General features: G+C 44.6%; 105 protein-coding genes and 2 tRNA genes (1 of these 107 cut by a window edge). 57 read left to right on the top strand and 50 right to left on the bottom strand.

The window, feature by feature from the left end; translation table 11 throughout:
- Positions 1-9: 9 nt before the first annotated feature.
- Positions 10-3,045: an FAD-binding and (Fe-S)-binding domain-containing protein gene (locus R7E29_RS17970; RefSeq protein ID WP_054576438.1), complete on the top strand. Its 3,036-nt coding sequence runs from the start codon at positions 10-12 to the stop codon at positions 3,043-3,045.
- A 73-nt stretch (positions 3,046-3,118) separates the two neighbouring features.
- Positions 3,119-3,580: a methyltransferase family protein gene (locus R7E29_RS17965; RefSeq protein ID WP_054576439.1), complete on the top strand. Its 462-nt coding sequence runs from the start codon at positions 3,119-3,121 to the stop codon at positions 3,578-3,580.
- A 110-nt stretch (positions 3,581-3,690) separates the two neighbouring features.
- Here R7E29_RS17965 and R7E29_RS17960 read toward each other — a convergent pair whose 3' ends face one another.
- The 6 genes from R7E29_RS17960 to hutC form a co-directional block, all read right to left on the bottom strand.
- Positions 3,691-4,416 (bottom strand): DUF3581 domain-containing protein, encoded by a 726-nt coding sequence (locus R7E29_RS17960; RefSeq protein WP_017821813.1) that lies wholly within the window; start codon positions 4,414-4,416, stop codon positions 3,691-3,693.
- Between the two features lie 335 nt (positions 4,417-4,751).
- Positions 4,752-6,287, bottom strand: a complete 1,536-nt coding sequence (hutH, locus tag R7E29_RS17955; RefSeq protein WP_017821814.1) for a histidine ammonia-lyase — start codon at positions 6,285-6,287, stop codon at positions 4,752-4,754.
- An 11-nt stretch (positions 6,288-6,298) separates the two neighbouring features.
- On the bottom strand, positions 6,299-7,996 hold the full coding sequence (hutU, locus tag R7E29_RS17950) for a urocanate hydratase (RefSeq protein WP_054576478.1): 1,698 nt from the start codon (positions 7,994-7,996) through the stop codon (positions 6,299-6,301).
- Between the two features lie 73 nt (positions 7,997-8,069).
- Positions 8,070-9,080, bottom strand: a complete 1,011-nt coding sequence (gene hutG / locus R7E29_RS17945) for a formimidoylglutamase (protein WP_054576440.1) — start codon at positions 9,078-9,080, stop codon at positions 8,070-8,072.
- A gap of 1 nt (position 9,081) precedes the next feature.
- A complete protein-coding gene (gene hutI / locus R7E29_RS17940; protein ID WP_054576441.1) occupies positions 9,082-10,332 on the bottom strand; it encodes an imidazolonepropionase in 1,251 nt (416 codons plus the stop codon).
- A 129-nt stretch (positions 10,333-10,461) separates the two neighbouring features.
- Positions 10,462-11,169 carry a histidine utilization repressor gene (gene hutC / locus R7E29_RS17935; protein ID WP_005385493.1) on the bottom strand — a complete coding sequence of 236 codons (708 nt, stop codon included), beginning with the start codon at positions 11,167-11,169 and terminating at the stop codon, positions 10,462-10,464.
- A 248-nt stretch (positions 11,170-11,417) separates the two neighbouring features.
- Between hutC and R7E29_RS17930 the strand changes: the two genes are divergently transcribed.
- Positions 11,418-12,161 carry a sporulation protein gene (locus R7E29_RS17930; RefSeq protein WP_005385491.1) on the top strand — a complete coding sequence of 248 codons (744 nt, stop codon included), beginning with the start codon at positions 11,418-11,420 and terminating at the stop codon, positions 12,159-12,161.
- A 6-nt stretch (positions 12,162-12,167) separates the two neighbouring features.
- On the opposite strand, the gene R7E29_RS17925 is transcribed toward R7E29_RS17930, so the two are convergent.
- On the bottom strand, positions 12,168-13,145 hold the full coding sequence (locus R7E29_RS17925) for a DUF3187 family protein (RefSeq protein ID WP_054576442.1): 978 nt from the start codon (positions 13,143-13,145) through the stop codon (positions 12,168-12,170).
- A 403-nt stretch (positions 13,146-13,548) separates the two neighbouring features.
- On the opposite strand from R7E29_RS17925, the gene thrS reads away from it, so the two are divergent.
- The 12 genes from thrS to pheT all read left to right on the top strand — a co-directional run bounded on the left by thrS (position 13,549) and on the right by pheT (position 27,883).
- Positions 13,549-15,477 (top strand): threonine--tRNA ligase, encoded by a 1,929-nt coding sequence (gene thrS / locus R7E29_RS17920; protein WP_005395892.1) that lies wholly within the window; start codon positions 13,549-13,551, stop codon positions 15,475-15,477.
- A 3-nt stretch (positions 15,478-15,480) separates the two neighbouring features.
- Positions 15,481-16,032 (top strand): translation initiation factor IF-3, encoded by a 552-nt coding sequence (gene infC, locus R7E29_RS17915; protein ID WP_080276913.1) that lies wholly within the window; start codon positions 15,481-15,483, stop codon positions 16,030-16,032.
- Positions 16,033-16,152: 120 nt separating this feature from the next.
- Positions 16,153-16,347: a 50S ribosomal protein L35 gene (rpmI, locus tag R7E29_RS17910; RefSeq protein ID WP_005377932.1), complete on the top strand. Its 195-nt coding sequence runs from the start codon at positions 16,153-16,155 to the stop codon at positions 16,345-16,347.
- A 40-nt stretch (positions 16,348-16,387) separates the two neighbouring features.
- Positions 16,388-16,741: a 50S ribosomal protein L20 gene (gene rplT, locus R7E29_RS17905; protein WP_004727974.1), complete on the top strand. Its 354-nt coding sequence runs from the start codon at positions 16,388-16,390 to the stop codon at positions 16,739-16,741.
- 189 nt (positions 16,742-16,930) lie between these two features.
- A complete protein-coding gene (locus R7E29_RS17900; protein WP_005377919.1) occupies positions 16,931-17,248 on the top strand; it encodes a heavy metal-binding domain-containing protein in 318 nt (105 codons plus the stop codon).
- A gap of 366 nt (positions 17,249-17,614) precedes the next feature.
- The gene (locus R7E29_RS17895; RefSeq protein WP_005385480.1) at positions 17,615-18,424 is read left to right on the top strand and encodes a helix-turn-helix domain-containing protein; all 810 of its coding nucleotides are present in this window, start codon (positions 17,615-17,617) and stop codon (positions 18,422-18,424) included.
- Between the two features lie 448 nt (positions 18,425-18,872).
- Complete coding sequence (locus R7E29_RS17890; protein WP_005377913.1) at positions 18,873-19,661, top strand: TetR/AcrR family transcriptional regulator; 789 nt, start codon at positions 18,873-18,875, stop codon at positions 19,659-19,661.
- Between the two features lie 248 nt (positions 19,662-19,909).
- On the top strand, positions 19,910-22,288 hold the full coding sequence (locus R7E29_RS17885) for an efflux RND transporter permease subunit (protein ID WP_005385477.1): 2,379 nt from the start codon (positions 19,910-19,912) through the stop codon (positions 22,286-22,288).
- A gap of 18 nt (positions 22,289-22,306) precedes the next feature.
- Complete coding sequence (locus R7E29_RS17880; RefSeq protein WP_054576443.1) at positions 22,307-23,098, top strand: outer membrane lipoprotein-sorting protein; 792 nt, start codon at positions 22,307-22,309, stop codon at positions 23,096-23,098.
- Between the two features lie 10 nt (positions 23,099-23,108).
- Positions 23,109-24,284 (top strand): hypothetical protein, encoded by a 1,176-nt coding sequence (locus tag R7E29_RS17875; RefSeq protein ID WP_054576444.1) that lies wholly within the window; start codon positions 23,109-23,111, stop codon positions 24,282-24,284.
- A 191-nt stretch (positions 24,285-24,475) separates the two neighbouring features.
- Positions 24,476-25,459 (top strand): phenylalanine--tRNA ligase subunit alpha, encoded by a 984-nt coding sequence (gene pheS / locus R7E29_RS17870; RefSeq protein ID WP_005385470.1) that lies wholly within the window; start codon positions 24,476-24,478, stop codon positions 25,457-25,459.
- Between the two features lie 18 nt (positions 25,460-25,477).
- Positions 25,478-27,883: a phenylalanine--tRNA ligase subunit beta gene (gene pheT / locus R7E29_RS17865; protein WP_054576445.1), complete on the top strand. Its 2,406-nt coding sequence runs from the start codon at positions 25,478-25,480 to the stop codon at positions 27,881-27,883.
- 214 nt (positions 27,884-28,097) lie between these two features.
- Here pheT and R7E29_RS17860 read toward each other — a convergent pair whose 3' ends face one another.
- Positions 28,098-28,979: an AEC family transporter gene (locus R7E29_RS17860; protein WP_053303164.1), complete on the bottom strand. Its 882-nt coding sequence runs from the start codon at positions 28,977-28,979 to the stop codon at positions 28,098-28,100.
- A gap of 534 nt (positions 28,980-29,513) precedes the next feature.
- Between R7E29_RS17860 and ihfA the strand changes: the two genes are divergently transcribed.
- Positions 29,514-29,810 carry an integration host factor subunit alpha gene (ihfA, locus tag R7E29_RS17855; protein WP_005377899.1) on the top strand — a complete coding sequence of 99 codons (297 nt, stop codon included), beginning with the start codon at positions 29,514-29,516 and terminating at the stop codon, positions 29,808-29,810.
- 121 nt (positions 29,811-29,931) lie between these two features.
- Here ihfA and R7E29_RS17850 read toward each other — a convergent pair whose 3' ends face one another.
- On the bottom strand, positions 29,932-30,711 hold the full coding sequence (locus R7E29_RS17850) for a phosphoribosylglycinamide formyltransferase (RefSeq protein WP_053350422.1): 780 nt from the start codon (positions 30,709-30,711) through the stop codon (positions 29,932-29,934).
- A 315-nt stretch (positions 30,712-31,026) separates the two neighbouring features.
- Here R7E29_RS17850 and R7E29_RS17845 point away from each other — a divergent pair, with 315 nt between their 5' ends.
- Positions 31,027-31,677, top strand: a complete 651-nt coding sequence (locus R7E29_RS17845; RefSeq protein ID WP_021707633.1) for a thiopurine S-methyltransferase — start codon at positions 31,027-31,029, stop codon at positions 31,675-31,677.
- A 72-nt stretch (positions 31,678-31,749) separates the two neighbouring features.
- Here the strand turns inward: R7E29_RS17845 and purT are convergent, their stop codons facing one another.
- The 7 genes from purT to R7E29_RS17810 form a co-directional block, all read right to left on the bottom strand.
- Entirely contained in the window at positions 31,750-32,925 is a 1,176-nt protein-coding gene (gene purT, locus R7E29_RS17840) for a formate-dependent phosphoribosylglycinamide formyltransferase (RefSeq protein WP_033905149.1), read from the bottom strand.
- 143 nt (positions 32,926-33,068) lie between these two features.
- Positions 33,069-33,956: a cytidine deaminase gene (cdd, locus tag R7E29_RS17835; RefSeq protein ID WP_005377892.1), complete on the bottom strand. Its 888-nt coding sequence runs from the start codon at positions 33,954-33,956 to the stop codon at positions 33,069-33,071.
- A gap of 431 nt (positions 33,957-34,387) precedes the next feature.
- Entirely contained in the window at positions 34,388-35,065 is a 678-nt protein-coding gene (locus R7E29_RS17830; protein ID WP_005377888.1) for an LrgB family protein, read from the bottom strand.
- 1 nt (position 35,066) lies between these two features.
- Positions 35,067-35,441 (bottom strand): CidA/LrgA family protein, encoded by a 375-nt coding sequence (locus R7E29_RS17825; protein ID WP_005397786.1) that lies wholly within the window; start codon positions 35,439-35,441, stop codon positions 35,067-35,069.
- 55 nt (positions 35,442-35,496) lie between these two features.
- Positions 35,497-36,918 (bottom strand): exodeoxyribonuclease I, encoded by a 1,422-nt coding sequence (gene sbcB / locus R7E29_RS17820; RefSeq protein ID WP_017820876.1) that lies wholly within the window; start codon positions 36,916-36,918, stop codon positions 35,497-35,499.
- A 157-nt stretch (positions 36,919-37,075) separates the two neighbouring features.
- A complete protein-coding gene (locus R7E29_RS17815; RefSeq protein ID WP_213906463.1) occupies positions 37,076-38,449 on the bottom strand; it encodes an L-cystine transporter in 1,374 nt (457 codons plus the stop codon).
- 200 nt (positions 38,450-38,649) lie between these two features.
- Positions 38,650-39,339 (bottom strand): NAD(P)H-binding protein, encoded by a 690-nt coding sequence (locus R7E29_RS17810; RefSeq protein ID WP_053350419.1) that lies wholly within the window; start codon positions 39,337-39,339, stop codon positions 38,650-38,652.
- 248 nt (positions 39,340-39,587) lie between these two features.
- Here R7E29_RS17810 and cobT point away from each other — a divergent pair, with 248 nt between their 5' ends.
- The 8 genes from cobT to btuD all read left to right on the top strand — a co-directional run bounded on the left by cobT (position 39,588) and on the right by btuD (position 47,653).
- The gene (gene cobT / locus R7E29_RS17805) at positions 39,588-40,631 is read left to right on the top strand and encodes a nicotinate-nucleotide--dimethylbenzimidazole phosphoribosyltransferase (protein WP_005377883.1); all 1,044 of its coding nucleotides are present in this window, start codon (positions 39,588-39,590) and stop codon (positions 40,629-40,631) included.
- On the top strand, positions 40,631-41,437 hold the full coding sequence (locus tag R7E29_RS17800) for an adenosylcobinamide-GDP ribazoletransferase (RefSeq protein ID WP_054576446.1): 807 nt from the start codon (positions 40,631-40,633) through the stop codon (positions 41,435-41,437). Before cobT ends, R7E29_RS17800 begins: the two co-directional genes overlap by 1 nt.
- Positions 41,434-41,967 carry a bifunctional adenosylcobinamide kinase/adenosylcobinamide-phosphate guanylyltransferase gene (cobU, locus tag R7E29_RS17795; RefSeq protein ID WP_042521941.1) on the top strand — a complete coding sequence of 178 codons (534 nt, stop codon included), beginning with the start codon at positions 41,434-41,436 and terminating at the stop codon, positions 41,965-41,967. The genes R7E29_RS17800 and cobU overlap by 4 nt, the downstream gene beginning before the upstream one ends.
- Positions 41,968-41,978: 11 nt before the next feature.
- Positions 41,979-42,593 carry an alpha-ribazole phosphatase gene (cobC, locus tag R7E29_RS17790; protein WP_042521940.1) on the top strand — a complete coding sequence of 205 codons (615 nt, stop codon included), beginning with the start codon at positions 41,979-41,981 and terminating at the stop codon, positions 42,591-42,593.
- Positions 42,594-42,721: 128 nt separating this feature from the next.
- Positions 42,722-44,518, top strand: coding sequence for a M3 family oligoendopeptidase (locus R7E29_RS17785; RefSeq protein WP_042521938.1), 1,797 nt, complete (start codon positions 42,722-42,724; stop codon positions 44,516-44,518).
- A 274-nt stretch (positions 44,519-44,792) separates the two neighbouring features.
- Positions 44,793-45,821, top strand: coding sequence for a succinylglutamate desuccinylase (locus R7E29_RS17780; protein ID WP_005377878.1), 1,029 nt, complete (start codon positions 44,793-44,795; stop codon positions 45,819-45,821).
- 82 nt (positions 45,822-45,903) lie between these two features.
- Positions 45,904-46,899, top strand: a complete 996-nt coding sequence (gene btuC / locus R7E29_RS17775) for a vitamin B12 ABC transporter permease BtuC (RefSeq protein WP_042521936.1) — start codon at positions 45,904-45,906, stop codon at positions 46,897-46,899.
- Entirely contained in the window at positions 46,886-47,653 is a 768-nt protein-coding gene (btuD, locus tag R7E29_RS17770) for a vitamin B12 ABC transporter ATP-binding protein BtuD (protein ID WP_080773704.1), read from the top strand. The genes btuC and btuD overlap by 14 nt, the downstream gene beginning before the upstream one ends.
- A gap of 70 nt (positions 47,654-47,723) precedes the next feature.
- On the opposite strand, the gene R7E29_RS17765 is transcribed toward btuD, so the two are convergent.
- The 3 genes from R7E29_RS17765 to R7E29_RS17755 all read right to left on the bottom strand — a co-directional run bounded on the left by R7E29_RS17765 (position 47,724) and on the right by R7E29_RS17755 (position 50,295).
- The gene (locus tag R7E29_RS17765; protein ID WP_042521933.1) at positions 47,724-48,299 is read right to left on the bottom strand and encodes a nucleoside triphosphate pyrophosphohydrolase family protein; all 576 of its coding nucleotides are present in this window, start codon (positions 48,297-48,299) and stop codon (positions 47,724-47,726) included.
- 110 nt (positions 48,300-48,409) lie between these two features.
- Positions 48,410-48,982, bottom strand: coding sequence for a DUF1415 domain-containing protein (locus tag R7E29_RS17760; RefSeq protein ID WP_042521931.1), 573 nt, complete (start codon positions 48,980-48,982; stop codon positions 48,410-48,412).
- 89 nt (positions 48,983-49,071) lie between these two features.
- Positions 49,072-50,295 (bottom strand): MFS transporter, encoded by a 1,224-nt coding sequence (locus tag R7E29_RS17755; protein ID WP_005377873.1) that lies wholly within the window; start codon positions 50,293-50,295, stop codon positions 49,072-49,074.
- Positions 50,296-50,401: 106 nt separating this feature from the next.
- Between R7E29_RS17755 and R7E29_RS17750 the strand changes: the two genes are divergently transcribed.
- Positions 50,402-51,271, top strand: a complete 870-nt coding sequence (locus R7E29_RS17750; RefSeq protein ID WP_005389786.1) for a LysR family transcriptional regulator — start codon at positions 50,402-50,404, stop codon at positions 51,269-51,271.
- A 27-nt stretch (positions 51,272-51,298) separates the two neighbouring features.
- On the opposite strand, the gene R7E29_RS17745 is transcribed toward R7E29_RS17750, so the two are convergent.
- Entirely contained in the window at positions 51,299-51,529 is a 231-nt protein-coding gene (locus R7E29_RS17745; RefSeq protein WP_005377871.1) for a glutaredoxin family protein, read from the bottom strand.
- 138 nt (positions 51,530-51,667) lie between these two features.
- On the opposite strand from R7E29_RS17745, the gene R7E29_RS17740 reads away from it, so the two are divergent.
- Both R7E29_RS17740 and rlmF read left to right on the top strand, forming a co-directional pair.
- On the top strand, positions 51,668-52,183 hold the full coding sequence (locus R7E29_RS17740) for a M48 family metallopeptidase (protein WP_005377870.1): 516 nt from the start codon (positions 51,668-51,670) through the stop codon (positions 52,181-52,183).
- A complete protein-coding gene (gene rlmF, locus R7E29_RS17735) occupies positions 52,170-53,297 on the top strand; it encodes a 23S rRNA (adenine(1618)-N(6))-methyltransferase RlmF (protein ID WP_065274415.1) in 1,128 nt (375 codons plus the stop codon). The genes R7E29_RS17740 and rlmF overlap by 14 nt, the downstream gene beginning before the upstream one ends.
- 72 nt (positions 53,298-53,369) lie before the next feature.
- Here the strand turns inward: rlmF and R7E29_RS17730 are convergent, their stop codons facing one another.
- The 6 genes from R7E29_RS17730 to R7E29_RS17705 form a co-directional block, all read right to left on the bottom strand.
- Positions 53,370-53,690: a hypothetical protein gene (locus R7E29_RS17730; RefSeq protein WP_053350410.1), complete on the bottom strand. Its 321-nt coding sequence runs from the start codon at positions 53,688-53,690 to the stop codon at positions 53,370-53,372.
- A 70-nt stretch (positions 53,691-53,760) separates the two neighbouring features.
- Positions 53,761-55,356, bottom strand: coding sequence for a S41 family peptidase (locus tag R7E29_RS17725; RefSeq protein ID WP_053303156.1), 1,596 nt, complete (start codon positions 55,354-55,356; stop codon positions 53,761-53,763).
- Positions 55,357-55,714: 358 nt separating this feature from the next.
- Positions 55,715-56,479: a hypothetical protein gene (locus R7E29_RS17720; RefSeq protein ID WP_033905155.1), complete on the bottom strand. Its 765-nt coding sequence runs from the start codon at positions 56,477-56,479 to the stop codon at positions 55,715-55,717.
- A 30-nt stretch (positions 56,480-56,509) separates the two neighbouring features.
- The gene (locus tag R7E29_RS17715; RefSeq protein ID WP_053303155.1) at positions 56,510-57,184 is read right to left on the bottom strand and encodes a GntR family transcriptional regulator; all 675 of its coding nucleotides are present in this window, start codon (positions 57,182-57,184) and stop codon (positions 56,510-56,512) included.
- Between the two features lie 152 nt (positions 57,185-57,336).
- The gene (locus R7E29_RS17710) at positions 57,337-58,869 is read right to left on the bottom strand and encodes an aldehyde dehydrogenase (NADP(+)) (RefSeq protein ID WP_054576449.1); all 1,533 of its coding nucleotides are present in this window, start codon (positions 58,867-58,869) and stop codon (positions 57,337-57,339) included.
- A 21-nt stretch (positions 58,870-58,890) separates the two neighbouring features.
- Entirely contained in the window at positions 58,891-59,892 is a 1,002-nt protein-coding gene (locus R7E29_RS17705) for a 4-hydroxyproline epimerase (RefSeq protein ID WP_054576450.1), read from the bottom strand.
- 109 nt (positions 59,893-60,001) lie between these two features.
- Between R7E29_RS17705 and R7E29_RS17700 the strand changes: the two genes are divergently transcribed.
- The 7 genes from R7E29_RS17700 (at position 60,002) to R7E29_RS17670 (ending at position 67,811) form a co-directional block, all read left to right on the top strand.
- Complete coding sequence (locus R7E29_RS17700; protein WP_054576451.1) at positions 60,002-61,258, top strand: NAD(P)/FAD-dependent oxidoreductase; 1,257 nt, start codon at positions 60,002-60,004, stop codon at positions 61,256-61,258.
- A gap of 124 nt (positions 61,259-61,382) precedes the next feature.
- Positions 61,383-62,456, top strand: coding sequence for a polyamine ABC transporter substrate-binding protein (locus tag R7E29_RS17695; protein ID WP_054576452.1), 1,074 nt, complete (start codon positions 61,383-61,385; stop codon positions 62,454-62,456).
- Positions 62,457-62,542: 86 nt separating this feature from the next.
- Complete coding sequence (locus tag R7E29_RS17690) at positions 62,543-63,517, top strand: ornithine cyclodeaminase family protein (RefSeq protein ID WP_005377853.1); 975 nt, start codon at positions 62,543-62,545, stop codon at positions 63,515-63,517.
- Positions 63,518-63,573: 56 nt separating this feature from the next.
- Positions 63,574-64,488 carry a dihydrodipicolinate synthase family protein gene (locus R7E29_RS17685; RefSeq protein ID WP_005377851.1) on the top strand — a complete coding sequence of 305 codons (915 nt, stop codon included), beginning with the start codon at positions 63,574-63,576 and terminating at the stop codon, positions 64,486-64,488.
- Positions 64,489-64,561: 73 nt separating this feature from the next.
- Positions 64,562-65,683: an ABC transporter ATP-binding protein gene (locus R7E29_RS17680; RefSeq protein WP_005377849.1), complete on the top strand. Its 1,122-nt coding sequence runs from the start codon at positions 64,562-64,564 to the stop codon at positions 65,681-65,683.
- Entirely contained in the window at positions 65,680-66,960 is a 1,281-nt protein-coding gene (locus R7E29_RS17675) for an ABC transporter permease (protein WP_053350407.1), read from the top strand. Before R7E29_RS17680 ends, R7E29_RS17675 begins: the two co-directional genes overlap by 4 nt.
- Before the next feature lie 2 nt (positions 66,961-66,962).
- On the top strand, positions 66,963-67,811 hold the full coding sequence (locus R7E29_RS17670; protein ID WP_054576453.1) for an ABC transporter permease: 849 nt from the start codon (positions 66,963-66,965) through the stop codon (positions 67,809-67,811).
- 120 nt (positions 67,812-67,931) lie between these two features.
- Here the strand turns inward: R7E29_RS17670 and R7E29_RS17665 are convergent, their stop codons facing one another.
- Positions 67,932-68,366, bottom strand: coding sequence for a hypothetical protein (locus R7E29_RS17665; RefSeq protein WP_042521922.1), 435 nt, complete (start codon positions 68,364-68,366; stop codon positions 67,932-67,934).
- A 302-nt stretch (positions 68,367-68,668) separates the two neighbouring features.
- Between R7E29_RS17665 and R7E29_RS17660 the strand changes: the two genes are divergently transcribed.
- Positions 68,669-71,113: a collagenase gene (locus R7E29_RS17660; protein WP_054576454.1), complete on the top strand. Its 2,445-nt coding sequence runs from the start codon at positions 68,669-68,671 to the stop codon at positions 71,111-71,113.
- Positions 71,114-71,273: 160 nt separating this feature from the next.
- On the opposite strand, the gene R7E29_RS17655 is transcribed toward R7E29_RS17660, so the two are convergent.
- The 7 genes from R7E29_RS17655 to R7E29_RS17625 all read right to left on the bottom strand — a co-directional run bounded on the left by R7E29_RS17655 (position 71,274) and on the right by R7E29_RS17625 (position 80,054).
- A complete protein-coding gene (locus tag R7E29_RS17655) occupies positions 71,274-73,070 on the bottom strand; it encodes an aminopeptidase P family protein (RefSeq protein ID WP_054576455.1) in 1,797 nt (598 codons plus the stop codon).
- Positions 73,070-74,062: an ABC transporter ATP-binding protein gene (locus R7E29_RS17650; RefSeq protein WP_017633963.1), complete on the bottom strand. Its 993-nt coding sequence runs from the start codon at positions 74,060-74,062 to the stop codon at positions 73,070-73,072. The genes R7E29_RS17655 and R7E29_RS17650 overlap by 1 nt, the downstream gene beginning before the upstream one ends.
- A gap of 9 nt (positions 74,063-74,071) precedes the next feature.
- A complete protein-coding gene (locus R7E29_RS17645; RefSeq protein WP_017820901.1) occupies positions 74,072-75,055 on the bottom strand; it encodes an ABC transporter ATP-binding protein in 984 nt (327 codons plus the stop codon).
- Positions 75,056-75,065: 10 nt separating this feature from the next.
- Positions 75,066-75,998, bottom strand: a complete 933-nt coding sequence (locus tag R7E29_RS17640) for an ABC transporter permease subunit (protein ID WP_005377839.1) — start codon at positions 75,996-75,998, stop codon at positions 75,066-75,068.
- 9 nt (positions 75,999-76,007) lie between these two features.
- Positions 76,008-76,928 carry an oligopeptide ABC transporter permease OppB gene (gene oppB, locus R7E29_RS17635; RefSeq protein ID WP_005377838.1) on the bottom strand — a complete coding sequence of 307 codons (921 nt, stop codon included), beginning with the start codon at positions 76,926-76,928 and terminating at the stop codon, positions 76,008-76,010.
- Between the two features lie 144 nt (positions 76,929-77,072).
- Positions 77,073-78,683, bottom strand: coding sequence for a peptide ABC transporter substrate-binding protein (locus R7E29_RS17630; RefSeq protein ID WP_053350403.1), 1,611 nt, complete (start codon positions 78,681-78,683; stop codon positions 77,073-77,075).
- Between the two features lie 264 nt (positions 78,684-78,947).
- Complete coding sequence (locus R7E29_RS17625; RefSeq protein WP_054576456.1) at positions 78,948-80,054, bottom strand: M20/M25/M40 family metallo-hydrolase; 1,107 nt, start codon at positions 80,052-80,054, stop codon at positions 78,948-78,950.
- 538 nt (positions 80,055-80,592) lie between these two features.
- Here R7E29_RS17625 and hppD point away from each other — a divergent pair.
- From hppD to R7E29_RS17585, 8 genes are all read left to right on the top strand, one after another.
- Entirely contained in the window at positions 80,593-81,666 is a 1,074-nt protein-coding gene (gene hppD, locus R7E29_RS17620; protein ID WP_054576458.1) for a 4-hydroxyphenylpyruvate dioxygenase, read from the top strand.
- Positions 81,659-82,789 (top strand): homogentisate 1,2-dioxygenase, encoded by a 1,131-nt coding sequence (locus R7E29_RS17615; RefSeq protein ID WP_054576459.1) that lies wholly within the window; start codon positions 81,659-81,661, stop codon positions 82,787-82,789. The genes hppD and R7E29_RS17615 overlap by 8 nt, the downstream gene beginning before the upstream one ends.
- Before the next feature lie 9 nt (positions 82,790-82,798).
- Entirely contained in the window at positions 82,799-83,836 is a 1,038-nt protein-coding gene (locus R7E29_RS17610; protein WP_054576460.1) for a fumarylacetoacetate hydrolase family protein, read from the top strand.
- A gap of 21 nt (positions 83,837-83,857) precedes the next feature.
- Entirely contained in the window at positions 83,858-84,526 is a 669-nt protein-coding gene (maiA, locus tag R7E29_RS17605; protein WP_005377832.1) for a maleylacetoacetate isomerase, read from the top strand.
- A gap of 195 nt (positions 84,527-84,721) precedes the next feature.
- Positions 84,722-85,381 carry a DUF2726 domain-containing protein gene (locus R7E29_RS17600; protein WP_005377831.1) on the top strand — a complete coding sequence of 220 codons (660 nt, stop codon included), beginning with the start codon at positions 84,722-84,724 and terminating at the stop codon, positions 85,379-85,381.
- A gap of 119 nt (positions 85,382-85,500) precedes the next feature.
- Positions 85,501-85,839: a hypothetical protein gene (locus R7E29_RS17595; protein ID WP_005377830.1), complete on the top strand. Its 339-nt coding sequence runs from the start codon at positions 85,501-85,503 to the stop codon at positions 85,837-85,839.
- 179 nt (positions 85,840-86,018) lie between these two features.
- Positions 86,019-86,095 (top strand) — tRNA-Val (locus tag R7E29_RS17590).
- A gap of 33 nt (positions 86,096-86,128) precedes the next feature.
- Positions 86,129-86,205 (top strand) — tRNA-Val (locus tag R7E29_RS17585).
- A gap of 258 nt (positions 86,206-86,463) precedes the next feature.
- Here R7E29_RS17585 and R7E29_RS17580 read toward each other — a convergent pair.
- From R7E29_RS17580 to R7E29_RS17515, 14 genes are all read right to left on the bottom strand, one after another.
- Entirely contained in the window at positions 86,464-86,694 is a 231-nt protein-coding gene (locus R7E29_RS17580; protein WP_005377829.1) for a hypothetical protein, read from the bottom strand.
- A 129-nt stretch (positions 86,695-86,823) separates the two neighbouring features.
- Positions 86,824-87,462: a DJ-1/PfpI family protein gene (locus R7E29_RS17575; protein WP_005377828.1), complete on the bottom strand. Its 639-nt coding sequence runs from the start codon at positions 87,460-87,462 to the stop codon at positions 86,824-86,826.
- Between the two features lie 165 nt (positions 87,463-87,627).
- Entirely contained in the window at positions 87,628-88,026 is a 399-nt protein-coding gene (locus tag R7E29_RS17570) for a VOC family protein (RefSeq protein WP_005377827.1), read from the bottom strand.
- Positions 88,027-88,925: 899 nt separating this feature from the next.
- Positions 88,926-89,375 carry a nuclear transport factor 2 family protein gene (locus R7E29_RS17565; protein WP_005377826.1) on the bottom strand — a complete coding sequence of 150 codons (450 nt, stop codon included), beginning with the start codon at positions 89,373-89,375 and terminating at the stop codon, positions 88,926-88,928.
- 128 nt (positions 89,376-89,503) lie between these two features.
- A complete protein-coding gene (locus R7E29_RS17560; protein WP_017820912.1) occupies positions 89,504-89,893 on the bottom strand; it encodes a lysozyme inhibitor LprI family protein in 390 nt (129 codons plus the stop codon).
- A 405-nt stretch (positions 89,894-90,298) separates the two neighbouring features.
- Entirely contained in the window at positions 90,299-90,550 is a 252-nt protein-coding gene (locus R7E29_RS17555) for a TIGR03643 family protein (RefSeq protein WP_005377824.1), read from the bottom strand.
- A 98-nt stretch (positions 90,551-90,648) separates the two neighbouring features.
- Entirely contained in the window at positions 90,649-91,149 is a 501-nt protein-coding gene (locus tag R7E29_RS17550; RefSeq protein WP_017633971.1) for a GNAT family N-acetyltransferase, read from the bottom strand.
- Between the two features lie 150 nt (positions 91,150-91,299).
- The gene (locus R7E29_RS17545) at positions 91,300-91,680 is read right to left on the bottom strand and encodes a hypothetical protein (protein WP_025766737.1); all 381 of its coding nucleotides are present in this window, start codon (positions 91,678-91,680) and stop codon (positions 91,300-91,302) included.
- Positions 91,681-91,833: 153 nt separating this feature from the next.
- On the bottom strand, positions 91,834-92,238 hold the full coding sequence (locus R7E29_RS17540; RefSeq protein WP_017633973.1) for a DUF1801 domain-containing protein: 405 nt from the start codon (positions 92,236-92,238) through the stop codon (positions 91,834-91,836).
- A gap of 141 nt (positions 92,239-92,379) precedes the next feature.
- Positions 92,380-92,712: a YnfA family protein gene (locus tag R7E29_RS17535; RefSeq protein WP_005377819.1), complete on the bottom strand. Its 333-nt coding sequence runs from the start codon at positions 92,710-92,712 to the stop codon at positions 92,380-92,382.
- Positions 92,713-92,776: 64 nt separating this feature from the next.
- Positions 92,777-93,244, bottom strand: a complete 468-nt coding sequence (locus R7E29_RS17530; RefSeq protein ID WP_005385757.1) for an Sbal_3080 family lipoprotein — start codon at positions 93,242-93,244, stop codon at positions 92,777-92,779.
- 417 nt (positions 93,245-93,661) lie between these two features.
- A complete protein-coding gene (locus R7E29_RS17525; protein ID WP_017633974.1) occupies positions 93,662-94,345 on the bottom strand; it encodes a DUF4336 domain-containing protein in 684 nt (227 codons plus the stop codon).
- Between the two features lie 249 nt (positions 94,346-94,594).
- Positions 94,595-96,070 (bottom strand): Na+/H+ antiporter NhaC family protein, encoded by a 1,476-nt coding sequence (locus tag R7E29_RS17520; RefSeq protein WP_054576461.1) that lies wholly within the window; start codon positions 96,068-96,070, stop codon positions 94,595-94,597.
- An 18-nt stretch (positions 96,071-96,088) separates the two neighbouring features.
- Entirely contained in the window at positions 96,089-97,432 is a 1,344-nt protein-coding gene (locus R7E29_RS17515) for a glutamine synthetase family protein (RefSeq protein WP_017820915.1), read from the bottom strand.
- A gap of 340 nt (positions 97,433-97,772) precedes the next feature.
- Between R7E29_RS17515 and R7E29_RS17510 the strand changes: the two genes are divergently transcribed.
- The 9 genes from R7E29_RS17510 (at position 97,773) to R7E29_RS17470 (ending at position 108,522) form a co-directional block, all read left to right on the top strand.
- Positions 97,773-98,519, top strand: coding sequence for a gamma-glutamyl-gamma-aminobutyrate hydrolase family protein (locus R7E29_RS17510; protein ID WP_042522527.1), 747 nt, complete (start codon positions 97,773-97,775; stop codon positions 98,517-98,519).
- Between the two features lie 18 nt (positions 98,520-98,537).
- Entirely contained in the window at positions 98,538-99,095 is a 558-nt protein-coding gene (puuR, locus tag R7E29_RS17505) for an HTH-type transcriptional regulator PuuR (RefSeq protein ID WP_005377813.1), read from the top strand.
- A 35-nt stretch (positions 99,096-99,130) separates the two neighbouring features.
- Positions 99,131-100,615, top strand: a complete 1,485-nt coding sequence (locus R7E29_RS17500; RefSeq protein WP_054576462.1) for an aldehyde dehydrogenase — start codon at positions 99,131-99,133, stop codon at positions 100,613-100,615.
- 37 nt (positions 100,616-100,652) lie between these two features.
- Complete coding sequence (locus R7E29_RS17495; RefSeq protein WP_054576463.1) at positions 100,653-101,933, top strand: NAD(P)/FAD-dependent oxidoreductase; 1,281 nt, start codon at positions 100,653-100,655, stop codon at positions 101,931-101,933.
- Between the two features lie 17 nt (positions 101,934-101,950).
- A complete protein-coding gene (aguB, locus tag R7E29_RS17490) occupies positions 101,951-102,817 on the top strand; it encodes an N-carbamoylputrescine amidase (protein ID WP_033905196.1) in 867 nt (288 codons plus the stop codon).
- A 12-nt stretch (positions 102,818-102,829) separates the two neighbouring features.
- Complete coding sequence (aguA, locus tag R7E29_RS17485; protein ID WP_054576464.1) at positions 102,830-103,912, top strand: agmatine deiminase; 1,083 nt, start codon at positions 102,830-102,832, stop codon at positions 103,910-103,912.
- 54 nt (positions 103,913-103,966) lie between these two features.
- On the top strand, positions 103,967-105,394 hold the full coding sequence (locus R7E29_RS17480) for an NAD-dependent succinate-semialdehyde dehydrogenase (protein ID WP_017633980.1): 1,428 nt from the start codon (positions 103,967-103,969) through the stop codon (positions 105,392-105,394).
- Between the two features lie 14 nt (positions 105,395-105,408).
- Positions 105,409-106,680: a 4-aminobutyrate--2-oxoglutarate transaminase gene (gene gabT / locus R7E29_RS17475; RefSeq protein ID WP_017633981.1), complete on the top strand. Its 1,272-nt coding sequence runs from the start codon at positions 105,409-105,411 to the stop codon at positions 106,678-106,680.
- 345 nt (positions 106,681-107,025) lie between these two features.
- Positions 107,026-108,522, top strand: coding sequence for an EAL domain-containing protein (locus tag R7E29_RS17470; protein ID WP_031777195.1), 1,497 nt, complete (start codon positions 107,026-107,028; stop codon positions 108,520-108,522).
- Positions 108,523-108,654: 132 nt separating this feature from the next.
- Here the strand turns inward: R7E29_RS17470 and R7E29_RS17465 are convergent, their stop codons facing one another.
- On the bottom strand, positions 108,655-109,542 hold the full coding sequence (locus R7E29_RS17465; RefSeq protein ID WP_017820923.1) for a DMT family transporter: 888 nt from the start codon (positions 109,540-109,542) through the stop codon (positions 108,655-108,657).
- A 110-nt stretch (positions 109,543-109,652) separates the two neighbouring features.
- On the opposite strand from R7E29_RS17465, the gene R7E29_RS17460 reads away from it, so the two are divergent.
- From R7E29_RS17460 to R7E29_RS17445, 4 genes are all read left to right on the top strand, one after another.
- A complete protein-coding gene (locus R7E29_RS17460) occupies positions 109,653-110,135 on the top strand; it encodes a MarR family winged helix-turn-helix transcriptional regulator (RefSeq protein ID WP_017633984.1) in 483 nt (160 codons plus the stop codon).
- A gap of 23 nt (positions 110,136-110,158) precedes the next feature.
- Positions 110,159-110,512, top strand: coding sequence for an MmcQ/YjbR family DNA-binding protein (locus R7E29_RS17455; protein ID WP_017633985.1), 354 nt, complete (start codon positions 110,159-110,161; stop codon positions 110,510-110,512).
- A gap of 119 nt (positions 110,513-110,631) precedes the next feature.
- Positions 110,632-111,066 carry a DUF962 domain-containing protein gene (locus tag R7E29_RS17450; RefSeq protein ID WP_005377800.1) on the top strand — a complete coding sequence of 145 codons (435 nt, stop codon included), beginning with the start codon at positions 110,632-110,634 and terminating at the stop codon, positions 111,064-111,066.
- A 204-nt stretch (positions 111,067-111,270) separates the two neighbouring features.
- Complete coding sequence (locus R7E29_RS17445; protein WP_005377799.1) at positions 111,271-111,582, top strand: hypothetical protein; 312 nt, start codon at positions 111,271-111,273, stop codon at positions 111,580-111,582.
- A gap of 150 nt (positions 111,583-111,732) precedes the next feature.
- Here R7E29_RS17445 and R7E29_RS17440 read toward each other — a convergent pair whose 3' ends face one another.
- Positions 111,733-112,016: the end of a hypothetical protein gene (locus R7E29_RS17440; protein ID WP_025766727.1), read on the bottom strand. It continues 808 nt past the right edge of the window; 284 of the gene's 1,092 nt are visible here — the last part of the coding sequence; the start codon falls outside the window, past its right edge; its stop codon occupies positions 111,733-111,735.

Raw genomic sequence — 112,016 nt, 5'->3', positions numbered from 1 at the left:
AGGAAGCAAATGTTACCAAGATTACACTCGCAAACTGATGTCGATCCTCTTGTTCTTAGTTTTCTGAAAGAGCTTGAGCACGCCGGATTCACTGGTGATATCGAAAGCCAATATTCAAGTCGACTAGCGGTTGCCACTGACAACAGTGTTTACCAGCAACTTCCTCAGTCTGTCGTTCATCCCAAAACGACAGAAGATGTTTCTCTCCTCGGGAAACTGAGCAATAAAGAAAAGTACGAACGAATTACCTTTTCACCTCGTGGTGGCGGCACGGGGACCAATGGTCAGTCGCTAACCAAAGGTATTGTGGTGGATATGTCTCGCCACATGAACAAAGTGCTTGAGATTAATGAGAAAGAAGGCTGGGTTCGTGTACAAACTGGTGTAGTGAAAGACCAGTTAAATGACGCAGTTCGCCCTTATGGCTACTTCTTCTCTCCAGACTTATCTACCAGTAACCGTGCAACGATTGGCGGCATGGTCAACACCGATGCTTCTGGTCAAGGTTCTCTGAAATACGGAAAAACATCCGATCATGTTTTGTCGCTACAAGCGGTGTTTGCTGATGGCTCAGTTTTAGAATCAGACCTGTCCAACGGCTACCCAAAAGAAGACGAGTTTGCTGCCAAGGCGCTACGTGTAACGGAATCCGTATGTCGTGAAAAACGCCAGCAGATCGTAGATAAGTTTCCTCCTCTTAACCGCTTTTTAACGGGCTACGATTTAAAAAATGCCTTGAATGAAGAAGGTGACCGTTTCGATATCACACGAGTACTGTGCGGCGCTGAAGGTTCATTGGCATTCATTACCGAAGCGAAGCTTAACCTGACGCCAATTCCGAAAGCGCGTACTTTGGTTAACGTTAAATACAACAGCTTTGATTCTGCACTGCGTAATGCACCGTTGATGGTCGAAGCGAAAGCGCTGTCTGTAGAAACCGTTGACTCGAAAGTGCTTAATCTCGCGAAGCAAGATATCGTCTGGCACACCGTGAGTGATTTGCTTACCGATGTTCCAAATAAAGAGATGCTTGGCATCAATATGGTGGAATATGCAGGTCAGGACGAAGAAGAAGTTGCAGCGCAGGTTGCAGCGTTGACCGCCAAGCTCGATACCATGCTGGAAACAGAAGAAGCGGGCATCATCGGTTACCAAGTCTGTAACGATGTAGCGAGTATCGGGCGTATTTACAACATGCGTAAAAAAGCGGTGGGTTTGTTAGGCGCAGCAAAAGGCCGCGCTAAACCGGTCGCATTTGCTGAAGATACCTGTGTGCCACCAGAAAATCTGGCGGACTTCATTGTAGAGTTTCGAGAGCTGTTAGACAGCAAATCTCTGAATTACGGCATGTTTGGTCACGTCGATGCCGGGGTGCTTCACGTACGTCCTGCGTTGGATTTGTGTGACCCGCACCAAGAAGCATTGATGCACGAAGTTTCTGATGAAGTGGTTAAGCTGGTGGCGAAATACGGCGGTTTGATGTGGGGTGAACACGGCAAAGGTTTCCGTTCAGAATATGGCCCTGAGTTTTTCGGTGATGAGTTGTTTACTGAGCTGAGACGTGTGAAGGCGGCATTCGATCCACACAACAAAATGAACCCGGGCAAAATCTGTACGCCGCTTGATAGTGATGCAGAGTTAGTAAAAGTTACCGATACCAAACGTGGTTACTATGACCGTCAGATTGACGTTCAAGTACGTGACAGCTTTAAACAAGCGATGGAATGTAACGGTAACGGTTTGTGTTTTAACTACGATACTAGCTCGCCAATGTGTCCATCGATGAAAGTAACAGCCGATCGTCGTCATTCACCGAAAGGTCGTGCGGGTTTGGTTCGCGAGTGGTTGCGTCAGCTCACAGAGCAAGGCATTGATATCCTTGACTTAGAAAAGCAAACACTAGAAAACAAAACATCAATCAAAACCATGATTGACCGCGTACGTCATTCTATCAATCGTCGTCACGAGTATGACTTCTCTCACGAAGTGTATGAAGCGATGAATGGTTGTTTGGCGTGTAAAGCGTGTGCGAGTCAGTGTCCGATTAAAGTCGATGTTCCGAGCTTTCGCTCACGCTTTTTAAACATCTATCACTCTCGTTATCAACGTCCTGCAAAAGACTATCTGGTTGCCAACATTGAGACTATGCTGCCGATGATGGCAAAAGCGCCAGGTGTCGTAAATGGTGTTTTGAAGCAGTCGTGGGTGAAAAGTTTAACGGCATCTACGGTCGGGTATGTCGATGCGCCGTTGTTATCAGTACCCACCTTGAAACAACGAGTAGAGTCGCTGACAACGCCTTATGATCTGCAAGCGCTCAGTGGTTTGTCTTCGTCTGAAAAGAGCAAGCATGTTTTAATTGTTCAAGACCCATTCACTAGCTACTACGACGCTGATGTCGTTGAAGACTTCGTTAAGTTATTGAAAAAGCTGGGTATGCATCCGGTACTTCTGCCGTTTAAGCCGAATGGTAAAGCACAACACATTAAAGGGTTTTTACGTCAGTTTAAGGGCACAGCAGCCGACACAGCGAAGTTCTTGGCGATGGTAGCGGATTTGGATATCCCATTAGTTGGTGTCGACCCTGCATTGGTGCTGTGTTATCGAGATGAATACGCTGAAGTGCTTGGCAGTAAGCGAGGTGATTTCGATGTACTGACGGCCCACGAATGGCTTTACCCAAGATTAGAAGCGTTTGAAAGCGGAGAGCATAAGGCGCAGGAACCTTGGTATCTGTTTGCGCACTGTACTGAGAAAACCAAAATGCCAAATGCGGAAAAAGAGTGGGGCGCTATTTTTGCTCACTTTGGTGCACTTTTGAATACGGTACCTGTTGGTTGTTGTGGTATGGCGGGTACGTTTGGTCATGAGGTTGATAAGTTGTCGATGTCGAAAGACATTTACAATTTAAGCTGGAAGCCGAGCTTAGATAAGTTGGATAACGAGAGATGTTTGATTACAGGCTATTCTTGCCGCAGCCAAGTTAAACGCTTTGAAGGAACGAAGCCCAAGCATCCCGTTCAGGCATTGTTAACTTTGTTGTAATCGGACTAGATCAAGCCCAGTTTTACTGGGCTTTTTAGAAACCGTATTTAGACCCTTTCAAAGGATATGAATCTTGAGAAAACTTGAACTCAAAGTCCCACCTGTTGTGGTGTTTTTGCTAGTCATACTTTTGATGTACGGACTTAAAGTTTTGACGCCGAGCATGAACATTCGAGTACCCTTTGTTGAATTTGTAGTAGGTGTATTAACTTTGTTGTCTGGCTACATGGGCATTGCTGGCGTGTATGAATTTCGCAAAGTAAAAACCACAGTGAACCCAGTAAAACCTGAAGCGGCATCTTCTGTTGTAAGAACTGGTGTGTTTGCCTTTTCACGCAACCCTATGTACATGGCATTATTGCTTCTAATCATAGCAACTGGTTTGTGGTGGCAGCACTTGAGTGTGGTGCTTTGTGGCGTGATATTTGTCAGTTATATGAATCGGTTTCAAATCAAGCCTGAGGAACGCGTTTTAGAGCGATTGTTTGGTGAAGAGTATGTGGATTATAAAAACCATGTTCGTCGTTGGCTCTAAGCATTGCGTTTAGTTTTGTTTGGATGAGACATAAAAAGAAAGCCCAACGGTCGACGTTGGGCTTTCTTTTAGTAAACACGTTTTTTGTGCGCTTCTGATAGGGCAGTCTACTAGGCTGCCTTAACGAACTTTGCTAGGAATGCATCCTTACGTTCATTAAAGCGGCGTACAAGGTCATCAACCGCTTCTTGGTCATATGGCTTCAAGCCACTTGCAACCATGCGCTTAATACCTTTACCAACGACTTCACCGTCTTCTTTAAACGCAAAGTTTAAGGTGACTACACCTCGTTTTCCTTCTACGTCGAATGTTGCGCCAGTGAAATCCACCTCTGGATGCGTAAGGTCTAAGCGTGAAAATTCGACTTCCATGCTTTCATAAATAACTAATGGACGCTGGCAGTTGATCATCATTTGCTTCTCTTCCATAAGAGGAACCATGATGTGAGGGAAGTTCATACCAGAAAATTGCACGTAATTTGTCACTACATGCTCAATAAATGCCGGATCGTGGTTAGTTTCACCTTCACGGGACATGTGTAAGTATTCTTTACCTGCCTCGTCAACAACAGCGCTTTCTTTGTCACACTTATTTTCAATATGAAGTGCTACACCATCGTTTACCATGCCAGAGAAGTTAAAACGCATCTTTTGGCTAACGCCTTCTTTACTGAGAAGCACAGCGAAAAGTAAATCCCCAGGGACACAAAAGCGTTTGTTGTCTTCATCATGAATTGGGTTGTAGTCACCTGCGACACGTTTTGCAAAGTGGCTTGCTTGTTCGCGAGTGAACTGAAACTGGTGATTAGTGTTTGAAAAATAAGGTGTTAGAAACATAATTTTTACGTAGTAACCAAAACTGTGTGGGATTATATGCGAATATCTGCGTAGCAATGGTCCATCCAGTGAAAACTTCACCGTATCCTAACAATAAGACACTATTTCGGCGGATAAACCGTTAAAAACGCATACTTTAGCAACGCTTTTATTTGTGAAAACAATAAACAACGACCTTTTCGCTCGCCTATCTTTTAAAGTATAGCCATCAAAGTAGACAGGCGTTCATAAATAGTGCCATCAATATGTTTAATCGTATATAAAAAGGCTCCACGCAGAACGTAGAGCCTTCAAGTCATTATCTGTTTATTCGATGAAATGCCAGTTATGCTTGGTTATTGAACACTTGGTAACAAGCTCTCTGGCATGAGCGTGTTGTGAATAGCCAGCTTAAGCAGAGTATTTGCCTGTTCAATGTCTGGAGCAAAGTAGCGATCTTTATCGTAGAACGATACTTTTTCACGCAACATTTGTTTCGCAATCTCAATACGCTCAGAGGACTTGTTTGGCGCTCTAAAGTCTAGGCCTTGTGCTGCTGAGAGGTATTCGACAGCCAGAATACCGCGAGTGTTTTCGCCCATTTCTTTCAATCTGCGAGCCGCGAATGTTGCCATTGAGACGTGATCTTCTTGGTTTGCAGATGTTGGCAAGCTGTCTACTGACGCTGGGTGAGCGAGTGTTTTGTTTTCACTTGCTAACGCAGCGGAGGTAACCTGAGCAATCATGAAACCAGAGTTCACACCACCATTGTCGACTAAGAACGGTGGCAGTTTTGATAGCGCGCTATCGATAAGTAATGCCATACGACGTTCAGACAAGCTGCCGATCTCGGCAATCGCAAGTGCTAGGTTGTCGGCTGCCATTGCAACAGGCTCCGCGTGGAAGTTACCGCCAGAGATGATGTCACCATCTTCAGCAAACACCAACGGGTTATCTGATACGGAGTTCGCTTCTACTTGTAATACTTCCGCCGCATTGCGGATTTGCTGTAAACACGCACCCATCACTTGAGGCTGACAGCGCAAAGAATACGGGTCTTGTACTTTTTCACAGTTAGTGTGTGAATCACCTATTTCACTCGATGTGTCTAACAAATGACGGTATGCGAGTGCTGCGTCCATTTGGCTGCGATGACCACGTACACGGTGAATGCGCGGATCGAATGGACGTCGGCTGCCGAGAGCGGCTTCAACAGACATTGCACCACAAACGGTTGCTGACGCGAAAAGGTCTTCCGCGATAAACAGGCCTTCCAATGCGAACGCTGTGGATGCCTGAGTCCCATTTAGTAGCGCTAAGCCTTCTTTTGGCGCCAGAGTGATAGGCTCTAGACCTGCGATTTTTAATGCTTCTTGCCCGGAAATGATTTTACCGTTGTGGCGAGCTTGTCCTTCTCCCAGTAATACAGTGCTCATATGGGCTAGAGGAGCTAAGTCACCTGATGCGCCAACAGAGCCCTTTTTAGGTACGCAAGGGTAAACTTGTGCGTTGACTAGGTCGGTCAGCATATTAATGACTTTTAGGCGAATCCCAGAAAAGCCACGAGACAGACTATTGATTTTTAATACCATCATCAGACGAACCGTTTCATCTGACATAAACTCACCGATACCTGCCGCATGAGAAAGAACGATACTGCGTTGCAGTGTTTCTAAATCTTCTGGTGCTATTCGTGTGTTAGCCAATAGCCCAAAACCAGTGTTAATTCCGTAAACCGTTCTATCTTCCGCGATGACTCGGTCTACGACCTGTGTGCTTTCTTCAATGGCCGGAATGGCTTCAGGATCCAAAGTAAGGTTGACTGGTGAACGGCTCACTTGGCGTAGTTCGTTTAAGCTAATATGACCTGGCTTTAGCGTTAAATTTAACATCTCTTTCATCCTTACTTGAGCTTCTTCAGTTCTTCGTTGAGCATTGGCAAATCTAGCCCTTGCTCTGCTGCACATTGTTTAGCGATATCGTATCCCGCATCAGCATGACGCATCACGCCTGTTGCTGGGTCGTTATGCAGCACGCGGGCAATACGTTCTGAGGCATCTTCACTGCCGTCACAGCAGATAACCATACCTGAGTGTTGCGAGAAGCCCATACCTACGCCACCACCGTGGTGTAGTGAAACCCAAGTTGCGCCGCCCGCCGTGTTGAGTAGCGCGTTTAATAATGGCCAGTCTGATACGGCGTCAGAACCGTCCATCATACCTTCGGTTTCACGGTTCGGGCTTGCTACAGAGCCAGAATCTAAGTGATCTCGACCAATGACAACGGGCGCTTTAAGTTCGCCATTTTTCACCATTTCGTTGAATGCTTGACCAAGACGCTCACGATCTTTAAGACCAACCCAGCAAATACGCGCAGGTAAACCTTGGAACTGGATGCGTTCGCGAGCCATATCTAGCCAGTTATGTAAGTGCGGATTATCTGGAATTAGCTCTTTTACTTTTTGGTCGGTTTTATAAATGTCCTCAGGATCGCCAGAGAGAGCAGCCCAACGGAAAGGACCGATACCTTCACAGAATAGAGGACGAATGTAGGCTGGAACGAAGCCAGGAAAATCGAATGCGTTTTCTACGCCTTCTTCCAAGGCCATCTGGCGGATGTTGTTACCGTAGTCGAGTGTTGCGGCGCCGCGATTTTGCAGCTCTAACATCGCTTGAACTTGCACAGCCATGGATTTTTTCGCTTCTTTTACGACCATTGCTTCATCTTGCAAACGCATTTCTGCTGCGTGAGACATGCTCCAGCCTTGTGGTAAATAGCCATTGAGCGGGTCGTGTGCAGACGTTTGGTCTGTTACGACATCAGGCGTGATATTACGTTCTACCAGCTCAGAGAAAACGTCTGCTGCATTACCTAGTAGACCAACCGATACTGGTGTGTCTGACTCTTTAATGATAGCTAGCGCTTCATCTAAAGAAGTCGCTTTCTTATCGACATAGCCTGTACGTAGGCGGTAATCGATACGTGATTCATCACACTCTACTGCAATCATGGAGAAGCCCGCCATTGTACCAGCGAGAGGTTGAGCACCACCCATGCCACCAAGACCACCTGTTAGAATCCAACGGCCCTTTGCTTCACCGTCAAAGTGTTTTTTTGCAACAGATACGAACGTTTCGTATGTGCCTTGTACGATACCTTGCGAGCCAATGTATATCCAGCTGCCAGCGGTCATTTGGCCGTACATCATCAAGCCTTGTTTATCGAGCTCGTTGAAGTGTTCCCAGTTTGCCCAATGCGGAACAAGGTTTGAGTTTGCGATAAGCACGCGTGGGGCATTTTTATGAGTAGGGAAAACACCAACAGGCTTGCCTGATTGAACTAAAAGCGTTTGGTCATCTTCGAGTCTTTCAAGTACTTCAACAATCTTGTCGTAACATTCCCAGTTTCGCGCTGCTCGGCCAATGCCGCCATATACAACCAGTGAATGTGGATGTTCTGCAACATCAGGATCAAGGTTGTTCATCAGCATACGAAGAGGGGCTTCGGTTAGCCAAGATTTTGCGCGCAGTTTATCTCCGTGAGGTGCACGAATTGTTCTGCTTGTATCAAGTCGTGGATCTTGTCCCTGGCGCTGTGTCATTTCAGACTCCTTTAGTTTCTCGTGATGACCAAGTACTTGCTTGGTCGTAATAATCAGTGGCATCTGGGATGCATTATGGTTTGTGCTGTTTTTCCGCCATTGCGTTGGCGATATCCCAACACAAACGGGCAGCTAATCGTGCAGTTTGACTATCGACGTCATAATTTGGGTTGTATTCGGCGATATCAGCCAGCATTAGCTTATTTTTGTAATGAAGAATTCGATCTAAAAAGGGTGCAATAGTGTCGTAACTCACTCCCCGAGCTGCTGGTGCGCTGACTCCAGGTGCGGTTGCGGCAGGAAATACATCCAGATCAATGGTCAAATAGAGGTAGTCACAGTCGTCAATAAAATGCTGAAGCTGAGTTAAGTGATAACTGTGGTTTAAGTAGCAGAGCTGATTGTCCTCTACATACCAAACATTTAACGCATCTGCTTTTTCAAATAGCGCTTTAGTGTTGCTACTACGGCTTACACCAATACAAGCGTAATGAAAGTCCCAATCGTTACGTTGGCAAAAATGATGAATTTGGTTGAAGGGGGTGCCAGAGCTTGGTCTTATGTCGGTGAGGTTGCTCTCAAATGCGCGCAAATCGAAATGCGCATCGAAATTAATAATGCCGATTTTAGGCTTCTTCTCTGGATGGTGCGCTTTAAAATATTCCGCTAAGCCGGAAAACGAGGCCCACGCAATCTCATGCCCACCACCTAGCACGATGACTGGCGTATGGGGCAGTGCGCTTGAAATGGTTGCTGCACATAGAGCTTGGCTCTCTTCCAGTAAGTCGTCTTCACACACCACAGTACCTAAGTCATATAGTGGGGCGTCTTGGTGCCATGCTAAATTAGCGAGTGCTCGCCGGATTAAGTCTGGCGCTTTTTTCGCGCCAATGCGTCCTTTGTTTCTCGCAACGCCAGCGTCGGTAGCAAAACCGAGTAATGAGACGCCATGCGCAACGGCACGCAACTCATCTGCTTTTTGGCGTTGAACAACGTGATGAATTCGCTGACCAAGCTTGCCGTCCTCGGCATCATGACGGCCTTGCCAATGAAATAGGGGAGAGTGTAGGTCGAATTGAGACATATTATTGGCCTCCGTGTGAAATGTATTCACCATTTACTATACGACCTACCAGACGTTTTGCTCCGACTTGATAGCTTAAATCCGCAGGGCTTTCGATATCCCAGATAGAGAAGTCCGCATCAAACCCTACTTTGATTTCGCCACGTGAGTTTTGATAACCCAGAGCTTTGGCTGCATGTTGCGTTACACCACGCAATGCTTCTTGCGGTGTAAGGCGAAATAGCGTGCACGCCATATTCAGCATGAGTGTGAGATCAGAAAATGGTGATGTACCTGGGTTGACGTCCGTAGCAATTGCCATCGGCACGTTATGCTCTCTCAACAACTCAATCGGTGGTAACTGAGTTTCTCTTAGAAAATAAAAAGCGCCAGGCAATAGAGTGGCGACGGTGTTTGATCGAGCAAGTGCTTTAACACCTTGCTCATCTAAAAACTCGATGTGATCCGCTGACAGACCGTTGTATTGCGCAGTGAGGGCTGTACCACCGAGATTAGAAAGTTGCTCAGTATGCCCTTTAACCTTTAAGCCGTGGCGTTTTGCAGCTACAAACACTTTTTCTGTTTGTTCAAGATTGAAACCAATCGATTCACAAAAAACATCGACACTCGTAGCTAATTCTTCCTTTGCGACAACAGGGATTATGTCCTGACAAATGTGCTCAATATAATCATCTGCACGACCTTGGAACTCTGGCGGAATGGCGTGAGCGGCGAGAAGTGTAGTGGTGATTTTAACTTTGCGCTCTTGTTCAAGCATTTTGGCTGCACGGAGCATTTTTATTTCATCATTCAGTGTCAATCCGTAGCCTGATTTCACTTCGACAGAAGTGACGCCGCTCGCGAGTAGCCCGTCTAAACGTGGCAACGCTAACTCAACTAATTGCGCTTCGGTTGCTGAACGCGTCGCATGCACCGTTGAAAGTATCCCACCGCCTTGTTTGGAAATTTCTTGATATGGCACGCCGTTTAAGCGCATTTCAAATTCGTTGGCACGATTGCCCGCGTAAATAAGATGAGTGTGGCAGTCGATCAAACCTGGCAGAACTAACTTGCCTTGAAGGTCGATACTCTGAGCGTAATGTTGGGCAGACAGCAGAGACTCGGTTTGCGGTGCGTCTTCACCAATGGCACAAGTACTGATCGCAACGATTTTTCCAGATTTAATACCAATGCGCGCTGGAGGCGTTGGAAGGTATCCGCATTCTCCCGATTGCATGGTAACTAGACGTGCGTTTTCAATCAGCAAATCCATGTTTGTGTCCCTGTGTTTATTTGTATCATTAAATGTATATACAAATAAATAGAGCAAAATAAGAACACTGACAAGATTGATGTTGCTAAAATGTGATCAAAACGTAGATCTAGAGGATAAATCTTGTCCTTAAATGAGCACTTTTGAGCTCAGCTTATATTTGTTACCAGGGTGATAAAGTAGGGCGGTACTGACTAACTTATCTTGGCTCCACGTTCTGCGATTCAAGAGAAGGCAAGGTTCATTGGCTTGCATTTTTAAGTCTTGCTTAATACGGCTTTCAGGCACAATTGCCTCTACAGTATGTTCTATCGCGCTGAGTGGGCAATTATCTGACAGGTATTGATTTGGAGTGATTTGTGTGAAGTCTTGATTTAAATAACTCGGGGCATATTGGCTATTCACCCAGCGGAGCTCCAATTGAATCGGCGTTTGGTCTTCATAGTGAATAATTTCACTGTAAAACACTGTCGTGCCTAGCATAACGCCGAGTTTTGTCGCAATGTTGTCATCTGCTTTTATGGCAATCTGTTTGAGCACTTTACTGCCATACTTTCGCCCTCTATCGCTGACTTCTTCGGCAATGTTTCGAATGTCTAGCAGGGGAGATTCTGACTTTTCACCAGGATCACACACGAACGTGCCTAAGCGTGGGCGACGTTGTAATCGGCCCTCATTTACTAAATCCCGAATTGCTTTGTTCACTGTCATTCTACTGACACCAAATTGCTCGGTAAGCTCAATCTCGGTGGCGATGCGATGACCAACTACCCACTCTCCAGCATCAATTTTATCCAGGATAAATTGTTTAATTTGAATGTAGAGTGGTGCAGACATAATGATTTCCCTTTATTTGACTATACAAATACTGCTTAATTTAGGTACAAATTGCAAACATTTCTCGACGAATGTACCGCTTAGTGACCGAACAATCCTATAGCAGGGCTGAATGACTCTTGCTGCTGAGCATTATTTGGCTTGATGATTGAATTCAAACATTTTCTTGTGGTCTATTGCTTGCACAGCAGAAAACAATTGTGTAAACAAACGATTATTAGAAGAAAAGTCGCTAAAAAAGGAAAAGTATGTTTAAAAAATTGAAAGCATCACTGGGGATCGGCTCTGCAAAAGTAGATACCATTTTGGACGAAATGAGCGTGTTTCAAGGAGCGACGCTGAAAGGGCATGTTCATATCAAAGGCGGAGACGTCGAACAACAAATTGATGCTATTACGATTAAATTGAACACGGAAATGAAAGTCGAAGTGGATGATAGCGTAAGTTACCAAACGTTCACTATTGATCAATTGAAAGCAGTTGACCCTTTTGTGATTCAACCTAATGAAGAAAAGCAGGTTCCGTTTGAGCTAAAATTGCATGATGAAACGCCAATTACTGCGGTTAGCGCACTTAAGAATCAATGTCATGTTTGGGTTGAGACGACGTTAGATATTGATTTTGCAATTGATCCGCGTGACCGTGACTATATTGAAGTGAAACCACTACCAGTAGCATCTCGGGTTATTCAAGCGATCGAGCAAGCTGGTTTCACAATGGTTAAAGCCGATGTTGAAAAAGGCTTTTTGCGCGGTGGCTCGTTTGCCTCTCGCTCTGGTATTTATCAAGAACTAGAGTTCCGTAACAACGGCTTTATCTCATCAAAAGAAATTGAGCTCTCTTTTATTCTGGAAGGGCAGGTCATGCATTGTTTGGCAGAGATTGACCGTTCGCTCAGCTTGGCTGGTGACCAATATCGCTCGTTTACGTTGCCGATCAATGCAACCGATGCTCAAGTCGCTGCCGCAGTTGCACCAACGCTAAATCTATAGCTCTCATCAACTTGATGAAAATATGTACCGATATCCTATTGTGAAAGCGATATCGGTACTGTTATCCATGTTTCTTGCGTTCTCTACGGCTAAAAACTCAAGCGCTGAATTTTCCATTAGATATCGATAGCCCAATACCAGTTCATTAGAGGCATCAGCAAACTCTGTGGGCCCTTCTGTTGAGCCTTGATACCAATGATATTCCAACATCAGGTGATGGTTATCTTCTAAGGCATAACGGTACCCACCCGCAATGGCAATCGTATTATGTCGATAGGGCAGATCGAGCAAGGCACGGTCATCCGAGCGAAAAGTCATGCCAATCATCGAATAAAATGCATGAGCATCACTTAAGTAGCTGTAGTTTAATTGGAAGCCTTGCTCGAAACTGCTACCTTGAAAAGTACCGTGAGCCACATCGTTAAAATACAAACTGCCGCCAATCGATAGGCCGTGATGTTCATTTTGGAACACTTGATACTGTAAGTAAGTAGATAGGTTATTGGCCAGTGTTTGTCCTTCGAAATCATCTTCAAGCACATCATATTGCGGCATTGAAATGTAAAAACGATCTCTGTCTACTTTATCCCGCCCATTTTGTCCGATACCGAAAAGTTTATGGAAGCTTTTCGTCAGTCCATCTAAATGGTTGTCAGCGGCAAAGACCCATCGATAGTTGAGCTCCCACTGCCAACGGTTGCTGACTTGCCATTTGCTGCCTAATTCGATTTGATTGTGGTAATAATCCAGTGCGTATTCATCAGTATGAGCCCAAACACTTGCCACGGTTCCCGAACCATAGGCTTCGACAAACCCAGAGGGCAGACTGTGTCCTGAACGTAGTATGTTGGTGTGACTAACCACTTGCATTGGGGATTGTGCGTAAGAACGCAGCGGGCCATATAAGTCACTTGATGCGAAGGCTTGCAAAGAACATATCGAGGTGCTTAGAAGCACCATAAAGCGCGATTTGAAATAGACCATGATGAATACCTACATACAAACTACTCTATAAAACAACTATATACCTAAATCGCACGTTGAGCTCTCGCCAAGCGTGTTAAGCTTTGTATCGGTTCACACGTAATAGGCAATATTGTAATTTGTTGTGTAAGTTCATTGAGGGGTAATTCCGTTTACAAGTTATGCGGTCTCTTAAAAAAGCATGATCAGATTGTCGTGACGGGTCTGCGGTTAAGTTCTTATGACAAAACAAAATCGCGCTTTGCATTCTAAATGTGAGCTAGGTACAATCCCATTTTCGATAACGGTCCGGTATTCGTGTTACCGAGAGGCCTTTATTGACTCTCAACTATTTTCAACAAATAGCTTCTAATTTGAATAACATGTGTTGCTTGGTGTGCAACACCACTGTAAAGGACATAGCATGCCTATTATTACTCTTCCTGACGGCAGTCAGCGTCAATTTGACAACCCAGTATCTACTATGGAAGTTGCGCAATCGATCGGTCCCGGTCTTGCCAAAGCAACTATCGCTGGTCGTGTAAACGGTAACCGCGTTGATGCGTGTGACCTAATTGAAGAAGACGCAAGCCTTGAAATCATCACAGTTAAAGATGAAGTAGACGGTCTAGAAATCGTTCGTCACTCTTGTGCTCACCTTCTTGGTCACGCTCTTAAGCAGCTTTACCCTCAAGCTAAAATGGCGATTGGTCCAACCATCGACAATGGCTTCTACTACGATATCGACCTAGACGAATCTCTAACGCAAGAAGATCTTGAAAAGATTGAAAAGCGTATGAAAGAGCTAGCGAAAACCAAGTACGAAGTGGTTAAGAAAAAAGTAAGCTGGCAGGAAGCGCGTGATACGTTTGAATCACGTGGCGAACCATACAAAGTGGAAATCCTAGACGAAAACGTATCTCGTGATGATCGTCCAGGCCTTTACCACCATGAAGAATACATCGACATGTGTCGTGGTCCTCACGTTCCTAACATGAGCTTCTGTCAACACTTCACTTTGCTGAATGTTGCAGGTGCTTACTGGCGTGGTAACAGCGACAACAAAATGCTTCAACGTATCTACGGTACGGCTTTCCACGACAAGAAAGCATTGAAAGCGCACCTAACTCGCCTAGAAGAAGCGGCGAAGCGTGATCACCGTAAGATTGGTAAGCAACTAGACCTATTCCACATGCAGCAAGAAGCACCGGGTATGGTGTTCTGGCATCACAATGGTTGGTCTATCTTCCGTGATCTAGAAGTATTCATCCGCGCTAAGCTAGATGAGTACGGTTACCAAGAAGTGAAAGGTCCACTTATGATGGACCGTGTTCTTTGGGAACGCTCTGGGCACTGGGACAAATACGCTGATGCAATGTTCACAACTTCTTCTGAGAACCGTGAATACGCGATTAAGCCAATGAACTGTCCAGGTCACGTACAGATCTTCAACCAAGGTCTAAAATCGTACCGCGACCTACCGCTACGTATGGCTGAGTTTGGCTCATGTCACCGTAACGAACCATCTGGTGCACTACACGGTATTATGCGTGTACGTGGCTTTACTCAGGATGACGCTCACATTTTCTGTACTGAGAGCCAAATTCAAGAAGAAGTAACAAACTGTATCAAGATGGTGTACGATACGTACCAAACATTTGGTTTCGACAACATCGTAGTGAAACTGTCTACTCGTCCAGAGAAACGTGTAGGTTCAGATGAAATCTGGGATCAATCTGAAGAAGCATTGAAGCAGTCTCTTGAATCGATGGATATCCCATACGAAATTCAAGAAGGCGAGGGTGCGTTCTACGGTCCTAAGATTGAATTCACACTATACGATTGTCTAGACCGTGCGTGGCAGTGTGGTACTGTCCAGCTAGACTTCAACCTACCAGGTCGCTTAGGTGCAACTTATGTAGGTGAAAACAATGAACGTCTTGTACCGGTAATGATTCACCGTGCGATTCTAGGTTCACTAGAGCGCTTCATCGGTATCCTTATCGAAGAATATGCTGGTTTCTTCCCAACTTGGTTGGCGCCAGAACAAGCAGTTCTTATGAACATTACTGATAAACAGTCAGGTTATGTTCAAGAAATAGTACAAAAACTACAAAAAAGTGGAATTAGAGCTAAAGCGGACTTGAGAAATGAGAAGATTGGCTTTAAAATCCGCGAACATACTTTGAAGCGTGTACCGTATATGCTTGTTGTTGGTGACCAAGAAATGGAAGCTGGCGAAATTGCAGTGCGTACTCGTAAAGGTAAAGATCTTGGTAAATTTAAAGTGGATGATTTTATTGCATACATCCAAGACGAGATCTCTAGCCGTAAGCTCAATCTGGAGGAATAAGCTATTAAAGGCGGAAGACGTGGCCAACAGCCGGTAAAACAAAACCCGCACCGTATCAACGGTGAAATTCGTGGTATTCGTGAAGTTCGACTAACAGGCGCTGACGGTGAATCAGTTGGTGTTGTATCGATTCAAGAAGCCATTGCAGCTGCTGAAGAAGCTGGTATGGATCTCGTTGAGATCAGTCCTAACGCCGAGCCACCTGTTTGTCGTGTGATGGACTATGGTAAGTTCCTCTTCGAGAAGAGCAAAACTGCTAAAGAGCAGAAGAAGAAGCAAAAGCAGGTCCAGATCAAGGAAGTAAAATTCCGTCCTGGAACTGATATTGGAGACTATCAGGTAAAACTACGCAACCTGACGCGTTTCCTTGAAGAAGGCAACAAAGTGAAAGTAACAATTCGCTTCCGTGGCCGAGAGATGGCACACCAAGACATCGGTGTTGACGTTCTAAATCGTCTTAAGGAAGATACTGCAGAAATTGCTGTAGTTGAATCTTTCCCTAAGAAGATTGAAGGTCGCCAGATGATCATGGTGCTAGCCCCTAAAAAGAAGTAATTAACGGCTCATCAAGTAATTAAAACCTAGCCGCTTTCCTTTATATAAAGGCATATGGCTGGGTTTTGTTCGCCCTAATTACGTTGTTTATTAAACCTACTCAATGCGGAGTTATTCATCATGCCTAAGATGAAAACCAACAAAGGTGCTGCTAAGCGTTTTAAGAAAACTGCTGGTGGTATTAAGTACAAGCACGCTACAAAACGTCACATCCTGACTAAGCGTACTACTAAGAACAAGCGTCAACTACGTCCGAATGCAATCCTTCCAAAATGTGAAGTGGCTGCAGTAATCCGTATGTTGCCATACGCTTAATTCTTTTTAGTTATCAATCGTTTAGTTTAGGAGAAGCATAATGCCTCGCGTAAAACGTGGTGTACAAGCTCGTGCACGTCATAAGAAAGTTCTAAAACAAGCTAAAGGTTACTACGGTGCGCGTTCACGTGTTTACCGCGTAGCTTTCCAAGCAGTTACTAAAGCTGGTCAATACGCTTACCGTGACCGTCGCGCTAAGAAACGTCAATTCCGTCAACTATGGATTGCACGTATCAATGCGGCATCTCGTCAAAATGGTCTATCTTACAGCCGTTTCATCAACGGCCTTAAGAAAGCATCTATCGAGATCGACCGTAAGATCCTTGCGGACATCGCAGTATTCGACAAAGCTGCATTTGCAGTTCTAGTTGAAAAAGCGAAAGCTGCTCTTTAATTAGCAGTTTAGGATTAAGAGAAGGAGAGCATTAGCTCTCCTTTTTTATTGCTAAAATTTATACCCAAATGACTTTTAGCTTGGCTATTTAGAGTATTGTTTATCAGTCCTCTCAATTTATTGGTTAGCATCTTATGTTAGTTATAAGGTAGCTTGGGTATAAATTTTTACGTTTATAAGGGATTAAAAATGATCTACACAACGACCGAAAGCATTCCTGGCAAGCAGATCTCTGAAATCAGAGGGGTTGTAACTGGTAATGTTGTTCAATCAAAGCATATTGGCCGTGACCTCATGGCGGGTATCAAGAGCATTGTTGGCGGCGAAATTCGTGGTTACACGGAAATGATGACCGACGCGCGTGATATTGCTATACAGCGCATGGTGGCGGACGCTGAATCTAAAGGTGCCGATGCAATTGTAGGGATTCGATTTACCACAAGCTCAATCGTAGATGGTTCTTCGGAAATTTTGGCGTTTGGTACTGCAGTGAAACTAGCGGACTAGTCTACTTGAATAGCATTGCAAAAATGCTAATAGAGAGCGGTGAATTATTATGCATTTACCGTTCTGTTCCTTTTAGGTTAATTATTCTAGATTTTTGCAGAGCGAATAGATTTATATTCTCAACTTTACGTTACTATTAAAATTAATCACGATAATTTAGAGTGATTGCTTTACTTTTGTTTTGCATATTATTTTATACCTATAATGAAATTGAATTCATATTGAATTTTTCATTTGTTGTGTGAATTCTCCTTTCAGTATATTAATTCATGTTTTTCTTATAAAAATATGAACTTATACCTTGCCAAGCGGTTCTAAATTGTTACAAATACTATACAGCTGTAACATTGCCAAAAGGAATTGTAGATGAGAGATCTGACTCCCGAATACTTGCTAGCCGCATTACGCCAAGCGATTAAAACAAAAGGGCTAACATATCGAGAGCTATCTGAGAAAATGGGTATGCCACTATCTACCTTTAAGAGACATCTTACAAGCACGAATCTCGCTTTAGATAAGTTGCTGGAATATTGTAGAGCGGTTGATTGCACGTTAGATGAACTACAAAAGCTCGCAAATCAATTGCAAGGTGAAGACGAGGATTACTTTAGTCGCACACAGGATGAAGTATTCTTTCAATTCCCTCACCTTTACGACTTTTATCGTGAATTGAGAATGTTACGAGGTAAAGACGGCTATTCTATTTTAAAGAAAAAGTATGACTTGTCTGAGCAGAGCATGTCTGATTACTTAAAAGCATTAGAGTTGTTGGATCTCGTTTACGTTGATGAAGATAAAAATATAACGCTGCACGGGCCTTTATATTATAGCTATGCAGAGAACTCCAAGCTCAACGACAAATATACAGAAATCATAAAAGAGCAGACGACTACCCACGATAAGTGTGTTCGCGTTGCTTTGGCGCGTATGAAAATTACCGAAGAACAGCTTTTGTTACTGGAAGATCAAGTCGCAAAGACCGTCATCGATTTTCATTCCAAAAATGTTGTAGCAGAGAACTTTAATGTCTCTGATTTTACTAATATTGTTCTACTTGCTGGGCCACATCAGCCAGTCACATTCTCTGACGGCATTATTGAGACAGAGGGGCGATTTATTGATGATATTCGTTATGCCATCGCAGCTGCAGGTGATAAGCCAAGCCTATCGATATAGATTTTGAGCCTTTTTTGAAGAGAGTTTCTGAAAGGGCGTTGCAAAAGAAAAAGCCTAAGACAGCAAATACTTTGTAAGTAGGGCATTCAGCGGTGTTTGCTCTTAATTCAGACTTAAAGTGTTTTGGGCTTATTTCGAATAATACCTGTTCAGCATCTACTTTCGTTATTTTTAACATGCTGATTTCCTTCGTTGTTCCTCCCAAAGCCTCTCTCGCTTCCTCTACAAAGAAACCATTCTCGTTGAACCAAGCATCCAGTAGCTACTTGGGTATGCATAATTGGTAGCTATTTATCTTCTAATTATAAATTCATACTTGAAATGTTTGTTTTTTGATCTATTATGACGAAGTGTCATTTATGACGGTTCGTCAACTTTAGTTGCGTTCCTGTATTAAAGAATCGTGTTACAATTATTGGGAGTGTGTTGGTATACGGATCAAAGGATTATGTTTAACTTTCGCTGTAAAAAATATAGCAAGCAAGACGGATGTCGTGTGTCTTCAGGGCTAACAAAAAAGCAACAGGCGATTGCTGATCGTGAGATAGAGCTTATTCAATTGGCTAAGTCTTTAGTTCAAGAGCAAGGCTTTGCCAACTTAACGATGGACAAGCTTACAGCGTCAAGCCCTTATTCTAAAGGGACGATCTACAATCATTTTTGCAGCAAAGAAGATGTGATTCTTGCGCTTTGTATTCATTCGCTGAAAAGCGAAGCAATATTTTTCGAACGTACCGCCAAATTTAATGGCAATACCAGAGAAAAAATCATTGCGATGCATGTAGGTTATCGTATTTACGCTCGTATGGAGCCAGTACTATCAACTTGTGCGATTGTTGCAAAGACGCCTTGGGTTCTAGAGAAGGCTTCGCCTAAACGTGTGAATGAACTGAATAACTTGGAAGAACAAGTAATAGATGGTGCTGATGCGCTGGTGAACAATGCGGTAGAATGTGGTGATCTTAAGTTTTCTCCCGCAATTGGTTCTGATGCTATTGTATTCGCCAACTGGTCTATTGCATTCGGTTCAAACGCTTTGGCGCAAAATGCATCGAACAGTCGATGTATTCAGCGAATTCAAGACCCATTCTCAGTACTGCACAACGCGAATATGTTACTTGATGGTTTAGGTTGGTCGCCTTTATCTACAGAATGGGACTACCGTAAAACCTGGCGTCGAGTGGAGCAGGAGTTATTTAGTGAAGAGCTTGCTTATTTAGAGTCAGTGAATCGCTAATAAACTGAAAAGGCCAATCTGACGTTATGGTTGGCTTTTTTATCGCACTATTGTGACGAATCGTCATTAAATCTCGAAGGTTGGCGTTCAGCCAATGATCACGAGAAGCATAGGAAGTTACTAAAAACTAACTTATGTAGCCAAATTCATTCGATCTAAAGTTTGCATGTCGAGTTTGTCTGGTTATTTACAGCATTTGCTGTTTTTTAGTTTTTAAATTTGACGAAACGTCACAAAAGGAGAGTGTGATGCCACATCACAACGTTCAACAATACGCCCGTTCAGGGTGGGGTAAGCTACCAACGAATTACAGTGTATTGGTGATGCTTGCTACCGTTTTATTGATTGTCATAGCAACTATTGGAGGAAAAAATCTTTACTTTAGAGGAGATTACGACATATTCTTTGATGGAACAAATGAGCAGTTACTTGCGTTTGATGAAATTCAAACCACCTTTGCAAAATCTGACAGTCTTGCTTTGGTTATAGCGCCAAAGAGCGGCACTGTTTTTACTCCTAGCACATTATCTCTTATTCAGCAGATCACTGACGAGGCGTGGCAAGTTCCATACTCGACCCGCGTTGATTCCCTCGCCAACTACCAGCATACCGAAGCGTTTGAAGATGATCTTCTTGTCGAAGATTTACTGTATAGCGAATATGAATTGACACCTCAACGAATAGAGAAAGTCAAAAGTATTGCGTTGAGTGAGCCGGTTTTGAAAAGTTCACTGATTTCTGAAAAAGGAGATGTCACGGTCGTAAACATTACGGTCCAACTCCCTGAAATAGATAAAACTGCTGAAGTACAAGAGGTGGTTGCTTACATTAACGGAATGATTGAGCGTTATCAGCAAGTGTACCCAGACACGGAATTCCACAAGGCTGGTATTATTGCAATGAACTACGCGTTTATGACCGCAGCCCAAGATGATAGCGCAACATTAGTGCCAACTATGTTACTAGTGATATTGGTGTTTCTGACCATCATGTTGCGCTCATTGCTTAGCGTCATCGCGACGCTCATCGTTATTATCGGCTCGGTTATGGTTACAATGGGCTTGTCAGGATGGGCTGGTATGTTCTTAAGCACGGCGACCGTTAATGTGCCTACCTTGGTGATGACGCTTGCCGTCGCAGACTGTGTACACATCATCGCGACAATGCGTCAGTCTATGCAAAACGGCTTTAGTAAAGCCCACTCTATTGAGCGAAGTATTGCGCTCAATTTCATGCCTATCTTGATTACCTCCATTACCACCGCGATCGGCTTTTTAATGATGAATATGTCGGATTCTCCAATCCTGAGAGATTTCGGCAACCTATCAGCCCTTGGCGTCATGGTTGCTTGTTTCCTTTCCATCACGTTACTTCCCGCCTTGCTTAATATCCTTCCGGTTACGGTGAAGTCGGATACTTCTGATGAAAGAAAGCACTTTATGGATCATTTAGGAGATTTCGTGGTGTCAAAGCGACATGCGTTATTGCCGTTGTCGGTGCTTGTTATTGTCGCGAGTGCGAGCTTGATTCCGCTGAACAAAGTCAATGATGAATCCGTCGAGTACTTTGGCCATAGCAATGAATTTCGCCGAGCGGCTGATTTTATGGAAGAGCGAATCAGTGGCATGGCGAACATCAGTATCGCGATAAAAACTAACGAATCGCAGGGCATTGCCGATCCTAATTTTCTCAATTCCGTGGGTAAATTTACTGACTGGCTAAGGTTGCAGCCAGAAACGGACCATGTTGCGACCTTGAGCGATGTTTATAAGCGCCTAAACAAGAACATGCATGGAGATGATCAGGCTTATTACTCGCTCCCTCAAGACAGAGAATTAGCGGCTCAATATCTGCTGCTTTATGAAATGTCACTACCGTATGGTTTAGATTTGAACAACCAAATCAATGTAGATAAGTCGTCGATCAAGATGGTTCTCACCGTGGAGAACTTGGGCAGCGTCGAGCTTGTTGATTTGGAAAATCGCATTTACCAATGGTTTAACGAAAACGCGCCTCAATATGATGTTGTTGCGTCTAGTCCTTCATTGATGTTTGCGCATATTGGTGAAACGAATATGGCCAGCATGCTGTCAACCTTGCCCATTACTCTTGTCTTAATCTCTGCATTACTGATCTTTGCCTTGCGTTCGTTCAAGCTTGGCTTAATTAGTCTTGTCCCGAATATTGCTCCTGCGCTTATTGGTTTTGGTATTTGGGCGCTGGTTTCTGGCGAGATTAACTTGGGATTGTCTGTCGTTGTGACATTAACGCTTGGTGTTGTTGTCGATGACGCCGTTCACTTTCTTTCTAAATATCAACACGCTCGTAAAGATGGCCACAGTGCGGAGCAAGCGGTTCGCTACGCCTTTCGTACCGTGGGGCGCGCTCTCTGGATTACGACGGTCGTGCTTGTTGCTGGTTTCTCTGTTCTGGCGATGTCGAGCTTCCGTTTAAATGCCGATATGGGACAGTTGAGTGCCATTGTCATCTTTATTGCCCTTGTTGTGGATTTCATCTTTCTACCGACTCTACTGATGTTGTTTGACAAAGGCGTCTACGACGAGGTGGACCGCCGAAACAAGCTTAAATCAACTGACTCTCAAACCACGGCTGTTACTCAGTCATAACGAATCAAAGGATTGAACATGAATTTACTAAAAAATGCCTTAAAAGTATCAGTACTTTCTGTCTCGCTTATTATGAGTCATGCGGTGTTGGCGGATGAAGCCAAAGGACTAGAAATTGCCCAAGAGCGCAAAGCCCGTGATGGAGGGTGGGGGGATTCTGTTGCTACGATGCAAATGATTCTGCGAAACGCGCAAGGAGAAAGCAGCACACGTTTAATGCGCTTACAATCACTTGAAGTTGATGGCGATGGTGACAAAGGGCTCACGATATTTGATGAACCGAGAGATGTAAAAGGCACGGCGTTTCTCAACCATTCTCATACGGTGGGTGCCGATGACCAATGGCTTTACCTTCCTGCACTGAAACGTGTGAAACGTATTTCCTCGCGTAACAAATCAGGTCCTTTTATGGGCAGTGAATTCGCGTATGAGGATCTCAGTTCCTTTGAGATTGAAAAATACCGTTTCAACTACCTAAAAGATGACAGCATAAACGGGCAAGATGTTTTCGTCGTAGAGCAAATTCCGACCGATAAGAACTCAGGTTATACCAAGCAAACGGTGTGGTTAGATAAAGCGCATTATCGTCCACTTAAAGTTGAGTTTTACGACCGCAAAGGCTCTTTGTTAAAAACGCTTTCTTTTTCCGATTACAAGCAATATCTCAACCAATATTGGCGAGCGCACACTATGGCGATGACAAACCATCAAACAGGAAAAAGTACTGAGCTAACGACTAGCGAAATGCGTTTTAACACTGGATTACAAGACAATGACTTTCATAAGAATGTGTTGAAGCGAGTGAGATAGTGGAGGAAAAATGAAGCGATTAAATGCTGGGTTGTTGCTTAGTGCAGCAGCCTTTTTTTACTCGATGCCTCTGACTGCCGTCGAGCTTGCAGGACAAGTCAATATTGAGCATCGTCAGTTTTTTAAAACGGGCTCTCAGGGTCAGAGCAAAGCGCAAACGTCATTGGTTTTGCAGCCAGAATTTTACTGGGAGATGCAAAATGGTGATGCAAACTTTACTTTCACACCTTTCTATCGTCTGGATGGTCTAGACGATGAGCGAAGTCATGGTGACATACGAGAGGCACTTTATCTGACTTATTGGGATGATTATGAGCTTCGAGTTGGGATTAGTAAGGTCTTTTGGGGAGTGACTGAATCAGCCCATTTAGTTGATGTAGTAAACCAAACAGATACCATTGAAGCCGTCGATGGTGAAGATAAACTCGGTCAGCCGATGTTACATTTTACCTCTTTCAAAGACTGGGGCACCGTCCACGCAATGTTGTTACCTTACTTTAGGGAACGAACGTTTGCGGGTACAGATGGCCGCTTGCGAACCGACCCCGTTGTCTCTGATGATGCTATCTATGAATCAAGCAGAGAAGAGAAGCACGTAGATGTGGCTTTTCGATATTCGAAAATGCTTGGCGATTGGGACGTAGGCCTGAGCTATTTATATGGAACAAACCGGGATCCTTACTTTCGTTTTGAGTACGGAGAATTAAAGCCTTACTACGCTCTGATGAGTCATGTCGGTCTGGATGTGCAAGGAATCGTTGGCGATTGGTTATGGAAACTAGAAAGTGTTTATCGAGATAGCGCTGATAATCATGTCGGTCTTGTGACGGGTTTTGAGTATACCTTCGTCGGTGCATTTGACACGGTTTGGAATGTGGGAGTTATTGGTGAGTACCTCTATGACAGTCGTGGGAACAACGCACAAACTATCGGTCAAAATGATGTGTTTGCAGGTATTCGTTGGGCGCTCAATGATGAGGACGGAACGGAAGTATTGACGGGAATTACGAAGGATTTAGATAACGATGATGTTTACAATGCTAAGTTAGAAGCATCGAGCCGAATATCGAATCACGTTAAGTGGCAAATTGATGCTTGGTTGTTTAAAAATGAAACACCAAATGATTTGCTCTACTTCGCTAGAGATGACGATTTTATCGAGCTATCTATTCAATACTATTTCTAAAACAAAAGGGCACAACTAAACGGCAGATTAACTAAAGATGACATTTTTGACGTTTTTGTGCTCTTTTTATTCAATAACCTCTTCTTTTCGTAATTCAATTTGGCATTGGTGCCCGGTTTGGCTACTATGTACAGCTATCAAAAAACCAATCACTCCCTTATGGACACTACCTACAGGTAGATGAGGAAACGATGCAACATCTAGAAGAGATCATTGCTAGCGCGAGCACTGCAATTGAAGCTGCCGAATCGCTAGTCGCACTTGATGAAGTGCGTGTTCAGTATCTGGGTAAAAAAGGTGAGCTAACTGCTCAACTTCAAAGCCTAGGCAAACTACCACCAGAAGAACGCCGTGAAGCTGGTCAAGAGATCAACAAAGCGAAAGGCGTCGTTCAGCAAGCTATCGCAGCTCGTAAAGATGCACTACAACGTGCTGAGCTTGAAGCGAAACTAGCAGCAGAAACAATCGACGTAACACTACCAGGTCGTCGTATTGAAAACGGTGGTTTACACCCAGTAACTCGTACTGTAGAGCGTATTGAGAAGTTCTTTGGCGAACTTGGTTTTAACACCGAGGCTGGCCCAGAGATCGAAGATGCATTCCACAACTTCGATGCGCTAAACATCGCAGCTGATCACCCAGCGCGTACTGACCACGATACTTTCTTCTTCAACCCAGACTTGATGCTTCGTACTCATACGTCAGGCGTACAGATCCGTACGATGGAAAATGGTAAACCACCATTCCGTTTCATCGCACCAGGCCGTGTATACCGTAACGACTACGACCAAACGCACACGCCAATGTTCCACCAAGTGGAAGGCATGCTGGTTGATGAGAACGTAAACTTTGCTCAGCTGAAAGGCATCCTGCACGATTTCCTATGTAACTTCTTCGAAGAAGAAGTAGAAGTACGTTTCCGTCCATCTTACTTCCCATTCACTGAGCCTTCAGCTGAAGTAGACGTGAAAGGCAAAAACGGTAAATGGTTAGAAGTACTAGGCTGCGGTATGGTTCACCCGAACGTGCTACGTAGCGTAGGTATCGATCCTGAAAAATACTCTGGTTTCGCATTCGGTATGGGTGTTGAGCGTCTAACAATGCTTCGTTACGGCGTGAACGACCTACGTGCGTTCTTCGAGAACGATCTTCGTTTCCTAAAACAGTTCAAGTAATCCAGAGGGTTCATCAACATGAAATTCAGCGAATCATGGCTTCGTGAGTGGGTAAACCCTGCGGTTACTACTGACGAGCTAACTCACCAAATTACAATGGCCGGTCTAGAGGTAGACGACGTTCTACCTGTTGCAGGGTCTTTTACTGGCGTTAAAGTCGGTCACGTTGTTGAATGTGGTCAACACCCAGATGCAGACAAACTGCGCGTAACTAAAGTTGACGTGGGTGAAGAAGAGCTTCTAGACATTGTTTGTGGCGCACCTAACTGTCGCCAAGGTCTGAAAGTAGCAGTAGCAACAGTTGGTGCTGTTCTTCCAGGTGATTTCAAAATCAAAAAAGCGAAACTACGTGGCCAGCCATCTCACGGCATGCTTTGTTCATTCGCTGAACTAGGTATCGACGTTGAGTCAGACGGTATCATGGAACTAGCAGAAGACGCAGTAGTCGGTACTGATTTCCGTGAATTCCTAGGTCTAGACGACGTAACAGTAGACGTAGACTTAACAGCAAACCGCGCTGACTGTTTCAGCATTCGTGGTCTAGCTCGTGAAGTTGGCGTACTAAACCGTGCTGACGTGACAGAGCCATTAGTAGAAGCAGTTGCCCCTTCAATCGACGATAAAGTGTCTATCGAAGTGAAAGCTCCTGCTGCGTGTCCTCGTTACCTAGGTCGTGTTATTAAGAACGTAAACGTTCAAGCTGAAACACCACTATGGATGCAAGAGAAACTGCGTCGTTGTGGTATTCGCTCTATCGACCCTGTAGTAGACATCACTAACTACGTTCTTCTAGAGCAAGGCCAACCAATGCACGCATTCGATCTAGCGAAGATCGAAGGTGGCATCGTAGTTCGTATGGCTGAGCAAGGTGAGAAGCTAACGCTTCTTGACGGCAACGAAGCAGAACTAAACGCAGATACACTAGTAGTTGCTGACCACAACAAAGCACTTGCAATCGCAGGTATCTTTGGTGGTGAAGAGTCTGGTGTAACAACTGAGACTAAAGACGTTCTACTAGAGTGTGCATTCTTTGCACCTGACCACATCCGTGGCCGCGCACGTAGCTACGGTCTTCACACTGATTCTTCAATGCGTTTCGAGCGTGGTGTGGATTACGCACTACAAGTGAGCGCAATGGAGCGTGCAACACAGCTTCTTGTTGAAATTTGTGGTGGTGAAGTAGCACCTGTTGTAGCTGTAGAATCTGAAGCAGACCTACCTAAGCCAAACAAAGTTGCACTACGTCGCACGAAACTAGACAACCTACTAGGTCACCACATCGCTGATGCTGATGTAGTAGAAATCCTAGAGCGCCTAGGTTTGACTGTTGAAGCTTCAGAAGAAGGTTGGGTGGCAGTAGCGCCAACATGGCGTTTCGATATCGCTATCGAGCAAGATCTGATTGAAGAAGTTGGCCGTATCTACGGTTACGACAACATTCCTAACCAAAACCCAGCAGCAGCACTTAAGATGCACAACCACGTTGAAGCGGATCTTCCACTGAAACGCGTTCGTGATCTTCTTGTTGACCGTGGTTACCACGAAGCAATCACATACAGCTTCGTTGAGCCTGAGCAGCAAAAGCTAGTTGTACCTGGTGTTGAGCCTCTAGTACTTCCAAACCCAATTTCTGCAGACATGTCAGCAATGCGTCTTGGTCTTATCCAAGGTCTGCTGAACACGGTTGTTCACAACCAGAAGCGTCAACAGCCACGCGTTCGTCTATTCGAATACGGCCTACGTTTCATCCCATGTGAATCTGCAGAAAACGGCATGCGCCAAGAGCCTATGCTAGCGGGTGTTATCGCTGGTACTCGCGGTGAAGAACATTGGGATATCGAAACTAACACGGTTGATTTCTTCGACCTTAAAGGCGATCTAGAAGCGATTCTAGAGCTATCTGCGAACGAAAAAGCGTACTCTTTCGCTGCACTGTCACCTGAAAGCAAAAAAGCTAACCCAGCACTTCACCCAGGTCAATCTGCGGCAATCATCGTAGATGGCAAAGAAGTGGGCGTGATCGGTACAGTTCACCCTGAGCTTGAGCGTAAGTTCGGTCTAAACGGTCGTACTATCGTATTCGAAATCGAATGGTCTGCAATCAACAGCAAAGTGATCCCAGAAGCGGTAGCGCTTTCTAAGTTCCCTTCAAACCGTCGTGATATCGCGGTAGTAGTGGATGAAGCTGTTGCATCTGGTGACATCGTTAACGCTTGTCTAGAGCAAGGTGGCGAGTTCCTTAAAGATGCAAAACTGTTCGACGTTTACGTAGGTAAAGGCGTTGAAGAAGGTAAGAAGAGCCTAGCAATCGCTCTGACTCTACAGTCACTTGAGCGTACGCTTGAAGATGCAGATATCGCTGGTGCGGTTGACGCTATCGTTGCTCACGTTTCTGAGAAGTTTGGTGCGTCTCTACGTGACTAATCTCGCGTAACGTATCTTCTTAAGAAATGAAAACCCTGCCAGTTTGGCAGGGTTTTTTTATTTTTAGGATTACCTTATCGTTGTTCAAGTTCCTTACTGCTCGCACCACCCCTCATTATTTTAAAATACTAGACCAAACTAGGGATGGCCCTTACCCGAGATTAGGAACGTATTGTTTTTCAGCTAATACACGCTAACGATAGCTTATTGGCGGTTAGGCAGCGAGTGAGAGGGTACAGCTAAGCAGAAGAGGCAGCGTAAGAATGCTGAAAAAGTTGCCAAATAGTACCATTGACGCCACCTTCATGGGTTCTATATTCAGTCTTTCCGCAAATAGGTAATTCATGACGGCTGGCGGCAGCATTGTGAAGAGCACCATCATTTGCAATTGCATCGTTGGAAGGGGAATTAACCAATAAATAAGTGCAAAAGCGACAGCACCAGTTGCCAGTGACTGCACGGTACACAACACACCAATCTTTAAACCGTCCAACCGTAAATGACACATTTGTGCCCCCAGAGATAAAAGCATCACGGGTACGGCCGCTTGCCCAAGTAGAGCAGTGGCTTCGTATAAAGGCGCCCATGCACCCACATTTGACACGTTGAGAAACAGAGCCAGAGACGCTGCTAAAAAGATTGGCATCTTGACTATTTGCTTAAAAGGGTTGCCATGACTAAGCAGCATTACGCCTAAGCTGATATGCAAGCATGCTGACACGACAAATAAAAGCACTGCTGACGACAGCGCAATTTCTCCAAACGTATAGGTAAACAAAGGAATAGCTAGATTTCCGCTATTGCGAAACATATGTGGTGGCGCCCAGGTTTTAAACGAGAGTGACGTCCATCGACATACCGGGATCATGAGTAGTGCGGGAATTAAAACCGCGACAATTGCCGCCAAAAGAAGCGGCCCCTGATTTGAATCGAGCGGCATGCTAACGAGTGACGAAAATACCAGTGCTGGCGTGAATACCTCAATATTAATGCGGTTTATTGGGCGAAAGTCAGGCTTGATGTAACGACCGACCAAATAGCCAACTCCGACAAGAGCAAAAACAGGGAAAAGAATATTTATGATTTGATTAATCATGGTCGCCTAGAAGCAGTGTAAGAAGCTAATGAGGAAATACACGAACTTCCACATTATCAATCTTTATATATGGCGTCATCGTTAAACAGCGAGAAGCGTGGGTTTAATCAAGCTTTCTAAGCACAGTTACAAAGTACAGGTGGTCATACCTTTTAATCTAATTGTTACGTATCGAGTTACATACAAATCACTGAATTTACGACAAGTTCTATGTCAAGTGTCTGTTAAATAACCAATATCTGATATTTTTATTAAATAGTGTTTAATGTTGATATTTAAACTAATTTTAGTTTTATAATCTGGATGTTTTTCCTGATAAAGATGAAACAAAAACAAAAATATCAAATTTCTGGCGTTTAACAATAATTTACGTAGTGCTATTCCTTTTGTTCGCCAAGAAAAAAGTTGGCGAAAATCATAAGCTTGTCATACACTTCCTGATGTAACCCCGATATGTTGTTGAATTGGTAGGGTAAAACTGCTCTGGCGCTACACTAACGTAGCATTGTTTAACATAGCTTTGAGGAAAGTTTTATGGCGCTCACAAAAGCCGAACTGGCAGAAAACCTGTTTGATAAATTAGGATTTAGTAAGCGGGACGCCAAGGAAACGGTGGAAGTGTTCTTTGAAGAGATTCGTAAGGCACTGGAAAGTGGCGAACAGGTAAAACTGTCAGGTTTTGGTAACTTTGATCTTCGTGACAAGAATGAACGACCTGGTCGTAACCCGAAAACTGGTGAAGATATTCCAATTACTGCTCGACGTGTAGTGACTTTTCGCCCGGGTCAGAAGTTAAAAGCTCGTGTAGAAAACCTGAAGAAAGTACAGTAAGCCGAATAAATGGATCACGCTAAGGCGTGGTCTTTTTTTGCGTAAAATTCGTGTGCATACAAATGAAAACCACCGCAATGCGGTGGTTTTTCTGTTTATGAGAGACGCTTAATGATATCGGTTACGCCGCTTCTAGATGCGTTGTTAAGTATGGTTGCCATGCTTGTTGGTACAAGTTCTTAGACTGTGTGCGCATGTTGCGAATAGAGGCAAGCTCTATTTCGCTTAGCTCACGTTTTTCCAACATCGCTTGACGTTCTAGTTTCTGGATTTTTTCGTATAGGTCGTGTTCGGGACCGCTTTTTACATCTGCGATTGCTTTCAAGTGCAGTTGAACTTCGGCTACTAGGTTTGTTTTTGGTAAACGAACGAGCAAGTTCAAGTCTCTATATCCTGAAGGGCCAGGTTTTTTGAATCGATTTTTTACTTTCACAATCGTTGTTTCACGCTCTAACGTTTCATAAATGGAGACTAAGCTGGCGACGTCTTCAGCTACAATCGTTGCACGTGCTAGGTCAGTAATACGTTCAACTTTCCCACCTAATTCTAAAGCTATCTTTTCTTCTGCTCGTTGTTTGGATTTTACACCTGCGAAGTATGGCTGAGCGTCATTAAGAAGTGCGGTACTTTTACAGATAGTTTCAAGTTCAAATTGTGCTTGGTGAGCTTTGCTGTAAAGGATGTCGAAGTCAGAATATGGCTGAGTTGGTGTGGTGTCGATTGACTGAATGCCATATAAACCGCTAAGGCTGTGTTTAAAAAGTTTCGAACAAACTTCGTTTTGGCTGGTTGAACGATTTTGTTCGCCATTAGGCGCAGGGGTAATTGGAAGTGCGGCAAATGCCGGTGCACGGCTAAGTACCAAAAGCATCAATGCTGTAGTACGAAGAAATAAGCTCATTCACTCTCCTTAACTTGCTTGTACTTAGAAAATAGGGAACATAAAGGTCGCTAAGTTCGGCAAATCAGGTACTAACTTATAAATGGGGCCATTACGAAAGATTCCAAGGTTTCAGTTTTATCTTGAAGTAGAATCGTGCGTTAGATCACCATTTATCTTTTCTTTATTCTGATTATCAGATAAAGGCGCGTCTCCTATGAGACCGATTACATCCTATCACCGCAGTATTAACCAAAGATGAACGGCATAGACAAATTGAAAAAAAACGTTAGTCTTACCTCTCAAAATGAAAACAGCCGACAAGTAGAAAGTAAAATGAGAGACCAAGAATTTTGGCATAACAAATGGGCCAGCAATCAGATCGGATTTCACTTGGAAGATGTAAACCCGCTATTACCAGTATATTGGAAACACACTAATCCAAAGCGTGAAGATAAAGTGTTAGTTCCTTTATGTGGAAAGTCAGAAGACTTGATTTGGCTAGCGATGAAGCATGATTCGGTTGAAGGTGTTGAGCTAAGCCATATTGCTGTGCGTGCCTTTTTTGCTGAACATTTTTACACGCCAACGGTAACGCCTCTTAATGGCATGCACGAGCTTTATCAATTTGATGAGCTCTCTATTTATACTGGGGACTTTTTCACTGCACCAGTATCTCAAGCCGATATCATTTATGATCGCGCCGCGTTGGTTGCTTTACCGCAAGATATGCGAGAGGAGTATGTAGAGCGTCTCAAGCAACTTTTGAACCCAGGCGGTCGTATTTTGCTTGTTACACTCAACTATCCTCAAGAAGAGATGGCGGGGCCTCCATTTAGCGTGCCGGTCGAAGAGATTGAGCAGTTATTTTCAGGTTACAAAGTTACTTGTTTGAACGTAGATGAAGCTGACGAGAATCATCCTAAAATTGCGAAAAAAGGCTTAAGTCGCTTCTCTGAAGAAGTGTACTTAATCGAGAGTGAATAGGCTCTCTTCGGTTTGGAACACGAAATAGCGCAGCAATTTGAGCTGCGCTATTTTTGTATGAGTGGTTCGTATTTAATAAATGATATTCACTTTTGAAGCACTTTCAACAGCATCTTGAACGGCTTCTTCGGTGGTTTTTCGTCGCGTAAGGACAACACCTAAACGGCGGCGACCATCGATTTCTGGCTTACCGAATAGACGAACTTGTGTTTGAGGTTGAGCTAAAGCTTTGCTTAGGTTTTCAAAGCGAATGTTTGTGGAAGTCCCTTGTCCAAGAATAACAGCAGACGCAGATGGGCCATATTGTACAATATTATTAATTGGCATTCCGGTAAACGCGCGCACGTGGAGAGCAAACTCAGACATTTCCTGCGAAATCATTGTAACCATACCCGTATCGTGAGGGCGAGGAGAGACCTCATTGAAAATGACTTTATCGCCTTTGACAAACAGCTCTACACCAAAGATGCCGTAGCCACCGAGCGCGTTTACCACTTTCTCAGCCGTGTATTCAGCTGCTTTTACTGCGTTTTCTGACATAGTTTGCGGTTGCCATGATTCGCGGTAGTCGCCATCTTCCTGACGATGACCAATTGGAGCACAGAAATGCACACCGTCAACGGCTCTGATGGTCAATAAAGTGATTTCGTAATCGAAGTCGATAAAACCTTCCACGATAACGCGACCTGCACCCGTACGCCCGCCTTCCTGAGCGTAATCCCATGCTTGTGTAACGTCGTCTTCGGTCTTGATAACACTTTGCCCTTTACCTGAAGAGCTCATCACAGGCTTCACCACGCACGGAATACCCACATGCTCAACCGCGGCTTTGAAGTCTTCAAAGTTATCTGCAAAACGATAAGGTGAAGTCGTCAATTCCAGTTCTTCTGCTGCCAAACGTCGGATACCTTCACGATTCATTGTTAGCCTGGTTGCCTTAGCGGTTGGAACAACATTCAGTCCTTTTTCTTCAAGCTCTACCAGTTTGCCGGTTGCGATGGCTTCAATTTCTGGTACGACGTAAGTAGGTTGTTCCTTCGTAATAACTTCTTCTAAGGCGTTCCCATCTAACATGTCGATAACATAACTACGGTGAGCGACTTGCATCGCTGGAGCATTGGCATAGCGATCACAAGCAATCACTTCTAAACCAAGTCTCTGGCATTCAATGGCGACTTCTTTACCGAGTTCGCCAGAGCCTAAAAGTAATACACGGGTAGCATTTGCGCTAGTTGCAGTGCCAAACATAGTGTTCCCTTACAAAATAGAGTGATGAGACAGAAATTGCAGGAGATCATACTGAAGTTTTATGACAAAGCAAACGTTTGCTTTTGGTTTTTAGGTAATAAAAAAGCTCTACATGTTGTAGAGCTTTTTGTTGAATTTGTCGTTTATACGTTGACAAAACTAAGCGGAATATCTGGATTCAACGCTTCCAACGTTGATTGCGTATCGGCTAAGTGACTGATCTTACCTTCAGAGTTTTCTACCAATGCAGCGGCTTTGATGCTGTCAAAGGTTTCACCCGCAAGTAAAACTTGGATTAGCGCAACTTGTAGCGGTGGCAAGCTAGGATTAAACGCTGCATTTTCTGCATAAGCGCCTTGGAATACACGGCCGCTAGTCATCTCTAATGCTAAACCACTCAAGTTGTTGGTGTATGGAGAGTGGCTCATGTTCATCGCTTCAACTGCACTTTGGATGAGTGCGTCTTCATCATCACATGAGAATTGGTGTTTAACTTCTGCCATTAAGCCGGACTCGATACCGAGATCGTTTGGTCCAAAGGCTTCAGGCAGGTATTCATGAAGTGACTTTTCTTCACGTTCTGGGAGCTGGATTTTAAGCTCGTTTGCGGTAGATAACTCATTCATGAACTGGCGGCAGTGACCACATGGGCTGAAGTTGATAGTGATATCCTTAACACCACGTTCGCCTTTCATCCAAGCATGGCTAATCGCAGACTGCTCTGCGTGAACCGTTTGACCCAACTGTACACCAAAGAATTCCATGTTGGCACCGAAGTAAAGGCGACCTGAAAGACCACGAACGATAGCGCCGACATAAAAGTCAGAAAGGGGAGCATAGGAGTACGCTGCGGCAAAAGGAAGTAGCGCAACACGAAGCTCTTTGTCTGATAGACCGGTAGCTGAAAGCAACTGCTCAAATTGTTGAACTGAAAGCGTAGCATCAAAATCATCAGCTTGGATGATAGGAGCAAGTTGTTTGGAAAGTGCTTCTGGAGCGCCTGCTAGCGCCTGTTCAATGCGACTTTTCATGTTGAATCCTTGTTATTGCATGGACAGTTATTCTATGTGAAAGATAGAAATTTTCCGTGCGTTAGATCACGATAAATAATGCAATTGATAATTCTGTTACATAATTAGAGTGAGCTCACACATGTATTCGATTGCACAGGTGTGAAGCGTTATCTCCGTCTCACAATTAACCATATCAGTATATATTCATATGACCAAGGAGCAGGAGTATGTTACCAACGCGACTTTTACCGCTATGCTACTTTATACTTACGTAATCTAGAGCGAGTGGTAGCAGCTAGAATGCTAATGCTATGAATGTATATCTCAGTCAAGTCCCTTCACGATATTACTGGGTGAGTTTGATAGATAAGATAGGGTTTTGAAAAGGGATAAGTAAGAAACGTAAAGGCTACGGCCTGCCGGAAGGAGGGCAGACCGAGAGCGCTTAACTATTGATATAGCCAGACCGCCAAAGCAAAAAAACTTGGAGCCAAAATAGAAGTTATGATCCCACATAAAACCAATGCGAGTGATGAGAACGCGGCATCTATGGGCTGTTTCTCTGCACAAGTAGCGGTGCCTAAGGCATGAGAGACTGTACCCATTGTCAGACCACGTGCAATCGGGTGTTTAATTCCAATTAAGTTGTAAATTGGGTATGCCAAAATCGCGCCCAATAAACCAACAATCAGAACCAAGATCGCCGCAACGGCAGCTTCACCACCGAGGTGACTCGAAATTTCCATTGCTATTGGCGTAGTGACGGATTTACCCACTAGACTTGCGATTAAACTGATATCTGCTTTGAAAGCGACTGCGATCAAGGTGGTTGTCATCATCGACATCACACTGCCTACTGTGCAAGCAAAAGTGATGATTCGCCAGTTTGCTTTAATCTGTGGTAGTTGTTCATATAGCGGGTAAGCCAGAGCAACTACGGCTGGTTGAAGTAAAAAACTGATCCCTTCGTTATCCGCATAATACGTTTCAAACGGTACATTTAAGTAAGTAAGCAAAGGAATGAGCACTGCAATACTGATCAGCAAAGGATTTGCTAGAGGATTATTCACTTTGATTGCGATTTGGCGCGCGACAAGAAAAACCGCAATGGTAACAACTAACCACATATCAGTGCTTCTCCTTTAGCAAGTAGTCCAGCAGCCAAGCGAGGCTGACTAGTACAATGAGTGAGCCTCCAACTGCGCTAGCAATGATAGGGAGGGCATTAGCGAGTAGCATATCGAAATGTTGCATTAATCCCACGCTAATAGGAACGAACAACAAAATCATGTAGCGGATAAATAGCGTGGCGCCCGGTTTGACCCAATCGACCTTTACAAGCCCAAGAGTCATAGAGAAAAACAGTACGAGCATACCGATGACACTTCCTGGGACGGAAACGCCAGTGAACTTTTGAATGGTAATTCCGATGCCAAGTGCCCCCATGATGAGGAAGATTGAAATGAGCAGTTGGATCAGTTGTAAGAATCGTTCTTTAATCATTTTGACAGTATATAAACAACAAGCACACCATAAGGTGCGCTTGTATTAGGAGGAGTTAGGAAGCTAAGCTCTCTACATAACGGTACACGGATTTTAATATCGCAATCTTCTTTTCGTCACTTTCATGTTCGTGAACTAAGTTTTCTAAATTCAGCATGTACTCTTCAATTTGGCTTTCAAACACTTCTCGACAGTGTAGTGCCCAGCGTCTTTGTTCTTGCTCGTCTAATGTGCCTGGGAAGTTACGCGCACGATAGCGGAACAATAGAGGTTTAATGCGCTTGTCATCAAATTCAATGTCTAATGCAGCAAGATTATTCGGATCGGTTTCGCGAATGATATCCATAGCTGCGCGATCGGCTGGAGAAAAGAACCCGTCGTAAAGTTGTGTATCGACGTCATCACTTTTATCGAATTTGCGCTCGACTGAAAAGAGGCTAATCAGCTTTTCTCTAATTTCAGGATGTTGGCGCAACAAAGCGAGATTGGCGAGACATTGTTGGCGATCAATGCCAATAGACTCTGCATTTTCAGCCGTTAACGTTTTTGCAGGGGCGAGAATAGGGCATTTGTTCAAATGAACTAGTTTAACTGGCACTGGTAGCAATTCACCAAGATCTTCGCGCTTCGTGTAGAGTCTTTCGTGCAGCTCTTCTGCGGATAGCTCAAGAATAGGTTGAGGGTCTTTCGCTAAATCGATGGTGATAACGGCGTTATTATTGGTTGGATGCCAAGCAACAGGCACAATCCAGCTAGTGTACTGGCATTCGCGCCCTAGCATGCCTGAAACGTGCATCAACGGTGTCATGTTGACGATGTCGACTAAATCATTGAGCTTGCGCTTTTGGCGCATAGAAAAAAAGTAATCAAACAATTTTGGTTGCGCTGCTTTTACTTTCTTTGCCATTTCGATAGTCGCAACCACATCTGCCATGGCATCGTGCGCGTTACTATGTTCTATGCCGTTAGCCACGGACAAATGTTCTAATTTAAAGCTAGTGAAGCCATCTTCGTTTTCTGGCCATTCTACGCCTTCTGGGCGAAGGGCATGGCACGCGCGTAGTACATCGAGTAAATCCCAACGCGAGTTACCGTTTTGCCAACTCCATGCGTATGGATCGATGAAGTTGCGATAACAAGTATAACGGGTCACTTCGTCATCAAAGCGAATGCTGTTGTAGCCCAAACTGGTGGTATTTGGTCTCGCGAGTTCAGTGTGAATCTTAGCGATAAACTCTGGCTCAGAAAGGCCTTCTTGAACCGTTTTTTGCGGAGTAATACCAGTAATAAGCGCAGCTTCAGGAGACGGAAGATAATCAGCCGGTGGTTGACAGTACATGACTAAAGGCTCGCCGATGATATTAAAGTTTTCATCTGTACGAACACCAGCAAACTGGCTTGGGCGATCTTTCGCGGGGTTGGTTCCCCATGTCTCATAATCAAAGAAGAAAAAAGTGGGCTGATTATCTTGGTGCATTCTGCTTACCGTTTACAAAACCGATGACAGTATTAGACCATTCAACGCCTTGACTAGCAACGAAAGATGCAAGTTGAATTTTTGAAAATGAAAAAAGCCGATGGCGAACCATCGGCTTGATATTTTACGTTTTATCGCTTTGGAAGGAATTTGAGTTCTATGCTCGTGTTTCTTCCAATGTTGCTTCACTTTCTGGTGACTTCAGCACTCGGCTAGCAATTGTACCCGCAGTCATTGAGCCTGAAACGTTTAGTGCGGTACGTGCCATGTCAATCAATGGTTCAATAGAGATAAGCAGCGCCGCGATGGTGACAGGCAAGCCCATTGCAGGAAGAACAATCAAGGCTGCAAACGTCGCACCGCCGCCGACACCTGCAATACCAAATGAGCTGATGGTGATAATCGCAATCAATGACAGGATAAAGTGAAGATCCAGAGGGTTGATGCCCATTGTCGGAGCTACCATCACTGCCAGCATTGCAGGATAGATACCTGCACATCCGTTTTGGCCGATAGTGGCACCAAACGATGCTGATAGGTTTGCTATCGCTGGTGGAACGTTAAGCTTGGTGATTTGCGCTTCTACGTTTAGTGGAATTGTTGCTGCTGAGCTACGAGATGTAAACGCGAAGGTCAGTACAGGCCAGATTTTCTTAAAGTATTCCGCAGGGCTAACGCCGACAAAAGAGACTAATACGCCATGAACAACAAACATCAGTGCGATAGCAACATAAGACGCCACAATAAAGCCAAGTAGGTTTAGGATGTCGCTTGCGCTTGATGTCGCTACCACTTTTGCCATCAGTGCTGCGATGCCGTATGGCGTTAGCGCCATGATCATCTTCACTAATCGCATAACGATTGACTGAGCTGCTTCTACGAAAGTACGAATCGGTGATTCCAACTCTGCTTTTTCCATCATCACTTTACGAGCGGCGATACCAGTTAACACGCCGAAAATCACAACAGCGATAATTGATGTCGAGCGAGCACCTGTTAGATCAGCAAATGGGTTGGTTGGAATGAAGCTAACTAGCATTTGAGGAATAGTTAGGTCACTTACTGTACCGGCACGGCTTTCTAAAACGGCGATACGAGCGGTTTCACGCGCGCCTTCAGTTAAACCTTCTGCTGAAAGGCCAAATGTGGTTGTCACCAAGATACCGATGAGTGCAGCAATTGCAGTCGTTACTAGAAGAACAGAGATGGTCAGGCCAGAAATTTTACCTAAAGAGCCACCTTTCTCCAATTTAACAACTGCAGAGATCATCGATACTAACACCAGTGGCATGATGACCATTTTCAGTAGACCAACGTAGCCACTGCCTACAATGCCTACCCATTCAAGTGTTTGAGCAATTGCGCTGTTGCCTTCACCGTGAATGAGTTGCAAAGCAAGCCCAAAAAGAGAACCGGTAACAAGACCGATCAAAACGAGACGTGAAAGAGTGTGTTTCTTTTGTTGTTGATTAAATAGAAAGAACAATATTCCAACAAAGACGGCTAGAGAGGCTATCACTGCAAAATTCATAATTTGACCTTATCAACCAGCCGAAGTGGCGGTTGTTTTTTATACGGGGTTTTATACGGATTTATTTATGGAGCGTAAGATAACGCTCGTGATATAACTTTAAAAATGACAAACGGGTATTAGCTAGATCTAAAATGAATATAAAAACGAGATCTAAGTCGCGTGAGAGTGTGAATTAGCACGTTAATTGTACAAAATGGTTATTCGTAGTGATGCAGTAAGTCACGCATTTCTTTCCTTTGTAAGTAAACCACCGAGTCTTCTTGATAACTGAAAAGTTGATAAATCATCGCTTTGGCGACATCTTCTGCTCGAATAGGTAAAAAGTTGGACAGTTTGCCAAGCATAAGTGGGCGAATTACCTTAAACAGAGTTTGTACTAACTTCTCGTCCATTCTTGGGTTTTGACGTTGACCAACAAGCGGGCCTGGGCGAACAAATACGATTTCCTCAAAATCCATAGCTTCGATTCGTTGTTCCATTTGTCCTTTACAAGCTAAGTAATGGGATGGCGATTTACTATTTGCACCGAGGCTAGAAACAACCGCAAGGCGTTTGACTCCGATTGTTTTCATTTGTTGGGCGACTTTGCACACCAGATCAACATCTACTCTACGCAAATTATCCTTACTGCCTGCTTGCTTAAGGGTCGTGCCTAAACAGATAAAGCCGATGGTTGGTGTTGGTTGGTTCTCATCCCATTGGTGGATAGAAAGGTCTGCATCAATGAGAGGAATAAGCTTGTTGTCCACATCTAGGACGCCATCGAGTGGGCGGCGAGAAAGATAATATAATGTTCCAACACCTGATTGATTTATGAGGTTTGCAATGACTTTTGAGCCTACTAAGCCAGTTGCACCGGCGATGATTGCGCAGGTGTTGTTATCCATATCTTTTCTCCTATATGGGAACATAGTCTAAGCTATTGTAGCGGATTTCAACGAGTTACTTATAATCTCGTGCAAGAAAGGTGAGACGCTCTGCGAACTCGGCAGACTATCCTGAGATAAACTTGATTAGCGCTGCCCCAATTGGATGCAAGTGTATACAATAGTGGGCGCGCAAAAACTGTCGCTGAACAAGACCTCTTGAACAACAGAACACCTCTCACCCAGACAACATCAAAGGAACGTAAAAAATGGATGACTCTTTTGCTGCGGAGATACAAGCACGCATAGATAACAAAACCAAACCCGTCGGTTCTTTAGGCTTATTGGAAAAGGTGGCACTGCAGTTAGCTCTTATTCAAAGTCAGAATAAACCTCAGCCAGTTGATTCCATCGCTATCTGCAAACCGAGCATGCTGGTATTTGCTGGAGATCACGGCGTTGCAGAGGAGGGTGTGAGCATTGCGCCAAGCGAAGTCACTCAGCAAATGGTGGCTAACTTTCTCGCTGGCGGCGCAGCCATCAACTGTTTTTGCGACATTAATGGCATTCAACTCAAAGTAATAGATTGCGGCATGTTGGCTCCTATTGATGTGCTGGTTCCAGAATTTAAATCCCATCCCAACTTGGTTGAACAACGGTTGGGTAACGGTACGGCTAATTTTTCTAAACAATCCGCGATGTCCCCAGAACAAGTGGCGTTAGGTTTAGAATATGGTGCGAAGATTGCTGAGCATACCATTTTGCATGGTTCAAACCTCTTAATGTTCGGCGAGATGGGCATCGGTAATACCAGTTCGGCCTCAGCACTGTTATCGGCGCTGAGCTCATTAGATATTGATTATTGTGTTGGCGTTGGCACCGGAATCAATCAACAGCAGTTGAGCCGCAAATATAAACTGGTAGCACAGGGGGTAAACCGATGTCGAGGTCTTGATACCAAAGCGATTCTCGCACAGGTTGGGGGTTTTGAAATCGTACAAATGGTGGGCGCTTTTTTAGAAGCCAAGCGGCTTAAAACTCCAGTTTTAGTGGATGGGTTTATCGTATCGGTAGCGGCTTATATTGCGACGTTGTTAGACGAAGAAACGCGTGAATACATGTTGTTTGCCCATCGCTCTGAAGAAAATGGACATAAATTTGTATTGGAACATCTTAAAGCAGAACCTCTGCTCGACCTTGGTTTACGGCTAGGGGAGGGAACAGGAGCCGCTCTTGCCTTACCCTTGTTAAAAGCTGCCGCTCAGTTTTACAACAAAATGGCGAGCTTCGAGAGTGCAGGAGTTACAGTATAGTGTCAGTCCCTGATAATTCTGAGAAAGTCACGCCGTCATCGTTAAGATACCAGTGGGAGTTATTTCTATTAGCTACCAGTTTTTTTAGCCGCTTACCCGTGCCCCAAGCGTTGCCTTACAGTGAAGAACGCATGAATCAGGCAGGCCGTTACTTTGCGTTAGTTGGTCTCGTGCTTGGAGCACTTTGCGCTTTGGTATTCTCGCTCACCTCAATTTTTTTCCCAGAGTCGGTTGCCATAGTATTAACGATGGTGTTTAGCTTATTGTTAACTGGGGCTTTTCACGAAGACGGCTTGACCGATATGGCGGATGGCATTGGCGGTGGCATGACCGTAGAGCGACGCCTCTCTATTATGAAAGACAGTCGTATTGGCACTTATGGTGCCGCCACTCTCATTATGGCGTTATTGGCTAAGTATGTTTTTTGGAGTGAACTGGCTAACTTGCCGCACTTTTGGTTGGTCATTGTCGTCGCTTACACCGCAAGCCGAGCACTAGCAGCGACGCTTATTTATGACATGCCTTATGTCAGTGACAGTGATACGTCGAAAAGTAAACCGCTAGCAAGTCGCCAGTCTTCTCTAGAAGTCTCCATTTTGTTGTTTACTGGTGGCGTAACATTGCTTGTGCTTGGTATCGCGGATGCGATCTTGATATCGCTTGTTCTCGTGGTATTTCGTTTGATGTTCAAACGTTGGTTAACCAAGAGAATTGGCGGCTTTACGGGGGATTGCCTTGGCGCAGCGCAACAGTTGTCGGAACTGCTTATTTATCTCACTATGATTGGGTTGTATCACTCCTCATGAAGCAATTGATACTCGGTGGCGCGCGCTCTGGGAAGTCGCATTTGGCAGAAAAAACAGCTAAGCAATTATCGGTCGCTTCTCAGCGAGCATTACACTATGTTGCAACCGCGCTGCCATTTGACCAAGAAATGCGAGAGCGAATAGCGCATCATCAAAAGCAACGCGGGGGCGAGTGGCAAGAGCATGAATGCCCCCTTCATTTATCTGAGTTACTGACAAATTTCGCTATCACCGATGTTGTATTGATCGACTGTTTAACCTTGTGGCTCAACAATTGGATATTTGAGTTAGGTGATGAATGTTCCAATGAGAAGCTAGAAGCAGAAATTGAAAAGCTTATACAGGTGGTACGTGGCTCAGATGCGACGTTAATATTCGTCTCTAACGAGGTTGGAATGGGCATTGTACCTTTGGGGGCGGTTAGTCGTTATTTTGTGGATAATGCAGGACGGATGAATCAAAAACTAGCCAGTGTTTGCCATCGCGTTACCTTTGTTGCTGCTGGTTTGCCGTTGGTTCTTAAAGAGTAGGATGGAACAAAATGAAAACACTCAATATCTATCTTGTGCGTCATGGAAAAGTAGACGCTCCACCAGGACTCCATGGCCAAACAGATGTAAAAGTTACGCCTGCTGATCAAGAGAGTATTGCTCGGGCTTGGGCCGAGAGTGGACGAGGTGTGGGTGGAATAATTTCTTCTCCGCTTTCACGCTGTCAAGAACTGGCAAACATCATTGCTGAACAGCAATTATTACCAGTAATGACGGATGAGTCTTTACAAGAGATGGCATTTGGTGATTTTGATGGTATGCCTTTTGATATGCTCACTAAGCAGTGGAAAAAGCTAGATGCTTTTTGGCAATCGCCAGCACAACATACGTTGCCGAATGCTGAGAGCTTAAGCACATTTTCTGAGCGCATATGTCGCGTTTGGTCTCAAATCATCAACGATATCAATGACAATCTACTTATCGTCACGCATGGTGGCGTCATTCGTATGATTCTTGCTCATGTATTGGAGTTAGATTGGCGTAACCCAAAGTGGTATTCGACGTTGTCGATAGGAAACGCTTCTGTCACGCATTTAACAATTACCATAGATGAGCAAATTTACGCCTCGGTGCGTTCGATTGGCGTACCTCTTTTAACTCGTTAATTTATAAATATTAAAATGCCCAGAACGATATTGCTTACGGGCATAGTCACGGAAGATGTCAGTGGAAGCCCATCTGCTAGGTGCAGGAAGCGAAAATTGACTCAGTTACATAAAAAGGAAATATAGAAATGACAACGCCGAGTTGGGATTTGTCCATCGTTTATAACGACCTTTCTGACCCACGAATTCAAGACGATATTGCTCTTGTAGAACAATGTATTGATCTTTTGAATAAACAATCAGCAGATTGTGGCAACGTAGAGATCATGCAAAATGCGATTTTGACCAATGAAGCTGCGAGTCGTTTAGCGGGCACAGTTGCAAATTTTGCGAGTTGTTATGCTTCTGTTGATGCAACAAACGCCGAAGCGAAATCGTTACTTGGTAAAATGACCCGCATCTTTTCGGAGCTTTCCCAAGCGTTCAGTCCCTTTGATTTGACATTAACTCATGCCGACGAAGAGTTTATCTTGCGCGTGTTAGACCATGAGAATCCTGATATCAGTGGGCAAGCTTTTTCTATCTTGAATTCTAGAAAGTTGGCGGATACTCGTCTTAGCAACGCAGAAGAACAGTTACTGGCTGCGATGAGTGTGGATGGCAAATCGGCTTGGGGTAACCTATACGATAACCTGACTGGCTCATTGAAAGTGAAGCTTGAGTACACAGATGGTAATAGTGAAGAGCTTGGGTTTTCTCAAGCGGCAAGCATTCTTTATGGTTCTGAATTCGAGCGTCAAGAAGCCGCGTGGCGAGGCGTACAAGATGCAATGCAAACGCACCAAGAATCATTCGCTGCGATTTTGAATGCGTTAGCAGGATGGCGCTTAACTGAAAACAAAAAGCGTTCTACGAAGCGTGAAGTTCACTTCCTAGAGCCGAGTTTGCATGGTAGCCGAATCCAAGCTGAAACTTTAAATGCGATGATGACCGTAGCCAAAGACAGTCGAGCTATTGGTCAGAAAGCGGGTTTATTGATGGCGCAAGTACATGGTCTGGATGAGATGAAACCTTGGAATCATCTGGCGGCTATGCCTGCTTTGAGCGGTGAAGCGAAGGTTTACGACTTTGATGAAGCGATTGAGGTTATTTGTGAAGCATTTGAAACAGTAAACCCTGAGATGTCGGAATTTGTCCGTTTGATGGTACAAAATGGTTGGATTGATGCCGCGCCAAATGCTAACAAGCGTCTTGGCGCATACTGCACCAAACTGCCAGCAACGCGAACACCGCTTGTGTTTATGACTTGGAGTGGCAGCCGGTCAGACCTTATGACTCTGGCACATGAACTTGGCCATGCGTTCCATAACTGGGTTATTCGTGATTTGCCACTTTGCCAAACTTACTACCCAATGACGTTAGCAGAAACCGCCTCTATCTTTGCAGAAAACATCGTTCGTGATCATTTGATTTCGAAAGCTGAGAGCGTTGATGAAAAGCTCGAGATGTTGTGGGAAGAGTTGTCATCTGCGCTAGCTTTAATGATCAACATTCCGGTTCGCTACGAGTTTGAAAAATCGTTTTATGAACGCCGCCAGGATGGAGAGTTAACCGCAGATGAATTCTGTGAGTTGATGTCAGAAACTTGGAAAGAATGGTATGGCGACGTAATGAGCGAACCGGATCCGTACTTCTGGGCAAGCAAGCTGCACTTTTCTATTGATAGCGTGAGCTTTTATAACTACCCATACCTATTTGGTTTCTTGTTTAGCAAGGGTATCTATGCACAGCGAGAAACCAAAGGCGAAGCGTTTTACACCGATTACATCAATTTGCTGCGCGATACAGGCTGCATGATGGCGGAAGATGTCGTCGAAAAGCATTTGTCGATGGATTTAACCCAGCCAACGTTTTGGCAGCAGAGTGTTGAGCTAGTGCGTGAAAAAGTCGATGAGTTTGAGCGTTTGCTCGCACAGCGCGGCTAAGTTTTTCGCAGTGTTGATGCATAATCTGCTTTATAGCTACAAAAATTTGATCAAATCATAATGATCTTAATCAGGGCTGTGGTAAAGTTCACAGCCCTAACACTTTGTAATTGTTTGAAAATTAAACGCCTCAATGCTTGATTTGAGTGCCTGGCGCGAAAAGGCATCGGATTTTCGAGGGAAATAGTGATTTCTACTCATAAGTGAGATCGCAGCAACAAAAATCCTTTGTACAATTTATTAACATATCCGCCGTGCTATTAAGGAGTAACGCATGACGAAGTCTCTCTTTCGCCAATCGTTTTTAACTGACACGTTAGATGTTCATATTGATGTTGCACCAGCGGAGCAGGTGCTTTCTAACGGTGTAAAACTTAAACTCTATCAGCGTGGTGTATTAGAAGTAATCCCTGCGAATTATACTCAGGATACGAAGAACATCATCATCTCTTGTGGGGTTCACGGAGATGAAACCGCACCGATGGAGCTGGTGGATTCCATTATTCAAGACATAGAATCTGGGTTCCAGACGGTCGATACCCGTTGTCTGTTCATTATCGCTCACCCAGAATCCACTCTGGCGCACACGCGATTCCTCGAAGAAAATCTCAACCGTCTGTTTGACGAAAAAGAACACAAACAGACAAAAGAGCTTGTTATCGCCGATACGCTTAAGCTGCTTGTTCGAGATTTTTATCAGGATACCGACCCGACAACACGCTGGCACCTTGATTTACACTGCGCGATTAGAGGCTCGAAGCACTATACGTTTGCAGTAAGTCCTAAGACTCGTCATCCTGTGCGCAGCAAGGCATTGATCGATTTCTTGGACAGTGCACACATTGAAGCAGTGCTCCTGTCAAACTCACCATCGAGCACGTTTAGCTGGTACAGTGCCGAGAATTTTGGTGCGCAGGCTCTCACAATGGAGCTTGGCCGTGTGGCTCGTATCGGTGAAAATGACCTCGATAAACTGACCGCGTTTGATTTGTCTTTACGTAATTTGATTGCGGAAACGAAGCCAGAACACTTACCAAAACCATGCATTAAGTATCGCGTAAGTCGCACAATCGTTCGTTTGAACGAAGACTTTGACTTTATGTTCGACGACAATGTTGAAAACTTCACCTCATTTGTTCACGGCGAAGTGTTTGGTCATGATGGCGACAAACCATTAATGGCGAAGAATGAAAACGAAGCGATTGTCTTCCCGAACCGCCACGTCGCAATAGGTCAACGTGCAGCTCTGATGGTTTGTGAAGTGAAAACCCGTTTTGAAGAGGGTGAGTTGGTTTACGATTAATCCAACATTGCTTTGAGAAGTTAATTGCAATTTACCGAGGCTTAACTGTAAGGTTAAGCCTCGTTTGTTTTTATCGGCCGCTATGGATTTTCAACAACTTATCCTGAACAAGGAACGACGCTGGCAACGTAACCTGATGGTTATGTCGATCGTGCTCGCTGTACTCTCTGCCATTCACTTGATGGTCGGAGAAATTTTCCTTTCTCCTTTTCAATCCTTATCTGCATTTGAACAGAAGTTATTGGTGGACTTGCGTTTACCGAGGTTAGTGTCTGCGGCAATTATTGGTGCTGCGTTAGCGGTATCTGGCGCGACGTTACAAGTGTTGCTTGGGAACGTGTTGGCTGAACCTGGCGTGCTTGGTATCTCTGGTGGCGCAAGCTTAGCAATGGTCTTAATCATGTTCGCGTCACCTGTTCTTCCTACCCCGATTGTTTTTATGTTGGCAGCGATTGCTGGCTCGATGGTATTCACGTTTGTTTTGGTGGCGATAGCAAGGGCAATGCACCTGACGACGGCTCGATTGCTTTTGGTTGGGGTCGCATTGGGTATTTTATCGAGCGCGATTGTGACGTGGGCATTTTACTTTAGTGATGATCTCAGTTTACGCCAACTGATGTATTGGTTAATGGGCAGTATTGGCGGTGCAAGTTGGTATCAACATACCGTTACTTTGGTGATGTTACCGGTGCTTATCTGGTTATGTTGTAAAGGCAAGTCGCTTGATAAATTGATGCTGGGTGAGATTCATGCGACCCAATTGGGTGTCGATGTGCATCAAATGCGTTGGAAATTGATCCTCGCCATTTCTGTTTTGGTGGGTAGCTCAGTCGCTTTGGGTGGCATCATCAGTTTTGTTGGTTTGGTGGTGCCGCACTTGTTGCGTTTGGCTTTTGGTACTGAAAACCGTTATTTATTGCCACTTTCTGCAATATCTGGTGCTGCGTTGCTTGTATTTGCTGACATCGGCGCAAGACTGTTATTGGACTCCGCAGAGTTACCTTTAGGTGTCATGACAACATCGATTGGCGCACCTATTTTCATCTGGATGCTGGTGAAGAGTCATGATGCACGTTAAACATATGTCGGTTGGTAGTCGATTATTGCCTCTTTCTTTTGAATGCAAAGCTGGCGAAATCGTACATATCGTTGGGCCTAATGGTTCCGGTAAGAGTACTTTATTGGCTGCGATTTCTGGTACGTTAAGTCACCGAGACGGTATGAGTGGTGAAGTGTACGTTGGCAACAAAAACTTGCTTACTTTACCGTTGTCAGAGCAAGCTCATGTTCGAGGTTATTTGTGTCAGCAATCGCGCCCAGCGTTTAATGTTGATGTGTTTCAGTATCTCGCTTTATCTCTGCCAAGTGGTGCTGAGATTGCGGATATCAAAGTGCGTGATGCTGTCAATATGGTGGTGGAGCTGGTACAACTGCAAGATAAGCTTCATCGCAGTATTCAAACATTATCCGGTGGTGAGTGGCAGCGTGTCCGATTAGCAGGTGTATGTTTGCAGGTGTGGCGTACCATTAATCCTTTTTCGCAGTTTTTAATTTTGGATGAGCCAGCAGCACCGTTAGATATTGCGCAAGAGGGTCTGCTCTATCAATTGATTAACACTATGGCGGCGCAGGGAATTGGAGTATTGGTTGCTAATCACGATCTCAATCGCACATTAAAGCACGCAGATAAAGTATTGCTGCTTAACAACGGTGTGCTGCACTCATCAGGAAGTGCCGATACTGTGCTAACGGAAGAAGCTCTCGGGGAAGTGTTCAATACTCAAGTCAAAAAGGTCATCGTAGATGAGCAACCTTATTTAATCTTTGATTAATGTTTAGGGACAATAAAAAACGACCTACTTGAGGTCGTTTTTTTTTAATCGAGATAGCCAAACTCAACGCTTATTGAGTTAACGGTTTTAGATCTGCAGGGCGGTAGTAAACAGATTTGAGTACTTTGCCTTTACGAATGGTTTTACCTTCCGATACGAAATCTTCGGCGCATTTCGCGATGATGTATTCACCTTTCTGCACCGCCATCAACTTGATGCCTTGTTCCGCGTAGAATGCTTCTGTTTCTGAGTACTCTTGCTCGTTACGGCATACTTTGCTCATGTTGCTTGAATGTACTTCATCCCAGCAAGGAATAAATTCGATACCACGGTTTACCGCAACGTTTAATAGAAGATCAATTAAGTAGCTGATCGCCAGGTTGTCTTCTATTTTGCTGTGGCCAAGATGAACGAGACGGCCCATTAATACATACACGCTGTCTACGATGGCATCTGCTTGCTCAGTTTTACAATCTGCTTCTGCTAGCTCTGTTAGCTCTTCGATCGCCAAAGAGGTGTGTAGTGTATCTGCTTGTGCATCAAGGCTTGCAGCGTCTGCGACTGGTAAGTCGAACGTACTACGGAACTCGGTGATATCACGGTATAAGTGATCAAAAATCTCTTGGGTTAGCTTTGACAGTTGCATTCTAATTTCCATTGAATCGATTGAAGCGGCAATGATACCAAACCGCACTTTGAACCCCAAGGGCATTGCATCTAACTGGTGATAAATCTGCCTTTGGGGAATGGTGGTGCTTAACGAAATAGGTAAGGGAACAGCTTTTTACGTTCTTCCTCTGAAAGGGCGGAAACACGAGCGATGTTCGTATCGGGAATGGATTTAGGATCAGGATAGTGTTTTAGTACCTTTTCCATACTCTCTTCGCGAATCAAATGGAAGATCGGGTAAGGAGAACGATTGGTCAGGTTTTCGTCGTCTTCAGGCCTTGCGCCGCCAAAACAGTAATCAGGATGGAAAGTCGCTACTTGGAAAATACCTTCCCAGTTTTGCTGCTTAATTAATCCTTCAACCCAATCTATGCAAAAGTTGTAGTCCCAGAAATCTTGTAGCATGTTGGGAACCACAACCAACGTGGTCTCAAGTTGTTCGGGTTCTGTGTTACTCAGCTCAATCAGCTGCAATAAAATATCTTCAAGAAGCGCTTCTTCTTGAGTCGCTTCACTAACAAAAATTTTGATTTGTTTATTACGTTGCGGTTTGGCAGCAAACGGACAAAGGTTGAGTCCGATTACCACATCGTTGAGCCATTGATCGACCTGTTGAGTGATCGCTTCGATATCTGTGTTTTGTGTTGAACGCGTTGACATACGACTTTCTGGTTTTTATTAAAGTAGCCCAAGCATAGCAGAGTTGGTTATCCAAGTAACCAGAGAGGTATTACGCAAATGAGCGTACCTTAGCTACTCTTTAAACTCGCAGCGTCAGGTGTTTGGTCAGTATGCTTTCTTTCGGCAATGTGTTTCAAATACGCAATCGCAGCAAACATCGCTAGGTAGACGGCGCTTCCCCCCATGAGAACACTCGACCAACCACCATGTTGCCAACAATAAAGAAGTAAGAATCCTCCCAAACTACCGCCTACATAGTAGTGTACTAAGTAGAGCGCTGTCGCGGTGGCTTTGGCACGAGTGGCATTCTGACCGACCCAACCGTAGGCGAGGGTATGAGTAAAGAAGGCACCAAAACTTATCAGCAACAACCCAAATAGCATTGCAGTCAAGCTTTCAACCGCCGCAATCCACATCCCCGTCATGCTCACTATCGCGCCCAAGAACATGCCGAGGATTGATGAATAACGTTTACTCCAGTGGCCTGCGCAACGAGAGGAGAAAGTTCCTCCCAAGTAACAAATAAAGATCAGTGAGGCCAACCCGACGGGCACATTGTGAGGTTCACTCACCAGACGGAACCCCATTACGGAGTAAAGGTTGACGAACAAAGCAAAGTTGAGTCCTCCTATCAGCATCGCGAACCATACGCGTTGGTTTTTAAAATGACCAATAAGCGCACGATTTTGATGGCGCAAGCTGCTTGATGACGGGGTGAAGTTGCGCTGTGTTGGCAATAAATAGTGAACGCCAATGACACCAAGAAGAGTGAACACCATCATAACTTCAATGGCGACATCAACATTGAAATTGTCCGCCAATAAGCCGCCGCTAATACGTCCTGCAATACCGCCTAATGAGTTAGCCGCAATGTACGTTCCAATTGCCATCGAGAAAGCGTGCTTGTCGAGCTCTTCTGCCATGTAAGCCACGGCGACCGCAGCAAAAGCGGCGAGCGCGACACCGATCAGTGCTCGACATACCACCAAAAACAGGAATGAGTCACCAAACAGCATCAAAGCGGAAAGGGTAGGAATCGAAAACAGACCGGCCATCATGACTGGTTTTCGTCCCACTGATTCTGATAACACAGCCATTGGAACGAGGCTAAAAGAGAGAGCGAGTGTTGAGGCCGCAAATAACCAGTTCACTTGCGTTTCTGAGATCGTGAAAATTTGGGCAAAAGTGGGCAGCATTGGCTGTAGTAGGTATAAATTTGAAAAAACCAAGAAGGAACCAAGCGCTAGCGAGAGCGTAATGCGTTTGTATTCCGGTGTGCCAAAACTGACCATGAATCCTGCCTAATGTGAGCAAATGGAGAGACTGTGATCAATCTATCAGTTCGTTGTAAATTAAAAAAATATATTAAAAATATGGACACCATATATTTTTGATCTAATGGAATCGAAACAACTTAAACATTTTCTGGCGGTCGCTGAACACGGAAACATTACCCATGCGGCGAAAGCCCTGCATATTGCCCAGCCCGCATTAAGCATTTCTATCAAAAAGTTTGAGCAGTCTTTGGGCGTTACCCTATTTCGCCGTGATGATAAAAAAATCAGCTTAACGAAAGAGGGCGAAACGTTATTTGTACATGCTAAGCGGGTGATTCAACAGTTGCACGACGCGCAGCTCGCGATTGATGAGTTGAAAGGTTTAGCGAAAGGCGAAGTAAGACTAGGGACGCCATCAATGATGGGCAGTTATTTCTTTCCACGAATTGTGATGGCGTTTAAAAGCCAATTCCCTGAGTTAAAATTGACCTTGGTCGAAGCTGGAACTCAATCGATTCGTCGTATGCTGCTCAATGGTCAACTCGATATTGGTGTGATCAGTTGTGATAATGTGCCTGATGATCTAGAAACTGACCATTTGTTTACTAGCCAAATGGTCGCAGTTGTTTCACCTGAGCATGAGTTAGCCCAGCGACACGCTCTTACTTTTGATGAGTTCTTTGAACACGATTTGGTTATGTTTCAGCATGGCTATTTTCACCGCGAATTTTTGGATCAGGTGAGTGAGGAGCATGGGTTTACCATGAAGTCATCATTCGAGACCAACTTACTGCCTTTGATTTTGAGTATTGTAAAACAAGAGTTTGCGATTACCGCGTTACTGGAATTGGTGACTCAACATGAGTCGGGCGTTGTTGGCTTACCGTTTGAACCACCAGTGACGCTGGATCTGGCACTTGCTTGGCGCAAGCAGGGGTATTTATCAATAGCAGATCGAACGTTTATCGACTTTATCAAGCGCTACGTTTAAACGCAGCGCAGATTCATCGTCCGAGCACTAGTCGCCTTTGTACATCTTCTCGAAGTTCTTTGGGTTCCAGCCAATCATTACCCGATCACCAATTTTTAAAACTGGCACTGAACGAGCACCAAGCGCATCAAGTTCTTTGCGACCGCGTTGCATCTTAGCATTGCACAAACGATAGTTAATATTTTTCGAATCCAGATAACGTTGAGCATCTTTGCAGTGAGGGCATTTGTCTTTGACGTAAAGGACGACACGTTTCATTGAGTTTCTCTCCATTATCATTGGGAGGCGAAGTTTAACGGCCTTTCACAATAAATGAAAGGCGAAAGCTAAGGTGAAACTGTCCTTTATCTCAGGTATATTGAGCGCCTTTATTTTGTCATAACAGACGTTAATTCTATGCATCCGTCACTTCGATACATTCAAGGCTACCCACAAAACATCGTAGAGCAGGTGAGCTCATTGATAGCGAGTGGCAAGTTTGTTCCTTGGTTCGAGAAGCGTTATCCCGACAGGCACCAAATCAAAAGCGAAAGGGCGCTCTATGAGTACGCCATGGCAATCAAAAACCGCTACATGAAGAAAGCCGCGCCAATCAGTAAAGTTGTCTACGATAAGAAAATTCACGCGGTAAACAACGCGCTTGGTTTGCACAGTGTAATCAGTAGAAACCATGGCGGTAAGCTGAAGTCGAAAAACGAGATTCGCATTGCCAATGTATTTAAAGATGCGCCCGAGCCACTATTAAGGATGCTGGTGGTACATGAGTTGGCACATACTCGTGAGAAAAACCACGACAAGGCGTTCTATCAGTTATGTTGCTACATGGAGCCTGAGTATCACCAACTCGAATTTGATGCTCGTTTGTTTATGATTTATCTCGATTTAAAAGCGAATTTGAATGAAGAACAATAATCACAACGCGAAGCAAGCAAAGCCAAAGGCTTCAATGGCGGCTCAGAAGAAAGACGCGAATAAAGACAAGCCGAAGCGTGTTAAAGACAAAGTTGCGCGCAAATCCCCTCAGCCTGCAGGAAAGAGCGAAGTCGAGTTCATAAAAATAGCGAAGAATGGTTTGCATGAGCGTAATGTTCATCGAGGTCGTTACGATTTTAAAAAACTCGTGGAAAGTGAACCACAGTTAAAGCCATTCGTTATCAAAAATCCGAAAGGGGAAGATTCCATAAACTTCTCTGATCCTAATGCTGTTAAAATGCTCAATAAAGCATTGCTTGCTGCGTATTATGGTGTCGAGTTCTGGGACATTCCCGACACCTACCTTTGCCCACCGATTCCGGGCCGCGCTGATTACATTCACCGAGTGGCAGAACTACTTGATAGTGAAGTAAAAGGTCAGTACGCACACCAAAAAGTGAAAGCGTTGGACATTGGCGTGGGAGCAAACTGTATTTATCCGATTGTTGGTGTAACAAAATACGGTTGGCACTATACGGGCAGCGATGTCGATCCAAAATCCATCCAATCGGCTCAAACGATCGTAGAGCACAATCGTGTTTTGACGGGAAAAATTGCACTGATACAGCAACACAATGATGCCAATATTTATCGAGGTATCATTCAACCGAATGATCGTTATGATGTGACGACATGTAATCCGCCATTCCACCGTTCGGCGGAAGATGCCGCTATGGGCAGCCAGCGTAAAATCGATAATCTAAAAGCAAACCAGCGTAAGAAAGGGCTAAAACCTCAAACCGCACAAGTAAAGACAAGTAAGCCCGCGTTGAATTTTGGCGGTCAAAACGCTGAATTGTGGTGTGAAGGTGGAGAAGCGGCGTTTATCCGAAAAATGGCGAATGAAAGCCAAGCTTTTGCCGCGCAGGTCTTGTGGTTTACAACCCTTATATCCAAAAAAGACAACGTTCGCCCGATGCGTAAGCAGCTTGAAAAATTGGGTGTGAAAGCCATTCGTGTGGTTGAAATGAGCCAAGGACAGAAAGTGAGCCGCTTTGTAGCTTGGTCATACATGGATAAGCAACAGCGCAAAGCATGGATTGAACTAAAGTAACGTTGACCGTTTCACACTGAACAATAAAGTAGGAAGCCCGCTGATATCAGCGGGCTTCTCTTTTTGGGAGATCTAAAACTTAATGATGGGCTCACAATCTAGTGAACTGAGAGTGACAAAGGTATCTGTTTTGGCGTAGTACAAGCCACAGGTTTCACCTCTTATCTGCAACGTATATTGGTCTGGAAGATCCGTATAGCTGCCATCCAGCAGTTGATTGTTGTTACCTTTTACTCGTCCTTTTTCAATCAACAAATGCGGTGAGGATTCAAATACGTTATTTGCGATTCTAGGTGCTGGTGTCCCTTGGATTTCTGCGATCGCGTTTTGAATTTCTATGACTGTTTCCGGAGAGTTCTTTTTACTCAATGCTTCAACGGGTTCTTGTGACATAGCTTGACATCCTATCAAAGAAATTGAAGTGCCTAGGAAAAGCGCAACCCGAATCAGCATTCGTAAAAAGTTAGTTGATCTCAACATGAATTGCCTCTGTTCGTAGCGGAGAGCGAAGATCGCTTAACTCCGGAGATGAAATGTTACGCGGCATGGCGTTGAAACTTGAAGGGGATACTGGCGGACAGGTTCCTGTTTCCATGTAGTTTAGCGCCGCAGAAAGCATACCTTCAGACGGATCGCCTAATGGTTTTGTTAGGTCATCATTGACCCAGCAACCTTCCACTCTATTGTTTAAGCCTAGCTCGGTATTGATTTGGCTCTTTGGAGTAGGAATAAAACCATCAGCGAAGTCGCCAAATTTTTTCTCGTTCGCCGACTTGAACTGAATAGTGTAGTACATAGTGCCGCAGTTTTGTTCTGGTGAGAACCCATACGGTTTACCTGTGGTTGTTGAACCTATTTGGATAACCTCCACGTCAATGCCGCGCAAAGCGTTGATTAGCAGTTCACTTGAGGAAGCCGTGCCTCCTGAAGTCAGCACATATACGCGCTTTTTGTTCAGTGTCGGAAGCACTTGATCCGAATATTTCTGTGCTGCCCAGTCTATTGCTAGATTCGTAAAGCGATAGATGTTATCCCCATCTTTAATGGTACGCATCACTTTGTCATTATGAATCAACTCACTGAAGACTCGGTTCTGACCAGCACCGCTTAGCATGTAGCCTACTTGCGAGGACTGAAGGACTAAGCCACCGCCGTTGTAACGTAAATCAACGACGATCTCGTCAACATTCTCTGCTGAGAGCGTACTGAATGCCTCAATAAGCGGGGCTTGAGCGCTTGGTTCAAAGGAGTTGTATTGCAGATAGCCGATCCGCATACCATTGTGTGTAATCACTTTGGCATTTTTAACTGGAGAGGTCATGACATCAGAGGCGGTAAGCGTCACGGTTTTCTCTAGACCGTCAACACTCTCAAATGTGAAGGTGTAATCTTGATTGATGTCAGGGTTAAAGAGCGTTTTGTTGATAAAATCAATGTCGGACTGACTACCGGTGTTAACCACATCAATATTATTGATTTTCAGAAGCTTATCACCACGAGCAATGCCGCTTCTATCAGCTGGCGAGGCTTCTTCAGTGTAGGAAATACGAACGTCTCGAGGTTGTACGCCACGTAGGAATGCCCAGTTAAAACCAAATCCAGCAACTAAACCGGATTGCGATGATTTCATATCATCCTCATAAGGGACGGTAAAATGGAAGCGATCTTTTGGTTTACCCGTCGCGGTAGTAGCAGAGGTGACCAGCGTATTGAAGTAATCAGTAACAGTTTTGTAGTTTGCTGGATTATTATCAGGAACCTCGTCATACCATAGATACGTTTCGTTAGTAAAAGCTCTTAAAAAGAGTTTTTCGTGTAATGCAGAGCCCAATTTATCTGGATAGGCGGCATAGTTGTCATATGGGTCCAGTCCGACGCGGGGCGTTTCACATTGGTTGATAAACGTTTTCGACGATTGGCTAAAATCATGAACTTTCCATGTTGGACCGTTTGCACTGCTAGTGGATGGAGTAGGTGATGAGCTATCACCGCCGCCACCGCCACAGCCTTGTAATAATGCGAGAGTGACTGCCGTTGCTAAAGAATACTTAAATTTCACTTTTCTATGTCCTTATAAATAATAGAATTATAATTATGTGTTTTGCTTTTGTTTTTATTAGCTAGGTGAATGTATTAATTTAATTTGTTCGTCTGCAAATTTATAGTTAAATAGTGTGAGGTAAATAACGTAAAAAAGTTGTCTTTTATCCTTAAGCTAAATTAGTCATTACTTAAGTTTTCTGTCTATTTCAAAAGATCTAACAAGATAATTAATAAGTGTGAAATTAAGACAAGTTCTTAGTTGACTAAGCGATGCTTGCTAAATCAGAATTAGATTCAGGAAACGCTTTGAATCAATAGTTTGGTAGGGATATATGATGTTATCAGGGGTTTGTTTGATTTATTTGTCTGATGCTTTAACTTAATTTAGTGAGTTGAGCGACGTGCTTTAATAGGCTTCCGTCAATGTTAGGTAAATCATCAGCGAAAAATATCTGAGAACCAGGAGTGCAGCGCATTAATATATTTGTTAGTTCACCTTCATTGTTGGAAGTGTTAACTGCGTTAAGTTTCGCTAATTTATTACAAAGCTCGTCCTCTATTTGTACTTTCTGCTCTTCGGTGAGCCTAATGCGACCTATACATACGCCTGGGTTGATATCATGAGAAAGCGAATCTTGTTGAAATCGCTCTTTGAATAAGGTGTCTAATGCCGTACCTTCTTCCATAATAAATCGACGACCAGAACGGTAAAACAAGCCGTCTCCGAAGTTTTCGACATATCCTAGAATTTCCGCGATACGCAAATAGAATCTTAAGCTTGTATCAGAAAGTCCGTAAGTTTGGGCTATCTCTTGCGGTTTAATATCACGAGAAGTCAGCATATAAATAAAATCAAGTAAATAAGGATGCTCAACGAAAAGGGCGCTCTCTTCATCTGTTAGCATTTGCTCGTTTTGGTGCTGAAGCTCGTTGGCTAAGGTTGCGAGTTCGATGAGATCGGTATTCAGGTAGTTCAGATAAATAAGTACTTTATCCAAACCTAAAGCTGGATTATGTAGGTGGCGTTTAATACTAGATAAAGGGATGCCACTTTTCTCTGACAAGGAATTGTAGCAAAGCCCTTCTTCTTTAATCTTTTGTCGTAGCGCTGCAAGTAAAAACTTTGGTCCAACATTCATCCTTGAATATCACCTTATTCGTTATTCCATTTACTGGCTGATATTTTGTCTTTCAAGCAGCAGGTTTCGAATCGCTGTGCCCGCTTCTAGAATGTGCTTTTTCAGTAGATACTTGGCGCCTTCGATATCGCGATTTTGGCACATTTCAAACAAGTTTAAGTGCTCTTCTTCTGCCTTTTTAATGCCTGTAGTAAACAATAGCTGCATGCGTATGTATCGGTCACACTTTGTGTTCAGGTTGTAAATGACGTCCATAGTTTCAGGCATGTTGGCTGGCGCATATAGGGCTTTGTGGAACTCGTAGTTGTAGTTGCTCCATTCTTCTACTTCGTCGCCACTGTTCACTACTGACTCGAAACGTTCGCGAACTTCGCGCGCGCGTTCAAGGTCAGCGTCTGTCATATTTTGAATCGCACGCTCTAAAATGTGGCATTCCACGACAGCGCGCAGTTCAAATAGCTCATTGATTTTCTCTGGAGATAGCTCAGTGACCGTCGCACCTTTGTGAGGTTCAAAGCTAACGAGTCCTTGTGCTTCCAATTGAACTAACGCTTCACGCACAGGAATTCGGCTAACATTAAACTCTTTTGCTAACGCATCTTGACGTAAAGGTTGACCAGTTTTTAACTCGCCCTTCAAGATCTGAGTTCGAATTGCTTCCTCAACGAGCTGAGTACGCGTTTTAAAAACAGGTTTCTGTGACATTGAAGTCTCCCGTGAAATTAATATTGTATCCAATCCATTTTACTTTAGTAGTTTATTGTTTTTCTGGCACAAACCAACTAGGAAAGAAGGTTTTGAGAAGTAGAGTGAAATAAAAGGCATCAGTTGATGCCTTTTTGAGCCATTTGGTGATTTTATTGGGACACACTGCCATCTATGGCGCGTTGAATACCCAGTGGGTTCAACACTTTTAATGAATCCGGCAATAAAGATTCTGGCAAAGCTTGATAAGCGACCGGACGCAACCAACGATGAATAGCCTCCGCACCGACAGATGTTGAGGCAGAATTGGTTGAAGCCGGATATGGTCCACCATGAACCATAGCGTAACCAACCTCGACGCCAGTTGGCCAACCGTTGAATACAAGGCGTCCGGCGATTTCTTCCAAACTTGGAAGCAGTTGCTTGGCTTGTTCTTCGTCTTCAGCGGTAGCGTGAAGGGTTGCGGTGAGCGATCCAGTCAGTGAATCACTCAGTTTCAACATGTCATCGAAATCTTCACAGATTACGATTAACGATTGAGGACCAAATATTTCTTCCTCCCATTGCGGGTTTTCACGCCAGTTTTTACTGTCCGTCACGAACAGTGCTGGTGAGACATTGGTCGCTTCTGCTTGTTCAGAACGAGTGACGTTAATGCCTGTTTCGGAAGCTCGCTTATCCACTTCGGATTCATACGTTTCTCGGATTCCTTGCGTTAGCAAAGTGGCCGTTGATTGTTGTCGAATTAACCCTTGAGCGATTTCGATAAAGGCTTGCGTTTCTGGGCTATTCAAGACAAATACAACGCCTGGTTTTGTACAAAATTGTCCACAGCCCAAAGTCATAGAAGCCACAAATTCTTCAGCCAATGAGGCGTTTGCCCGTATGGCTGAAGGGAGAATAAATGTTGGATTAATCGCCCCTAGTTCGCCATAGAAGGGGATTGGCTCTGGTCTTTGCTGGGCTAGATTGAACAGCGCACGGCCACCACCGACTGAACCTGTAAACCCAACCCCTTTAATTTTTGGATGGGTAACGAGTGCTTGGCCAAGTGCACGTTTGTTACCTTGCAATAGCGTGAAGATGGCTTGCGGTAAGCACTCTTTCTCAAGTGCAGCCTCAATACACTCAGCAACAAGTTGACTGGTGCCAGGGTGGGCGGTATGGCCTTTTACAATCACAGGGCAGCCAGCAGCCAGTGCCGAAGCCGTATCGCCACCTGCAGTAGAAAATGCGAGCGGAAAATTAGACGCACCAAACACGGCGACAGGGCCAATTGCGATTTGTTGACGGCGAATATCTGGTTTTGGCAGTGGTTGACGGTTTGGGTTTGGCGTATCGAAAATTGCTTGATGGTGATTACCCGATCTCACAACCTCGGCAAATAGTCTTAATTGGTTCGCGGTACGTCCTATTTCGCCGCTTAAACGTGCTTCGGGAAGGGCAGTTTCTAAATGAGCACGAGCAACGATTTCTTCACTCTTCACTTCCAATTCAGAGGCGATAGAGCAAAGTAAGCTCGATCGCTTTGCATTACTTAGTTGGCGAAACTCACGCGCAACGTTTTGGGCGGCTGAGGCGGCTTGATTAACTTCTTGCTCTCCATGTACCGGAAACGCAATAGGTAGAGGCTCACCAGTAAAGGCGTTGACTGCGTAAAAAGTGGTTGGTTCTTGTGGGTTCATCATTCTTCCTTACTATCCTTATTACTTCACTTCAAATCCGTACGCATATGGATCTTCATCGTCTACCCATATTGTGTTGTGACCGTATACTTGTGCCCATCCTTCAATACTTGGCAAAATAGCGGCTTTGCCATTCACTTCGGTAATGCCTTCTATACGTCCTTGAAATAGGCTGCCGATGATACTTTCGTGAACAAAGTCTTCTCCTTGATTGAGTTTGCCTCTTGCATGCCATTGCGCCATGCGTGCACTAGTACCCGTACCACATGGCGAGCGATCCAACGCTTTGTCGCCGTAAAACACAGCATTTCGAGCGGTAGCGTTTTCTTGAGTGGGCTCTCCGGTCCATAGCACGTGAGAAACACCGCACACTGTTGGATCTTCTGGATGTACGCACTCAACCGCTCGAGATACCGCTTCGCGAACTTTTGGAGAAAGCATCAAAATTTCATCTGGAGAGTAGTGTTCAAGTCCGGCGTAGTTTTCTTGAGGATCGACGATTACGTAATAGTTTCCGCCATAAGCAACATCGACAGTGAGCTCACCTAAGCCCTCTATGTTCACGGTTACGTCTTGGTGGGCAAGGTAAGCTGGTACGTTAAATATCTTCACCGACGTGACCTTGTCACCTTTTGTTTGGTAGTGCACTTCGATTTGTCCTGCTGGGACATCAAGTATCAAACGGCCTTCTTTTTTGGGAGTGATAAGGCGATTCTCGATAGCGGTAGTGACGGTTCCAATGGTGCCGTGGCCACACATTGGTAAGCAGCCACTGGTTTCAATAAACAGAATTGAAGCGTCTGCGTTATCGCTGCAAGGAGGCAAGACAACTGACCCCGACATCATTGAGTGTCCGCGAGGCTCAAACATGAGTGCCTGACGAATCCAATCATAATGCTCAAGAAAGTATTGGCGCTTTTCGCTCATGGTATTGCCTTCGAGTGGAGGCACACCGCCTGCGACCAGCCTAACTGGGTTGCCGCAGGTGTGGGCATCAATACAGAAAAAAGTTCCTTGTCTCATTTTTCGCTCCTTGCTGAAAAAATGGTTGAATTAAACAATGGTGATGTTAACGTAATGTAAAATATATTGTATACAATCTACGTTTTCAAGTGTGACTCGGAGCATATTTATGTTGGTCAAGGATGAAACCAAAAAGGAAAGGATCGCCGTGATAGGTGCGGGGATTATCGGCTTATCAATTGGATTGAAGTTGCAGCAGCAAGGTTATCAAGTCACGATTTTTGATCCCAATGGCGTGGGGAATGGATGCTCTAAGGGAAATGCAGGCCATATCGCGACTGAGCAAATCTTCCCTCTTGCAACGCCAGCGCTGCTTTCACAATTACCTAAAATGCTGCTAGATCCCAAAAGTCCGGTTTCGATCCGTTGGCAAGATATTCCAAGCACTATCGGGTGGATGATTCGTTTTCTATTACAAACAAAGCCATCAGCCGCGGAGCAGGCAAAAAACGCGATTAAAACTCTTAACGAGCGGTCAGTGGCAAGTTGGCGTGGCATGCTTGATTCAATCGGAAAAGCGCATCTAATAAAAATGAATGGTTCATTGCTCACTTTTGAAAACGAGAAACTGTTTAAAGACTACCAAAGTACGCTTAACTCACTGGCTAAAAACGGTGTGGCGTATCAAGTTTGGACACAAGAGGCGATTCGAGAGAGGATACCTGATCTCAGCCATAAGGTTTTTGTCGGCGTCTTTTTTCCCGATACAGGTCATACGCTAGACCCTTATCAGCTCTGTGTTGAGCTAAGTGAAGCTTTTGAAGTTCTTGGCGGTATGGTTTTACAAAAAGGTGTATCTGCGTTGGCGAAAAATGGCGAGGTGTTGGTTGAGTCTCAAACACATTCATTTGACCGAATCATTGTTGCCGCTGGTGTACATTCTAAGCCTTTGATACGGCAACTAACCGGAGTCAAAGTGCCTATTCAAGCCGAGCGTGGTTATCACCTAATGGTGGATGACAAGCGTGATGTATTGCCATTTCCTATTAGCTCTGCCGATAGAAAATTCATCATGACTCCGATGTCTGGTGGGCTACGCTTGGCAGGCACTGTTGAGTATGCCGATGTAGAATCACCACCCAATATGAAACGTTCAGAAATGCTTTTTCAGTTAGGTGATGAGATGTTTGAATCGGGGTTAAATCCACTCAAGCAAGGAGAAAAGTGGATGGGGAATCGGCCTTCAACAGTCGACTCGTTACCGGTTATTGATAGCATTTGGGATGGAAATGTATTACTGGCATTTGGCCACCAACACCTTGGATTAACTCAAGCGGCGATTACGGCAGATCTCCTTTTAGAGCTTATCGAAGGAAAGCCGACATCGATTGATCTTTCACCTTTTTCATTACAACGATTCGCCTGAAAAAATTTAATATTAAATATTGTATAAAATATATTAAATGCTAATGTTAACTTAATTTTAACAAAAATGGTGTCCAACAGCCGTACTCGGATGCCTCCAGAAAAACAACCAAAAGGAGTAAAACATGTCACGAATGACCAAAGCACCATTGGCGCTGTTGATTTCAGGAATGCTGTTGGGGACCTCTGCTTATGCTGAAGACAAATTGACGGTCGTGTCTTGGGGTGGTGCATTCACCAAGAGCCAAGTGGAGGCATATCACAAGCCTTTCATTAAAAAAACAGGTGTCGAGATCGTATCCGAGGATTTCAGCGGCGGATTAGCCGAAATTAAAGCACAGGTGGAAGCGAACAATGTGCGCTGGGATTTGGTTTCTCTCGACAAGCCGGACATTGTTCGTGGTTGTGCCGAAGGGTTATTAGAACCAGTGAACCCAAGTATTTTGCCTCCGGGCGCAGATGGAACACCAGCACAAGAGGATTTTATTGATGGTGCGATTCACGAATGCGCAATCAATACCATCGTAGTGTCCACTGTATTAGCGGTGAACGAAGACGCATTTAAAGGTAAGGCTTTGCCTAGCAAGTTGACCGATCTCTTTGACCTAAAAACTTTTCCAGGTCGACGTGCATTGCAAAAACAGCCTCAGGGTAATCTTGAGTGGGCACTATTGGCTGATGGTGTAAAGCCAGAAGAGGTCTACAGCCTGCTCGAAACCGAAGCGGGGCGTGAGCGTGCTTTTGCTAAGTTGGATACGATCAAATCAGAAGTGCTGTGGTGGACAACAGGTGCCCAGCCACCTCAAATGCTTGCAGATAAAGAAGTGGTGATCGCCTCGGCGTTTAACGGCCGAATCCACAATGCCCGTAAAGATGAAGGTCAACCATTTCGGATTATATGGGACCGTCAAATGGGTTACATGAATGGATGGGCGATACCTAAAGGGAGTGAGAACACAAAGCTTGCATTGGACTTCATTGCTTTTTCTTCAGGAACAAAACCATTAGCTGATCAAGCTAAGTACGTTGCCTATGGGCCTACGCGTAAGTCGTCTTCGGCGGAGGTGAACCCAGACATTTTAGCGAACCTTCCTACCGCACCTCAAAACTTCCAAACCGCCTTCCTGATTAACGATGAATGGTGGTCAGACTACGCGGATGAACTCAATGAAGAGTTCAATACCTGGCTGCTTAACTAGGCGTTAATTTGTGTATGGGGTCGAGTTTTCATCCATAAGCGAGGTTCCGTACTTTCCTCAACTGTATTTATGTTTTCGGAGAAATGATGAAAGTCATCGAAGCACAGCAAGTCGCGCAATGTTTAACAATGAAGTCTCTTATTGAAACGATGCGTGAAATGTACTCGCGGCCAGCAACAATACCTCAACGCCGAGTCATGCCCTTAGAAGAGGGAGAATACGAGGCGTTTGCGCTACTTCCAGCTTGGAACCAGGAGTTGATTGCGGTGAAAGCCTTTACGTATTTCCCGCATAACCCTGAGCAAGGCAAAGATACGCTTGCATCTAAGCTGCTTGTTTTTAGACGAAACGATGGTGAGCCGCTCGCACTCGTGGACGGTAAAGTTTTAACGTTTTGGCGCACCGCCGCAGCTTCTGCGTTGGCAGCGGACTATTTGGCGCGTCCCGATGCTGATCGTCTGTTGATCTGCGGAACGGGCAATCTTGCGCCTTATTTTGCGTGGGCATACGCTGCGGTTCGCCCACTTAAGCAGGTTTATATTTGGGGGCGTAACTCAGATAAAGCCGAGGCGACGGTAGATGCCATTGTGTCATCTTCAGAGTATCAGTCGCTTCCTGATGAGCGTCGGTTTCGCGTTTCAGTCGTAGAAAAAGTGGACCACGTTATCAAACACGTTGACATCATCAGCTGTATTACTGCATCAGCAGAGCCTTTGTTTAATGGCGCAGACGTGCAGCCGGGCACCCATATTGATTTGGTCGGTAATCATGACTTGGACAAGCGTGAATGTGACTCCGAAGCAGTGCAACGAGCACAGGTGTATGTTGATAGCCGTATTAATGTATTAGCCGAAGCGGGCGATCTTCTCATTCCAATTCAAGAGGGCGTATTCACGTCAGACGATATCAAAGGGGAATTACCGCAGCTTTGCGCCCAACAAATCTCAGGACGTCAAAACGATGAGGTCATTACTTTATACAAATCAGTTGGCAGTGCTTTGGCTGATTTGGCCGCTGTAAAGGCGGTGTTGTTAGAAAATGGCATAGATAGCCATGTCTGAGCATTTTCGCTCGTTCATTTAAATTGCATACAATATACATATAAGGAAAGTAGTTCATGAAAATTGATTGGAAAGGTGTTTATCCGGCGGTCAGTACGCAATTTCGTCAAGATCAGTCAATTGACTTAGACGCAACGCAAACCGTTATAGACAACCAGATTAAAGATGGTGTGAATGGCATTATCTGCTTGGGTACTGTCGGTGAGAACTGCGCGTTGTACCCGGAGGAGAAACGCCAGGTTTTGCAAGCGGCAAAAGAAGTCGTAAATGGCCGTGTGCCTTTGATTGCTGGTACAGCAGAGTCTATTACCACAGCAGCTGTTGATTACATGCAGGATGCGTACAAAATTGGTATCGATGGTTGTATGGTGATGCCTGCCATGGTTTACCGCACGTCTGAGAGCGAAACGTTCGAATATTACCGCACGCTAGCAGAAGCAACGCCAGAAATGCCAATCATGATTTACAACAACCCGGTTGCTTATGGTGTCGATGTAAACCTCGATATCATGGCGAAACTGGCTGAGTTTGAAAGTATTGTAGCTATCAAAGAGTCGACCACTGATACTCGTCGTATCACCGAGCTTTACAATAAATTTGATGACCGCTTTACCGTGTTCAGTGGTGTTGATGACATCGCTCTTGAATCATTGATGCTAGGTGCGACCGGCTGGATTTCTGGTTTAACCAACGCATTCCCAGAAGAGTCCGTTGCGATTTATAAACTGGCAAGCCAAGGTCGTTATGCTGAAGCGTTAGAGATCTACCGTTGGTTCTTACCCCTACTGCGTTTAGACACCATTCCTACGCTGGTTCAGTGCATAAAATTGGCCGAGCAAGTCTGCGGACGTGGCTCTGAACAAGTTCGTGCGCCACGCCAACTCTTACAAGGTGAAGAGCGTCAACAAGTCATTCAAATGGTTGAACATGCGTTAGAAACCCGCTTAGACCTATCCAAATACAATCTGTAATTGTGCTGTTTAGTAGAGCGTTAACTGACGCTCTACTCATTCGTAATATTCAAAAAATGAGAAGAGGGAAGTCATGAGCACGGAAAACAAGGACTATGTCAGCTTTCAACACGTTAAGAAAACCTACGATGGCACGAATTTGGTGGTGAAAGACTTCAACTTAGATATTACTCCTGGAGAGTTCGTTACTATGTTGGGGCCGTCAGGATCGGGCAAGACCACTTGCTTGATGATGCTAGCAGGCTTTGAAACTGCGACCGGTGGAGACATTTATATCGATGGCGTTCCTGTCAATCATCTCGCGCCGCACAAGCGCGATATTGGTATGGTGTTTCAAAACTATGCGTTGTTTCCACATATGACCATTGCTGAGAATCTTGCGTTTCCTTTAAAGGTGCGAAAACTCGACAGTGACACGATTCAAAGCAAAGTTCAGAGTGTATTAGAAATGGTCGAGCTTGAGCATGTTGCGACTCGATACCCGAAGCAGTTATCAGGTGGTCAACAACAGCGTGTTGCGTTAGCGCGAGCATTAGTGTTTGAGCCTAAACTCGTGTTGATGGATGAACCACTAGGCGCGTTAGATAAGCAGCTGCGTGAGCAAATGCAGATGGAAATTAAACATTTGCATGAAAAGCTTGGCATTACCATTTTGTATGTGACGCACGATCAAGACGAAGCTCTCACTATGTCCGACCGTATTGCGGTTTTTAATCACGGCGAAGTGCAACAACTCGCGACACCAACCGAGCTTTATGAATCTCCGAGTAATACGTTTGTTGCGCAGTTTATCGGAGAAAACAACCAACTCTCAGGTTTAGTCAAAGAGTGGAACGGAAAGTATTGCCAAGTGCTCGTTGGGAAAGAGTTATTTACTGCGAAACCTGTCAGAGTCTCTGAGCAAGGGCAGAGAACAACACTTTCCATTCGACCAGAAAAGATTGTTATTCAACCAGAGAAAGCGTCTTGTGAGAACCAAGTCTCGGGCGTCCTACGAGAATTGATTTATCACGGTGATCATTATCGTCTGGTCGTCGAAGTAGAGAGCGTTGGTCACTTCATCGTTAAAGTACCTAACGATAATCGTAAACACTTGCAGTTAACGCCTGGCTCAATTTGTCGTATTGGTTGGCAAAGTGACGATTGCCATGCTCTTGATGGGACACAAACTCAAAGTAGCGAGGTAGCAGCATGAGTCGAGAGCTAACCGCATTAGATTCTGTATTGGAAATCGAACGCCAAGTTCATGAGCAAGAAACCAATTTGAAAGCGCAGTTGCAAAAGGCCGAGCGCCGAAAAAAGCTTCGCTCCATTATGCTCACAACGCCATTGGTGTGTTTTATTCTGCTTACGTTTGCTTTTCCTATCCTCGACATGCTTTATCGAAGCGTGGATAACCGAGAAATATCCCTGTCACTACCACAAACTATTCAAGCCTTAGAAAGTTGGGATTATCAAGGTCAGCCTCATCAAGAAGTCATTGAGGCATTCTCTGTTGAAGTACTTGCGCTTTATCAAAGCAAAGAGCTGCCGAAAATAGCCAACCGGATGAATATTGAAGAGTCTGGTATGCGCAGTTTACTCATGAAAACCGGCAGAAAGTTGTCTCGTTTGACGTCGCTGCCGAGCTCGGTGACACAGTTGGCTAAGCTGGATAAGCGATGGACTAATCCTAAATATTGGGCGGCGTTTAAGAATCTTAGTGGCGCATTAACATTCAGTCACTATCTTGCAGCGCTAGACTTGCAAGTGAATGAGTTTGGAGACATTGAGCCCCAACCAGAAAAACGCCAAATATACGTCGACCTTTTCTTTAAAACTTTTTGGATGTCTATTTCAATCACCTTAATTTGTTTGGTGATGGCGTACCCCGTTGCTTACCTGCTTGCCAATTTACCTGATAAGCGCGCGAACTTACTTTTAATTATTGTGCTGCTGCCATTTTGGACATCATTGTTAGTCAGAACCACGTCTTGGATTGTTCTGCTGCAAAACCAAGGGGTCATTAATGATCTCCTTATTTGGTCGGGTTTTACTTCTGAGCGAATTCAGATGATTCACAATACCTTCGGAACGGTGGTGTCTATGGTGCACATTCTGTTGCCTTTTATGATCCTGCCTCTGTATAGCGTAATGAAAGGAATTAGCCCAACTTATTTCCGTGCCGCTCGTTCTCTAGGCGCGACGCCTTTCATTGCGTTCATCAAAGTTTATATGCCGCTTACGTTACCGGGGATAGGTGCGGGGGCCTTGCTTACTTTCATTCTTTCTATTGGCTTCTACATTACGCCCGCTTTGGTTGGTGGAAGAAGCGGACAGATGATCTCCAATATGATTGCCTATCATATGCAGACATCACTGAACTGGGGGATGGCTGGCGCATTGGGTGGACTGCTTTTGTTCGTTGTACTGGTTCTGTTTTATATATTCAACCGTGTGGTTGGTATTAATAACCTTAAGGTAGGAGGATAACCATGGCATTACCAAACTATGCATCAAAAGTAGAGCGAGTTGCTTACGCAGGTTACTTAGCTTTTTGTGGGGTGGTGCTGTTCTTTTTAATCGCTCCAATTCTGACCATCATCCCGTTATCGTTTAATGCAACGCCTTACTTTACTTTTACCGAGGGGATGTTAAACCTTGATTCGGAAGCGTATTCTACTCGCTGGTATCAAGAAATGTTTACTAGTGATCAGTGGCTGTTGGCGCTGAAAAATAGCACGTTCATTGCTTTTATGGCGACACTCGTTGCAACAGGGCTGGGAACTCTGGCGGCGTTGGGTTTAGCAAGTAGTAACTTGCCTTTTCGCAATACGATTATGGCGCTGTTGATCTCGCCCATGATCGTACCAGTCATTATCTCTGCTGCTGCGATGTACTTTTTCTACACACGCCTTGGCTTATCACAAACTTATTTAGGCGTCATTTTGGCACACGCTGCGTTAGGTACGCCTTTTGTCGTCATTACCGTTACTGCGACGTTAAGCGGCTTTGACCATAGCTTGGTAAAAGCGGCGGCTAGCTTAGGAGCAAACCCTGTTTATACTTTCAGACACATTACCTTTCCTCTGATTCGTCCGGGGATGATTTCTGGCGGCTTGTTTGCTTTTGGCACTTCGTTCGACGAGGTTGTGGTGGCGTTATTCCTGACTGGGGCAGAACAAAAAACCGTTCCTAGGCAGATGTGGTCAGGAATTCGAGAGCAAATCAGTCCGACTATATTGGCGGTCGCTACGTTGCTGATTTTTATGTCGGTGTGTTTGCTCGTGACTTTAGAAGTTCTACGTAGGCGTAATGTACGCATTCGAGGCATTCAAGAATAACCAAACTTTTTCTTTGTTGCTCGCTACGCACTTTTGTTTAGGTGCTCCTCAATTTTTGACCAAATGCGCCTCATTGTAGGCGCTTGTCTTTTGTGTTTATCATCAGCGATGACTGACATGTCACTCCTGTAGATTAATGCCAGCCTGCTCGAAACGTGCCAAAGGCGACTTGTTTGATCGCTGATACCAACTAGCTGGCATGTTTGGTTTAAGTCGGGCTTTCTCTTCCTTGCTAATCACAACATAGTGCAAAAACGCATTAAGTGTGGTTACCATCACGTTAAACGTCATTTCCCCATCTTTGCTGATGGATTTCAATAACCCAACGACGGTTTCCTCAGAGACTAACGGTTCAACCACCGCCTTTTTTCGCTCTTTTATTGATGTTGAAGCGGGCAGTCTTGCACGTGCCGTCTCCCAACAAACTTTGTTGGTTTTACTGACAAGGTTGTGCTTGTAGCAGTAGTAACTGAATAAAAAGCGTGGCAGGTTTTGCCAGCGTTCGGCTTGGACTTCTAACCAAAGATGTTGTAGCTCAATATCAGCGTCGGTCATAGGAGTTGTTTAGCAAAAAGAAAAGAAACCATTTTATCGCTTTTGTGAGGAGCAATAAAAGATATTTGAATGGAAAGATAAACAACTAGTTGATCAATATTACTAAAGCAAATCGATTTCTGGCAAGCTCGTGCAACGGCAACTCGAGTACCAAAAACTGACACCGTCACGTTCAGTTGTTAACAAAATGTTTCATCTTGTCTTGCGAGTAGATTATATGGAGATGCTCTTGCAGTAATAAGGGCAGTGGCGATGCAAAAGACGTAATGCATTTAAGGAAAACTCAATATAGAAGAAATTAGATGGAACTGAAGACTTTGAGTGTCGCGATTGCGACAACATTAACCAGCACTGGCGTATTTGCGTTAAGCGAGCCAGTTTCTCAAGTTACAGAGCAACATGCACATTCGGCTCATACACACGGTGTTGAATCCAATCGAGTTGAATACCAACCAACCGCAACTCTCCCTATTCAGCCCTCCAAGGCAACTCGAGTACAGTCACTTGAAAGCCTTGATGAGTCGAGCACTGCTTGTGATTTGGAAGCATTGGTTACCGAAAGCAGTAACCAATTGATCAGCGAAATTTTAAGTCAGGGCGCGACGTGCGTGAACCAGTTATTCTCTGCTGAAAGTCGGATTCAGGAGTCGGTATTTAGCTCCGATCATATGTACAACATTGCGAAGCGCACTACGACATTGGCGAAGGGGTATACAGGTGGCGGGAGCGATGAACTCGAAACGTTTTTCTTATACTTGCGCGCGGGTTATTACGCCGAGTTTTACAATGACAACATCTCATTTATTGAATGGGTTACCCCAGCGGTGAAAGAATCCGTGGATGCGTTTGTTAATAACGCAAACTTCTATGAGAACAGCGACCGTCACGGCAAAGTGCTTAGTGAAGTCATCATCACTATGGATAGTGCGGGCTTGCAGCACGCGTACTTACCGCAAGTGACCCAGTGGCTTACACGTTGGAATGATCAATACGCCCAGCACTGGTATATGCGCAATGCAGTTAACGGTGTTTTCACTATTTTGTTTGGTGGGCAGTGGAACGAGCAATTTGTGCAAATAATTGGCAACCAAACGGACCTTGCCAAAGCTTTAGGCGATTTTGCTCTGAGGGCATCATCAATCGGTGCTGAAGATGAGTTCATGGCCGCGAATGCGGGGCGAGAGCTCGGGCGTTTGACCAAGTATACGGGTAACGCGAGTTCTGTTGTGAAGAGTCAGCTGAGTCGAATCTTTGAACAGTATGAAATGTATGGTCGGGGTGACGCGGTTTGGCTTGCGGCGGCGGACACTGCCTCATATTACGCAGATTGTAGTGAGTTCGGAATTTGTAATTTCGAAACTGAGCTAAAAGGCTTAGTGCTATCGCAAACTTATACTTGTAGTCCAACAATTCGAATATTGTCCCAGAATATGACGCAAGAGCAACACGCGGCCGCATGTTCTAAAATGGGTTACGAAGAGGGTTACTTTCATCAGTCATTAGAAACTGGTGAACAGCCAGTAAAAGATGACCACAATACTCAGCTCCAAGTCAATATCTTCGATTCAAGCACCGATTATGGTAAGTACGCAGGGCCAATTTTCGATATTAGTACTGACAATGGCGGTATGTACTTGGAAGGCGATCCTTCCCAGCCGGGGAATATTCCCAACTTTATTGCTTATGAAGCCTCTTATGCGAACGCGGATCACTTTGTCTGGAACTTAGAGCACGAATACGTGCATTACTTAGATGGTCGATTTGATCTCTATGGAGGGTTTAGTCATCCAACTGAAAAAATAGTGTGGTGGAGTGAAGGCATTGCAGAGTATGTCGCTCAAGAAAATGACAACCAAGCAGCACTTGAGACGATTTTAGACGGCTCGACATATACCTTAAGTGAGATTTTCGAGACTACTTATGATGGGTTTGATGTCGATCAAATTTATCGTTGGGGGTACTTAGCTGTACGTTTTATGTTTGAAAATCATAAAGATGACGTAAACCAAATGCTGGTGGAAACACGCCAAGGGAATTGGAGCAATTACAAAGCAACGATCACCCAATGGGCGAATTTATATCAAAGTGAGTTTGAGCAGTGGCAGCAAGCCCTTGTCTCAAATGGTGCACCTAATGCAGTCATAACCGCAAACAACAAGGGGAAAGTCGGTGAAAGCATTACATTTAGCAGTGAAAACAGTACAGACCCAAACGGGAAGATCGTCAGCGTCTTATGGGACTTCGGTGATGGCTCGACAAGTACACAAACCAAGCCGACGCACCAATATGGGAGTGAAGGGGAGTATTCGGTCAGTCTAAGTGTGACAGACAGTGAAGGCTTGACGGCAACCGCCACTCATAGTGTTGTTATCTCAACGTTGGGCGGTAATGACACATTGCCACAAGACTGCGCGGTGCAAAGTAAAGTAAGCGGTGGGCGCCTAACAGCAGGAGAGCCTGTTTGCTTGGCAAATCAACAAACCATTTGGCTGAGCGTGCCAGCGGTGAATGAGAGCTCAAATCTGGCGATAACGACGGGGAACGGTATGGGCAACCTAAAGCTTGAATACAGTAACTCTGGTTGGCCGGATGGTGCTAATCTTCACGGGTGGTCAGATAATATTGGTAATGGAGAGTGTATTACGTTGTCAAATCAGAGTAACTACTGGGGCTACGTTAAAGTCTCTGGTGACTTTGAGAATGCCGCCATCGTCGTTGATTTTGATGCTCAGAAGTGTCGTCAGTAGGGCATTTTAACTGCATCATTTTAATTTAATTGATCGCCTCGCTAACATTGCGGGGCGTTTTTGTTTTTCACGCCGTTATCTCTATAAAAAAACCAGCCCGAAGGCTGGCAAACAAGGAGTTTGAGATGAAAATGAAAACGTTATAAAGCTTGCTGATATCCTATTTCTCAATAAGTTGGGTTGTGCGTTGAAGCCAGTTTTTATCTTGCGTATCAAGAAAAGGGCTAAGTGCTTGATAGACTCGTGAATGGTAATGATTGAGCCAGTCTAGCTCTGCTTGATCTAGCATTGATAAATCAAGGGCGTTGGTCGCAATTGGAGCAAGAGTGATGGTCTCAAAACCGTAAAACGTGCCGAACTCATTTTGTTCTACTTCTACAACTTTAAGAATGTTCTCTATTCTTACCCCGTACTCACCTTCGCGATAAACGCCTGGCTCATTAGTAATGACCATACCCGGTTTTAGTTCAACCTCGTGGTGGCTTTGCGAGAAATTTTGTGGGCCTTCGTGAACATTCAAGCAAATGCCCACGCCGTGTCCAGTGCCGCACTTGTAATCAATACCATGTTGCCATAAGACGCCACGCGCCATGATATCAAGATTGGCACCCGTAGAGCCTTTCATGAATCGAGTCTGAGTCAGTCGGATGACCGCTTTGAGCACCAAGGTATAATCTTTGCGCTGCTTAATGGTCGGTGACCCGAAGTGGAAAGTACGGGTGATGTCTGTTGTCCCGCCAAGGTATTGGCCACCAGAATCGACGAGAAAGAAGTTGCTTTCATTGACTGCCGCATTGCTTTCTTCATCGGCGGCATAATGCATTTTTGCCCCGTGAGCTGCGAAGCCTGCGATAGTGCGGAAACTGTCACTCACATAATGTCGGGTTTGACGGCGATAGTGATTCAGTTGTGCCTCAGCAGACAATTCTGTAACGAGTCCGCTTGGAACTTGCTCTTCGAGCCAGTTCATAAACCTTACGATTGCCACACCATCATCTGTTAATGCCTGTTCTAGGCTAGTTAGCTCGGTCGCATTTTTTATGGCCTTCATTGCCGTTACAGGGCAAGCCATTGGCTTTAGATTCACATTCCCTTCAATCGAACTCACCAATAAGCTGTCTGTGTGGGTCGGGTTAAAAGCGAGCGATAATCCCTCACATTGCTGATTCAAATACTGACTTACGTAGTTGTAATGGCGAATGTGTACACTCTGATCGGTCAGCGCTCTTTCAACGTCTTGAGGCAGTTTGGCTTTATCAATAAACAGTGTCGCAAGTGATTGCTCTACGACTAGATAGGCTTCAGAAACTGGGCAGTAATTCGTATCACCACCTCGAATATTCATTGTCCACATGACATCATCTAGCGTTGACACTAATAAGCTATCTACTTGGTTCTCGGTTAACCAAGAACGGATTCTCGCTAACTTATTTTCAGTGTCAACGCCAGCAAAAGCGGTGGGGTGCTCGAATACGGGTGCACTTGGGCGAGGTGGTCTTTCAAGCCAAATCGGTGTGAGTAAATCCAGGTCGAGAATGATCTTAATGTTTTTCGCTTCAAAGGTTTGTTTGAGGCCTTGATAAAAAGCGTAACTGATGGTGCGCCCGTCAACCGCGATAATACTGTTTTCTGGTAGCGTGGTAGCCAGCCATTTGGCAACTGTCGGCGTTTCTGGTTGTTTGGCTTTAAACAGTTCAAGTCCTGTGCCGTGTAACTGTTCTTCAGCTTGAATATAGTAACGACCATCAGTCCACAGGCCACCACCTTGTTGGGTAATGACGACATCGCCTGCTGAGCCGGTAAAACCTGAAATCCAGCTTCGCGCTAACCAATGATCCGCTGAGTATTCACTGTTATGTGGGTCATTGTTGGTCACGATATATGCAGACACGTTGTGAAAGGACATTGCCTCACGCAATAACGTAAGGCGTTGGTTTACTGAGTTAGTATTGTTCATTAAATGGTTCCTAAAGTCATATTTGAGCAATAGATATGATGCTGCTCCGAGCCTGTTTTTATTGGGTTCTGTTGCCCGCATACTTCTGTTGCTTCTGGGCATCGAGTACGAAAAACGCAACCGCTCGGTGGGTTAAGTGGAGAAGGAAGATCGCCGGGCAATAGTTGTATTTCACGGTCACGTGCTAATTGCGGATTAGCTATCGGGACAGCAGATAACAGTGCTTTGGTGTAGGGGTGTTGAGCATCATCAAATACTTGATCGTAACGTCCTACTTCCATAGGTTTACCAAGATACATCACCATAACGCGGTCGCTGATATGGCGCACCACGCTTAAGTCATGCGCAATCATCACCAGTGTTAACCCCATTTCTTGTTTAAGATCATCTAGAAGATTGATGACCTGAGCTTGTATGGAGACATCTAGTGCACTAACGGGTTCATCACACACGACCAAATCTGGATTGAGAATTAATGCTCTGGCAATGCCCACACGCTGGCATTGACCTCCGGAAAATTCATGTGGATAGCGGTTTCGCTGGCTCGCCAAGAGACCCACTTTATCCATCATAGCGATGACACGCTTTTCTACCTCTGCCCGTTTAAGCTTTGGCTCGTGGGTGAGCAGTGGTTCGGCGATGCATTCTGAGATGGTTAACCTCGGATTCAAACAAGCGGATGGGTCTTGAAACACCATCTGAAATTCTCTGCGTCGAGAGGAAAGCTCTTTTTTACTAAACCCGAGCATGTCTTGACCTTTCCAAGTCAACTCGCCATGTGTAGGTTCAATTAAGCGAAGTAAGGCGCGAGCAAGTGTTGATTTTCCGCAGCCTGATTCCCCCACAATGCCAAGTGTCTCACCTCGGTAAACATCTAAGTCGATACCATTGACCGCTTTCACGATTTTACGTCGACTTGGAATAAGATGACGTGAAACAGGAAAGTGGACGTTTAAATCACGAGCAGACATGAGGACTTCTTTTTTATTCATAACGCCTCCTTAAGCTTTTATTTGAATGGGAGTGATAACACTGGGTGCTTTAACGTGACAGGCAATGGACTGGCTCGTGTTTAATGGAGAAAACCGTGGGGTTTCGTATTGGCAACGCGTCTCTCGATGCTCGCACCGCTCTTTAAACGGACACCCTTGATGGTTAATCAACGCACTTGGTGGGTTACCTGGGATGGTTGGTAAACGCGGCATATCTTCAGTGATGGAAGGAATCGCCTTTAGCAGGCCTTGAGTGTAGGGGTGCGCAGGTTGAGCGAACAATGTCTCGGTATCTGATTGCTCCATTTTTTGACCACCATACATGACCAATACGCGATCACACATCTCGGCGACGACGCCCATATCGTGAGTGATCAGTAAAATAGCCGTATTGAACTCTTGTTGTAAGTCTCGTAATAGCGTCAAAATTTGAGCTTGAACGGTTACATCTAACGCGGTGGTTGGTTCGTCTGCAATTAACAACTCGGGCTTACACAACAAGGCCATCGCTATCATGATTCGCTGACGCATTCCGCCAGATAATTCGTGAGGGTATTGATTCATCCTAGTTTCGGGAGAGGGAATACGCACCGCATCCAACATGTGAATCGATTCAATTTTTGCTTGTTTTCGGGTCATTCCTTTATGAATCATGAGAACTTCACAAAGCTGTTTGCCAATTTTCATAAATGGGTTGAGTGACGTCATCGGATCTTGAAAGATCATTCCGATTTTCTCTGCACGGATGCGGTTGAGCTGCTTTTTAGACATCGCGAGTAAATCATCACCGTGGAACATTGCGCTTCCAGACACGGCGCCGTTATCCGCGGTTAACCCCATTAATGCGAAAACAGACTGGCTTTTTCCCGAACCTGATTCCCCAACAATCCCAAGAGTTTCGCCCGCTTTAATCGAGTAGGAGAGATTACTGACCGCTTGCACTTGCCCATCTGGCGTATCGAAGCGCACGTTCATGTTTTCAATAGATAGCATGGGTTTGTCCTTATCGGTCTTTCGGGTCAAGAGCATCACGCAAGCCATCGCCGATGAAGTTAAAACAAAAGAGGGTGGCAACTAAAAACAGAGAGGGAAAAAGCAGCATCCACAATGCAACGTCAATCGTTTTTGCGCCTTCGGAAATTAGGATTCCCCAGCTCGTGTCTGGTGGTTGAACACCAAGCCCTAAGAAGCTCAAAAACGATTCGAACATAATGAATCCTGGTACCATTAAGGAGGAATAAACCATCACGATCCCAAGCACATTAGGCAGAACATGGCGTCGGACAATTGTCAATTTAGAAACCCCAATAGAGTGTGCGGCTTCGATGAACTCTCGCTTTTTTAGACCGAAGGTGACACCACGTACAACACGGGCAATGCCCAGCCAAGATACCATTCCGATCACGATAAAAATCAGGTAGATGTTGTTGCCAAAAAGGGTAACAAACAGGATAACCATAAACATAAATGGCACCGAATCGAGCACCTCAATAATGCGCATCATTACGCTATCGACAACGCCGCCAAGATAGCCGGAAATACTTCCCCAAATCGTACCAATAACAACGGCGACTAAGGCGCCAACAAAACCTACCAAAATAGAGAGCCTGCCACCTTGCATCGTGCGAGCGAAGACATCTTGCCCGAGATCATCGGTACCAAAGTAATGGCCACTGCTCAGTGAAGGTTTCCCTAGCTCGTATGGATCGATGAGCACTTCCCAGTCAATTTCATCATGGCCAAAAGCGGCAAGAGAGGGGCCGAAAGTGATGCATAAGGTAATGAAAGCCAAAACATACACTGATGTCATCGCGGCTCTGTTTTTACGAAATCGAGTCCATGCATCCTGCCAAAGACTGCGACCTTCGACGGCTTCAATATTGTCGACGACTTGATCTTGAAGAGCTTGTGTATCCAGTTTTTTGATCGTTAACATGCCGGACTCCTAAACGCGTATACGAGGGTCGATAATCGTATATAGCAAGTCGACCACAAGGTTAAAGAAGATAGTGAGTGAAGCGACAATCAGAGTAATGCCCATTACTAGGCCGTAGTCGCGGTTGAGAGCCCCAGACACAAAGTGTTGTCCCATGCCACCTGTACCAAAGAAAATGTCGATAATTACCGAGCCTGTCACGACAGACACAAACGCAGGGCCGAGCATCGCAACGACGGGAATCAGGGATGGTCGCAAAGCGTGATGGAATAAAATGTAGGTTGTGGACAAACCTTTGGCCTTTGCCGTTCGAATGTATGGTTGGTTGAGTGTTTCAATCATTGCGCCACGCATGACGCGTGCAATACTCGCAATGGAGCCAATCGCCAGGCTGAGCACGGGAAGAACAAGAAAAGCCAGCTTTCCTCCTTCCCAACCACCAGCAGGGAACCAGCCGAGCTGAATAGCGAAAATCATGACTAAAACTGGAGCAAGCACGAAAGCCGGAACCACAACTCCAGTCATCGAAAGTGTCATCAGGCCGTAATCTAGGCGGCTATTTCGGTTCAATGCCGCAATGGTGCCAAGCAACATGCCAAGTGGAACGGAAATACAAAAAGAGAGTACGCCTAATACTGCTGAAACAGGCCATGATTGTGCGACGAGCTGTGTAACACTGAAGTCTTGATAAACGAAGCTCGGACCGAGATCTCCTTGTATGAAATTACCAATGTAAATCCAAAACTGAGTAAGGAAGGGCTGGTCCAAATGGAATTTTGCTTCGATATTCGCACGTACCACCTCTGGCATAGGCCGTTCCATATCAAATGGCCCCCCTGGTGCAATGTGCATCAGCCAAAATGATACGAGTGCGATGAATAGAAGCGTGGGGATAGCGATAGCTAATCGCTTAACAATGTACCAAATCATGATCCATCATCCTTTGGTCATCCGAAATCACTTCGAACGGTTATGAATAAAAAATGGTCTGAGCTCAGGTTGCCTTCTCCACCGAGAGATATGAGGAACGGCAAGTAAACATTGAACTTGCCGACTCAGACCGAAAACATGCTTTTAGTGGGCTTTTACATAGACATTCTTGCGGTAGTACGACGACTCAGGGTTTGTCAGTTCGTAGCCGCCCACGTAAGGCTTGATGAGGTATTGATCGTTACCCGGACGATAAATAGGAATAATGGCCATGTCTTCAATCAGCATGCTTTCTGCTTGTAGATACAGTTCTGATGGGTTGCTCATGGTCTTTGAGCGAGCCATTAACTCGTCGTATTGCGGGTTGTTATAACGAGAATCGTTGTACTCGCCACTAGAAACGAAGATATCCAACCATGTAGAGGCTTCATTGTAGTCGGCCGTCCAGCCGCCGCGAGTAATGTCGGTCGGCTCTTTAAGTGCGTAGAACACTTTCGGTTCTAGCTGTTTTATTGTGACTTGCGCACCCAAACGGCTTTTCCACATACCTGCCATGGTCGTTGCCATTTTTACGTCCATCGAGAAAGTTGGTACGGTAAACGTCAACTTAAGCGGATTGCTTTTATCGTATCCAGCTTCTGACAGTAATTGCTGCGCTTTTTCGATACGTTTATGACGGTTCCAAGTTGCGAACTCAGGAGTGTGAGATTTAAAACCATCTGTTTGAGGTGGCACAAGGGTATACATTGGAACCCCACCGTTTCTCAAGATAGCACTCGTTAACAGTTGACGGTCAATGGCATATGAGAGGGCTTTACGGACCCGCACGTCTTTTGTTGGTCCTTGTTGAGTGTTGAGGTAATAGAATGTGGAGCCAAGAGACGCACTGGTGCTTGCCACTTCTTGTGGGCGTTGTTGAATTAACTTTTTCTTCTGGGCGGCAGGAATGGAAACCGCTTGGTCTATCTCACCAGCTAGGTAGCGGTTTAGCACTACGTTTGCATCACCAATTGGTAGCCAAGTGACTTTTTCCAGCACTACATTGCTTGCGTCCCAATAATGTGGATTTTTAACCATCACCAGTTTTTCGTTAACTTTCCATTCAGAGACAGTAAACGCACCATTTGTAACGATATGCTCAGGCTGGGTCCAACGGTTGCCATGTTTTTCAATGGTCGCTTTATGAACGGGGGCAAGCACTGGATGACTTAATAGTTTCGTAAAGAAGGGAATAGGCTCTTCGAGTGTTACCTGGAACGTTTTTTCATCCAGCGCCTTCACGCCCAAAGACTCGGGGGCGGCGTCGCCTTTCATAATGGCTTGCGAGTTTTCGATATTTGGAATGGCCGCAAACCAAGCGTAGGGTGAAGCAGTGCTTGGATTCAGTAAGCGTTGCCAGCTGTAGACAAAATCTTGTGCAGTGACCGTTTCGCCATTTGACCATTTTGCATCACGTAAGTGGAAGGTATAAACCGTATTGTTGTCATTGACTGACCAAGACTCAGCAACACCAGGAATGGTTTTACCTTGCTTATCTTGAATGACCAGACCTTCAAACAGGTCTCGACCGAGATTAAAAGCGGGCTCTGCGGCTTGCTTGGCTGGGTCAATAGAAGTAACTTCAGCTCCATTGTTTAGCGTAATTTCTTGTATCTCAGCGAGGGTCACACCTGCGGGATACGGTGCGGCATAGCTTGATGTTGCCAGTATTGGACTCATCATCGACGCTAATAAAAGCAACTTAGGTAATTTCATCCTTGTCTCACTCTTTTCATCCTGAAAGATGCCAAAAATGTATATTGTATAAATTGTCTACACAATCGAGTTTTAACATTACTGTAACAGGGTGTCAGGTGTTGAGCTGTCTGGTCTCAAAAAGTGAGCTAGGGGAATTTCTTTGAAGATCTGATATCAAGTTGGCATGACGGGAAGTAATTTTGCTTCGATACAAATTAAAATCCCCTTCAAGCACAGGCTAGAAGGGGAAGATAGTCAGTCTGCTCTTCAAAAGGCACGACGTTAACTGACTAGGAAATGTTTCACGAACTCAGTGATTTTGACCATATCACTTACCGCGATAAACTCTTCTGTCGTGTGTACTTTTGCCATGCCAGTTGAAAGGTTGACCGTTGTGAGACCTTTCTTGTTAAAGTTATTGGCATCGCTACCGCCGCCAGTGCCTTTTGTGAAGGCGTCAATTCCCAACTCTGAAAACGCTGTTTTTATAGCGTTTACGTGTGGGTGGTTTTCTTCAATAACAAAAGCGTCGTAGGCTCGGCTAGATTCAATTTCGACTTCTGCACCGTGTTTTTTACAGACAGACTCTAATGTTGAGATCAGATGATTGACCTGAGCATCTAGTTTATCGCCATTCAGGGAGCGTGCTTCTGCCACGATTTTTAATTCAGGCATAACAATGTTTGTGGCCTGACCGCCGTTAACCATACCGATGTTGGCTGTCGTTTCTTCGTCGATGCGAAGTAGCTTCATTTGGTTGATAGCATCAGCCGCCACCATGATCGCACTGATGCCTTCTTCTGGCGCAAGCCCTGCGTGTGCTGGTCGACCTTTGATTTTTGCCATGATCTTTTGCTGGCCTGGGGCTGCGGTCACAATGGTGCCAATAGGGCCACCCGTATCTAACACGATTGCTTCCGTTGAAGTGACGTGTGACATATCGAAGTATTGTGAACCGAATAAACCGCCTTCTTCATACACGGTGAAAGCAAGTTCTAACGTTTTGTGCTCACGGTTTTCCGCTTGAATACAACGAACGGCTTCCATGATGGCAGCAATACCAGATTTATCATCGCCACCAAGAATCGTATTGCCTTTTGAACGGATAACGCCGTCTTCGATGATTGGCTCAATGCCAATGCCCGGTGTGACCGTATCCATATGACAGCTCATTAGAATAGAGCCGTCTTTTTTGCCGTCTAAACGGGCGTACACGTTAAAACCGTTAGAAATGTGCTCAGGTACTGGAAGTTTGCGTACGGTAAAGCCTAGCTCGCCTAGCTGTTCTGCCAGTGTTTCTGCAATTTGTTTTTCGTTTTTTGATTCGCTGTCGATACGTACTAGTTGGCAAAAGTGTTCAACTAAGCGTTCTTGATTGATGTGTGTCATTAGATGTCTCTTTTTCTGATCGAGCGTGAAGCCTTGTGGCTCGGCTCGATAGGGAACAGAGCACCACTTATGGCACAGTTACTTTTGAATAAAACTGAGGTGAATCAATAAAGGGGTATCCATGACACGATTCTGACCAATGAGCCTTTCGAACTGTATGAAGCGTCACGAAACATTACTTTTGATGTTTTGCAGGATCAAATGAATAAATCGGATAGAGATAGGGTGCAATAGACTTTCCATCCCCTTTTGCTTTTTGAGCTACGTTGCCAAGATAAAATGCCAAAGTAACAACTTGTTTACATTTTGTGTGGTGGCGTAAAGCCGAAAATATCAATCTAATATATTGAAAATAAGCAGTTTGTTTGATGTTTACGAAAGTGGGTTCGATGCGTTCTCTGTGTGTAACATATATTTTACAATTATGCGTAAAAATCGCCAAGATAAAGATTTCTCCCCACGTATTCCAATTTCTCAAGACCTGCGCCAAGTTAGAAAAATAAGTCCAAACAAAAGCTACTGAGACAAGGAGAAAGTCATGGTTGATGCATATAACCCACTAGGAACAGACGGATTTGAGTTTGTTGAATATACTGCTGCTGACAACAAAGGCATTCAACAGCTTAAAGATCTGTTTATATCGTTAGGTTTTGCGGAGATTGCAAAGCATCGCTCAAAAGAAGCGTGGTTATATCGACAAGGTGACATTAGCTTTATTGTGAATGCGCAGCCGCATAGCCAAGCTGAGGGATTCGCCAAAGTTCACGGTCCGTCGGTTTGTGGCATGGCATTTCGTGTGAAAGACGCCACCGTTGCTCTGGCGCATGCGTTAGAGAAAGGCGGTAAAGAATATAAAACGGAAATTGGGCCGATGGAGCTAAGCATTCCTGCTATTTATGGCATCGGTGAAAGCTTGCTTTATTTTGTCGACCGTTATGGAAAGCAGAGTATTTATGATGTCGATTTTCGTTTTTATGATGATGCTGATGAACGTTTATCAAAAGCGAATGTTGGTCTTTACGAAATCGACCACTTAACGCACAACGTTAAGCAAGGCAACATGGATGTCTGGTCTGGTTTCTATGAGCGCATTGGTAACTTCCGCGAAATTCGTTATTTCGATATCGAAGGTAAGTTGACTGGTCTTGTCAGCCGTGCGATGACCGCACCTTGCGGCAAAATCCGAATTCCTATCAATGAGTCGTCAGATGATAAATCACAGATTGAAGAGTTTATCCGTGAATACAATGGCGAAGGTATTCAACACATCGCATTGACCACTGACGACATCTACGAAACGGTCAAAACCTTGCGTGAGCGAGGCATGGACTTTATGCCAACGCCAGATACTTATTACGAGAGAGTCGATCAGCGTGTTGAAGGCCACGGTGAAGATGTAAGCAAGCTTCGTGATTTGCAGATTCTTATTGATGGTGCACCAACGAAAGATGGCATCTTGCTACAGATCTTTACTCAAACCGTTATCGGCCCTGTGTTCTTCGAAATCATCCAACGTAAAGGCAATGAAGGCTTTGGCGAGGGTAACTTCAAAGCGTTGTTTGAATCGATAGAAGAAGACCAAATTCGCCGAGGAGTATTGAGCGATGCATAAATGGATCACATTCCCTCACCGGGAGGGAGTGTGCTCTAAACAAGCGCATGCTGACTTCCCGGAAGAGGCAATTTATGAACGTGAGGCAGGTCGAAGTGGCTTCTTCGGCCCCGCAACACATTTTCATCATCAACATGCCCCAACGGAGTGGTCTGAGTGGGAAGGCGAGCTACGTCCACGAGCATTTGATTTTAATCTAGTCGAGAAAGCCAGCCATATTACCCCTTGGGCAGTCCCACATCTATTACACAACACGAATTGTAAAGTTCGTGTCTGGCGTATGGATGAAAAAATGGACTTCTTGGTGAGAAATGCAGATGGCGACGAACTGCTATTCATCCACCAAGGTACGGCAGATCTCTACTGTGATTATGGTCATTTGAAAGTGAGCGAAGGGGATTATGTCATGATCCCGCGCTCAACGAGCTGGCGTTTAGAGCCAAGCGAGCCGATGTTCATTCTGATGATCGAAAACACCGATGCGGCTTATACATTGCCCGAAAAAGGCATGGTTGGAAACCACGCGGTGTTTGATCCGGCGGTTCTAGAAACGCCGTCGATCAACGATCAGTTCCGTGCTCAATATTCTGAAAATCAAACACAGGTTCAGGTGAAACGCCACGATAAAGTCAGTGTTATCACTTACCCATTCAACCCGTTGGATGCGATTGGGTGGCATGGTGATTTGGCGGTAGTAAAAGTGAACTGGCGTGATATTCGTCCACTTATGTCACATCGTTACCATTTACCGCCTTCTGCACATACTACATTTGTAGGAGCAGGATTTGTGGTGTGTACCTTCGTTCCTCGTCCAATTGAAAGTGATCCTGGAGCGCTCAAAGTACCGTTCTACCACAACAATGACGATTATGACGAAGTCTTGTTCTACCATGCAGGTGATTTTTTCAGCCGTGACAACATTGAAGCAGGCATGGTGACATTCCATCCAGCAGGATTTACGCATGGTCCTCACCCGAAAGCATTCAAAGCAGGGCGAGAGCATAAGAAGACTTTCACCGACGAAGTTGCGGTCATGATTGATACGCGTCACGCACTTCAGTTTTCGGATGAGCTGGAAAAAGTAGAAAACAAAGAATACGTCTATAGCTGGCAAGAGAAGTAAGAGGCAAGGATGAAATTAGCAACCAAGAAAAATAGCACTCGTGACGGTTTGTTGATGGTCGTGAGCAAAGACTTAACGCGCTGCGTACCAGCGACAGAAATTTTCCACCCCATGAACTTAGCACCGACGATGCAGGTGGCACTTGATAACTGGGATACGCTAGCACCGCAACTGGAAGAGCTATACGTTGCACTGAACAATGGCACGGTTGCAGGGTATGAAGAGTTTGAAGCGCACTACTGCGAGTCGCCGCTTCCTCGCGCTTATCAGTGGGCTGATGGCAGTGCTTACGTAAACCACGTTGAGTTGGTTCGAAAAGCTCGCGGCGCTGAAATGCCAGAGAGTTTTTGGACCGATCCGTTGATGTACCAAGGAGGCTCTGATGCCTTTATTGGTCCTTGTGACAACATCGAGTTTGCGAGTGATGAATGGGGTATTGATTTCGAAGGTGAAGTGGCTGTGGTAACTGGTGACGTACCAATGGGCGCGAGTGTTGCAGAGGCTCAGGAGTCGATTCGTTTGATCATGCTGGTGAATGATGTCTCACTGCGTGGGCTAATTCCCGCAGAATTAGCTAAAGGGTTTGGTTTTTTCCAATCTAAACCTTCTTCTGCGTTTTCTCCTGTGGCAGTAACACCAGACGAACTAGGCGATGCGTGGTACGAAAACAAAGTGCATTTACCATTGGTCTCGACCTACAACCACAAGCCGTTTGGTCGCCCGAATGCAGGTATCGATATGACGTTTGATTTCGCAGACTTAATTATTCACGCGACTAAAACGCGCCCGCTATCTGCTGGGGCGATTATAGGCTCAGGTACGGTATCCAACAAGCAGGGAACGGAACATGGCACTTCTATTGAAGAAGGTGGCGTTGGCTATTCATGTATCGCGGAAGTTCGCATGATTGAAACCATTCGTGATGGTAAGCCGTCGACTAACTTCATGTCGTTTGGAGATTCAATCAGATTGGAAATGTTCGATGCGGATGGCAACAACATATTCGGCTCGATTGACCAACAAGTTAGCCAATATCTCAAGCACTAACAATGCTGGTTGGGAGACGATATGAGCGATAGCATGATTTTATACGGATACTGGCGATCATCGGCGGCGTATCGTGTGCGTATTTGCTTGAATCTTAAAGAGTTATCGTATGATTCAAAATCGGTACACTTGGTGCGCAATGGTGGCGAACAACACAGTGACGAGTACCATGAGTTAAACGCTTCTGAACTGGTTCCTTTGCTGGTGGATGGGGAGGTTCAGTTAACCCAGTCACTGGCGATCATTCAATACTTAGAAGAACACTACCCGGATGTCACTGTGATCCCCGAGCAAACGCCGCTTCGATACCAAGCGCTAGCTTTGGCTCAGGATATTGCAATGGAGATTCATCCCCTGAATAACTTAAGAGTTCTACAGTATTTAGAGGGGGAGCTAGCTTGCGAACCAGAGCGCAAAGTCGCTTGGATTCATCACTGGATCCACAAAGGTTTTACAGCATTAGAAGAGAAACTTCAGAAGCATCGTAAACTAAATGGTGATTGCAAGTTTAGCCTGACAAGCTCGCCATCTATTGTCGATATTTGTCTGGTACCACAATTTTATAACGCACAACGCTTTGGTGTAGATACCTCTCTTTATCCAACCATTAACGCTGTTGTGCAGTCATGCAATCAACTGCCAGCTTTTATTGATGCGATGCCAGAGAATCAGCCAGACGCTAATAGTTGATTCTTAGCATACATAATGTATTAACAAAATTTAAACGAGCCAATCCAAGTGTGTGATTGGCTCGTTTTTATTGGTGAGCAAAATTTTCTGTTTCTCGCTATCGTCGTGGCGCCTCAAAATTGCGAGGTTTTGTTGCTCTGCATAACATTTCCATTTACGCTTTGAGCAACGAGTTGTTTTGGATGCACTTTATTTATGACCAACATTTTTATCATTGTTGTTCTTCTGGTTTTATTCTTCTTTGTTATTCAAAAGTACGTGATTAAGCACGATGACACGCGTGATTATCCTTATCGCTCGAAAGGCCCTCTGCTCAGAGGTCAAGAGGGTGCGTTCTATAATGCGTTAAGAGCGGCGGTAGGGGAGCATGCCGTAGTATTCGCGAAAGTAAACATGTCCAGTTTGGTTACGCCAAAAGAAATCAAAAATAAGAAGCAGTTTTTTGTCGCGAACAACCGTATATCTCGAAGCTATTTTGATTACGTTATTTGTGACCCAAGGACACTAGAGCCGCGCGTTATCGTTGAATTGGATAATGGGCAGGAGCTAAACAAGGGTAAGATAGAAAGACAAAAGTTATTGATTCATGTTTGTAAGACGGCCAACCTGCCTTTAATTGGCGCTTCGATAAAGCACAGTTATCAAGTTGGGCGATTACGTCGTTTGCTTGCGGCACACATTGATTTGATTGAGCCCGATAAAGAAGTGCGTTTTTGTAAAAAATGCGGCAGTCCGATGATCATTAAAACCGCAAGCCAAGGTGAGTTCAAAGGGAGACGTTTCTTTACTTGTAGCCGTCAGCCGAATTGTACATACACCGAAAATTATAACGTTGTGTTTGAGGCGGACGACTAAACACGACAATTAACCAGCAGAAACAAGGGGCTTTGATTAGAGATGATCAAAGCCTTTTTTGTATCAGTCATCAAGGCAGGGCCTATACTTTGAAAAAGAGGGCAGAATAGGGCAGCCATATGCGATACGGATGGATTTTATCGGCGTTGTTCATCGCATCGAATGTTAGTGCGATACCTAATTTGAAACCACTGGAGTGTGAATTGACAGAGACACCCCAAGATCATTTCTTGTTTTACCGAGAGCAAATGGTTTACCACAGTGAGCAGTTTGTCATATTTCAAAACTTCAAAGGCAGGGTGAGCACTCAAGTAGACGTCAAAACAGGAGAGTTGATCCGTACAACCTATATCGGCGAACCATTTAAACCTAAATATCAGATTTTGTTCGGCACTTGCCCTAAGGTATCGCAAACCTTACAGATTTGGATGCTCAGTGAAGTGCCTTACGACAATTAAGTGAGATAATAAAAGTTATATAGATCACACTTTTAAACCCTGCAGGCTCAGTCCTTGTCGATAAAATCATCTGAAAACGCGTGTTGAGTTTACATTTTCGCCAAACGGTTCAAAGTTGGTAAATTTGTGCTTGCACCGTCGTTCGCTTATAGCTAATATCCTCGTCGTTCCAGAGAAATGCGTCCGTAGCTCAGCTGGTTAGAGTATCGCCTTGACATGGCGGGGGTCGGTGGTTCGAGTCCACTCGGACGCACCATTCTGAATTGAATGGTTAGGAACATAAAAATTTGGGTCCGTAGCTCAGTTGGTTAGAGTACTACCTTGACATGGTAGGGGTCGGCGATTCGAGTTCGCCCGGACCCACCAAATTTTAGAAAAGCCCACCTTTTGGTGGGCTTTTTTGTGTCTGTAATTCATTAATACTCAAATAAAACTACTTCTTTTCTTGTCCTTGTTTTTGCTCTGCGTTAGCCCCTTGTTAAAGATAAAAGCGCACTACCTGATCCGCAACACAACCTCAAAACCCTAAATGCCAATGCATAAGGTGCATACGCTTCAAACCCACTAGAGCCGTCTATAAATTGTGTTGCGTGCCACTTGCTGTGGCACTAGAGACACTGACTACTAATCTAAATTATCTGGCGTGTGAAGATTAGTGCCGCATATTGTACATTTGTAGTCACCAGTCGCTTCGCCTTCCATTAATGAGCCAATTATTGCTGCAAATAGACCAGAGAAGAAACCTTTAGCTTTTTTCTCGGTCTTTTCCTGTGCTTTAGAGAAGCTTTCGTACCGATGTAGCGTTACTTCTTTACAATTACAGCAAAACGCTCTTGTCTCTTCAGAACCGTACATTTTTACCAATTGATTTACTCCCTGTAAGTTAATTTCCCCAAGTGGCGTTATGTTCAAGGGTAAGTCACACAAGACTGGTGTGTGACTTACCCTAAACACTAAAACTAACGTAATGTAAAACACCACATGTTATGAATGATTATTTAACGCCTTGTTATCCGAGCTTGCTAACTCTGCTGATTGAATAGTTGTGGCAATAAGCTCTTCAAACAGCTCTAATTGCCCAGCAGGTATCAATTGATTTTGTATAGCTTTTCGTTTGTTTGAGTCAAATAGCCGCTCTGTTAACCAACCAATTAGATACATCAGTGAAAGGCAGCCACCGGCCGTCGCTACATTACCGTCTATCACGAGAGGCAGATCCTGAACATCTCCTCCCATACTTTGTAGAACAGCCTTTGCATCTGGGTTTGTTGTTAATCGCTTGCCTTCTAGTAAACCGAGTTCATGGAGGATGAATGATCCCGCACAAATCGAACCTATTAGCTGCCTATTTGGATCAAGATTCAACGCTGACATAAATTCAGCATCTTTTAAAGCGGCTGGAATACCCCGTTTGCCGCTTGTAATAAGAACGACATCTTGATTCGTCACCTCAGAAAGGTGTCCGTCTGTTTTAACTTTCATACCGAGGTGGGAATGATGTTCAGATTTAGTTCCAAGTATACTTACTGTCCAACTGTCGGTTGTGCGCCCTAGCAAGTCATACATAAGAAAGAAATCGACATCCGTGAAATCATCAAATAAAACAACGCCGATTTTATACATAACATTTATCCTTTTGGACTTACTCGTAAGTCGCAAAATGTGTAGTAGGAGGGGAGGGGCATTCAATACGCAAGCTTCTGCTGAGCACCTTAAACACCAAAGGCGGTGCAAACTAACAATGCCATGTGTACCAAATCCCTATTATAAAACTTTGTTATGTTTGTTTTATGAGCCCGCCCAGAAAAACTCAACCCTAATACCACTTGGGTCGTAACACATTAAATGTTTTGCGGGTCCTGTTTTAACAAGCTCGGGACCAAACTCAATTTCGATTCCCGACGCCATAAATTGATCACGCAACTCATAGAGTTGCTTCTCAGTCTCTACGAGTAAAGCTAAGTGATGCAAACCAATATTCGTTTTTCTGTCAAATGGAGTGGCGGCATCAGCCTTAGCCGCCCATAGTGTAAGCATGATATGCCCATCACTCACAAATATTGCCGGGTAGCCTGGATTTCTTTTTACTTCACTCCAACCTAATTGTTCAGTGAAAAACTTCGCGCTTGCTTCTAGGTTAGATACGGTTAAACCTACGTGGTGTATGCCTTTTGTTAACACAGTCACTTTGTTTCCTTACTCGTTTTAATGGCTATCAAACAAAGATAACTCGATAAAAAGTAAGCATCAATACACATATATTGATTAACTTCGTCAATCTATTCGAATACGGTAATCCAACTGGAAACATAACATTGTAAACAAGAAACCCAATCTTGAACTAAAAATTAAACTTAGAGTTCATTCTTAAGTACTGTATTAATCAAATACATTAATAGCCATAATATTTAAGCCAGCCTATAGGGCATATCATTCCATTAAAGGTTTGAATGTTCTTATCCAAGCTAACGTCTTCCAATTTGTAACAGTGAACAACATTACTAGTCGAAGTAGATGCTGGTGTTGAATACGTTACAGGTTTAGAAGCGTTTGCTTTATGTATTTCATGTGCTCGCTGCTGGTCTATCGCCACTTGATTCTTATGATTGTTAACTTCTCGCAATCCAGATTCTAGGGGTAGGTGCCAATCCTTACATGTTGTTCCTAAACCATCATTCTGAGACTGATATTCTGATAACGCTACACGAGCTTCATTTACAGACTGATCGATATCGGACTGATCGACTAGCCAAGTAGAAAAAGAATAGTTAATGGCCTCTCGATAGGTTTGATAATACGTTTTCAGGTATAGGCTGTAGCTGGCTTTGCGTAGACTGGCAAGCGGTTAGAAGAAAAGGGACAGGGAGTAGTTTTAGAAAAAATTTTTGGTTCATTTTAATCTTAAAATTAATGCAATCTTTTTCATTATCATAATACAGGACGATTGAAGAAAGTAGCATTTCTATCAGTAAGGGAATGTGGCTAACGCACTGATAAGGTGTGAGCAAAGTGATATCAAAGCCCTCAACACACCTTAACTACGAATACTACCGCATAACAAAGATGCTATGCGGTAGCGGTAGTATTCAGGCTTGAACAGTTTGTCGCACGTTGCTCTCGCCTGACAGCACGGAAATTCTCTCAAAATCTCGACTCGGGAAGTCAGGATCTACGTACACAAACATACGACTTATCATTTTTCCTTCAAACTCAAATACACTACAAAAACGCCCTGTGGAAACTTTGTTGTCCGGCCAAGAGGTACCATCACTCATTACGCCGCCTTCCTGTCCTTCAACAATCACCTTGTTTCCAGCAGTCGTTATTTGAAAGCCGTCTATGTCGTGCCAGATACTAATCAACGAGCTACCAATCCTATTGCCAAACTCCACTAAGGCACTCTTTCCTTTCGCTTGCCCAAATTTAGGAAAGAAAAAATCAACATCCTCTGAGAATAGATCCAGATAGCTAGGATCACCGGCATCTATTTTCTCGAAATACTTAACTACTAGCCCAACTAAATCGTCTTTTTCCATACTTATTTCACACCCATATAAGCTTTACGCATAACCTGAACGCTTGCATCTTAAACACAGAGTACATTTAAACTGAAATTGCCAAGAGTTGCGAATCTTATTGAAGTGCTTTGTTAGATGTAATCCGTTTAGCCTACGTATACACCATTGAAGTACTCGACGCGTTCTAACGTCATTCTTAACTTACATTCTTCAATCTGGACACCTTGCCAGGGTGAGGGCGTAGAAGACAGGCCCGTAAACTCACATTCGGCGTCTCTGTATTTTAGCCAAGCTCTTTGGGCCTTTCGAAATGGCTCTACCAGTTCGGTCTGAGACCATGTTTCCCTTAGTGCTTTTTCTTCCTCACCTATTCTAGCGATTGCTTCCTTGTAACTTTCGTTAAGCTCTTTATCTGCAGATTCCATTTTCTTTTCTACACACTGATAACCAGCCATAACGCCACCGCCTTTTACTTTGCAGGGATCTTCAACATCATCAGAGGCCAAGCAAGGTAAAGAAACCAACGCAAATATCATAAGTAATTTGTTCAAAATTGCCTCCAAGCTCCGAGTGCTTGTTAAACCGTTATCAGCTATTTTTCCTTTTTAATCATGCAGCTTTTTGTCTGTGCCTTCAAAGATAAAATAGAAGGTTAGTGATTCTAGTGCCTAAACAGAAGGTCAAAGAAGATTGATACACGGGTTAAATGACGCCGTAATCTGAGTTATTTTTAGTGGGCGTTTTGTGTCAATCTTTTCTGTGGAATCATTAGTTTGATGGCGTCTGAGGATGTTAAGATGACTCCCATTGAATTTATTATCGCCCTGAAACACCTAGGTTGAATTAAGTGGTGACTATTCCCCTCCAATCATGGAGTTGATTCAAAGGTAGGGCGATAAATGTTGCGATTCGTAATAAAAATTTATGCCAAGTGCAGTTCGCTATCGCGGCTTATATTGAGTTGGGCAATAACCTCTAATGATGTCTGAGTTTCGTAGCTTGTTGTGTTTTGTATTGCGCCCCGAAACCCTTTTACGCCACAATTTAAAGCTACTTGATTTGAGCCGGCTACGCATAAACTGAATCACGTCGGATTCATTCAAACCAAATTGGAATTCGATAGCCTCAAATGGGGTGCGGTCTTCCCATGCCATTTCTATTATTCTTGACTCAGTTTCCGAGGTCAGTTTCATTTCAAATAACCTATTTTAGAAAAGAGATTTCTACGACGGAAATTGAGTCTTGGTTCAAATGTTCTTATATGCGTGCTTAGTGTTTAGCGACTTAACACCTACAAAAACTTCTCAATGAGGACTTCGTCTACGTATTTCCCACGAACTTTTGCATGCTTCTTCGCGGTCCCTACAATTTCGAAGCCTTGTTTGAGATAGGCTGATAACGCTCGCTCATTATCGCTGCGAACGTACGCAAATAGTTTTTCGTAACCCTTTTGTTTGGCTACTTCGAATGTCGATTTGAAAAGCTGTTTAGACACACCTTGGCCACGAGCACCGTCACTAACAAACGTACCAATTATGCCAACATGGTCAAAAGCTTTTGTATATTGTGCAAAGGGCTCGATATTTTGGAAACCAATGACTTGTGAGCTATTTTCGGATAAAGCGACTGTAAACACGCCCCGTTCTGGGAAATGAGTAATGAACTCTTTTTCTTCTTCAGGTGTGAAAGGCGTATCTAATACAGTGTATAAACCTTCAATAATGATGGGGTTGAGGACGTTTGTAATGCCTTCAGCATCACCTAAAGTTACCTGACGTACAATTAAATTCATGCCACTTAGCTCCTATTAAAATTAGGGCTGTTTTGTACATGAGTTGGAGACTTGCGGCAACAAGTAACGTCATTAAGTCGTAAAGAATATACCTATTACACTTAAGCGGCGGTTAATAGTGCTGATTGTTACTTTAGTATTTCTGATATATCACTTTTTAAGTGACGGCTTAACTTCTACAGAATATTTCCACATCACGATCCCGTTTTCTACAAGATCATAACTCGCGCTTTGACCCTCGGAGTTGAGTACAAATACCGGCATTTCCATCCTTGACGTAGCGCCATCTCGGTTGCATGACATGGTAGCTTCAAGCTGTATGCTATTTTTGCTCGGTTCTGAAAGGGTTCCTAAGTACGCGCAGCCGTCGACAAAACTGGTTTTGCTTTTTCCTTTAGAGGATATTTCAAAAGTCGGAAAAATGAATGTTGATTGAGGCTCTGTTACTACCACATTGACTTGATAGTTCGTCGCTGAAAAAGCATTGAAATGAGCTCCAAGCATAAGTAAGAACAAGATTTTTGATTTCATAAACTCTTCTTTATTTCGATATTACTAGTTTGGTTACGGCGCTATTAAGGTGACCACTTAATCTAAAACTTTACTGCGGAAGCATTAAAAAGGATACAAAGGTAGAGTAGTTGAATATGGTTAATCGGCCGTAAATAGTTTTATTAAGCGATCTTACATACCTAAAAGAGGTAAGTTCTTTCGCTTTTGATAGGTTAATGCTAATTCTAAACAGGTCTTGATTGAAGCTTCTGGCAAAGGTGCTGATAAAGATAGAATTATTGCTCGATTACCCTGAAACTCAAGTGAGTCACTATACAGTTCGCGGAATGTGTCGACGAGCTTAGTTTGGCAATTAAAGAACAGATAATAACGACTAGGCGTTTTCTGTTTCCAATCCATCCTTACCGGGCTACCTGTTTTCACACTGTAGCTTGGCTCTCCCCATTTTAGAGATTCTTCAACTTCCCCCAGTTTTAATTCAGAAGCGATAGTTAAGACGATATTTCGTAGCTCTTCTATCCGAATACGCACATGTTTTGGATACTCATCAAATCTTGCCTTCACTGCATGGTTCATTGGTATCTCCTATAAATAGCGCTGTTTTGGGGTGAAGCCCAAGCATACTTTGGCTATGTAGCAATTACGTCATAATGTTATTAATCAATAAATCTAGCACATAGCCAAAATACTAAGCGTAAGGGTTTCCCTCGGTTACGTTTAGGATGCTCTGGGTGAAAACATGATGATTGACATGCCAAGCATAGCGACAGAAACCCCCACTATGTCCCAGAGCGTTGGTCGAACGCCGTCGATACACCACAGCCATAGAATTGCGACAAAAATATAGACACCTCCGTAAGCAGCATAAACTCTGCCAGTTGCGGTAGGATGTAAAGATAGAAGCCAAGCAAACATAGCAAGGCATAGCGCTGCTGGTACCAAAAGCCAAACTGACTTATCTTCCTTTAACCAGAGATAAGGTAAGTAGCAGCCTAATATTTCTGCAATGGCGGTTATAAAGAAAAGCCCAATGGTTTTGACTTCAGTCACTTAAACATTCCTATCTTTCTCTACAAATATATGATGCTTGTTAAATGGGCAATTGTTCGGCTCATTACATTTCGCCCAGCTTAATCTTGGATTGAGCCTCACTCACGGTTTGTTTACCGAATAACAGATCCATCATCGAAATGATTCGTTTGTTGTCTTTACCCCATTTATCTGGATTCGCGCTGTTTGGTGCTTTAAATTCAACTTGTCCTACTTTTTCGTTATTTTTGTAGGCTTTGATCTGAGCATCAGCGATAAATGTTCTAAAATCCCAGCTCCAGCGTGATACGTAAGTAAGTGTTAGCTCAGAGCTAACAGGAGGCGTGCCGTCGCTTACGACTGTGCATTTATGGGCGGTATCCAAACACCAGTCTTGCATCGAATCTAAGAAAACATCTCGCGTGGCGTTGTCTTTTACGATGGTGATTTCCTTGCTCTGATTTTCTTTCGAGATTGTTTCTACCGTATACTTTGGTGCTGCACATGCAGCTAATAGAATAGGCAAGCTTAGAATGATGAGTTTTTTGTGCATCTTATGTCTCTTTTTTTTAAATTTATATATTCAAACAACTTCAAGATACTGAGTTCAACGAGAATAACTAACAAGCATGGCAACTGTTATTAACAAAACCTTTAGAGTAGAAGGGTTTGTTTCGGGAGTATGCGAATGTCTCGAAGCAAATTATTAGTAAGAGATTGCTATAGCGTTATGTTAACTCTTGAACTTATGTCCGTATCAATGTCCAGAATTCTTCGCATTGAAGTTTTTGAAGTGCAATTCTAACGGAATTTTAAATTGCTGCATAATGCTCAATTAAGAGGAATAGGGGAGCTTATCGTTAAACATAACGTGTAGTGCTGTAAATTCGTCCCTAAGACTAAGCTAAAAGGGCCTAATGTTTTAAAATAGCTTCTTGTCTATTCTGTTGTGTGAGTTTTCAATGTTGTCTCATACTAGCCACTTAAAAGAGCGCTGTAAGAACTCGTCTGCATTATCAAGGACGATTTCACCGTGAGCCATAACCAATATATTAGGTTTCCAAGACAGCAATTTATTTAAGTGTTTTCGAGCCTCTTGTTTGCTAAACATAAAACTTAGGCGCCAATCCAAAGGCATTTTTCCATTCGGAGCAAGAATACCGGCCCCTTTAGCCACAAACCGCTGCCAGTAGTTAAAGTCCTGGCCAGAAAAATTCTCGACGAGGTCAGTAACAATTAAGGTCTTTGAAAGTCGATGATAAAACACACACTCTTCCATTAATGGAGAGCCAGAAAATAGTTCTTGTTCAATCTCAGAGTTCCAAGCATTACCGCCTTGGTTAAGTGAAGCGTGAAAGTGTATATCACGGCACTTCTTGATGACTTCATCTGTGCCATAAACTTCTGCGCTAGGATAGGCAAATACCCATTCAGATAAGAACAAGTGGTGTAAATGATTAGGAGCGATTAAGTATTTCACTTGGCCTAGATTGTTGATTTGCTCTTTAATCGAATTTGATAACTGAATTGGACTATGAACCCAAAGGCCACCATCAGAAAGCCTAACAATAGTCATACGAGTGGTGTATGGGAGTCCTAAAAATTGGACGGGATCTCCATCAAATATCCATATCTCTTGGGCTAACTTTTTCATGTCTCTCCAACCGTTAACACTGTATTAAGGCGGCATTTAAGTTACTCAAAAGCTGCCTTGTTGCACAATAAACGCTTCGCTAAGCGTAAACCAAAAATATTAGGTTTACCAAACCCTTATTGAGTGCAGCTGTATATCTTTGAGTATTTTTATACTGAACGGGCGTAAAGTCGTTTTAAGAGGATCATTTGACTTGATAGAACAAAACCCCGCTATTTTTGAGCAGGGTTTTGCAATTAGATAAAGGGGCTAACCGATGATGAAGAAGAAAATCGCGGTTGCAACAATACCAATCAACGCATAAGGAAACTGTGTGGTTGCGTGTTGCATTGCTGTACAGCCCGAACCTTGTGCAGATAACACGGTTGAGTCACTAAAGAAACAAGAGTGGCTCCCTGCCGCTGATGCTGAAAGCAGCGCTGCAACGGTTAAGTGTAGAGGCACACCAAGCTGTTCGCCCAAAGGTAGAACAATTGGCATCGCTACTGCAAACGTTCCCCAAGACGATGCGGTTGCAAATACCAACGCGCCCGTAATCATAAAGATAATCGCAGGGAAGTAAGACGCTGACAGGTAAGGGCTGACGGTCTCAATGACATACTGCGTGACGCCCAATGAGTCGTTGACCGATTTCAACATGAAACCACCAATAACGGTCGCAAGCGGCAGTAGCATAACTTTAATGCCATCATAAACAGCTTCGAACATGTCGTTCATCGAGATCAGTTTTTGTGCGCCGTAAAAGCTAATAGTAAAGATTAACGCGACGAAAACACCAGCAAGTAGATCGATACCAAAATACCAACTTGCGGCAACAAGTACGATCATTGGTAACAAGAAGTTGACAAGGCCCATGGTTGGGTTGGTATGTGCAGATACATCGGGACCAAAGTCGACATCTGTTGCGCCGTCTGGACGAACTTGACCATTCTTCGCACGCTTTTCTGCCTTTTTCATCGCGCCTAGATCTGGGACCTTTTCCATTGCAACCAGCAAAACAATCACCAGCGTTACCCAGCCGTAAGCCATGTATGGAATAGCTTCAATGTATGCTTTGATACCATCTCCCGCTTCTGCTACTCCGTTTGCTTCTAGCAAAGAACTGAAGAAAATTGCCCAAGTGGAAATTGGTACGAGGATACAGATAGGTGCGGCGGTTGAATCCACAAGATATGAGAGCTTTTCACGCGAGATTTGGTAACCGTCCGTAACTTTTTTCATTGAGGAAGAAATTGCAATCGCATTCAAATAATCGTCGATAAAGATCAGAATACCTAACGCAAAGGTCATCAGCATCGATTGCTTACGGCTTTTTACTTTCGTGACCAGCATGTCGGAGAAGCTTAAGATACTGCCGCCTTTCTCCAAAATAGCAATTAGGCCGCCCATCAAACCACAAACGAGGATGATCCAGGCGATAGTTTCATCCATCATTACACTCATGGAAATATCAACAATCTGTTCCACCGCTTCAGTTGGGTTAAGCAGAAGAACACCGGCAATAGCGCCGCTAAAGAGGGCTTCCACAGTTCGGTGTGTTGTCAGCGCAAAGACCAATACCAACGCCGTTGGTAAAAGACTCATCCATCCGTAGGCTTCGCCTTCCTCATGGTTCAAACCGATTGTGGTAAAAAAGACAAACGTCGCAACCGAGATTAAAGAAACAATAATGTGTTGAGAGTTGATTTTAAGAGGCGCATCCAGCGCCTTGGTCTGCGTAGTCATAAAGTTCATTTCCTTTGTTTATGCCGAGTGCAACATCCAGTCGATTTCCAATGGAGTAATCGCTCGCTCAAATTCTGCGAGTTCACTCTGTTTGCAAGCTAGATACAAATCGATAAAGTCTCTTGAGATGTATTGAGCTAGCTCACTGTGCTCCAGTCGCTCTAGAGCTTCTGACATACGCAGAGGTAACTCAATTGCATCATCACTGAGAGTCGGTGGACATTGATCTTTGGTGTAGCTTTCACTCGCTAATACTGCGGAAAGTACTACTGCAGCGAGAATGTATGGGTTAACGTCAGCGCCTGCTATACGATGCTCTATACGGCGATTTTTGCTATCGCTGATAGGCACACGCAACGCAACACCGCGGTGGTTTTCTCCCCAATCGGCTTTGGTTGGGACGTAAGCGCCAGGAACAAAGCGACGGTAAGAGTTAACGTTAGGACAGATTAGGGCCATGGCATCGGATGTTTGTGACAGCATCGCTGCCATGGTTTGATAGAAGAAGGCGCTCGCTTGACCGTCTGGCTGGCTAAAGTGGTTGTTACCATCTGTATCAACCAAGCTGAGGTGAATGTGCATGCCATTACCCGCTTGCTCACTAAAAGGTTTCGCCATAAATGTGGCGTCAAATCCGTGCTGATGAGCGACTTGGCGAATCAAGCGTTTTGCGATGATGATTTCATCACATGCTCGAAGTACATCTTTAGAATGGTTGAAGTTGATTTCGAACTGCCCTGGTGCCGATTCAGATAGGGCTCCGGAAGTGTTTAAACCTTGTTCTAATGCAATTCGATTAAGGTCGGCCAAGAAATCAGCGTAGTCATCTAGTCCATCAAGGTCGTAAACCTCGGTATCTTTTTCTCGAGTTTTTTTCGTGGGGTTAATTGCCGTTAATGGTTCGCCATTTTCGCCGCGGGTTTTGTCTATTAAATAGAACTCCAGCTCGAGCGCGACACAAGGATATTGGTCTTTAGCATGCAGTGTTTGCAATATAGAAGCGAGAATGTTTCGGATGAACAGTGGGTTAGGGTGCTGCCCGGTTTCATCCATCATACTAAGCAGTAGCTGACCAACTTGTTCTTTTGCCGTCGGCATTAAGGTGCCGCTGATTGGATAGCAGAGATTATCTGGCTCTCCGAGATCTTCTCCCAACCCGGCCGTTTCAACGACGTTACCTTTGGTATCTAGGGTGATGGTCGAAAGGGGGAGGGCAACACCTTTATTCAGTTTTTCTAGAGCATCTATCGGGATGCGTTTTCCTCTTGGGGTGGCATTTATATCGGTAAAGATGAGATCGATAAATTCAATATCGGGCCATTTTTGTTTAAAATTTTGTACTTCCTGTAGATACGATTCCATTTTCTTCTCCAAATAGCCTGACGAGTAGAAATTAGAAATAACCAAATTAACAAATAAATTACAGCACTCTGAACGAGTTGTTTGTTTTTCAGGTTATTTTTAATTTAAACATGCACTTACACTGTGCTTTTGATGTTTAACGGCTGGTTTTTATGTCTTTCTGTTAACTATTTTGTAACAGTTGGTTTTGTTTTGTTCAATATAATGAGCATAAATATTCAGTTTTGAAGCCTAAAAAGTGCGTCAGATCACGTTGTGACGATAATAATGGTTATCTGTGTTGATAATTTTGTACATGGTTTGTAGGGTTTGTGTTAAATAAATTGAACACGGACATATCATGGCAGATACACACAAACCCATCATTGGTGTGGTTAGCTGCGCTAAAGAGTTGGGTGGCTATCAGATACAAGCGGTCAACGACTTTTACCTTCGCGCCATAAAGGATTTTGGAGGACTACCGATTATGTTGGCTCCCGACATGTCGGTCGATGACGTAACCACCATCCTAGACATATGTGATGGTTTTCTTTTTCCTGGCAGCCACTCTAACGTTGCGCCACATCGATACAATGCAACGCACGAAGAGAGCTACAAAGATGAAGCTCGTGATGAGCTCTCATTCACGTTAATTCGTCATGCGGTTGACCAAAACATTCCGTGCCTTGGTATTTGCCGCGGCTTTCAAGAGATGAATGTCGCACTTGGTGGCTCGTTAAACCCAGCCGTTCATGACTCCGGCTTCAATGACCATCGTGAAGCGCCTGTTGAAGATTTCGAACAAAAATACGCGCCAGCACACGCTGTGCTAGTTCAAAAGCAGAGCTTATTTGAACAATGGCTGGCGCAAAATCATTGGGAAAATACCACCTTCTTTGAAGTGAACACACTACACAACCAAGGCGTCGATCAGCTTGCTCCTCTATTACAAGTAGAAGCTAAAGCCCCGGATGGCTTGGTAGAAGCATTTAGTCTTCCTAATCAAAAATTTTTCGTTGGCGTGCAGTGGCACCCAGAATGGGAAGCAAAAACCAATCATTTCTCTCAAATTTTGTTCAATGAATTTATGATGGCTACCTCTCGTTAAACGTTTGGAGCTGTATGAATGGACAATCAAGAGATTGGTAAAAATATTGTTCAGTTACGAAAAAAACATGGATTGTCACAAAGGGAACTAGCCGAGCGCGCTGGTATTACCCACAGTGCAATCTCATCCATTGAAAATGGCAAAGTGAGCCCGTCGGTCAGCTCACTACAAAAAATCGTTAATGTATTTTCTTTATCGTTATCAGAGTTTTTCACTTTTGAACAACCTTCGAACGATGAAGTGAAAGTAGTCATCAAGCCGTCAGATCTTGTGGAAATCGGGAGCGAGACGGTGTCCATGAAACTGGTAACGAATGGTGACAAAGATCAAGTCATCGGATTCTTGATCGAGGAATACGCACCTTATGGAACCACTGGTGCGGCAGAAATCAAACACGAAGGCGAAGAGATTGGCACCGTATTAGAGGGTGAAATCACTCTGGAATATAAAGGGCAATCTCATGTCATAACAGCGGGCGAGTCGTACATTATTGATACGACGAAGCCCCATCGATTTACAAATCACACAGACAAGGCTTGTCGAATGATAAGTGCGCATACGCCAACCACATTTTAGTGGGGGCTTGCCTTGTGTGATCACAAGGAGAGCGTATGAAAACCCAAGAGCAATGGATTGAACTAAAAAACAATCTAAACATCGAAAACAGGGCGTACATTAACGGTGAATACAGTGCCGCTTTAACAGGGCAAACCATCCCGGTAGTTAACCCAGCAACAGATGAGATATTCACCGAAATCGCCCGTTGCCAAAATGAAGATGTTGATCTCGCGGTTTCATACGCTCGCCAAGCATTTCAATCCGGTCAGTGGAGCGAGAGCAGCCCAGCTTATCGCAAAGCAGTGCTTAAACAGTTTGCTGACTTGATTGATCAAAACCAAGAAGAATTGGCTCTGCTAGAAACGCTTGATACCGGTAAGCCTATCTCTCACAGCTTCTCTACCGATATCCCTGGTGCGGCGAGTGCATTACGCTGGTACGCAGAAGCAATCGACAAAGTATACGGCGAAGTTGCCCCAACCGAAAAAGATGTACACGCTTTTATTTCTCATCAACCAATTGGTGTGGTTGCTGCGGTTGTACCGTGGAACTTCCCCCTTTGGCTTGCGTGCTGGAAGCTTGGTCCTGCTTTAGCCGCTGGTAACAGCGTGATTCTAAAACCGTCAGAAAAATCTTCTCTCACCGCGATATTTCTAGGTCAACTTGCTTCTCAAACGGGCTTACCAACAGGCGTTTTCCAAGTCGTTACGGGTTTTGGTCATGAAGCTGGCGACGCGCTGGCGAAACACCAAGACGTAGACTGCATCGCCTTCACAGGCTCGACGCGCATTGCAGGCCAACTGATGGTCAGATCGGGTGAGAGCAACCTAAAGCGCGTGTTTGCAGAAGCGGGCGGCAAGAACGCGAACATCGTGTTTGAAGATTGTGATGATTTAGACCGCGCAGCAGCAGAAACCGCCGCAGGGTGTTTCTACAACCAAGGTGAGGTGTGCGTCGCGGCAACCCGCCTGCTTGTTCACGAAAGCATCAAAGAGCAGTTTATAGAAAAAGTTATTCAAGCGTCGAAAGCGTTCACGCCAAAAGACCCAATGGACCCAAGTTCATCAATGGGTGCGCTCATCGACCAAGATCATAAATCAAAAGTATTGGAATACATCTCGTTAGGTGAATCAGAAGGTGCAAACGTACGTTGTGGCGGCGATGTCGATGGGCCGGGCGCATTTGTTTCCCCAACCATTTTAGACAACGTCGACAACAAGATGCGTGTCGCCCAAGAGGAAATTTTTGGTCCGGTGCTGTGTGTCATTCCATTCAAAGACGAAGCGCAAGCAATTGAGATTGCCAACGACTCGAAGTACGGCTTAGGCGCGGCACTCTGGAGTAGCAATATCAACCGCGTTCATCGCGTAGCAAAACGACTGCAAGCCGGCTCGGTTTGGGTTAACAACTACAACGAAGGTGATATGACGGTCCCATTTGGTGGATTCAAAATGAGCGGAAACGGTCGAGACAAGTCTCTCCACGCGATTGAAAAATTCACCGAAACCAAAACCACTTGGATTCGCCTCCATCCTTAAGACTGCTGACGATTACGATAAATAAAGGAATAGTTCTATGAACAAGCATACGGATTCGTTCTACGCGCACTCTGTGCCAAACATGCCGGAATACCCACAGTTGCAAAACGACATCGAGTGCGATGTGTGTGTAGTCGGTGCGGGATTCTCTGGTCTTTCTTCTGCACTGCACCTAGCGGAAAAAGGTTTTAAAGTTGTTGTGCTAGAAAGCGCAAAAGTGGGCTTTGGGGCAACTGGTCGTAACGGCGGCCAAATCGTTAATAGCTACAGCCGAGATGTTGACGTGATTGAAAGCCGTTACGACCAAAACCAAGCCAAAGCTCTGTGCGATATGATTTTTGAAGGCGGCGATATCATCCGTGGTCTGATCGACAAATACGACATCAACTGTGATTACAAGCAAGGTGGTTTGTTCACGGCACTGAACAGTAAACAACTCAAAGGGCTAGAAGAACATAAGAAGAACTGGGAGCGTTACGGCAACGACCAACTGACTCTGCTTGACGCAGGAGAGGTAGAACAAGCGGTAGGTACGAAAGTGTACACTGGCGGTTTGCTGGATATGCGCGGTGGTCATATTCACCCACTGAAACTGGCATTAGGTGAAGCCGCTGCGCTCATTTCTCTAGGTGGTCAAATCTTTGAGCAGTCGGCGGTCGTGTCGATTGACAAAGGGATCAACCCAGTAGTGAAAACGGCGAAAGGCAGCGTGAAGAGCAAGTACGTGGTACTGGCAGGTAACGCCTACCTTGGTGGTTTGGCACCAAACATCAGCAACAAAGCGATTCCGTGTGGCACACAAGTGGTGGCGACTCAGCCTTTGAGTGATGATGAGCAGCTAAAACAAGTGCTGACCAGTGACTACTGCGTTGAGGACTGTAACTACTTGCTTGACTACTTCCGCTTAACCGCCGACAAGCGTTTGTTGTTCGGAGGCGGCGTGGTTTACGGCGCACGTGACCCAGAAAACATCGAAGCACTGATCCGTCCGAAGATGGAAAAAGTCTTCCCACAATTGAAAGGCATTAAGATCGATTACACCTGGACGGGTAACTTCTTGCTGACTTACTCACGCATGCCGCAATTTGGCTCGTTTGCAGACAACATTTACTACCTCCAAGGCTACAGCGGTCACGGTGTAACGTGTACTCATCTAGCAGGCAAGTTGTTGGCAGAAGCATTGACCGGACACGCTGAACGTTTCGATGCGTTTGCTGCACTGAAACATTACTCCTTCCCAGGTGGCCGCCACTTCCAAATTCCGTTTACGGCAATGGGTGCGGCTTACTACAACCTACGTGACAAACTGGCGATTTAAGAGATAAGGAATATCCAATGAGCAAAGTAGTGAAATTTGCAGCCCTTCAACTGACGAAAAGCTGGGATCTAGAAGACAACTTAGCCAAAGCAAAAAAGGCGATTCGTGAAGCAGCACAAAACGGTGCGAACGTGATTCTTCCGCAAGAGCTGTTCGCTGCGCCTTACTTCTGCAAAAAACAAGAAGCAAAGTATTTCGAGCTTGCGGAAGAAACGGAGAATTGCCGTCTCATTAAAGAGATGAGCGCTCTGGCGAAAGAACTCGGCGTGGTTATTCCTGTTAGCTACTTTGAAAAAGCGGGCAACACGTTTTTTAACTCGCTAGTAATGATAGATGCCGATGGCACGGTACTAGATAACTACCGCAAGTCACACATTCCTGACGGCCCGGGCTACAGCGAGAAGTACTACTTTAGCCCTGGCGATACCGGTTTCAAAGTGTGGCAAACCAAGTTCGGTAAGTTCGGTGCTGGCATTTGCTGGGATCAATGGTTTCCAGAGCTTGCACGCAGTTTGGCTCTACACGGGGCTGAAGCGATTTTCTACCCAACTGCAATCGGTTCTGAGCCTCAAGATCCAACGTTGGATTCACGTGATCACTGGCAACGTACAATGCAAGGTCACTCGGCAGCAAACCTCGTTCCAGTCATCGCGTCAAACCGAGTAGGTACTGAGGTCGATGACGGTATCGAGACCACGTTCTACGGCTCTTCTTTTATCACTGACCACACTGGTGCAAAAATTGCCGAAGCACCACGTGAAGGTGAAACCATCATTTACGCAGAAATCGATCTCGCTGCGATAGCGAAAGCGCGTCATGCGTGGGGCTTGTTCCGCGACCGTCGTCCAGACCTTTACACCAGCGTTGGTAAGCTAGCTGTTTAAAGAGGCGTTAGTATGAAGTTATCGACAACACCAGCGCAAGATGGCTTCTATTTTCCGGCTGAGTTTCAGCCGGTTAGTGAAGTTTGGCTAGCGTGGCCAGAAAGGAAAGACAACTGGCGTGATGACGCATTACCCGCGCAAGAGACTTTCGCCAGAATCGCGAACTTAATCGCGGAAGTGACCAAGGTGTGCGTGGCGGTATGCTCGCACAACTTTGACCGAGCGCGTCAAATGCTCCATTCAGACGTACGTTTGGTGGAAATCCCATTTAACGATGCGTGGATGCGCGATATTGGGCCGACCGTGCTTGTGAATCAGGCGGGTGAGCGCCGTGGGATTAGTTGGCAATTTAACGCGTGGGGCGGCGAATACAACGGGCTTTACGATAACTGGCAGCAGGACGATCTTGTCGCTGGCTCGGTGTGCGACATCATCGGTATTGATTATTACCGCGCACCGTTTGTACTTGAAGGTGGGGCGATTCACACCGATGGTGAAGGCACCCTTTACACCACAGAGGAGTGCTTACTCAGCCCAGGACGTAATCCGCAGTTGAGCAAAGCGCAAATCGAAGAGCAGTTAAAGGCGTACCTCGGTATCGAAAAAGTCATTTGGTTGCCAAATGGTTTATTCAATGACGAAACAGACGGCCATGTTGACAACCTGATGCACGTTATCGCACCGGGTAAGGTGGTACTGAGTTGGACCGATGACCCAAGTGATCCGCAATACGCGTTGTCTCGTCAAGCGGAACAAGTACTGAAATCTCAGCACGATGCGAAAGGGCGCAATATTGAAATTGTCCGTTTGCCATTACCGGGTCCGTTGCATTACAGCGAGCGCGAAGCCAATGGCATTGACGCCAGTTCGGGAATGAGTCGACAAGCTGGCGAACGCCTAAGTGCCTCTTATGCGAACTTTCTTATCGTCAACGAGCATGTGTTCTTGCCGATGCTGGACGAAGAGACCGACGCTATGGCGATCGATATTTTGCAAAACGCGATGCCGGAATACCAAATCATCGCGATACCGTCGAGAGAGGTTCTACTCGGCGGAGGGAACATTCACTGTATTACGCAGCAGATCCCTGCTTAAACATGAACTCGCCGCTGGCTTAGCGGCGATGATGAGTTGTCAAAAGGAATGACCATGCAACAGATACAAAACCAAAGCCTTGTTTCGTTTATGGTAGCGAATCCACAACAGGGCATTGCAGTGACTAATCCGGCGACCGGAGAACTCCTCGGGTACGCACCAGTTTCAACCGAAAACGACATTTTAAATGGCATTGAACGTGCCAGTGTGGCGCAGAAAGAGTGGGCGGCACTGCCAGCAAAAATGCGTGCTGGCATGCTCAATCGTTGGTTCCAACTCCTGTTAGAAAACAAAGCCGACCTTGGCCGTTTGATGACGTTAGAGCAAGGTAAGCCGCTAGCGGAAGCTCAAGGTGAAGTGCTTTACGGCGCGAGCTTTATCGAATGGTTTGCTGAAGAAGCGAAGCGTACCTACGGTGAGACGATTCCTGCGCCAAGTGCGGACAAGCGTTTGGTGACCATCAAACAGCCAATTGGTGTCGCCTGTGCGATTACACCTTGGAACTTCCCAATTGCGATGATCACGCGCAAAGCAGGGCCAGCTTTAGCAGCAGGCTGTAGCTTTGTGGTAAAACCATCTGAATCTACGCCGCTGTCTGCGTTTGCGGTTGCAGAGCTTGCCTATCAAGCGGGTATCCCACGCGATGTGCTGCAAGTGGTATTGGGGGAAAACTCCCGTCAGGTCGGTGCTATCTTCACTTCACACCCGTTGATTCGTAAGTTGTCTTTCACTGGCTCTACTCAAGTCGGTAGCGTGCTGATGCAGCAAAGCGCGGCTGACATCAAACGTACCTCAATGGAGCTCGGTGGCAACGCGCCATTTATCGTATTCGATGATGCGGATATTGATGCAGCTGTGGCAGGCGCGATGGCGTCGAAATTCCGTAACGCAGGTCAAACGTGTGTTTGTGCGAACCGTTTCTATGTACACAGCAAAGTGTATGACGAATTCGTTGCTAAGTTTGACGCTGCGGTTCAGCAGCTCAAAGTTGGTAACGGATTGGAAGAGGGGGTCAACATTGGTCCAGTGATCAGCGAGTCAGCGAAGCAAGGCATTCAGACGCTTATTGATGGTGCTATCGAGCAAGGCGCGAAGCCGGTTTCAGAGCTTAAAAAGCTCGATGGTCTATTTATGCAGCCAGTGGTTCTCAAAGACGTTACTCACGACATGAAGATTGTTTCCGAGGAAATCTTTGGCCCTGTCGCGCCAGTGATTCGTTTTGACAGCGACGAACAGCTAGTCGAAATGGCGAACGACACCATCTACGGTCTCGCGTCGTACTTCTACAGCCAAAACATTCACCGTGTTTGGAAAATCGCAGAAGCGCTCGAATACGGCATGGTCGGCATTAACGAAGGTATGATCTCTACTGAAGTGGCTCCTTTCGGTGGTGTTAAGCAGTCCGGTATCGGACGTGAAGGTGCAAAACAAGGTATCGATGAATACATGGACGTGAAATATCTCTGCTTTGGCGGCAACTAATTAAGGACAAAACAATGACAAACCAACAACTACACGAAAGAAGAAGCCAAGTTATCGCTCAAGGTATGGGCGCACTGTACCCACTTTACGTCGAGAAAGCAGAAAACGCTTACGTATGGGATATTGAAGGCAATAAATACATCGACTTTGCAGCGGGCATCGCGGTAACTAACACCGGGCATTCTCACAAGCGCATTAGCGAAGCGGTAAAAGCTCAGCTGGACAATTTCTCACACACGTGTGCGATGGTTACGCCATACGCGTCATTCGTAGAGCTGGCTGAAAAGCTGACAGAACTTGCACCGGGTGAGACTAAGAAGAAAGCGATCTTTCTAACCACTGGCGCCGAGGCGGTCGAAAACGCAGTGAAAGTAGCGCGCGCTCATACTGGTCGTAGCGGCGTGATAGCGTTCAAAGGCGGCTTTCACGGTCGCACAAATATGACGATGGGGTTAACCGGTAAAGTAGCGCCGTACAAAGCAGGTTTTGGTCCTTTCCCGAATGAAATCTACCACGCGCCGTACCCAAATGCGTTCCACGGCATCAGCATTGAGCAAAGCTTACAAGCGATCGACGACCTATTTGCGTGCGATATTGAACCTTCACGCGTTGCGGCGATCATCTTCGAGCCAGTACAAGGCGAGGGCGGCTTCTACAAAGCACCTGAAGCGTTTGCACAAGGCTTGCGTCAGCTGTGTGATAAGCACGGTATTATGCTGATTGCCGATGAAATCCAAACGGGTTTTGCTCGTACCGGTAAAATGTTTGCAACAGAATACCTAGGCATTGAACCTGACCTAATGACAATGGCGAAAGGCATTGCTGGTGGTTTCCCAATCTCAGCGGTAGTTGGGAAAGCGGATGTGATGGATTCTGCACTACCTGGTGGTTTAGGTGGCACTTATGCGGGCTCGCCACTTGGCTGTGTTGCTGGTCTTGAAGTACTGAAAATTATCGAAGAAGAAGACTTGTGTGCTAAAGCAATGGGTATCGGTGAAGTGGTCAATGCTCGTATGACAAAACTGCAACAGTCAGTGCCTGCTATCGGTGAAATCCGTACTACAGGTGCGATGATGGCGATTGAATTTACTGATCCTGAAACGGGTGAGCCGCTACAAGAGATGACCAAAGCGGTGATTTCTAAAGCGCAAGAAAATGATCTGATTTTGCTTTCTTGTGGGGTAAAAGCGAACGTGATTCGCTTGTTGCCGCCGCTAACCATTGAGCCTGAAGTGCTTAGTGAAGGTTTAGATAAGTTGGAAAAAGTGATTCTTGAAGTGGCGTAATTCACGCGCTTTTAAATAGCAATAACAAATCAAGGAAGCGGTTGGTATCAATCGTTTCCTTTTTGTTTTTTAGCGTATCTGCTGCCTATCTAAAAAGTATTGCTCAAGCTCCAAGTCGTCACTTTTATTACGGATGACTTAACAATTGGGCTCGTTCTTACTTTCCACTTAGTCGCTACTTTGTTCTCCTCGAATGTGGTTTGGTGCTCACATTCTAAATCCCGACATCTGAAAGCCACTTGAGTCTATAATTTTATTGAGCGTCATTCCTCACTTTTTGGACTATAAAAATGAGATAGTATTCATATCCCACTTAGGTTGCTTGACAGATTAGCAGGACGAACTTTGATAACAAAGAATACAAGGTATGCCATTTTACTCGGCTTAGTTCCCATCGCCATATTTGTAGTGGCCTTTCATTCGATAACCAACTTTTACGTCAACTCGGTAAAAGCGTCGAAAATAGATGCTTACGTAGATTATTTAAATCAAAGGTCTGCCTATTTGGACGGAGCAATAGTGAAGCAGATTGCTCAGTTAGATTTTACTTGTAGTGATAGTGATGTAAGAACTTTACGCGACCCACGTTTTTATAACCGTTACATTCGTTTTATTGCGATGACCACAGAAGGCGGAAAAACGTGTTCCACGGTTGGTAGTGAAGTGTCTCGCCCATCTAGTAGTGAACGATTTCAGATGGATGAAAACTTTTTCGCATCACTTATTTTGCCGCAACAGAATGACCAAATAGAGTGGATGGTCATTTATGATAATGAACACGTTGAAGTCTTCTGGGTACTTGATAACAGTTGGGTTAACGAGGTAATAAAAACGCCTTGCAAAGACTGCCTATTTGTAGAGTTTAAGTATGATGAACCAATATTTGGTGATTTAACGATAAGCCGTGGCAAAGCGAATATTGCAGGAGAAGAAAACGCACTGTCAAAAGAGTTTTTCTTTTCAGGAGAGTCTCAAGCCAACATGCTCATCAAGATATACAGCGGTGAAAAACTTAAAAATTATGCTCAGGAAAGAGTACTTTTGTGGGGCGGTCTTGTAAGTGTGCTTGCTGGTCTTGTGACTGCCTTTGCATACATATCTGGTAAAAGCTTGAGAAAATCCATTACAGGTCTAATTGAAAATGGGATTAGTAATACAGAATTTATTCCTTACTACCAGGCGATTGTCGATAGTCGCGATGGTAAGACAGTAGGATATGAAGCTCTGATTCGATGGTCGCGACGTGATGGAATGGTGCCACCAAATATGTTTATTGGTGCTGCAGAAGAAAGTGGCCTGATTATCCCGATGACCAATCAGCTTATTCGTAAAATCATACAAGACTTAAGTGACTTGCCCGAGCATACGTGGGTCAGCATCAATATTGTTTCCTCCCATTTAGAGTCAGGCGTATTAACGAAGTTGCTGTCGGAGTTAAATTGGCCAATCTCGAATAGAATTCATTTTGAGTTGACCGAGAGAATACCAGTAAAAGACACTGAGGCCGCGAAAAAAGAGATTTTGTATTTAACGAATAAAGGCTACAAGTTCAAAATTGACGATTTTGGTACCGGATATGGTGGCTTTTCTTACCTACAAGATTTGGGCATCCGGTGTGTAAAAGTGGATAAGATGTTCATTGATCCAATAGGATCTGACGATCAAAAGTTGAAAGTGCTGGACTCAATTGTGTCTGCAGCGAACAAAGCGGAATGTGAGATGATTGCAGAAGGTGTAGAGAGCCAGGCTCAAGTCGAATATCTGGCTCAGCATGCGATTTACCTTATTCAAGGTTATGTTTACGCTAAACCAGAGCCCCTGACTAACCTTGCAAGCGCTTAACAGCCATAATGTCAAAACGTACCGTTTTAAAGGTGTCAGTTGCCTAGGTTAGCGCTGATTTCTGCTGATGGGGTTACACTTGAGGATTCCTAACACTCTCATTACTTCTAGAGTGTTAGGAATTAACGTTACTTAGGAGGAGAGTGCGGCTCTTTTCGTTTTGATTGACGTAATGAGCTGAGGTAGTAATGACATTACGATCATTCCTAGCATTAAGCTGTATTGCAGAGGAGTGAACGTTTCCCCCAATAGCAGTAGGCCCGAAACAATGCCTGCGACTGGGTTTGCAATACCACCAAAGGTAAAATCTACGACCGACATCCGCTGTAATAACCATACATACATGCCATACCCTAATGCGGTGTTCAGAATAACTACCCACAGTAACCCTAGAATATTCGTCATGGATACGTCCTGAACGACCGTAACATATGGCTCTGGATTGTTTATCGCCAGCACACTTGTTGCGATAGACATAATCACGCCACCCAAAATGAGCTGCCATGTTAGCACTGTCCACCAGTGCATTTTTGTACCTAGTGACTTTGTTACGCTACTTCCTATCACGATGCACATAATGGCGGAGATCATCGCAAGTAAGCCCACGGGTTCGAGAGAAATAGAGCTAGGATCAAATAAGAACCAAGCTAAAGCAATCAAAGTTGCGCCGCTTATCGCTTGAATGCCACTAGGCTGACGTTTGTAGACCGCCCAACCAAACAGCATCGCAAAAACGGGGACCGAAACCATACCAACACCAGAGATGGCAGAAGGAAGCGTCAACGCCATGACAAAAATGAGACCAAAGAAGCAAGCGATGTTGATGGTTCCTAAAACAAGCAGCACTTTCCACTCACTTCTTTTTGGAAACGAGGGCTTTATTGCCAGCAACAAAAGACCCGCAGGCAGTGCCCTTAGAGCACCAAGTAAAACGGGAGGCCAGTCCGGTAGAGTAAACTGAGTAACAGCATAAGTCGTCCCCCAAAAAAAGGCAGGAATCATCGCAAGTAAAATGTTCATGTTAAATATCTTTATGTAGAGATAATTAAATGTAACGATATCGGCAAGGTGGCTTTTTGTAAAGTATCTTTATGTTAAAATAAAAAATATATGATGTTTGGAGAGAAATAATGGATGCAATTGATAGAGTGGTAGAGCAGTGGGCTAGGGAGAAGCCAGACCTCGACACTGAACCGATGGCAATAATGGGTCGACTAATGCGAATTGCAAAACACATGGAATCTAGGGTCGCCGAGCTACATAAGAAGTACGATCTGAAAATGGGTGAATTTGATGTGTTAGCGACACTGCGTCGAGCTGGTTCACCATATTGTCTTACTCCCTCAGCGTTAATAGAATCAATGATGCTCACTTCGGGTGCGATGACCAATCGCTTAGATAAACTAGAGAAGAAAGGGTTTATTACCAGAACCCATAGCAAAGAAGACCGACGTAGCGTCACCGTTGAACTAACAGAGCAAGGCTTAACCTTAATTGACAAGCTAATTTTGGAGCATGTAGACGTTCAGCAATCGTTATTGCATGGTTTAGAAGGCAATGAAAAAGAGCAGGTTAACCAGGCGTTAAAATTGCTATTGCCACAATTTGAGTGAGAACGCAGAAGGAGGTAGGGGATATGAAAAGCAAAGAACTAGAACAATACTTAAGTACCTTCATGTGTGCAGAAAGTGATTTCCCATTTGGGCCTGAAGCGCTTGTATACAAAATCAAAGGCAAGATGTTTGCCATCATTGCAGAGAGAAACGGTCGGGAGTATGTCAGCGTAAAAGTAAAACCAGAAGATGGAGAAGTCTTAACGTCGCAGTTTACGGATATTATCCCGGGTTATCACTTAAATAAGCGTCATTGGATAACGGTTTATTTTAACGGTGATGTCGAGGATGGGTTGATTCAAGATTTGTGTGAACGCTCTTATGCTCTTGTCGTTGCCAAGCTGCCGAAAGCACAACGAGCGTTGCTTGGTGAGTAATCGGCAACGCACTGGCCTCTGTTGTCTTGTCGCTCGTTGCTCGTAGCCTTTACGGAAAAATTCGCACCTTTTTCATCCTCGGGCTATATAAGAATAAGAAGGTGGAAAAGGGGAATGATATGCGAGCATTATCTGAATGGCTAAAAGAATATGGTGAGAGTCACCAAAACCCTATCAACCAAAAGATTCACACAATCGCAGTTCCAGGTATTTACCTTTCTGTGGTTGGACTTATTTGGTCGATTCCCCAGATTTCATTATTAGGCTTCGAACTTAATTGGGTTTGGGTAGCGGTGATCCCCACTTGGGTTTTCTATTTTCGTTTGTCTCTGAGCGTATTCATGATGATGATCGGCTACACATTAGCGTGCATTGGCCTTATTTGGTCTCTAGAGGTATTGATGTTGCCCGTTCTGCATATTTCTATGCTTTTGTTTGGCGTATTGTGGATATTGCAATTTATCGGTCACAAGATTGAAGGTAAAAAACCGTCGTTTTTTGAGGATTTACAGTTTCTACTCATCGGCCCGATTTGGGTGTTCAGAAAACACTAGCGATAAGCAAAATCAGGCATCATCCGAATGACACAAGACATATAACGTTCAGAGATTATGTAGCTCTTACTACAGAATACCTCTCCTTCTTATTGCCACGACAAGCATTCACTTTAGATACGCACTATGATTAAAGAGGTGCCAACGCACTTTACGCTATCGAGATGCTTAAACTTACGGCAAGTTTACTTTAGGGGGGGATGAATGTACGATCGACAATATAAATATGCCTATTGGAGAGAAGAGCGTAAAAAAGGCAAATGGCACTATATATTAAAGTCCTTCTTTATGATTTGTTGTGCATTACTGCTTGGTAAAGTCATCGGTTTGTTCATTTTTGGAGAGCTGCATTCTTTAAGCGACATTTGGGAACAACTCCCTGCGGATGTTTTTATTATGATGCTCGTGGGCTTTCCAATTAGTGTCCTTGGTTGGTACCACGAAGAGTCAAAGTTTTTCCGGGCACTGCGACGCAAAGAAAAGCGGTTAAAAGGCAATCAAAATAAACCGAAATAGAGTAACCTTTGTCTCTGTTTGGATTGCCACTTACCTATCTGATCGATTCTATCCCTTCCAGTTGTTTAGCGTTTAGTTACGTGTTGCAAAAAGCCTTCTTAATACAACAAACAGCCCCCAGTGTTGTGGAAGTTGGTACTGTAAGAAACATTAAAAAACGAAGTTGAGCATTAGCGTATAAAGGCTCGCACTGTCATCCTTTGGGGCTGATGAAAACGCGCCAGAGCTATTATTGTAGGCGTTGAACCTTTGCCATTCTGCGTTTAGGGAAACGTTGTAATCTAGATCGTATCTCAATCCGAGTAAGAAACTGTCTCCACTTTTTTTATCCCGACTATTAAACTGCTGACCGTAAACAATATAAGGAGTCAGCTTGTTTACATTATAACTTGTTGTCGCGTACCAAGATGAGGAAAGATTGCTGGTCTGTCCTT

This window comes from Vibrio sp. Vb1729 (assembly GCF_033338655.1).
In the GTDB taxonomy this organism is placed as follows: domain Bacteria; phylum Pseudomonadota; class Gammaproteobacteria; order Enterobacterales; family Vibrionaceae; genus Vibrio; species Vibrio alginolyticus.
The sequence above is the reverse complement of the archived record's forward strand: the minus strand, read 5'-3'. Positions and strand labels throughout refer to the sequence as shown.

Excerpts from the sequence above, each read along its gene's own strand:
- R7E29_RS17970 (WP_054576438.1), top strand. The coding sequence starts at position 10 with ATGTTACCAAGATTACACTCGCAAACTGATGTCGATCCTCTTGTTCTT.
- R7E29_RS17960 (WP_017821813.1), bottom strand. The coding sequence starts at position 4,416 with ATGTTTCTAACACCTTATTTTTCAAACACTAATCACCAGTTTCAGTTC.
- hutH (WP_017821814.1), bottom strand. The coding sequence starts at position 6,287 with ATGTTAAATTTAACGCTAAAGCCAGGTCATATTAGCTTAAACGAACTA.
- hutU (WP_054576478.1), bottom strand. The coding sequence starts at position 7,996 with ATGACACAGCGCCAGGGACAAGATCCACGACTTGATACAAGCAGAACA.
- hutG (WP_054576440.1), bottom strand. The coding sequence starts at position 9,080 with ATGTCTCAATTCGACCTACACTCTCCCCTATTTCATTGGCAAGGCCGT.
- hutI (WP_054576441.1), bottom strand. The coding sequence starts at position 10,332 with ATGGATTTGCTGATTGAAAACGCACGTCTAGTTACCATGCAATCGGGA.
- hutC (WP_005385493.1), bottom strand. The coding sequence starts at position 11,169 with ATGTCTGCACCACTCTACATTCAAATTAAACAATTTATCCTGGATAAA.
- R7E29_RS17930 (WP_005385491.1), top strand. The coding sequence starts at position 11,418 with ATGTTTAAAAAATTGAAAGCATCACTGGGGATCGGCTCTGCAAAAGTA.
- R7E29_RS17925 (WP_054576442.1), bottom strand. The coding sequence starts at position 13,145 with ATGGTCTATTTCAAATCGCGCTTTATGGTGCTTCTAAGCACCTCGATA.
- thrS (WP_005395892.1), top strand. The coding sequence starts at position 13,549 with ATGCCTATTATTACTCTTCCTGACGGCAGTCAGCGTCAATTTGACAAC.
- rpmI (WP_005377932.1), top strand. The coding sequence starts at position 16,153 with ATGCCTAAGATGAAAACCAACAAAGGTGCTGCTAAGCGTTTTAAGAAA.
- rplT (WP_004727974.1), top strand. The coding sequence starts at position 16,388 with ATGCCTCGCGTAAAACGTGGTGTACAAGCTCGTGCACGTCATAAGAAA.
- R7E29_RS17900 (WP_005377919.1), top strand. The coding sequence starts at position 16,931 with ATGATCTACACAACGACCGAAAGCATTCCTGGCAAGCAGATCTCTGAA.
- R7E29_RS17895 (WP_005385480.1), top strand. The coding sequence starts at position 17,615 with ATGAGAGATCTGACTCCCGAATACTTGCTAGCCGCATTACGCCAAGCG.
- R7E29_RS17890 (WP_005377913.1), top strand. The coding sequence starts at position 18,873 with ATGTTTAACTTTCGCTGTAAAAAATATAGCAAGCAAGACGGATGTCGT.
- R7E29_RS17885 (WP_005385477.1), top strand. The coding sequence starts at position 19,910 with ATGCCACATCACAACGTTCAACAATACGCCCGTTCAGGGTGGGGTAAG.
- R7E29_RS17880 (WP_054576443.1), top strand. The coding sequence starts at position 22,307 with ATGAATTTACTAAAAAATGCCTTAAAAGTATCAGTACTTTCTGTCTCG.
- R7E29_RS17875 (WP_054576444.1), top strand. The coding sequence starts at position 23,109 with ATGAAGCGATTAAATGCTGGGTTGTTGCTTAGTGCAGCAGCCTTTTTT.
- pheS (WP_005385470.1), top strand. The coding sequence starts at position 24,476 with ATGCAACATCTAGAAGAGATCATTGCTAGCGCGAGCACTGCAATTGAA.
- pheT (WP_054576445.1), top strand. The coding sequence starts at position 25,478 with ATGAAATTCAGCGAATCATGGCTTCGTGAGTGGGTAAACCCTGCGGTT.
- R7E29_RS17860 (WP_053303164.1), bottom strand. The coding sequence starts at position 28,979 with ATGATTAATCAAATCATAAATATTCTTTTCCCTGTTTTTGCTCTTGTC.
- ihfA (WP_005377899.1), top strand. The coding sequence starts at position 29,514 with ATGGCGCTCACAAAAGCCGAACTGGCAGAAAACCTGTTTGATAAATTA.
- R7E29_RS17850 (WP_053350422.1), bottom strand. The coding sequence starts at position 30,711 with ATGAGCTTATTTCTTCGTACTACAGCATTGATGCTTTTGGTACTTAGC.
- R7E29_RS17845 (WP_021707633.1), top strand. The coding sequence starts at position 31,027 with ATGAGAGACCAAGAATTTTGGCATAACAAATGGGCCAGCAATCAGATC.
- purT (WP_033905149.1), bottom strand. The coding sequence starts at position 32,925 with ATGTTTGGCACTGCAACTAGCGCAAATGCTACCCGTGTATTACTTTTA.
- cdd (WP_005377892.1), bottom strand. The coding sequence starts at position 33,956 with ATGAAAAGTCGCATTGAACAGGCGCTAGCAGGCGCTCCAGAAGCACTT.
- R7E29_RS17830 (WP_005377888.1), bottom strand. The coding sequence starts at position 35,065 with ATGTGGTTAGTTGTTACCATTGCGGTTTTTCTTGTCGCGCGCCAAATC.
- R7E29_RS17825 (WP_005397786.1), bottom strand. The coding sequence starts at position 35,441 with ATGATTAAAGAACGATTCTTACAACTGATCCAACTGCTCATTTCAATC.
- sbcB (WP_017820876.1), bottom strand. The coding sequence starts at position 36,918 with ATGCACCAAGATAATCAGCCCACTTTTTTCTTCTTTGATTATGAGACA.
- R7E29_RS17815 (WP_213906463.1), bottom strand. The coding sequence starts at position 38,449 with ATGAATTTTGCAGTGATAGCCTCTCTAGCCGTCTTTGTTGGAATATTG.
- R7E29_RS17810 (WP_053350419.1), bottom strand. The coding sequence starts at position 39,339 with ATGGATAACAACACCTGCGCAATCATCGCCGGTGCAACTGGCTTAGTA.
- cobT (WP_005377883.1), top strand. The coding sequence starts at position 39,588 with ATGGATGACTCTTTTGCTGCGGAGATACAAGCACGCATAGATAACAAA.
- cobU (WP_042521941.1), top strand. The coding sequence starts at position 41,434 with ATGAAGCAATTGATACTCGGTGGCGCGCGCTCTGGGAAGTCGCATTTG.
- cobC (WP_042521940.1), top strand. The coding sequence starts at position 41,979 with ATGAAAACACTCAATATCTATCTTGTGCGTCATGGAAAAGTAGACGCT.
- R7E29_RS17785 (WP_042521938.1), top strand. The coding sequence starts at position 42,722 with ATGACAACGCCGAGTTGGGATTTGTCCATCGTTTATAACGACCTTTCT.
- R7E29_RS17780 (WP_005377878.1), top strand. The coding sequence starts at position 44,793 with ATGACGAAGTCTCTCTTTCGCCAATCGTTTTTAACTGACACGTTAGAT.
- btuC (WP_042521936.1), top strand. The coding sequence starts at position 45,904 with ATGGATTTTCAACAACTTATCCTGAACAAGGAACGACGCTGGCAACGT.
- btuD (WP_080773704.1), top strand. The coding sequence starts at position 46,886 with ATGATGCACGTTAAACATATGTCGGTTGGTAGTCGATTATTGCCTCTT.
- R7E29_RS17765 (WP_042521933.1), bottom strand. The coding sequence starts at position 48,299 with ATGCAACTGTCAAAGCTAACCCAAGAGATTTTTGATCACTTATACCGT.
- R7E29_RS17760 (WP_042521931.1), bottom strand. The coding sequence starts at position 48,982 with ATGTCAACGCGTTCAACACAAAACACAGATATCGAAGCGATCACTCAA.
- R7E29_RS17755 (WP_005377873.1), bottom strand. The coding sequence starts at position 50,295 with ATGGTCAGTTTTGGCACACCGGAATACAAACGCATTACGCTCTCGCTA.
- R7E29_RS17750 (WP_005389786.1), top strand. The coding sequence starts at position 50,402 with ATGGAATCGAAACAACTTAAACATTTTCTGGCGGTCGCTGAACACGGA.
- R7E29_RS17745 (WP_005377871.1), bottom strand. The coding sequence starts at position 51,529 with ATGAAACGTGTCGTCCTTTACGTCAAAGACAAATGCCCTCACTGCAAA.
- R7E29_RS17740 (WP_005377870.1), top strand. The coding sequence starts at position 51,668 with ATGCATCCGTCACTTCGATACATTCAAGGCTACCCACAAAACATCGTA.
- rlmF (WP_065274415.1), top strand. The coding sequence starts at position 52,170 with ATGAAGAACAATAATCACAACGCGAAGCAAGCAAAGCCAAAGGCTTCA.
- R7E29_RS17730 (WP_053350410.1), bottom strand. The coding sequence starts at position 53,690 with ATGTCACAAGAACCCGTTGAAGCATTGAGTAAAAAGAACTCTCCGGAA.
- R7E29_RS17720 (WP_033905155.1), bottom strand. The coding sequence starts at position 56,479 with ATGAATGTTGGACCAAAGTTTTTACTTGCAGCGCTACGACAAAAGATT.
- R7E29_RS17715 (WP_053303155.1), bottom strand. The coding sequence starts at position 57,184 with ATGTCACAGAAACCTGTTTTTAAAACGCGTACTCAGCTCGTTGAGGAA.
- R7E29_RS17710 (WP_054576449.1), bottom strand. The coding sequence starts at position 58,869 with ATGAACCCACAAGAACCAACCACTTTTTACGCAGTCAACGCCTTTACT.
- R7E29_RS17705 (WP_054576450.1), bottom strand. The coding sequence starts at position 59,892 with ATGAGACAAGGAACTTTTTTCTGTATTGATGCCCACACCTGCGGCAAC.
- R7E29_RS17700 (WP_054576451.1), top strand. The coding sequence starts at position 60,002 with ATGTTGGTCAAGGATGAAACCAAAAAGGAAAGGATCGCCGTGATAGGT.
- R7E29_RS17695 (WP_054576452.1), top strand. The coding sequence starts at position 61,383 with ATGTCACGAATGACCAAAGCACCATTGGCGCTGTTGATTTCAGGAATG.
- R7E29_RS17690 (WP_005377853.1), top strand. The coding sequence starts at position 62,543 with ATGAAAGTCATCGAAGCACAGCAAGTCGCGCAATGTTTAACAATGAAG.
- R7E29_RS17685 (WP_005377851.1), top strand. The coding sequence starts at position 63,574 with ATGAAAATTGATTGGAAAGGTGTTTATCCGGCGGTCAGTACGCAATTT.
- R7E29_RS17680 (WP_005377849.1), top strand. The coding sequence starts at position 64,562 with ATGAGCACGGAAAACAAGGACTATGTCAGCTTTCAACACGTTAAGAAA.
- R7E29_RS17675 (WP_053350407.1), top strand. The coding sequence starts at position 65,680 with ATGAGTCGAGAGCTAACCGCATTAGATTCTGTATTGGAAATCGAACGC.
- R7E29_RS17670 (WP_054576453.1), top strand. The coding sequence starts at position 66,963 with ATGGCATTACCAAACTATGCATCAAAAGTAGAGCGAGTTGCTTACGCA.
- R7E29_RS17665 (WP_042521922.1), bottom strand. The coding sequence starts at position 68,366 with ATGACCGACGCTGATATTGAGCTACAACATCTTTGGTTAGAAGTCCAA.
- R7E29_RS17660 (WP_054576454.1), top strand. The coding sequence starts at position 68,669 with ATGGAACTGAAGACTTTGAGTGTCGCGATTGCGACAACATTAACCAGC.
- R7E29_RS17655 (WP_054576455.1), bottom strand. The coding sequence starts at position 73,070 with ATGAACAATACTAACTCAGTAAACCAACGCCTTACGTTATTGCGTGAG.
- R7E29_RS17650 (WP_017633963.1), bottom strand. The coding sequence starts at position 74,062 with ATGAATAAAAAAGAAGTCCTCATGTCTGCTCGTGATTTAAACGTCCAC.
- R7E29_RS17645 (WP_017820901.1), bottom strand. The coding sequence starts at position 75,055 with ATGCTATCTATTGAAAACATGAACGTGCGCTTCGATACGCCAGATGGG.
- R7E29_RS17640 (WP_005377839.1), bottom strand. The coding sequence starts at position 75,998 with ATGTTAACGATCAAAAAACTGGATACACAAGCTCTTCAAGATCAAGTC.
- oppB (WP_005377838.1), bottom strand. The coding sequence starts at position 76,928 with ATGATTTGGTACATTGTTAAGCGATTAGCTATCGCTATCCCCACGCTT.
- R7E29_RS17630 (WP_053350403.1), bottom strand. The coding sequence starts at position 78,683 with ATGAAATTACCTAAGTTGCTTTTATTAGCGTCGATGATGAGTCCAATA.
- R7E29_RS17625 (WP_054576456.1), bottom strand. The coding sequence starts at position 80,054 with ATGACACACATCAATCAAGAACGCTTAGTTGAACACTTTTGCCAACTA.
- hppD (WP_054576458.1), top strand. The coding sequence starts at position 80,593 with ATGGTTGATGCATATAACCCACTAGGAACAGACGGATTTGAGTTTGTT.
- R7E29_RS17615 (WP_054576459.1), top strand. The coding sequence starts at position 81,659 with ATGCATAAATGGATCACATTCCCTCACCGGGAGGGAGTGTGCTCTAAA.
- R7E29_RS17610 (WP_054576460.1), top strand. The coding sequence starts at position 82,799 with ATGAAATTAGCAACCAAGAAAAATAGCACTCGTGACGGTTTGTTGATG.
- maiA (WP_005377832.1), top strand. The coding sequence starts at position 83,858 with ATGAGCGATAGCATGATTTTATACGGATACTGGCGATCATCGGCGGCG.
- R7E29_RS17600 (WP_005377831.1), top strand. The coding sequence starts at position 84,722 with ATGACCAACATTTTTATCATTGTTGTTCTTCTGGTTTTATTCTTCTTT.
- R7E29_RS17595 (WP_005377830.1), top strand. The coding sequence starts at position 85,501 with ATGCGATACGGATGGATTTTATCGGCGTTGTTCATCGCATCGAATGTT.
- R7E29_RS17580 (WP_005377829.1), bottom strand. The coding sequence starts at position 86,694 with ATGTACGGTTCTGAAGAGACAAGAGCGTTTTGCTGTAATTGTAAAGAA.
- R7E29_RS17575 (WP_005377828.1), bottom strand. The coding sequence starts at position 87,462 with ATGTATAAAATCGGCGTTGTTTTATTTGATGATTTCACGGATGTCGAT.
- R7E29_RS17565 (WP_005377826.1), bottom strand. The coding sequence starts at position 89,375 with ATGGAAAAAGACGATTTAGTTGGGCTAGTAGTTAAGTATTTCGAGAAA.
- R7E29_RS17560 (WP_017820912.1), bottom strand. The coding sequence starts at position 89,893 with ATGATATTTGCGTTGGTTTCTTTACCTTGCTTGGCCTCTGATGATGTT.
- R7E29_RS17555 (WP_005377824.1), bottom strand. The coding sequence starts at position 90,550 with ATGAAACTGACCTCGGAAACTGAGTCAAGAATAATAGAAATGGCATGG.
- R7E29_RS17550 (WP_017633971.1), bottom strand. The coding sequence starts at position 91,149 with ATGAATTTAATTGTACGTCAGGTAACTTTAGGTGATGCTGAAGGCATT.
- R7E29_RS17545 (WP_025766737.1), bottom strand. The coding sequence starts at position 91,680 with ATGAAATCAAAAATCTTGTTCTTACTTATGCTTGGAGCTCATTTCAAT.
- R7E29_RS17540 (WP_017633973.1), bottom strand. The coding sequence starts at position 92,238 with ATGAACCATGCAGTGAAGGCAAGATTTGATGAGTATCCAAAACATGTG.
- R7E29_RS17530 (WP_005385757.1), bottom strand. The coding sequence starts at position 93,244 with ATGCACAAAAAACTCATCATTCTAAGCTTGCCTATTCTATTAGCTGCA.
- R7E29_RS17525 (WP_017633974.1), bottom strand. The coding sequence starts at position 94,345 with ATGAAAAAGTTAGCCCAAGAGATATGGATATTTGATGGAGATCCCGTC.
- R7E29_RS17520 (WP_054576461.1), bottom strand. The coding sequence starts at position 96,070 with ATGACTACGCAGACCAAGGCGCTGGATGCGCCTCTTAAAATCAACTCT.
- R7E29_RS17515 (WP_017820915.1), bottom strand. The coding sequence starts at position 97,432 with ATGGAATCGTATCTACAGGAAGTACAAAATTTTAAACAAAAATGGCCC.
- R7E29_RS17510 (WP_042522527.1), top strand. The coding sequence starts at position 97,773 with ATGGCAGATACACACAAACCCATCATTGGTGTGGTTAGCTGCGCTAAA.
- puuR (WP_005377813.1), top strand. The coding sequence starts at position 98,538 with ATGGACAATCAAGAGATTGGTAAAAATATTGTTCAGTTACGAAAAAAA.
- R7E29_RS17500 (WP_054576462.1), top strand. The coding sequence starts at position 99,131 with ATGAAAACCCAAGAGCAATGGATTGAACTAAAAAACAATCTAAACATC.
- R7E29_RS17495 (WP_054576463.1), top strand. The coding sequence starts at position 100,653 with ATGAACAAGCATACGGATTCGTTCTACGCGCACTCTGTGCCAAACATG.
- aguB (WP_033905196.1), top strand. The coding sequence starts at position 101,951 with ATGAGCAAAGTAGTGAAATTTGCAGCCCTTCAACTGACGAAAAGCTGG.
- aguA (WP_054576464.1), top strand. The coding sequence starts at position 102,830 with ATGAAGTTATCGACAACACCAGCGCAAGATGGCTTCTATTTTCCGGCT.
- R7E29_RS17480 (WP_017633980.1), top strand. The coding sequence starts at position 103,967 with ATGCAACAGATACAAAACCAAAGCCTTGTTTCGTTTATGGTAGCGAAT.
- gabT (WP_017633981.1), top strand. The coding sequence starts at position 105,409 with ATGACAAACCAACAACTACACGAAAGAAGAAGCCAAGTTATCGCTCAA.
- R7E29_RS17465 (WP_017820923.1), bottom strand. The coding sequence starts at position 109,542 with ATGAACATTTTACTTGCGATGATTCCTGCCTTTTTTTGGGGGACGACT.
- R7E29_RS17460 (WP_017633984.1), top strand. The coding sequence starts at position 109,653 with ATGGATGCAATTGATAGAGTGGTAGAGCAGTGGGCTAGGGAGAAGCCA.
- R7E29_RS17455 (WP_017633985.1), top strand. The coding sequence starts at position 110,159 with ATGAAAAGCAAAGAACTAGAACAATACTTAAGTACCTTCATGTGTGCA.
- R7E29_RS17450 (WP_005377800.1), top strand. The coding sequence starts at position 110,632 with ATGCGAGCATTATCTGAATGGCTAAAAGAATATGGTGAGAGTCACCAA.
- R7E29_RS17445 (WP_005377799.1), top strand. The coding sequence starts at position 111,271 with ATGTACGATCGACAATATAAATATGCCTATTGGAGAGAAGAGCGTAAA.